The sequence below is a fragment of the Streptomyces sp. CA-294286 genome (genome assembly GCF_050947155.1).
Lineage (GTDB): Bacteria > Actinomycetota > Actinomycetes > Streptomycetales > Streptomycetaceae > Streptomyces.
This window is the reverse complement of sequence record NZ_CP192004.1, coordinates 227,015-339,310: the sequence shown is the minus strand read 5'-3', so window position 1 is coordinate 339,310 and position 112,296 is coordinate 227,015. Positions and strand designations below refer to the sequence as shown.

Annotated in this window: 104 protein-coding genes and 1 pseudogene (1 of these 105 running past the window's edge); 58 read left to right on the top strand and 47 right to left on the bottom strand. The window is 72.5% G+C overall.

Going from position 1 to position 112,296, the window contains the following annotated elements; translation table 11 throughout:
• Positions 1–188: the 3' portion of a thioredoxin gene (gene trxA / locus ACQPZG_RS01540; protein ID WP_433543926.1), read on the top strand. The gene continues 145 nt to the left of window position 1, outside the view; only the last 188 of its 333 coding nucleotides appear in the window; its start codon lies off the left edge, out of view; it ends in the stop codon at positions 186–188.
• A 261-nt stretch (positions 189–449) separates the two neighbouring features.
• Here trxA and ACQPZG_RS01535 read toward each other — a convergent pair.
• Positions 450–1,116, bottom strand: a pseudogene (locus ACQPZG_RS01535) (class I SAM-dependent methyltransferase).
• 83 nt (positions 1,117–1,199) lie between these two features.
• Positions 1,200–1,781, bottom strand: a complete 582-nt coding sequence (locus ACQPZG_RS01530) for a hypothetical protein (protein ID WP_433543925.1) — start codon at positions 1,779–1,781, stop codon at positions 1,200–1,202.
• Between the two features lie 537 nt (positions 1,782–2,318).
• On the opposite strand from ACQPZG_RS01530, the gene ACQPZG_RS01525 reads away from it, so the two are divergent.
• Together ACQPZG_RS01525 and ACQPZG_RS01520 are read left to right on the top strand one after the other, a co-directional pair.
• A complete protein-coding gene (locus ACQPZG_RS01525; protein ID WP_433543924.1) occupies positions 2,319–3,191 on the top strand; it encodes an ABC transporter ATP-binding protein in 873 nt (290 codons plus the stop codon).
• Complete coding sequence (locus ACQPZG_RS01520; protein WP_433543923.1) at positions 3,188–5,749, top strand: FtsX-like permease family protein; 2,562 nt, start codon at positions 3,188–3,190, stop codon at positions 5,747–5,749. Before ACQPZG_RS01525 ends, ACQPZG_RS01520 begins: the two co-directional genes overlap by 4 nt.
• Before the next feature lie 160 nt (positions 5,750–5,909).
• Here the strand turns inward: ACQPZG_RS01520 and ACQPZG_RS01515 are convergent, their stop codons facing one another.
• Both ACQPZG_RS01515 and ACQPZG_RS01510 read right to left on the bottom strand, forming a co-directional pair.
• Entirely contained in the window at positions 5,910–6,815 is a 906-nt protein-coding gene (locus tag ACQPZG_RS01515; protein WP_433543922.1) for a TIGR03943 family putative permease subunit, read from the bottom strand.
• Complete coding sequence (locus ACQPZG_RS01510; protein ID WP_433543921.1) at positions 6,812–7,852, bottom strand: permease; 1,041 nt, start codon at positions 7,850–7,852, stop codon at positions 6,812–6,814. Before ACQPZG_RS01510 ends, ACQPZG_RS01515 begins: the two co-directional genes overlap by 4 nt.
• A 218-nt stretch (positions 7,853–8,070) precedes the next feature.
• Between ACQPZG_RS01510 and ACQPZG_RS01505 the strand changes: the two genes are divergently transcribed.
• The 3 genes from ACQPZG_RS01505 to ACQPZG_RS01495 all read left to right on the top strand — a co-directional run bounded on the left by ACQPZG_RS01505 (position 8,071) and on the right by ACQPZG_RS01495 (position 11,015).
• Entirely contained in the window at positions 8,071–8,313 is a 243-nt protein-coding gene (locus tag ACQPZG_RS01505) for a hypothetical protein (protein WP_433543920.1), read from the top strand.
• A gap of 399 nt (positions 8,314–8,712) precedes the next feature.
• Entirely contained in the window at positions 8,713–9,369 is a 657-nt protein-coding gene (locus tag ACQPZG_RS01500; RefSeq protein WP_433543919.1) for a carbonic anhydrase, read from the top strand.
• A 56-nt stretch (positions 9,370–9,425) separates the two neighbouring features.
• The gene (locus tag ACQPZG_RS01495; protein WP_433543918.1) at positions 9,426–11,015 is read left to right on the top strand and encodes a SulP family inorganic anion transporter; all 1,590 of its coding nucleotides are present in this window, start codon (positions 9,426–9,428) and stop codon (positions 11,013–11,015) included.
• Between the two features lie 132 nt (positions 11,016–11,147).
• Here ACQPZG_RS01495 and ACQPZG_RS01490 read toward each other — a convergent pair whose 3' ends face one another.
• Both ACQPZG_RS01490 and ACQPZG_RS01485 read right to left on the bottom strand, forming a co-directional pair.
• Positions 11,148–11,498 (bottom strand): DUF6479 family protein, encoded by a 351-nt coding sequence (locus tag ACQPZG_RS01490; protein WP_433543917.1) that lies wholly within the window; start codon positions 11,496–11,498, stop codon positions 11,148–11,150.
• A 181-nt stretch (positions 11,499–11,679) separates the two neighbouring features.
• Positions 11,680–14,694: an FG-GAP repeat domain-containing protein gene (locus ACQPZG_RS01485; protein WP_433543916.1), complete on the bottom strand. Its 3,015-nt coding sequence runs from the start codon at positions 14,692–14,694 to the stop codon at positions 11,680–11,682.
• Between the two features lie 265 nt (positions 14,695–14,959).
• Here ACQPZG_RS01485 and ACQPZG_RS01480 point away from each other — a divergent pair, with 265 nt between their 5' ends.
• The 7 genes from ACQPZG_RS01480 (at position 14,960) to ACQPZG_RS01450 (ending at position 29,587) form a co-directional block, all read left to right on the top strand.
• Positions 14,960–22,054 (top strand): polymorphic toxin-type HINT domain-containing protein, encoded by a 7,095-nt coding sequence (locus ACQPZG_RS01480; protein ID WP_433543915.1) that lies wholly within the window; start codon positions 14,960–14,962, stop codon positions 22,052–22,054.
• A 132-nt stretch (positions 22,055–22,186) separates the two neighbouring features.
• A complete protein-coding gene (locus tag ACQPZG_RS01475; RefSeq protein WP_433543914.1) occupies positions 22,187–22,834 on the top strand; it encodes a hypothetical protein in 648 nt (215 codons plus the stop codon).
• Positions 22,835–22,924: 90 nt separating this feature from the next.
• Entirely contained in the window at positions 22,925–23,110 is a 186-nt protein-coding gene (locus ACQPZG_RS01470; RefSeq protein WP_433543913.1) for a DUF6191 domain-containing protein, read from the top strand.
• 172 nt (positions 23,111–23,282) lie between these two features.
• Complete coding sequence (locus ACQPZG_RS01465; protein ID WP_433543912.1) at positions 23,283–23,843, top strand: TetR/AcrR family transcriptional regulator; 561 nt, start codon at positions 23,283–23,285, stop codon at positions 23,841–23,843.
• 312 nt (positions 23,844–24,155) lie between these two features.
• Positions 24,156–26,360 (top strand): MMPL family transporter, encoded by a 2,205-nt coding sequence (locus ACQPZG_RS01460; protein WP_433543911.1) that lies wholly within the window; start codon positions 24,156–24,158, stop codon positions 26,358–26,360.
• Between the two features lie 264 nt (positions 26,361–26,624).
• The gene (locus ACQPZG_RS01455; RefSeq protein WP_433543910.1) at positions 26,625–29,099 is read left to right on the top strand and encodes an ATP-binding cassette domain-containing protein; all 2,475 of its coding nucleotides are present in this window, start codon (positions 26,625–26,627) and stop codon (positions 29,097–29,099) included.
• A 173-nt stretch (positions 29,100–29,272) separates the two neighbouring features.
• On the top strand, positions 29,273–29,587 hold the full coding sequence (locus ACQPZG_RS01450) for a thioredoxin family protein (RefSeq protein ID WP_433544590.1): 315 nt from the start codon (positions 29,273–29,275) through the stop codon (positions 29,585–29,587).
• Positions 29,588–29,638: 51 nt separating this feature from the next.
• On the opposite strand, the gene ACQPZG_RS01445 is transcribed toward ACQPZG_RS01450, so the two are convergent.
• Complete coding sequence (locus tag ACQPZG_RS01445; RefSeq protein ID WP_433543909.1) at positions 29,639–30,643, bottom strand: GlxA family transcriptional regulator; 1,005 nt, start codon at positions 30,641–30,643, stop codon at positions 29,639–29,641.
• 98 nt (positions 30,644–30,741) lie between these two features.
• Here ACQPZG_RS01445 and ACQPZG_RS01440 point away from each other — a divergent pair, with 98 nt between their 5' ends.
• Positions 30,742–31,773 (top strand): saccharopine dehydrogenase family protein, encoded by a 1,032-nt coding sequence (locus ACQPZG_RS01440; RefSeq protein WP_433543908.1) that lies wholly within the window; start codon positions 30,742–30,744, stop codon positions 31,771–31,773.
• A 106-nt stretch (positions 31,774–31,879) separates the two neighbouring features.
• Here ACQPZG_RS01440 and ACQPZG_RS01435 read toward each other — a convergent pair whose 3' ends face one another.
• Together ACQPZG_RS01435 and ACQPZG_RS01430 are read right to left on the bottom strand one after the other, a co-directional pair.
• Positions 31,880–32,359, bottom strand: coding sequence for a hypothetical protein (locus ACQPZG_RS01435; RefSeq protein WP_433543907.1), 480 nt, complete (start codon positions 32,357–32,359; stop codon positions 31,880–31,882).
• Complete coding sequence (locus ACQPZG_RS01430; protein WP_433544589.1) at positions 32,356–32,838, bottom strand: hypothetical protein; 483 nt, start codon at positions 32,836–32,838, stop codon at positions 32,356–32,358. The genes ACQPZG_RS01435 and ACQPZG_RS01430 overlap by 4 nt, the downstream gene beginning before the upstream one ends.
• A gap of 291 nt (positions 32,839–33,129) precedes the next feature.
• On the opposite strand from ACQPZG_RS01430, the gene ACQPZG_RS01425 reads away from it, so the two are divergent.
• On the top strand, positions 33,130–34,290 hold the full coding sequence (locus ACQPZG_RS01425) for a helix-turn-helix transcriptional regulator (protein WP_433543906.1): 1,161 nt from the start codon (positions 33,130–33,132) through the stop codon (positions 34,288–34,290).
• A gap of 122 nt (positions 34,291–34,412) precedes the next feature.
• Here ACQPZG_RS01425 and ACQPZG_RS01420 read toward each other — a convergent pair whose 3' ends face one another.
• Together ACQPZG_RS01420 and ACQPZG_RS01415 are read right to left on the bottom strand one after the other, a co-directional pair.
• Positions 34,413–35,039 (bottom strand): maleylpyruvate isomerase family mycothiol-dependent enzyme, encoded by a 627-nt coding sequence (locus ACQPZG_RS01420; protein WP_433544588.1) that lies wholly within the window; start codon positions 35,037–35,039, stop codon positions 34,413–34,415.
• Between the two features lie 44 nt (positions 35,040–35,083).
• Entirely contained in the window at positions 35,084–35,884 is an 801-nt protein-coding gene (locus tag ACQPZG_RS01415) for an NAD(P)-dependent oxidoreductase (RefSeq protein ID WP_433543905.1), read from the bottom strand.
• Between the two features lie 93 nt (positions 35,885–35,977).
• Between ACQPZG_RS01415 and ACQPZG_RS01410 the strand changes: the two genes are divergently transcribed.
• The 4 genes from ACQPZG_RS01410 (at position 35,978) to ACQPZG_RS01395 (ending at position 39,699) form a co-directional block, all read left to right on the top strand.
• Positions 35,978–36,664 (top strand): TetR/AcrR family transcriptional regulator, encoded by a 687-nt coding sequence (locus ACQPZG_RS01410; RefSeq protein ID WP_433543904.1) that lies wholly within the window; start codon positions 35,978–35,980, stop codon positions 36,662–36,664.
• Positions 36,665–36,829: 165 nt separating this feature from the next.
• Positions 36,830–37,978 carry a hypothetical protein gene (locus tag ACQPZG_RS01405; RefSeq protein ID WP_433543903.1) on the top strand — a complete coding sequence of 383 codons (1,149 nt, stop codon included), beginning with the start codon at positions 36,830–36,832 and terminating at the stop codon, positions 37,976–37,978.
• 256 nt (positions 37,979–38,234) lie between these two features.
• A complete protein-coding gene (locus ACQPZG_RS01400; protein WP_433543902.1) occupies positions 38,235–38,711 on the top strand; it encodes a carboxymuconolactone decarboxylase family protein in 477 nt (158 codons plus the stop codon).
• A gap of 61 nt (positions 38,712–38,772) precedes the next feature.
• Positions 38,773–39,699 (top strand): RNA polymerase sigma-70 factor, encoded by a 927-nt coding sequence (locus ACQPZG_RS01395; RefSeq protein ID WP_433544587.1) that lies wholly within the window; start codon positions 38,773–38,775, stop codon positions 39,697–39,699.
• Here ACQPZG_RS01395 and ACQPZG_RS01390 read toward each other — a convergent pair.
• The gene (locus ACQPZG_RS01390) at positions 39,671–40,054 is read right to left on the bottom strand and encodes a hypothetical protein (protein WP_433543901.1); all 384 of its coding nucleotides are present in this window, start codon (positions 40,052–40,054) and stop codon (positions 39,671–39,673) included. The two genes, ACQPZG_RS01395 and ACQPZG_RS01390, sit on opposite strands and share 29 nt — an antisense overlap.
• 164 nt (positions 40,055–40,218) lie before the next feature.
• Here ACQPZG_RS01390 and ACQPZG_RS01385 point away from each other — a divergent pair, with 164 nt between their 5' ends.
• Together ACQPZG_RS01385 and ACQPZG_RS01380 are read left to right on the top strand one after the other, a co-directional pair.
• Complete coding sequence (locus ACQPZG_RS01385; protein WP_433543900.1) at positions 40,219–40,656, top strand: glutaredoxin domain-containing protein; 438 nt, start codon at positions 40,219–40,221, stop codon at positions 40,654–40,656.
• Positions 40,657–40,748: 92 nt separating this feature from the next.
• Positions 40,749–40,937: a hypothetical protein gene (locus tag ACQPZG_RS01380; RefSeq protein ID WP_433543899.1), complete on the top strand. Its 189-nt coding sequence runs from the start codon at positions 40,749–40,751 to the stop codon at positions 40,935–40,937.
• Between the two features lie 233 nt (positions 40,938–41,170).
• Here ACQPZG_RS01380 and ACQPZG_RS01375 read toward each other — a convergent pair whose 3' ends face one another.
• Both ACQPZG_RS01375 and ACQPZG_RS01370 read right to left on the bottom strand, forming a co-directional pair.
• Positions 41,171–41,503: a hypothetical protein gene (locus tag ACQPZG_RS01375; protein ID WP_433543898.1), complete on the bottom strand. Its 333-nt coding sequence runs from the start codon at positions 41,501–41,503 to the stop codon at positions 41,171–41,173.
• 218 nt (positions 41,504–41,721) lie between these two features.
• On the bottom strand, positions 41,722–42,162 hold the full coding sequence (locus ACQPZG_RS01370) for a VOC family protein (RefSeq protein ID WP_433543897.1): 441 nt from the start codon (positions 42,160–42,162) through the stop codon (positions 41,722–41,724).
• A 233-nt stretch (positions 42,163–42,395) separates the two neighbouring features.
• Here ACQPZG_RS01370 and ACQPZG_RS01365 point away from each other — a divergent pair, with 233 nt between their 5' ends.
• The 3 genes from ACQPZG_RS01365 to ACQPZG_RS01355 all read left to right on the top strand — a co-directional run bounded on the left by ACQPZG_RS01365 (position 42,396) and on the right by ACQPZG_RS01355 (position 44,782).
• Complete coding sequence (locus ACQPZG_RS01365; RefSeq protein ID WP_433543896.1) at positions 42,396–43,118, top strand: S1 family peptidase; 723 nt, start codon at positions 42,396–42,398, stop codon at positions 43,116–43,118.
• A 308-nt stretch (positions 43,119–43,426) separates the two neighbouring features.
• Entirely contained in the window at positions 43,427–44,131 is a 705-nt protein-coding gene (locus tag ACQPZG_RS01360; RefSeq protein ID WP_433543895.1) for an NAD(P)/FAD-dependent oxidoreductase, read from the top strand.
• A 21-nt stretch (positions 44,132–44,152) separates the two neighbouring features.
• On the top strand, positions 44,153–44,782 hold the full coding sequence (locus ACQPZG_RS01355; RefSeq protein WP_433543894.1) for an NAD(P)/FAD-dependent oxidoreductase: 630 nt from the start codon (positions 44,153–44,155) through the stop codon (positions 44,780–44,782).
• 7 nt (positions 44,783–44,789) lie between these two features.
• Here the strand turns inward: ACQPZG_RS01355 and rho are convergent, their stop codons facing one another.
• Positions 44,790–45,932, bottom strand: coding sequence for a transcription termination factor Rho (gene rho / locus ACQPZG_RS01350; RefSeq protein WP_433543893.1), 1,143 nt, complete (start codon positions 45,930–45,932; stop codon positions 44,790–44,792).
• 744 nt (positions 45,933–46,676) lie between these two features.
• On the opposite strand from rho, the gene ACQPZG_RS01345 reads away from it, so the two are divergent.
• Entirely contained in the window at positions 46,677–47,396 is a 720-nt protein-coding gene (locus ACQPZG_RS01345) for a class I SAM-dependent methyltransferase (protein ID WP_433543892.1), read from the top strand.
• A gap of 111 nt (positions 47,397–47,507) precedes the next feature.
• On the opposite strand, the gene ACQPZG_RS01340 is transcribed toward ACQPZG_RS01345, so the two are convergent.
• Positions 47,508–48,467 (bottom strand): anti-sigma factor RsbA family regulatory protein, encoded by a 960-nt coding sequence (locus tag ACQPZG_RS01340; protein ID WP_433543891.1) that lies wholly within the window; start codon positions 48,465–48,467, stop codon positions 47,508–47,510.
• Positions 48,464–49,327, bottom strand: coding sequence for an MEDS domain-containing protein (locus ACQPZG_RS01335; protein ID WP_433544586.1), 864 nt, complete (start codon positions 49,325–49,327; stop codon positions 48,464–48,466). The genes ACQPZG_RS01340 and ACQPZG_RS01335 overlap by 4 nt, the downstream gene beginning before the upstream one ends.
• Before the next feature lie 289 nt (positions 49,328–49,616).
• On the opposite strand from ACQPZG_RS01335, the gene ACQPZG_RS01330 reads away from it, so the two are divergent.
• The 3 genes from ACQPZG_RS01330 (at position 49,617) to ACQPZG_RS01320 (ending at position 52,575) form a co-directional block, all read left to right on the top strand.
• Positions 49,617–50,477 carry a SigB/SigF/SigG family RNA polymerase sigma factor gene (locus ACQPZG_RS01330; RefSeq protein WP_433543890.1) on the top strand — a complete coding sequence of 287 codons (861 nt, stop codon included), beginning with the start codon at positions 49,617–49,619 and terminating at the stop codon, positions 50,475–50,477.
• A gap of 180 nt (positions 50,478–50,657) precedes the next feature.
• Positions 50,658–51,056, top strand: a complete 399-nt coding sequence (locus ACQPZG_RS01325; protein ID WP_433543889.1) for a VOC family protein — start codon at positions 50,658–50,660, stop codon at positions 51,054–51,056.
• A 163-nt stretch (positions 51,057–51,219) separates the two neighbouring features.
• Positions 51,220–52,575 (top strand): serine hydrolase domain-containing protein, encoded by a 1,356-nt coding sequence (locus ACQPZG_RS01320; RefSeq protein WP_433543888.1) that lies wholly within the window; start codon positions 51,220–51,222, stop codon positions 52,573–52,575.
• 63 nt (positions 52,576–52,638) lie between these two features.
• Here the strand turns inward: ACQPZG_RS01320 and ACQPZG_RS01315 are convergent, their stop codons facing one another.
• The 3 genes from ACQPZG_RS01315 to ACQPZG_RS01305 all read right to left on the bottom strand — a co-directional run bounded on the left by ACQPZG_RS01315 (position 52,639) and on the right by ACQPZG_RS01305 (position 56,370).
• A complete protein-coding gene (locus tag ACQPZG_RS01315; protein ID WP_433543887.1) occupies positions 52,639–54,330 on the bottom strand; it encodes an alpha-amylase family protein in 1,692 nt (563 codons plus the stop codon).
• Positions 54,327–55,325 carry a TIGR03885 family FMN-dependent LLM class oxidoreductase gene (locus tag ACQPZG_RS01310; protein ID WP_433543886.1) on the bottom strand — a complete coding sequence of 333 codons (999 nt, stop codon included), beginning with the start codon at positions 55,323–55,325 and terminating at the stop codon, positions 54,327–54,329. The genes ACQPZG_RS01315 and ACQPZG_RS01310 overlap by 4 nt, the downstream gene beginning before the upstream one ends.
• Before the next feature lie 373 nt (positions 55,326–55,698).
• Positions 55,699–56,370, bottom strand: coding sequence for a TetR family transcriptional regulator (locus ACQPZG_RS01305; RefSeq protein WP_433543885.1), 672 nt, complete (start codon positions 56,368–56,370; stop codon positions 55,699–55,701).
• A gap of 121 nt (positions 56,371–56,491) precedes the next feature.
• Between ACQPZG_RS01305 and ACQPZG_RS01300 the strand changes: the two genes are divergently transcribed.
• Both ACQPZG_RS01300 and ACQPZG_RS01295 read left to right on the top strand, forming a co-directional pair.
• A complete protein-coding gene (locus ACQPZG_RS01300) occupies positions 56,492–56,638 on the top strand; it encodes a hypothetical protein (protein WP_433543884.1) in 147 nt (48 codons plus the stop codon).
• A gap of 256 nt (positions 56,639–56,894) precedes the next feature.
• On the top strand, positions 56,895–57,113 hold the full coding sequence (locus ACQPZG_RS01295; protein WP_433544585.1) for a DUF4190 domain-containing protein: 219 nt from the start codon (positions 56,895–56,897) through the stop codon (positions 57,111–57,113).
• Between the two features lie 42 nt (positions 57,114–57,155).
• On the opposite strand, the gene ACQPZG_RS01290 is transcribed toward ACQPZG_RS01295, so the two are convergent.
• The 3 genes from ACQPZG_RS01290 to ACQPZG_RS01280 all read right to left on the bottom strand — a co-directional run bounded on the left by ACQPZG_RS01290 (position 57,156) and on the right by ACQPZG_RS01280 (position 60,847).
• A complete protein-coding gene (locus tag ACQPZG_RS01290) occupies positions 57,156–58,310 on the bottom strand; it encodes a GH12 family glycosyl hydrolase domain-containing protein (RefSeq protein ID WP_433543883.1) in 1,155 nt (384 codons plus the stop codon).
• 366 nt (positions 58,311–58,676) lie between these two features.
• The gene (locus tag ACQPZG_RS01285; RefSeq protein ID WP_433543882.1) at positions 58,677–59,777 is read right to left on the bottom strand and encodes a hypothetical protein; all 1,101 of its coding nucleotides are present in this window, start codon (positions 59,775–59,777) and stop codon (positions 58,677–58,679) included.
• Positions 59,778–59,779: 2 nt separating this feature from the next.
• Entirely contained in the window at positions 59,780–60,847 is a 1,068-nt protein-coding gene (locus ACQPZG_RS01280; protein WP_433543881.1) for a hypothetical protein, read from the bottom strand.
• A gap of 246 nt (positions 60,848–61,093) precedes the next feature.
• Between ACQPZG_RS01280 and ACQPZG_RS01275 the strand changes: the two genes are divergently transcribed.
• Positions 61,094–61,840: a polysaccharide deacetylase family protein gene (locus tag ACQPZG_RS01275; protein WP_433543880.1), complete on the top strand. Its 747-nt coding sequence runs from the start codon at positions 61,094–61,096 to the stop codon at positions 61,838–61,840.
• A gap of 160 nt (positions 61,841–62,000) precedes the next feature.
• Here ACQPZG_RS01275 and ACQPZG_RS01270 read toward each other — a convergent pair whose 3' ends face one another.
• Entirely contained in the window at positions 62,001–62,552 is a 552-nt protein-coding gene (locus tag ACQPZG_RS01270) for a MarR family winged helix-turn-helix transcriptional regulator (protein WP_433543879.1), read from the bottom strand.
• Between the two features lie 103 nt (positions 62,553–62,655).
• Here ACQPZG_RS01270 and ACQPZG_RS01265 point away from each other — a divergent pair, with 103 nt between their 5' ends.
• Positions 62,656–63,069 carry an organic hydroperoxide resistance protein gene (locus ACQPZG_RS01265; RefSeq protein WP_433544584.1) on the top strand — a complete coding sequence of 138 codons (414 nt, stop codon included), beginning with the start codon at positions 62,656–62,658 and terminating at the stop codon, positions 63,067–63,069.
• Positions 63,070–63,345: 276 nt separating this feature from the next.
• Entirely contained in the window at positions 63,346–63,687 is a 342-nt protein-coding gene (locus ACQPZG_RS01260; protein ID WP_433543878.1) for an SCO0607 family lipoprotein, read from the top strand.
• 152 nt (positions 63,688–63,839) lie between these two features.
• Here the strand turns inward: ACQPZG_RS01260 and ACQPZG_RS01255 are convergent, their stop codons facing one another.
• The 4 genes from ACQPZG_RS01255 to ACQPZG_RS01240 form a co-directional block, all read right to left on the bottom strand.
• Positions 63,840–64,523: a class F sortase gene (locus ACQPZG_RS01255; protein ID WP_433543877.1), complete on the bottom strand. Its 684-nt coding sequence runs from the start codon at positions 64,521–64,523 to the stop codon at positions 63,840–63,842.
• Complete coding sequence (locus tag ACQPZG_RS01250) at positions 64,516–65,604, bottom strand: hypothetical protein (protein WP_433543876.1); 1,089 nt, start codon at positions 65,602–65,604, stop codon at positions 64,516–64,518. The genes ACQPZG_RS01255 and ACQPZG_RS01250 overlap by 8 nt, the downstream gene beginning before the upstream one ends.
• Positions 65,605–65,907: 303 nt before the next feature.
• Complete coding sequence (locus tag ACQPZG_RS01245) at positions 65,908–66,987, bottom strand: sensor histidine kinase (RefSeq protein ID WP_433544583.1); 1,080 nt, start codon at positions 66,985–66,987, stop codon at positions 65,908–65,910.
• 10 nt (positions 66,988–66,997) lie between these two features.
• Positions 66,998–67,693 (bottom strand): response regulator transcription factor, encoded by a 696-nt coding sequence (locus tag ACQPZG_RS01240; protein ID WP_433543875.1) that lies wholly within the window; start codon positions 67,691–67,693, stop codon positions 66,998–67,000.
• Between the two features lie 87 nt (positions 67,694–67,780).
• On the opposite strand from ACQPZG_RS01240, the gene ACQPZG_RS01235 reads away from it, so the two are divergent.
• Positions 67,781–68,449, top strand: coding sequence for a M15 family metallopeptidase (locus tag ACQPZG_RS01235; protein ID WP_433543874.1), 669 nt, complete (start codon positions 67,781–67,783; stop codon positions 68,447–68,449).
• Between the two features lie 331 nt (positions 68,450–68,780).
• Positions 68,781–69,704 carry an endonuclease/exonuclease/phosphatase family protein gene (locus ACQPZG_RS01230; RefSeq protein WP_433544582.1) on the top strand — a complete coding sequence of 308 codons (924 nt, stop codon included), beginning with the start codon at positions 68,781–68,783 and terminating at the stop codon, positions 69,702–69,704.
• Positions 69,705–70,006: 302 nt separating this feature from the next.
• On the opposite strand, the gene ACQPZG_RS01225 is transcribed toward ACQPZG_RS01230, so the two are convergent.
• Complete coding sequence (locus ACQPZG_RS01225) at positions 70,007–70,408, bottom strand: RidA family protein (RefSeq protein WP_433543873.1); 402 nt, start codon at positions 70,406–70,408, stop codon at positions 70,007–70,009.
• A 328-nt stretch (positions 70,409–70,736) separates the two neighbouring features.
• On the opposite strand from ACQPZG_RS01225, the gene ureA reads away from it, so the two are divergent.
• The 3 genes from ureA to ACQPZG_RS01210 all read left to right on the top strand — a co-directional run bounded on the left by ureA (position 70,737) and on the right by ACQPZG_RS01210 (position 74,554).
• A complete protein-coding gene (ureA, locus tag ACQPZG_RS01220; protein ID WP_433543872.1) occupies positions 70,737–71,420 on the top strand; it encodes an urease subunit gamma in 684 nt (227 codons plus the stop codon).
• Between the two features lie 391 nt (positions 71,421–71,811).
• A complete protein-coding gene (locus ACQPZG_RS01215; protein ID WP_433543871.1) occupies positions 71,812–73,494 on the top strand; it encodes an urease subunit alpha in 1,683 nt (560 codons plus the stop codon).
• Between the two features lie 34 nt (positions 73,495–73,528).
• The gene (locus ACQPZG_RS01210) at positions 73,529–74,554 is read left to right on the top strand and encodes an agmatine deiminase family protein (protein ID WP_433543870.1); all 1,026 of its coding nucleotides are present in this window, start codon (positions 73,529–73,531) and stop codon (positions 74,552–74,554) included.
• 141 nt (positions 74,555–74,695) lie between these two features.
• Here ACQPZG_RS01210 and ACQPZG_RS01205 read toward each other — a convergent pair whose 3' ends face one another.
• Positions 74,696–75,241 (bottom strand): hypothetical protein, encoded by a 546-nt coding sequence (locus ACQPZG_RS01205; RefSeq protein ID WP_433543869.1) that lies wholly within the window; start codon positions 75,239–75,241, stop codon positions 74,696–74,698.
• A gap of 393 nt (positions 75,242–75,634) precedes the next feature.
• Between ACQPZG_RS01205 and ACQPZG_RS01200 the strand changes: the two genes are divergently transcribed.
• Positions 75,635–76,252 (top strand): TetR/AcrR family transcriptional regulator, encoded by a 618-nt coding sequence (locus ACQPZG_RS01200; protein ID WP_433543868.1) that lies wholly within the window; start codon positions 75,635–75,637, stop codon positions 76,250–76,252.
• A 142-nt stretch (positions 76,253–76,394) separates the two neighbouring features.
• The gene (locus ACQPZG_RS01195) at positions 76,395–77,210 is read left to right on the top strand and encodes a S1 family peptidase (protein WP_433543867.1); all 816 of its coding nucleotides are present in this window, start codon (positions 76,395–76,397) and stop codon (positions 77,208–77,210) included.
• 306 nt (positions 77,211–77,516) lie between these two features.
• Here the strand turns inward: ACQPZG_RS01195 and katG are convergent, their stop codons facing one another.
• Complete coding sequence (gene katG, locus ACQPZG_RS01190) at positions 77,517–79,763, bottom strand: catalase/peroxidase HPI (RefSeq protein ID WP_433543866.1); 2,247 nt, start codon at positions 79,761–79,763, stop codon at positions 77,517–77,519.
• A 233-nt stretch (positions 79,764–79,996) separates the two neighbouring features.
• On the opposite strand from katG, the gene ACQPZG_RS01185 reads away from it, so the two are divergent.
• Complete coding sequence (locus ACQPZG_RS01185) at positions 79,997–80,422, top strand: Fur family transcriptional regulator (protein WP_433543865.1); 426 nt, start codon at positions 79,997–79,999, stop codon at positions 80,420–80,422.
• On the opposite strand, the gene ACQPZG_RS01180 is transcribed toward ACQPZG_RS01185, so the two are convergent.
• Positions 80,377–80,931 carry a hypothetical protein gene (locus ACQPZG_RS01180; RefSeq protein WP_433543864.1) on the bottom strand — a complete coding sequence of 185 codons (555 nt, stop codon included), beginning with the start codon at positions 80,929–80,931 and terminating at the stop codon, positions 80,377–80,379. The genes ACQPZG_RS01185 and ACQPZG_RS01180 overlap by 46 nt on opposite strands.
• A gap of 193 nt (positions 80,932–81,124) precedes the next feature.
• Between ACQPZG_RS01180 and aac(3) the strand changes: the two genes are divergently transcribed.
• Positions 81,125–81,973 carry an aminoglycoside 3-N-acetyltransferase gene (gene aac(3) / locus ACQPZG_RS01175; protein ID WP_433543863.1) on the top strand — a complete coding sequence of 283 codons (849 nt, stop codon included), beginning with the start codon at positions 81,125–81,127 and terminating at the stop codon, positions 81,971–81,973.
• A 69-nt stretch (positions 81,974–82,042) separates the two neighbouring features.
• Here the strand turns inward: aac(3) and ACQPZG_RS01170 are convergent, their stop codons facing one another.
• The 5 genes from ACQPZG_RS01170 to ACQPZG_RS01150 all read right to left on the bottom strand — a co-directional run bounded on the left by ACQPZG_RS01170 (position 82,043) and on the right by ACQPZG_RS01150 (position 85,136).
• A complete protein-coding gene (locus tag ACQPZG_RS01170; protein ID WP_433543862.1) occupies positions 82,043–82,399 on the bottom strand; it encodes an ArsR/SmtB family transcription factor in 357 nt (118 codons plus the stop codon).
• A gap of 192 nt (positions 82,400–82,591) precedes the next feature.
• Positions 82,592–82,966: a hypothetical protein gene (locus ACQPZG_RS01165; protein ID WP_433543861.1), complete on the bottom strand. Its 375-nt coding sequence runs from the start codon at positions 82,964–82,966 to the stop codon at positions 82,592–82,594.
• A gap of 199 nt (positions 82,967–83,165) precedes the next feature.
• Positions 83,166–83,435 carry a hypothetical protein gene (locus tag ACQPZG_RS01160; protein WP_433543860.1) on the bottom strand — a complete coding sequence of 90 codons (270 nt, stop codon included), beginning with the start codon at positions 83,433–83,435 and terminating at the stop codon, positions 83,166–83,168.
• Between the two features lie 419 nt (positions 83,436–83,854).
• Positions 83,855–84,079 carry a hypothetical protein gene (locus ACQPZG_RS01155; RefSeq protein WP_433543859.1) on the bottom strand — a complete coding sequence of 75 codons (225 nt, stop codon included), beginning with the start codon at positions 84,077–84,079 and terminating at the stop codon, positions 83,855–83,857.
• Between the two features lie 184 nt (positions 84,080–84,263).
• Positions 84,264–85,136, bottom strand: coding sequence for an SGNH/GDSL hydrolase family protein (locus ACQPZG_RS01150; RefSeq protein ID WP_433543858.1), 873 nt, complete (start codon positions 85,134–85,136; stop codon positions 84,264–84,266).
• 337 nt (positions 85,137–85,473) lie between these two features.
• Here ACQPZG_RS01150 and ACQPZG_RS01145 point away from each other — a divergent pair, with 337 nt between their 5' ends.
• Positions 85,474–87,207, top strand: coding sequence for an alpha-glucosidase (locus ACQPZG_RS01145; RefSeq protein WP_433543857.1), 1,734 nt, complete (start codon positions 85,474–85,476; stop codon positions 87,205–87,207).
• A 37-nt stretch (positions 87,208–87,244) separates the two neighbouring features.
• Here the strand turns inward: ACQPZG_RS01145 and hemC are convergent, their stop codons facing one another.
• Positions 87,245–88,180, bottom strand: coding sequence for a hydroxymethylbilane synthase (hemC, locus tag ACQPZG_RS01140; RefSeq protein ID WP_433543856.1), 936 nt, complete (start codon positions 88,178–88,180; stop codon positions 87,245–87,247).
• 429 nt (positions 88,181–88,609) lie between these two features.
• Here hemC and ACQPZG_RS01135 point away from each other — a divergent pair, with 429 nt between their 5' ends.
• Positions 88,610–89,272, top strand: a complete 663-nt coding sequence (locus tag ACQPZG_RS01135) for a deoxynucleoside kinase (protein WP_433543855.1) — start codon at positions 88,610–88,612, stop codon at positions 89,270–89,272.
• 306 nt (positions 89,273–89,578) lie between these two features.
• Here ACQPZG_RS01135 and ACQPZG_RS01130 read toward each other — a convergent pair whose 3' ends face one another.
• Positions 89,579–89,776 (bottom strand): hypothetical protein, encoded by a 198-nt coding sequence (locus tag ACQPZG_RS01130; RefSeq protein WP_433543854.1) that lies wholly within the window; start codon positions 89,774–89,776, stop codon positions 89,579–89,581.
• 10 nt (positions 89,777–89,786) lie between these two features.
• Entirely contained in the window at positions 89,787–92,903 is a 3,117-nt protein-coding gene (locus ACQPZG_RS01125; RefSeq protein WP_433544581.1) for an RHS repeat-associated core domain-containing protein, read from the bottom strand.
• Positions 92,904–93,637: 734 nt separating this feature from the next.
• Here ACQPZG_RS01125 and ACQPZG_RS01120 point away from each other — a divergent pair.
• Positions 93,638–94,036: a hypothetical protein gene (locus tag ACQPZG_RS01120; RefSeq protein ID WP_433543853.1), complete on the top strand. Its 399-nt coding sequence runs from the start codon at positions 93,638–93,640 to the stop codon at positions 94,034–94,036.
• A 131-nt stretch (positions 94,037–94,167) separates the two neighbouring features.
• Here the strand turns inward: ACQPZG_RS01120 and ACQPZG_RS01115 are convergent, their stop codons facing one another.
• Positions 94,168–94,869, bottom strand: coding sequence for a FadR/GntR family transcriptional regulator (locus ACQPZG_RS01115; protein ID WP_433543852.1), 702 nt, complete (start codon positions 94,867–94,869; stop codon positions 94,168–94,170).
• Positions 94,870–95,013: 144 nt separating this feature from the next.
• Between ACQPZG_RS01115 and ACQPZG_RS01110 the strand changes: the two genes are divergently transcribed.
• From ACQPZG_RS01110 to ACQPZG_RS01090, 5 genes are all read left to right on the top strand, one after another.
• Positions 95,014–95,568, top strand: coding sequence for a gluconokinase (locus ACQPZG_RS01110; RefSeq protein ID WP_433543851.1), 555 nt, complete (start codon positions 95,014–95,016; stop codon positions 95,566–95,568).
• Between the two features lie 104 nt (positions 95,569–95,672).
• Entirely contained in the window at positions 95,673–97,103 is a 1,431-nt protein-coding gene (locus tag ACQPZG_RS01105; RefSeq protein WP_433543850.1) for a gluconate:H+ symporter, read from the top strand.
• Positions 97,104–97,195: 92 nt separating this feature from the next.
• On the top strand, positions 97,196–97,387 hold the full coding sequence (locus tag ACQPZG_RS01100; RefSeq protein ID WP_433543849.1) for an antitoxin: 192 nt from the start codon (positions 97,196–97,198) through the stop codon (positions 97,385–97,387).
• 182 nt (positions 97,388–97,569) lie between these two features.
• Positions 97,570–97,740, top strand: a complete 171-nt coding sequence (locus tag ACQPZG_RS01095) for a hypothetical protein (protein WP_433543848.1) — start codon at positions 97,570–97,572, stop codon at positions 97,738–97,740.
• A 212-nt stretch (positions 97,741–97,952) separates the two neighbouring features.
• Positions 97,953–98,591, top strand: a complete 639-nt coding sequence (locus tag ACQPZG_RS01090) for a hypothetical protein (protein ID WP_433543847.1) — start codon at positions 97,953–97,955, stop codon at positions 98,589–98,591.
• A gap of 146 nt (positions 98,592–98,737) precedes the next feature.
• Here the strand turns inward: ACQPZG_RS01090 and ACQPZG_RS01085 are convergent, their stop codons facing one another.
• Positions 98,738–99,997, bottom strand: a complete 1,260-nt coding sequence (locus tag ACQPZG_RS01085) for a L,D-transpeptidase (RefSeq protein ID WP_433543846.1) — start codon at positions 99,995–99,997, stop codon at positions 98,738–98,740.
• A gap of 172 nt (positions 99,998–100,169) precedes the next feature.
• Between ACQPZG_RS01085 and ACQPZG_RS01080 the strand changes: the two genes are divergently transcribed.
• The 5 genes from ACQPZG_RS01080 to ACQPZG_RS01060 all read left to right on the top strand — a co-directional run bounded on the left by ACQPZG_RS01080 (position 100,170) and on the right by ACQPZG_RS01060 (position 106,234).
• Positions 100,170–101,381 (top strand): lipid II:glycine glycyltransferase FemX, encoded by a 1,212-nt coding sequence (locus ACQPZG_RS01080; protein ID WP_433543845.1) that lies wholly within the window; start codon positions 100,170–100,172, stop codon positions 101,379–101,381.
• 194 nt (positions 101,382–101,575) lie between these two features.
• Positions 101,576–103,207, top strand: a complete 1,632-nt coding sequence (murJ, locus tag ACQPZG_RS01075; protein ID WP_433544580.1) for a murein biosynthesis integral membrane protein MurJ — start codon at positions 101,576–101,578, stop codon at positions 103,205–103,207.
• A gap of 20 nt (positions 103,208–103,227) precedes the next feature.
• A complete protein-coding gene (locus ACQPZG_RS01070) occupies positions 103,228–103,911 on the top strand; it encodes a response regulator (RefSeq protein ID WP_433543844.1) in 684 nt (227 codons plus the stop codon).
• A 215-nt stretch (positions 103,912–104,126) separates the two neighbouring features.
• Positions 104,127–105,569 (top strand): ATP-binding protein, encoded by a 1,443-nt coding sequence (locus ACQPZG_RS01065; protein WP_433544579.1) that lies wholly within the window; start codon positions 104,127–104,129, stop codon positions 105,567–105,569.
• Positions 105,566–106,234 (top strand): hypothetical protein, encoded by a 669-nt coding sequence (locus ACQPZG_RS01060; RefSeq protein ID WP_433543843.1) that lies wholly within the window; start codon positions 105,566–105,568, stop codon positions 106,232–106,234. Before ACQPZG_RS01065 ends, ACQPZG_RS01060 begins: the two co-directional genes overlap by 4 nt.
• A 126-nt stretch (positions 106,235–106,360) precedes the next feature.
• Here ACQPZG_RS01060 and ACQPZG_RS01055 read toward each other — a convergent pair whose 3' ends face one another.
• The gene (locus tag ACQPZG_RS01055; protein ID WP_433543842.1) at positions 106,361–106,633 is read right to left on the bottom strand and encodes a hypothetical protein; all 273 of its coding nucleotides are present in this window, start codon (positions 106,631–106,633) and stop codon (positions 106,361–106,363) included.
• A 363-nt stretch (positions 106,634–106,996) separates the two neighbouring features.
• Between ACQPZG_RS01055 and ACQPZG_RS01050 the strand changes: the two genes are divergently transcribed.
• The 3 genes from ACQPZG_RS01050 (at position 106,997) to ACQPZG_RS01040 (ending at position 109,138) form a co-directional block, all read left to right on the top strand.
• Positions 106,997–107,434 (top strand): hypothetical protein, encoded by a 438-nt coding sequence (locus ACQPZG_RS01050; RefSeq protein WP_433543841.1) that lies wholly within the window; start codon positions 106,997–106,999, stop codon positions 107,432–107,434.
• 125 nt (positions 107,435–107,559) lie between these two features.
• Positions 107,560–108,183 (top strand): class F sortase, encoded by a 624-nt coding sequence (locus ACQPZG_RS01045; RefSeq protein ID WP_433543840.1) that lies wholly within the window; start codon positions 107,560–107,562, stop codon positions 108,181–108,183.
• A gap of 214 nt (positions 108,184–108,397) precedes the next feature.
• A complete protein-coding gene (locus ACQPZG_RS01040) occupies positions 108,398–109,138 on the top strand; it encodes an SGNH/GDSL hydrolase family protein (RefSeq protein ID WP_433543839.1) in 741 nt (246 codons plus the stop codon).
• Positions 109,139–109,307: 169 nt separating this feature from the next.
• Here the strand turns inward: ACQPZG_RS01040 and ACQPZG_RS01035 are convergent, their stop codons facing one another.
• Genes ACQPZG_RS01035 through ACQPZG_RS01020 form a run of 4 tightly spaced genes read right to left on the bottom strand, consistent with a single transcriptional unit; the run spans position 109,308 to position 112,229 of the window.
• Positions 109,308–109,727: a response regulator gene (locus tag ACQPZG_RS01035; protein ID WP_433543838.1), complete on the bottom strand. Its 420-nt coding sequence runs from the start codon at positions 109,725–109,727 to the stop codon at positions 109,308–109,310.
• The gene (locus ACQPZG_RS01030; RefSeq protein WP_433543837.1) at positions 109,724–111,118 is read right to left on the bottom strand and encodes a PAS domain S-box protein; all 1,395 of its coding nucleotides are present in this window, start codon (positions 111,116–111,118) and stop codon (positions 109,724–109,726) included. The genes ACQPZG_RS01035 and ACQPZG_RS01030 overlap by 4 nt, the downstream gene beginning before the upstream one ends.
• On the bottom strand, positions 111,115–111,771 hold the full coding sequence (locus ACQPZG_RS01025; RefSeq protein ID WP_433543836.1) for a response regulator transcription factor: 657 nt from the start codon (positions 111,769–111,771) through the stop codon (positions 111,115–111,117). The genes ACQPZG_RS01030 and ACQPZG_RS01025 overlap by 4 nt, the downstream gene beginning before the upstream one ends.
• A 32-nt stretch (positions 111,772–111,803) precedes the next feature.
• Entirely contained in the window at positions 111,804–112,229 is a 426-nt protein-coding gene (locus tag ACQPZG_RS01020; protein ID WP_433543835.1) for an STAS domain-containing protein, read from the bottom strand.
• Between the last annotated feature and the right edge of the window lie 67 nt (positions 112,230–112,296).

Sequence of the window (112,296 nt, the reverse complement as noted above, 5' to 3'; positions counted from 1 at the left end):
CCGAGGAGGAGCGGGGCAGGCTCACGATCGTGCAGCTCGACGTGGACACGAGCCCCGGTACCGCTGCCGCGTACGGCGTGCTGGCGGCCCCCACGCTCATGGTCTTCCGGGGAGGCGAGCCCGTGCGGTCGATAGTGGGCACCCGGCCCAAGCGGCGACTGCTTCAGGAGCTTGAGGAGGTCCTCTGAGCGTTACGGTCGCGCAGGGCGGATGACATGTGAGGTACGGCGTACGTCACATGCCGTCTGATGTACGACATGGCAGGTACGACATATGTGACATGCCATCTGATGTATGACATGTCGTGTACGGCATACGACGCACGGGTGGAGTGCGGCGGGCGGCAAGCGGACGGGCGGCGGGCGGACGGGCGGACGGCCCCGGTGTCGGCTCTTCCGGAGGCCGTCCCGCCCGTGACGGGTGCGGAGCTGTGGTGCGACGTCCGGTTGTCAGGCGGGGCGCTGGGCCATGACGACCACGCTCGGCCCGGTGTGTTCGTCCGGGGGGAGCCGGAGTTCGGCGACCGGGCGCAGCCCGGCCTGCTCGATCAGCTGCACGAGCTGTTCCGGTTGCCACTTGTACGTCGTCCATCGCACGGGCACGTCCCCGTACGCCTCGGTGCGCACCTTGTCCTCGTCGCCGACATGGGTCCCGGTGATGAAGTGACCGCCCGGCTTCAGGGCGCGGGCGAACTGGGCGAGGACCTGGGGCAGGACGTCGCGGGGGAGGTTGAAGAGCGACCACCATCCCAACAGGCCGCCGAAGGAGGCATCAGGGAGGTCGAGTTCGGTGGCAGAGGCGACGCGGAAGCGGCATTCCGGATGGAGTCGGCGGGCGTTCTCGATCATGCGGGGCGAGAGGTCGACCCCGGACACGTCGAGTCCGCGTTCGGCGAGGTAGGCGGTCACCGTGCCGGGACCGCAGCCGACGTCGAGGACGGGTCCGAGATCGCCCACGGTGTCCGCGAAGGCGTCGATGGCCGCCTTCAGCCACGGGTGGCGGCGGATGTCGCCCATCCGTGGTCACCACCATGTGGGCGTAGTTGTCCGCCACCCGGTCGTAGGACTCGCGGACCGTGTCGAGATCGGCCGGGCGGTCAATGTGAGGTGTACGCATCACCCCACACTAGGGTGGCGATCCAGCCGCGCGCGCGCCCCTCGCCCCTCACCTCGGCGACCTCACCCCTCACCTCGACGGCCTCAACGAGCGGGCCCGGTCGAGCCGTCGTCCGCCCCCGGCTCGTCGTCCGCCGCGCCTCCACCGCCCGTTACCGCCGAGTCGTGGACGTCGCCCAAGGGGTCCTCCGCGCACCGCTCCGGCGCTGAGAGCGCGGCATCGTACGCGGCGCGGGGGAAAACGTACGGACCCAGCGGGAGTTCGCCCCACTCCTCGCGGTGGGGCTGGCGGAAGCCGGACCAGGTGACCGTGTCGGGGGCGAGCGAGATGACGGCCAGCAGGGGCCAACAGGCCCACACGCCGCAGAGGCAGCCCAGGACCGGGGTGTCGCCCATTTCGGTGAACTCGGCGACCGGGTCGCCGTGGAAGTGACGCGCGAGGTCGCCGAGTTCCTCCAGTGAGAGGCCGTTGTGCTGGGGGTCGGCGAAGTCCGGGTCCTCGGCATCGTCCCCGTCCCCGTCCGCCCCGCGTTCCCGGAGCCGCAGCTCGAAGGTCGCGTCGGCGGCGTACGTACGCAGGTCCGTGCCGTCGACGCGGACGCCGACGAGCGGGGAGCCGGTCGCGGGTGCGTTGGACGGGTAGGTGAAGAACTCGATGCGGTGCATGACGGCCATTGTGGTCGGAGGCATCGACGCGGGGACCGACTTTGCGCGGGCGTCTGGTGTTGCGGTTGTTTGCGCGGCGTGACGCCATGGCGCGGGCACTGGGGTACGCCGTCTGTGGTGACGGCTGCGGCGCGTGCCGGGCGAACGACAGGTGGCGCCCCGCCGGTTTCGTTTCCGTGGCGGGCGACGTCCTGCCGGTTTCGTTCGCGTGGCGGAGGGCGCCCTGCCTGTTCTGTTCCCGTGGCGGGCGACGCCCCGCCGGTTCCGTTTCCGTGGCGGGCGACGCCTTGCTGGTTTCGTTCGCGTGGCGGGCGACGTCCTGCCGGTTTCGTTCCCGTGGTGGGCGACGTCCTGCCGGTTCCGCTCCGCTCCCCGTCGTCACGGTTCCGCGGGCGAGCGAGAGGGGTGGCTCCCTCGCAGGTGGGGGGCTAGCACCACCTGGTTTCGCGTGGTTGGCCCCATGGTTCGCCGGGCTTCCGCTTCCTACCGTTGGGGAGGTAGCGAGCAAGCAGTTCGAGCAGATGAGAGTGGGACTCCATGGCCTTCCGCCGAGACCGTACGTACACCGGGACGCGGACCACGCGCCCCAGGAGCGAGGCCCCGGCGGCCCCCGTGTGGCCGCAGGCGTCGCCGCGTCCGGCGTCCGTCTCCGCGCCCGCCGTCGAACTCCGCGCCGTGGCCCGCAGTTACGGGCGGGGGGCCGCCGCCGTCCATGCGCTGCGCGGCATCGACCTCGTCCTCGCACGCGGCGGGTTCACCGCGGTGATGGGACCCTCCGGTTCCGGGAAGTCGACCTTCCTGCAATGCGCGGCCGGACTCGACCGCCCCACCTCCGGGGACGTCCTGCTCGGCGGCGAGTCCATCTCCGCGCTCCGGGAGGACCGGCTCACCGAACTGCGCCGCTCGCGGATCGGGTTCGTCTTCCAGTCCTTCAACCTCATCCCCTCCCTCACCGTCGCGCAGAACGTCCTGCTCCCGCAGCGCCTCGCCGGTGCCCGTCAGGACCGCCGCCGCGCCCAGGAACTGCTGGCCGAAGTCGGTCTCCCGGAGCACGGCGACCGCCGTCCCGCCCAGCTCTCCGGCGGCCAGCAGCAGCGCGTCGCCATCGCCCGCGCCCTGATCACCAGCCCCGAAGTGGTGTTCGCCGACGAACCGACCGGCGCGCTGGACACCCGTACCGCCCAGGAGGTCCTCGGCCTGTTGCGCCGCGCGGTGGACACCATGGGTGCGACCGTCGTCATGGTCACCCACGACCCGGTCGCCGCCTCGCACGCCGACCGTGTCCTCTTCCTCGCCGACGGCTGCCTCGCCGGCGAACTCCACCGGCCCGACCCGCGGTCCGTCGCCGCGCACATGGCCGACCTGACCGCCGTCCGCCGCCCGCACGAGTACGCCGGGAGCGCAGCGTGAGGAACGGTCTCGCCCGCGCTTCCCTCCGGTTCCGTCCCGCGTCCTTCGTGGGCAGCTTCGTCGCCCTGCTCCTGGGGGCGGCCGTCATCGCGGCGTGCGGCGCCCTCCTCCAGACCGGGCTCGTCGCGAAGGTCCCGCCGCAGCGGTACGCGCACGCCCCGGTGGTCGTCGCCGCCGACCCCTACACCTCGCTCACCGTGGACCGCGGCGCGGACTCCGAGGAGGTCTCCGCTCCGCTGCCCGAACGCGCCCGCGTGGCAGGCGACTTGGCGGCACGGATAGCCTCCCGGCCCGGGGTCGCCTCGGTGGTCCCCGACCTGTCCTTCCCCGTACGGCAGGACGTACGGCAGGACCACGCCGAGGTGGGCACGCAGCCGCCCCTGACCGCGGGCAGCGTCAGTGCGGCCGGCCCCCTCCTCGCGGGCCGCAACCCGGCCCCGGGTGAGGTCGTGCTCTCCCGGCAGGCCGCCGACGCGGCCGGCGTGCGGATCGGCGACCGCATCGCCCTCACGGCCCCCGGCGGCGGTGCCGCCCACCGGGTCTCCGGGCTGGCCGCCCCCTCGCCCCTCGGGGCGGGCGTCTGGTTCGAGCCCGGTGACGCGGGCCGCCTCTCCGGGCATCCCGGCCGGGTCGACGCCCTCCTCGTCACCCCGAAACCCGGCACCGGCACCGAGGCCCTCGCCGCCGAGGTGCGGCAGGCCGTGGACAGCGCCTCCGGGGCCCAGGCACACGTGCAGGTCCTCACCGGCGACGACCGCGGCATGGCCGAACTGCCCGCACTGGCCGCCGGGAAGACGTACCTCATCGGTCTGGGCGGCTCCTTCGGCGGCGTCGCCGCGCTCACCGCGGTCTTCGTCGTGATGGGCACGATCGCGCTGTCCGTGACGCAGCGGGCCCGCGAGTTCGCCCTGCTCAGGGCGATCGGTGCGACCCCGAAGCAGATCCGCCGCACGATCGCCGCCGAGGCGATGATGCTCGCCCCGGCCGCCGGGCTCCTCGGCGCGATACCCGGGTACGCGCTCGCCCGCTGGTGGTTCGGCGAACTCGTCGCCCGCGGAGCCGTCCCGCCTCAAGTCACCCTCAGTACGGGGGTGTTGCCGGTGCTGGCGGCCGTTGCCCTCAGTACCCTGGCCGCTCTCGGCGCCGGGCGCGCGGCCGCCCGCCGGCCCGCGAAGCTCCGCCCCGGCCAGGCCCTCGGCGAGGCCGCGCTGACCCCGCCCGACCCGGGCAGGGCACGGATCGGCTTCGGCATCCTCTTCTGTGCCGGCGGTGCGTCCCTCGGCGCGATCGCCTCGCAGCTCGACGGGGACGCCGCCGCGCAGACCGCGCTGGGCGTGGTCATGTGCTTCCTGGCGGCCGTAGCCCTCCTCGGCCCGCTGATCGCGCGTCTCGCGACCGCCACCCTCGGCCTCCCGCTGCGCCGCGCCGGCGCGCCCGGCTCCCTCGCCGCCGACAACACCCGCGCGAACGCGCGCCGACTGGCCTCCGCCATCACCCCGCTCGTCATGGTGACCGCCTTCTGCGGCACGCTCGTCTTCCTCCAGAGCACCCTGCGCGAGGCCTCCGCGCGCAACGTCGCCGCCGCCGTCACCGCCGACCACGTCCTCACCCCCGCCGACCCCTCCGGCCCCGGCCTCCCGGCCGACACCGCCGCGCGTGCCGCCGCGCTCCCCGGCGTCCGCAGCGCCCACGGAATCCTGCGTACCGGCGTCGTCCACGAGTCCATGGACAACCTCGCCACCGCCACCGCCCTGGGCGTCTCGGGCAACCCCGCCGACCTCCCGAACGTCCTCGACCTGGGCGTACGCACGGGATCCCTCGCCGCCCTGGGCACCGCCCGCGACACCGTCGCACTGGACAAGAACGTCGCGGGCGCCCTCGGCGTCGCGGTCGGCGACCGGGTCCCGCTGCGCCTCGGCGACGGCACCCACGTCGCGCCGAGGCTGGTCGCCACGTACACCCGCGGGCTGGGCGTCGGCCAAGTGCTCATGCCGCGCGACGCCCTCGCCGCGCACGTCTCCGCGCCGTACGACAGCCAGGTCCTCGTCGCCGCGAAGGCGGGCGTACAACCGGCGGGCCTGGAAGGCGGGTTGGCGAAGCTGGCACCGCTCGCCACCGTCACCGACGCCGCCGGGTACGGGGTGCAGGCCGACCTCGCGCAGGAGCTCGGTTCCTGGGCCAACACCGTCATGGCCGCCGTCCTGGGTGGTTTCGCCGCGATCTCCGCCGCCAACACCCTCGTGATGACCGTTTGGGACCGCCGTCGCGAAGTCGGCCTGCTGCGGCTGTCCGGCACCACGCGCCGCCAGGTCAGGGGCATGATGCGCTGGGAGGCCCTGTTGGTCGCCACCACCGGACTGCTGCTCGGCGCGGCGATCGCCTGGGCGACGCTCCTGCCGATCGCGCGCGGCGTCACCGGCTCGGGCCCGCACATCCCGCCGACGCTGGCGCTTCCGCTGGCTGCCGGGGCCGTACTGCTCACCCTCACCGCGACGGCCCTCCCCACCCGTGGGCTCCTGCGGGTGCGGCCGCTGGAGGCGGGGGCGGGAAAGCAGTAGTAGAAGCAGAAGCAGCAGAAGCAGTGGGGGAGAAGAAGGAGGGGCCGCGCGAAGCGGTGGCGGGCGGGCGGGGCTGTGCCGCTCCCGCCCGCCCGTGCCCTGGGTCTCGGCGCGCCCGCCCGTGCCCTGGGCCTCGGCGCGCCCGCCCGTGCTCCGCGCCTCAGCGTCCGGGAGCCCGGTCGACGTAGGGGTTCGCCGGCTCCGGGATGCGTTCCAGGGTCGCGACGTCGAGACCGATCGCCGCCGAAGTGGTGCCCAGCGTGCCCTCCGGACGCCAGGTGCCGGTGACCCGTACCCAGGTGTCGGCGGGCGGGGCCTTCCAGCCGTGCGCGGCGACGCTCAGGGACTGCGAGTCGGCGGCGCAGCAGGAGACCAGGAGGCGGGTCAGCTTCCAGGTTCCGTTCTTGCCCGGGGTGACGAAGCCCTGGAGTACGACGGTGCGGCCCTTGAGGCTGCCGCTCTCCTCCTGCTGGAGGCGGGCGACGTACTCGGTCATCGAGAGGGGGACGGGACCGGACGCGGGCAGGGGGGTGAAGCTGTCGTAGTCGACGACGAGCTGCGGGCTGTCACGGGCGGCCGTGTACGCGCCCAGGGCGGGCGGCGCGAACAGGAGCAGCGCCAGGGCGGGCGGCAGGAGCAGCCAGGCGACCCGGGGCCCTCGGGAATGGTCGTGCCCGTGGTCCGAGGCGGAGGTGGAGACGTGGTCGGAGGCGGGGCCGGAGGCCGGGGGGCGGGCCAGGTCGATGCCGTGCTCCGGGGCGTGCCCGTGGCCGGGGCCGGCATCGGACGCGTGCTGGTGCGCGGGGTCGCCGGGTCCGGCGTCGTCGCCTCCGGCCGGGTGGGCGTGGGCCTCCGGCGGCGCGCCGGACCGACGCCGCGTCGGCAACGGCAGGCCGTCCCGGGCCACCCCCAGCGCGCCCAGCGCCGTCAGCATGAGGCCCGCCACCACCACGTACGGTTGCAGTCCCTCCTTCACGTACCGCAGGCAGATGTCGCTGAAGAGCGAGATCCGGAGCACTCCCGCCCCGAGGAGCAGCAGGAGCACGTTCTGCAGGCGGGGCCTCACAGCAGCCACCAGCCCGTCAGCGCGGTGCAGGCCACGGCCACGACGGCGGTCGCCGCCGAGAACCGCCAGGCGAAGGCACGGCCGAAGGTGCCGGCCTGGAGGGCGATCAGTTTGAGGTCGACCATGGGGCCCACCACCATGAACGCCAGCCGGGCCGTCGGTGAGAACCCCGTCAGCGAGGCCGCCAGGAAGGCGTCGGCCTCCGAGCAGACGGCGAGGACGATGGCCAGCGCGGCGAGGAAGAGCACCGACAGCCAGGGGGAGTCGGCGAAGGTGTCCAGCACTGAGCGCGGCACCGTGACGTTGAAGGTGGCGGCGGCCATCGCCCCGAGGACGAGGAAGCCGCCCGCGTGCAGGAAGTCGTGCTGGAAACCGGCCCGGAACTCCTCCCAGCGGCTGTTCCCCGGTGCGTGACCGGAGTGGCGTGCGGGCATCCGCAGCCACTTCGCTTGGCCGAACCGCAGCCACAGCCAGCCCATCACGGCGGCGGTCGCCAGGGAGGCGACCAGACGGGCGGCGACCATCTCCGGCGCGTTGGGGAAGGCGACGGCCGTGGAGACCAGGACGACCGGGTTGATCGCCGGGGCCGAGAGGAGGAAGGCGAAAGCGGCGGCGGGCGTCACTCCGCGCCGGATGAGACTGCCCGCGACCGGCACCGACGCGCATTCGCAGCCCGGCAGGACGACCCCGGCGGCACTCGCCACCGGAACCGCGAGCGCCGGGTTGCGCGGCAGCATCCTGCCGAAGACGTGCGCCGGGACGAAGGCGTTGACCGCGCCGGACACCAGGGTGCCCAGGAGCAGGAACGGCAGCGCCTGTACGAGGACGGACACGGTGATCGTCTGCCAGGCGCGGAACCCCGCGCTCGTCAGCAACTCGTCCAGCCCCGCCGCCCAGCCGATCCCGCACACGGTCAGCATCGAGACGACGCCCGCCACCCGCACGGAGGCCGGGGTGGCACGGTCCGTACGGGCATGGAGCGCCGCCGGGTGCGTGGGCGGGAGCGGCGGCGCAGCCGGTATGTCGGGTTCGTTCACATCGGCTCCGGACGTCGTGCGGGAAGAGAGCGGGCCCGTGGATCCCTGGTGGGTTCAGGACCATGAGCATTATGCTGCCCGCGCGACCCGGGCCGACGTGGGCGGTCCGCGGTACGGCCGCGCGGGCCGAGTGGTGCGCTCCCCGGCGACGCGCGCGGCGACACGCCCGGACCTCCGGCCGTCGGACACTTCCCGGCCGGGGAGGAGCGGAGGGGCACGTGCTCGAAAACCTGCTCGTCGGCCTCGGCGCCTTCGCGGGCCTCGGGCTCGTCTGCCTGCTGCCGATGCTCCTCGTTCCGACGCCCAGGGAGTGGTGTCGTACCTGCAAGCACCAGCGGTACGACCACGCGGACGGCACCGGGACGTGCACCGGGGACGAGTTCGGCTCGGAACTCGCCCCCATCGGAACCTGCCGCTGTTCGGAATATGTACCGAACGGGGTCACCCCTGAGAGTGATTGACGACGTGTCGGCTGCCTTCGAATTCCTGAGCACCGGGAAACCGGCTTCCGGAGTGGAGCAAGCAGGCATGTCTTGCGGCGCATTGCGACCGCGTGGCGTCCACTATGTGGGAACCCCCGCCCCGGAAAATCACAGAAAGCGACCGGAATTGGCCACAATGCTTCAGGAATAGCCAATCCTGCCCCTGGTCAACGGTTGATCGCTGGACCAAACCCCAGGTCAGTAGCGGTAATTACGCATTCTTTGGCAGAAATTTGCTCTGTCACCGAAGGTTAATGTGATGGCAAAGTGGGAGTCGCGGTAGCCGTCCAGGCTGGACCGACCGGACTTCCACCGTGACCACCGACCCGACCACACCGCGTCCCGGCCCTGCCGGAAGGACGCAGGAGGCAGGCCACCTTGAAGACCCTGATCGACCACGCCCGCTCCTTCGCCGCGACCCACGTGGCGGATCCCCGCAACACCGAGGCATTCCGTGCCCTGGGGGCAGGGCAGGCACCCGAAGCGCTGTTCATCACCTGCTCCGACTCGCGTGTCGTCCCCGCCCTGATCACCGGAGCGCGCCCCGGCGAACTCTTCGAACTCCGCACGGCGGGCAACGTCGTGCCGCCCTACCCGGCGACCGGACATCCGGACGTGCCCGGCGGCCCCCACGCCCACCCCCGGAGCGAGGCCGCCACCGTCGAGTACGCCGTCTGCGTGCTGGGCGTCCGCGACATCGTCGTCTGCGGGCACTCGCACTGCGGTGCGGTGGGCGCACTCGTACGCGGCGAAGACCTGTCGGCCGTACCGGCCGTCCGCGACTGGCTGGAGCACTCCGTCGCGCCGGACGCGGCACTGCGCTCGACGGCACCCGACACGGCGGACGTCGCGGAAGCCGTCCAGGCGCACGTCCTCGCGCAGGTCGAGAAGCTGCGCGCCTACCCCTGCGTACGGGACCGCCTGGCCGACGGCACGCTCGCCCTGCACGCCTGGTACTACGAGGTCCACACGGGGAGGGTCACCGCGCACCGTCCGACGTCCGAGCCGGCCCGCCCCGCCTTCGTACCCCTGTGAAGGCCGCCGAGCCCCACGACCGTACGGCCGCTCCTCACGACGGGACTCTCGCACCCATGTCCACCAGGACCCCCACACCTGTGCCCCCCGAAAGCCCCGAACCGGCCTCCGCGCCGACCCCGGCCCCGGCCACCCCCACGCCTCCCTCCACCAACCGCTTCCGTCCCCTGCGCGAGCCCGGCGTCCTGCGCCAGGACCTGCTCGCCTCGCTCGTCGTCTTCCTCGTCGCCCTGCCGCTGTGCGTCGGCGTGGCCGTCGCGTCCGGCGTGCCCGCCGAACTCGGGCTGGTCACCGGCATCGTCGGCGGACTGGTCGTCGGCTTCCTGCCGGGCAGCGCGCTCCAGGTCAGCGGGCCGGCCGCCGGACTGACCGTGCTCGTCTTCGAGGCGGTACGCGAGTTCGGCCTCGGCATGCTCGGCGCGATCGTGCTGCTGACGGGCCTGCTGCAGACGGTCCTCGGGCTGCTGCGCTGCGGGCGCTGGTTCCGGGCGATCTCGGTGTCCGTGGTCCAGGGCATGCTGGCGGGCATCGGACTCGTACTGATCCTCGGCCAGCTCTACGGCATGGCCGGCGCCGAGCAGCCGCGCTCCGGCCTCGGCAAGCTCGCCGGCCTCCCCTCCCTGCTCTCCGACATCCTCGCCGACCCGGCCGCCCTGAGCGCCGCGGCCCTCGGCCTCGGCACCATCGCCCTGCTGATCCTGTGGCCCAAGCTGCCCCGGGCCGCGCGCGTGGTGCCGGCCCCGCTCGCCGCCGTCGCCCTCGCCACGGCCACCGCCGCCCTGCTGCGCCTCGACGTGGCGAACGTGTCGGTACAGGGTCTGCTGCACGCAGTCCAGCCGCCCGGCCCGAGCGACCTCGCCGCACTCGGCAGTGTCGCCGTCCTCGGCACGGTCCTCGCGTTCACGCTCATCGCGTCCGCCGAATCCCTGTTCAGCGCGGCGGCCGTCGACCGCATGCACGACGGACCGCGCACCCACTACGACCGGGAACTCGTCGCCCAGGGCGTCGGCAACACCGTCTGCGGCGTCCTCGGCGCACTCCCCATGACGGCCGTCATCGTCCGCAGCTCCGCGAACGTCCGGGCCGGGGCCCGTACGCCGCTGTCGCGGATCGCGCACGGCGGCTGGCTGCTGCTGTTCGTGGTGCTGCTCCCGGGCGCGCTCGGCATCATCCCCCTCGCGGCACTCGCGGGCGTACTGATCCACGCCGGCTGCAAGCTGCTGCCGGTCAAGGAGATCGTCCCGCTCGCCCGCACCCACCGGGGAGAGGCTCTCGTCCTGGTGACCACGGCGGTCGCGATCCTGCTGACCAACATGTTCGAAGGGGTACTCATCGGCCTGGCCCTCGCGGTGGCCAAAACGGCCTGGGACACCTCGCAGGCCCAGGTGGAGGTACGGGAGTTGACCGGCGGCCGGATCGTCGTCACCCTCACCGGCAACGCGACCTTCCTGCGGCTGCCGCGCCTCCTGGAGACCCTGGAGGCCCTCCCGAAGGACCGGCCGATAGAGCTGGACCTGACCACCGCCCAGCACCTCGACCACGCGTGCCGCACCACCCTGGAGAACTGGGCGATACGGCACAACGACAGCGGAACGGAAGCGGTCCGGATGAGGACTACCCCGAAGACCGCGCCCCCCGGGCTCTGACTCCTGCGACACCACCCCCGCCCGCCGGCCGGGCCCCGGGCCCCGGTCATCGGGTCCCGGGGCCCCCGGGCCTGGTCCGACCATCGGATCCCGCCCGCCGGGTCCCGCCTCGGGGCCCGGCCCCTCGTTCGCCTAGCTCCTCCGGTGCCGCCCCCCGCCCCCGGCTTCGCCCTCGCCCTCGTGGCCGTTGGGGTCCGGGTGCGTCGACTCGTCGGCGCTCTGCCAGGAGTCCGAGCCCGGCTGCGGCCGGCGCGGCAGGTTCGCGCGGTGCCGGGACGCCCGGCGGCTCCCGTACCAGAAGGCACCGAGCAGCAGGGCGGCGATGAGGATCCCGACCACCAGCATCCACAGGTCCGGGGAGCCTTCCGCGGCGAGCGGGGCGAGGTCCGAGCCCATGAGGTCCGCGCCGAGGGAGCCTGCGCCGACGAGGTCTGCGCCGACGGAATCTGCGCCGACGGGGTCTGCGCCAGTCATGAGGTTCATGCCCTCCCTCTTCCCGCCGCCCCCGCCCCGCTACCGCCGAGCGGCCCCGCCCCGCCCGTATGGCGCACCGGCTGCCGTCCGTCGGAGAGGGAGCCGCCCCGCCGCCGTTCGCTGAGCATGGGCTCATGGAAAGGGCCCGGTGTTGTCCGCGGACAACACCGGGCCCCGCGGAATCCACGCGCTACGACAGGGCCTTGATGGCCTGCCAGCCGCCCGTGCCGACCACCGTCGGCGCGCCGACCAGGCCGGTCCTGCGGCCCGGGACGAACTCCAGGCCGGCCGTCGTGTTCGGCGTCGTCGTCCAGAGGTCCGGGACGCCGTCGCCGTTGGAGTCGCCCGTGGCGGTGAACAGCGGACGGGCGGTCAGGGTCCAGCCGGTCGCGTACGGGGTACGGGTCTTGGCGTCGCTGAGGGCGACCGGGTCGGTGCCGCCGTCCGGGACGCCGTCGCCGTCCGCGTCGCCCGCGGCCCTGCCGTGGTAGACCCAGACGCCGCCGTCGCCGGTGTGCCGGGCGATCAGATCGGTGAAGCCGTCGCCGTCCACGTCACCGGGCGAGGCGAGCTGCATCGCGCCCCAGCCGGTGCCGCCGATCGGATAGCCGGGCTGGATCGAGCCGCCGCCGTAGCCGGGCAGGAACCACAGGCGGTCGCCGATGACCGCGACGAAGTCCGGGTTGTTGGACTCGCCGGGGGTCAGGTCGCCGACCGAGACGATCTGCTTGATGGTGGCCGGGTCGACCGCCGTGCCGGTGTCGGGGTCCTCGAAGAAGTACACCTCCTGGCGGGTGTCGTCGGTGAACTCGCCCTGCCCGTTGTTCGGGTAGAGCCACAGCTTTCCGTCGGACTTGCGGGCCACCAGGTCCTCGTAGAAGTCCTCCGTCCAGTCGCTGCGGTGGGTGAGCAGCGCGCCCGACCAGTTGGCGGCGGTGCCCTGCGGGATCATCGTGGCGACTGCGCCGTCGCCGGTGCCGCCGTACAGCCGCAGCCTGTTGTCGCCGTCGACGGCGAACATGTCGGGCAGCCCGTCGCCGTTGACGTCACCCGGCTTGTCCATGACGCCGGGGCTCTTCACGTAGAACTTGTACGGGTAGAGCGGGCCCGCGTTCTTGGCCGCGTCGAAGGTCTGCACGTAGAGGGTGTGCGGGCCCGGGGTCAGCGGGGTGAGTTTCACGGTGGCGTTGCCGCCCGGGGCGGCGGGCTTGACCGAGTTGTTCGGCGGAGTGCGGTCCAGCGCCCACTTGTACTCGGCGATGTCGCTCTCGCCGTTCGCGCCGAAGGTGAACTCGCCCTCGGTACGGACCAGTGCGCCCTCCTCGTTCTCCGGGAAGATCTCGTTGACGGACTTCACCGTCGGCAGCTTCGAGGGAGCCGTCGGGTCGAAGCCGAAGCGGCAGCCGGGTGCGCCCTTGGTCGGCGTCCAGTCGGAGGCGAAGCCGGCGTCGGCGACGTCCTCGACCTGCGCCTTCCAGGAGAACTGGCCGTTGCTGGCGGCGCGGTGCTGGGCCAGCAGCGCCTTCGGCACCACGACGCTGGCCCGCACGCCCTTGGAGTCCGTGGCCAGGACGGTCTTCTTCACCTTCTTGTCGAAGATGATGCCCGGCGCGACGTCGTGCTTGCCGGTCGCCCACAGGTGGAACTGCACGTTCACGTCCCCGCCGTCCGGGTCCCAGACCTGGGCGGTCAGCGTCACGTCGGTGTTGCCGAGGGTGGTGTACGAGGTCCCGTTGCCGCACTCGGTGCTGTTGACCTTCGTGCTGGGCACGGTGTCCAGCGCCCAGGGCGCCTTCGGCGGCCGGTTGAACTCGACGATCAGCTTGGCGTCCGGCTTGAACTTCTTCCAGCTGTACGTGTCCTTCGCGTCCTCCGCGCTCTTCGGGGCGCGCAGCATGAACGTGATGCTCGACCACGGCTTGGCGGCGGTGGCCGCCTTGACGGCCGCGTCCTTGGCGGTGAAGTCGACGGCCTTGTCGGGGCAGCCGTACGTCTCGTTGCCGTGCGCGTAGTTGCGGCTGTCCTGCCGGGTCAGCTGGGTGGGCTGCTTCGCCCACGTGGTGGCCGAGCTGATCGCTTCGGTCAGGTAGAGCTCGACCGGCTTGGGGGTGCACGACCAGGTGTGCGTCTCGGTGATCTGGAACTGCGCGTCGACCACCTTCACCCCCGCCAGGAACTTGGAGTCGACCCGGAAGTACGAGCGCGCGGTGCCCCCGCTGGACGACTCGTAGCCGACCCGGGCCTCACTGGTGGTGCCGCCGCCCCAGCCGGTGCCGTTCCAGTAGCTGTTGGTCGGGTGCGGCTTGTAGGCGATGGTCCAGGCCTGGCGCTGACCCGTCATGCGCGGGTCGATGTAGACGGGGTACGTCGTCGACGGCGCCTCCAGCAGCTTCTGGTCCGGCGTCAGTGTCAGCCGGTCCTTGGCCACGGCCACGTCCACGTCGGCGCTGCGCGCACCGGGCGTCAGGTCGCTCGGCGGGGTGCTCGGTCCCTGGGCCGGTCCCGTCGCGGCGGTACGCAGCGCTTCGGGGCCCGGGGGCACGGGCTCCTTGCCCGAGGAGTCCCACATGCGGGCGGTGGAGGTGGCGAAAACCGTCTGTCCGGCCGGGTTCAGGGCGGTGAGCGATCCGGACGCCTCGTCCTGACGCAGCGTCAGCCCGTCGGTCTTCATGCCGAAGTCGAGGGAGTCCAGCTCCGGATTGGCCGCCGCCTCCGCCGACTTGACGATCAGTGCCTGGCTGAAACCGTCCACGCTCGCCGCCACGGCGAGGTCCACCCCGGGCAGCACCTCGCGGTACGTGGCGGTGGACCCGTCCAGGACGGGGGCGGGCAGCGGCTTGGGCCAGCTCAGCGAAATGCTGCGGCCCTGGTCGGTCAGGGTGATCAGCGGAGCGGTGCCGCCCGCCGAGAACGTGACCGCACCGGTCGCCGCCTTCGGCGCGATGCGCCCCGCGGCGGGGGCGAGCGTGGTGTCCACGTCCTTCCAGGCGCCCTCCCGGTGCACCCGTACCGGAGCGGTGTGCTGGGTGCGCCGCAGGTTGCCGTTGGGCAGGGCGTGCGTCTCACTGGTCTCGCTGCGCTCGGCGAGGATCTCGACCGGCTTGCCGGTGCGCCGGGCGGTGTCCCGCGCGTGCTGCTCGGATCCGGCCGGCGCCTGTGCCCGGACGGGCGGCTGCGCGGCGGGCTCGGCCGCCGCGCTGCTCAAGGGGGCGAATCCGAGTGCGCTTCCGGCCATTGCCGCCGCGAGGACGACCACCGTGCCGCGCCGTACGGATCCGGGGAAACGGACTACCGGAGCTGCGGCGGGTCCCGCGGGCTCCGGCTTCCGTCTGAATATTTCTGACACGTTTTTACCCATTCTTGGCCGAATGTGTATCGCTCGTGGAGGAGTTGTTGACTTGCTGCGAACTTTAACCCGCCCTTACTGTCTGCACGATCGTTGGATCTGACACTCACGGTGGGGAAGTTTCGTGAAGCAACTCATAACCGAGTTGCGCTATTTGGGGCACTGGCACAGATCTGTGTCATTCGTGGCCTTCATGGCGCTGCTCGTCACCTTCGTCCCGAGCGATCCCGCAGCCGCGGGCTCGGGCAAGCTGCGGCTGGAGGAGCTCAAGCGCGAACGCTCCGTGGGCGGCCGTCCGTTCGCCGCGAGACCGGCACCGCTCAAGGACGACACGGACCGCACCTGGCTGCCGTCCGCCGGTTCGCTGTCCCGGGGAGGCTTCACCGTCGCGGTGACCGCCGGGCAGGACGGTCCGCCGAAGGCGCCCGCGTCCCGCCGGGCGGCGGGCACCCTGCAGGCGGCCCCCGGCACCTCGAACCCCCTCGGCTCCGGGCCCGTCTCGCTGACCAGCCCGACCCCGGCCGACCTCAAGAAGGCGCGCGGCACGGCGAAGGCCCCCGCGGCCCCCGGCAGCGCGGCCCGCGTCGAGCTGAAGGACACCGCGACCGCCCGCCGGGCCGGTGTCGACGGCGTCCTGTTCACCGCCGCCCCGGCCGCCGCACCGACGGCCGCCGAGCCCGCCGCCGGATCCGTCGAGGTCGCCCTCGACTACTCCGCGATCAAGGACACCTACGGCGGCGACTGGGGTTCCCGGCTGCGCCTCGTACGGCTGCCCGCCTGCGCGGTGAGCACCCCGGAGAAGGCCGAGTGCCGCACCCGTACCGAACTGGGCGGCAGCAACGACCCGGCCTCCCGCACCGTCTCCGCCACCGTCGACCTCACGACCCCCTCCCCGGCGGACGCGAAGTCCCCGTCCGGCGCGGAGACCGCCGACGACGCGAAGGCCCCGGCCGACGCGAAGGCCGGAAGCGACGCGAAGTCCCCGGCCGACGCGAAGGCCGGAAGCGACGCGCAGGCCCCGTCCGGCGCCCGCATGGCAGCCGCCGCCGCACCCACCGTGCTCGCGGCGGTCGCCGCGTCCTCCGGCCCCGGCGGTGACCACAGCGCGACCTCGCTGTCCCCGACCGGCTCCTGGACGGCCGGCAGTTCCTCCGGCGGCTTCTCCTGGTCGTACGGCGTGGAGGCGCCCGAGGTCCCCGGTGGCCCGCAGCCCGAGATCTCCCTCGGCTACTCCTCGCAGTCCGTGGACGGGCGCACCGCCTCCACCAACGGCCAGTCCTCCTGGATCGCCGAGGGCTGGGACTACGAGCCGGGCTTCGTGGAGCGCCGCTTCAAGTCCTGCTCCGACGACAAGGCGGCCGTCGACGGCAAGACCCCGAACAACTCCGGCGAGACCGCCGACCTGTGCTGGGGTTCGGACCACGTCGTGATGTCGCTCGGCGGCAACTCCACCGAACTCGTCAAGGACGACGCCTCCGGCAAGTGGCGGCCCGCCGACGACGACGGCACCCGCGTCGAGCGCAGAACCGGCGCCGACAACGGCACCAAGGACGGCGAGTACTGGGTGGTGACGGGCACCGACGGCGTCCAGTACCACTTCGGTCTGAACAAGCTGCCCGGCGCGACCACCCAGCGCACCCACTCCGCCTTGACCGTCCCGGTCTTCGGCAATCACCCGGGCGAGCCCTGCCACGCCGCGACGTTCGCCGCGTCCGACTGCGCGCAGGCCTACCGCTGGAACCTGGACTACGTCGTCGACCCGCTCGGCGACGCCATGACCCTGTGGTGGAACAAGTACACCAACCACTACGGCCAGCACATGAAGGCCGACCAGACCATCGCCTACACCCGCGCCGCGACCCTCGGCCGCGTCGACTACGGGCAGCGTGCCGACGCCCTGTTCGCCGGCCTGCCCGCGGGCCGCGTCAACTTCACCGTCGCCGAACGCTGCATACCCAGCGCGACGTTCGACTGCGCGGAGTCCAAGCGGGTCGCCGCCAACGCCAAGAACTGGCCGGACGTCCCGCTCGACCAGGAGTGCGCCGCCGGGGCCAAGTGCACCGACAAGTACTCGCCGACGTTCTGGTCCACCAAGCGCCTCACGAAGATCAGCACCCAGGTGCTCGCGGGTACGGCCCTGAAGAACGTCGACTCCTGGACCCTGGAGCAGAAGTACCCCGACACCGGTGACGGCACCTCCCCGGCCCTCTGGCTGGAGTCGATCACCCGCACAGGTCACGGAGCCGGCGGCACCGCCGCCATGCCGAAGGTGTCCTTCGCGGGCACCCAGATGGACAACCGCGTCGACGGCGTCGAGGGCCTGCCCCCGTACTCCCGCATGCGCGTGCACGCCATCGACACCGAGACCGGCGGACGCATCGGCGTCACCTACTCCCCGCGCGAGTGCCGGGCGCTCGAACCGCGGAAGATGCCCGCGTCCCCCGAGACCAACACGATGCGCTGCTACCCCCAGTACTGGACCCCCAAGGGCGCCCTCAAGCCCGTCCAGGACTGGTTCCACAAGTACGTCGCCACCGAGGTCCGCGAGGACGACCTCGTCACCGACGCCCCCGACAAGATCACCAGCTACGAGTTCCTCGGCGCGCCCGCCTGGGCCTACGACGACGGCGAGTTCACCGAGGCCAAGCAGCGCACCTGGTCGCAGTACCGCGGCTACGAGCGCGTCCGCACCCGCGTCGGCGGCGGCTCGGACGTCAAGCAGCTCACCGAACACCGCTACTTCCGCGGCATGCACGGCGACAAGCTGCCCACCGGTACCCGCACCGCGTCCGTCGTGGACAGCCAGGGCGGCAGCATCCCCGACCACGGCCACTTCCAGGGCCAGTTGCGGGAACAGATCACCTACGAGTCGGACGGCGGCCCGGTCAACTCCTCGGTCCTGACCGACACCTGGGCCGTCAAGACCGCCACCCGCACCCGCGAGAAGACCACAGCGCTGGAAGCGTGGATGTCCCGCCCGCAGACCGTCACCACCCGTGAGCGGGTCAAGGGCGAGACCTGGCGGACGTCGAAGGAGACCACCAAGTACGACTCCTACGGCCTGCCCGTCGAGGTCGACGAGACGACCGCGGGCGGAAAGCGGCTGTGCACGACGACGTCGTACGCACGCAACACCGTTCTGCATCTGCTGGAGTCGGAGTCGCGTCAGCTCACCCGGCGTGGAGGCTGCGCGGAACCCGCCGGTGAGGTCATCGAGGACACCCGGACGCTCTACGACAACAAGGCGTTCGGTGAAGCTCCGGTCAAGGGCCTCGCCACCGAGATCCAGGAACTGGACGCCGACGGCGTCGGCTACGCCACCACCGACAGGACCGCCTACGACATCCACGGCCGGGAGTCCGAGACCTGGGACGCGGAGAACCGCAGGACCACCGTCGTCAACACCCCGGCCACCGGTGCCCGGCCGGTCAAGACCGTCACCACCGACCCGCTCGGACACACCGAGACCACCGAGTTCGACGACGTCCGGGGCATGCCGGTCAAGGAGACCGACGCCAACAACAAGAGCGCCACGATGCAGTACGACCCGTTGGGCCGACTGCTCAAGGTGTGGGAGATCGACCGGGACCCCGCCACCCAGACGCCCTCGGCGACGTACGACTACACCGTCCGCCGCGACGGGCCCACCGTCGTCACGAACCGCACCCTCAAGGACAACGGCGAGTACGCCGTCTCCTACGAACTCCTCGACGGTCTGCTGCGCGAGCGCCAGACCCAGGACGAGGCGGTCGCCGGACCCGGACGCATCGTGACCGACACCTTCTACGACTCGGCGGGCCGCCAGTGGAAGGCCAACGACGGGTACTACAACGGCACCGAGCCCGAACCCAAACTGCTCCAGGTCGGTGACAACGAGGTCCCCGCGCAGAGCCGGACCACGTTCAACGGCATGGGGCAGCCCTCCGGGGAGATCACCTACCACCGCGGCGTAGAGAAGCTGCGCACCACCACGGAGCGCGACGGCGACGTCTCGACCACGGTCCCGCCCAAGGGCGACGTCGTCACCTCGACCTTCGAGGACGCCGACGGCCGCCCCGTCAAGCTGCGGGAGTACACGAACGACGCCCGCACCGCCTGGCGTGACACGACCTACGAGTACGACGACAACGACCAGCTCGTGAAGGTCACCGCACCCGGCGGTGCCGTCACCTCCTTCGAGTACGACAAGCGCGGCCGGAAGATCGCCAGTACCGACCCGGACGGCGGCCGGACGTCGTTGGTCTACGACAAGCTCGACAACGTCGTGGGCACTGTGGACCCGCACGGCAACACCCTGATCACCACCTACGACCTCGCCGGACGGCCCACCTCGCTCCGTGAGGGCAGCGCCACCGGCCCCAAGCGGATGGAGTGGACGTACGACACCCTCGCCAAGGGCCTGCCGACCGCCTCGATCCGTTACGACAGCGGTCTGGAGTACCGCGAGGAGGTGACTGCTTACGACGGCGCCTACCGGGTCAAGTCGTCCAAGACGGTCATCCCGGCCGAACAGACCGGTCTGGCGGGAACCTACGCGTACAACTACACCTACACGCCTACGGGAAATCTCGCGTACGTGCAGACCCCGGGACTCGGCGGACTCGTCTCGGAGCGCATCGTCTTCCGGTACGACTCCGACGACCTGCCCATCTCCATCAGTGGTGAGGCGCCCTACCTCAACAACGTCCAGTACTCGGCGTTCGGTGAGATCCTGCGCACCGAGGCCGGCCCTGCGGGCCGCAAGGTCTACGGCTCCTACGCCTACGACGAGTTCACCCGCCGTCTCCACCAGACGATCTTCGACCGGTCGGTCAACCCCGGCAGGATCAGCGACACCCAGTACAGCTACGACGAGGCCGGCAACGTCACGCGGATCAAGGACGCGCCGGGCGCGGCCGTGCCCGGCGACGGTGCGGTCGACACGCAGTGCTTCGTCTACGACAAGTTGCGTCAGATGAGTTCCGCGTGGTCGGCGAAGACCGAGTGCGAGAAGGCGCCCACCAAGGACAACGTGGGCGGCCCCGACGCGTACTGGCAGAGCTTCGAGTTCGACGCGGCCGGAAACCGCACCAAGAAGGTCGAGCACCACACCGGCGGCGACGCCACCAAGGACGTCACCCGCACCTACACCTACGGCAAGGCCGGAGTGGGCGGCCCCAACGCGCTCGCCGAAATGAAGTCGAGCGGACCCGAGGGGCAGCAACTCAACACCTTCGCGTACGACAAGGCCGGCAATACCACCAAGCGCCAGCACAACGGCACGACCCAGACCCTTGAGTACGACGTCGAGGGGCAGCTGCGCAAGGTCTCCGAAGCCGTCTCCGGCGGTGGCACCAAGACCACTGGATACCTGTACGACACCGATGGCGAGCGGCTCATCCGTACGGGATCCGACGGGAGCAGGACGCTCTACCTCGGTGAGGCGGAGCTGACGGTCAACCCCGACCAGACCCGGAGGGCCGAACGGTTCTACGCCCACCCGGACGGCGCGGTGTCCGTGCGCGGCACCGGCGGTGTCCGGCAGCTCATGCTGGCCGACCACCACGGTTCCAGCAACACCGTCATCGACCTGGCTGACGGCGGGATGCGGGTCACCCGGCGCAAGATGATGCCCTTCGGCGAAGAGCGCGGCGCTCAGCCCACCACCTGGCCGGGGCAGCGCGGCTTCGTCGGCGGCGTCGTGGACAAGGACACCGGTCTCACCCGGCTCGGTGCGCGTGACTACGACCCCGTGACCGGACGGTTCATCACCGTCGACCCGAAGGTCGACTACGGGCAGGCCGCCACGCTCAACCCGTACTCCTACAGCAACAACGCGCCCGCGACGTACTCCGACCCCACGGGCGAGTTCTTCCCCATCCTGGTGGGCATAGCGGTCCGTATCGCCGTCCAGGCGGCGATACGTGCGGCAGCGCGCCGTGCGGCGCAGATCGCAGCTCGTAAGGCGGCCCAGGCGCTGGCCCGCCGACTGGCGGCAGAGGCGCGCAAGCGCGCCCTGGAGGCCGCCAAGCGCGCGGCAGCCAAAGCGCGCCGTGAGGCCGCCAAGAAGGCCGCCGCCGCCAAGCGTGCGGCAGCCAAGCGTGCGGCGCAGCGTGCCGCCGCGAAGCGTGCGGCGGCCAGGCGCGCCGCGGCCCAGGCCCGTGCCAAGGCGCAACGCGCGGCGGCGAAGCGAGCGGCGGCCAAGAGGGCCGCGGCGCGCCGTGCGGCGGCCCGGCCGAAGCCGCGGCCCAAGCCGCGGGCCCAGCCGAAGCCCCGGACGAAGCCTTCACAGGCCAAGAAGCCTGCCCGTAGAGCAGCCGAAGAGGCCAAGTCGGAGGCCAAGGAGCAGGCATCGGATGCCGTGCAGCAGCAGGTCGAGTGCCGGGTCAACGGCAACAGCTTCCTGCCCGGCACGCTCGTCGTGATGGCGAACGGCAGCAAGAAGCCGATCGAGAGGGTGAAGCCCGGCGAGAAGATCCTCGCCACCGACCCGGCGACGGGCCGGACCACGGTCCAGACAGCCGCTGCGACCATCGTGGGCAAGGGACTCAAGCAGCTCGTCGAGGTCTCGCTCACCGCGCACGGAGACCTCGCGGGCAAGACCGCCAAGGTCACCGCAACCGAGGGCCACCCGTTCTGGGTGCCGTCGCTGGGCCTGTGGGTGGACGCCGGGAAGCTGCGCTCCGGCCAGTGGCTCCAGACGCTCACGGGCGACTGGGTGCAGATCAGTCAGGTCGACGCCTGGACCGAGCAGGCCGTCGTCCACAACCTGACCGTCACCGACGTCCACACCTACTACGTGGTCGCCGGAACGTCCTCGCTCCTCGTGCACAACTGCGAGCCCAGCACGTGGACTCCGGACGAGCAGTACAACGACGCGCCCGGCAGTCCGATGGACAAGCGCCGGAAGGAGAACCAGGCGTTCTACAACACCCCGCCCGAGGTTCACTCGCTGGTCAACGCGCTGATGAACGACCCGAACTACCCGCAGCGCATGACGGGCAAGGCCCCCAACCTGGTGCCCGATGTCTTCATGAACCGGGAGGGCACACGGGCCGGCCGCAACTTCGTGCGCGGCCGGGTGTACGACGACGGCAGCGGCAACCAGCACCGGGTGATCGTGAACGCGGCAGGACAGTTCGCGTACGCGGGGCTGAAGAAGGTCGCCGGTCGCTGGGCCCACAACTACGGATCGATCAACGTCTATCCGTGGGCGAACAGGGGCCGCCAACGCCCCTGACCGACGCATGAGGCGGGCCCGGTGCCGGACGTTCCTGTCCGGCACCGGGCCCGCAGTAGTGTTCGTTCCCCGCAGGGGTGAGACGGGCACACTATGACCGAACCCAAGTCCGAGCTTCTGGATGTGTACACGATGACTGAGAACGGGACGCCCGAGCCGCACCTGGACGGGCCGGGGAAAGCTGGAGGAGGTAGGGGCCTGCTCGCCTTCGCCGTTCCCCTCGCCACGGCGGGGCTGAACTTCCACGGCATGGCGGACGACGCGGCCCCGCTCGTCCCGGCGACCGTGGCCGGCTTCGCCAACTGCGTCGCGCCCGCGGACGGAGCCCGGTTCGTCAGCGTCGAGTCCAGCGATCCGCAGGTCCGTGAGAAGGCCAACGCGCAGTGGTACGAACTCGGCCGCGACCTGGGGCTGTTCGGTGGGACGGACGGGCGCTTCCTGGTGGCCGTCGACCTCGACGAGCAGACCTGGCCGCGTGCACGGCGGTGGGCGGTGGTGTCTCTCGCCGACACCTGGGACGTCATGGGGACGGGAGCGGCAGGGGTGCTCGGAGCCGGGTACCTTCTGCCCGGCTTCGTCATGCAGTCCCTCGGCGGAGAGGTAGTCGTGCGCGGTGACACCTGGGAGTCGGAGATCGGTGCCGCAGCCGTGCGCCACCCCCACCGCGTGCCGGTGCTGCGCGCCCGCGCAACCGCCGCGGCCACGGGTGACGACCTGTACCAGCGGGCGGCCGCGAAGCGCTGGCTCGACGCCTACCCCCACCCCGGCACGAACCCCTGACAGCCCCCGGGCCCGGCGTGCCCGACCCCTGCACGCGCACTGCGGAACACCGCCCCAGGCACACCACGTCCGCGATCACGAGGAGCGACCATGTTCGGCACCTTCGACCAACTCTTCGCCCCCGGCCGCCGGCACACCGAGGAGGAGCGGCGTCGGCTGGAACTCACCCTGGAGCAGACGGGCGACTCCGACCCCGGCCGGGGCCCGATAGACCTCTCCAGCGGAGTCGTCGTCGTCCGGCCGCCGAGCGCGGAGGAGGGCCGGGAGGAGCGCTGAGCGCTGAGCGGGCACCGGCCGGAAACGGGGCACCGTCCGTAAGCGAGTCCCGGCCGTCACGCCTCGGCGGCACCGCTCACTCGCCCCCGCCCGTCACCGCCGTGGCACAGCTCACACATGCTTCCCTGTCCGATCGGTCAGTTCTGTCCGATCGGACAGTTACGGTGTGGGCATGGCACGACCTGCATCCGCGATGCGCGGGCACATCCTCGAATCCGCCCTCCGGCTCTTCGCCGCCGGCGGCTTCAACGGCACCTCACTGCACGACATCGCGGCCGACGCCGGATGCTCGAAGGCGTCGTTGATCTACCACTTCAGCACCAAGGAAGCCATCCTCACCGAGCTCCTCACGCCCGCGCGCGAGGAGCTCGCCGCGCTCGACGCGCACGTGACCGGCCTGCCGCAGGACCAGCAGGTGGAGGCGGCGGTCGTCGGTTACGTGGAGCTGGCCCTGCGCTACAGACGCGAGGTGAAGATCCTCTTCGAGGACACCCCCGTCATGGTCTGCAACCCGGCACTGGGCGACATCCCGGCCATGGCGGAACGACTCGTGGACACGATGAGCGGCCGTTCGCGGGACGCGGGACGGATCGTCAGCGCCAACATGGTGCTCGGCGCGGTCTTCGTCACCTGTGCCGGCGAGATGGACATCCCGGACGACGTCCTGCGCGACGAGCTGATCGCGGGCGCCCTGCGCACCCTCGGCCACCGACCGGACGAACCACGGGGTTAGCCCCCCGGCCAGGATCTCCGGGCCTAGACCCCCCACCCGGACCTCCGACCAAGACCCCCGACCCCGGCCCCGACTCCGGCCCCGGCCTTCAGGTTGCTCGGCGCGAGCGGCCCTCACCAGGTCGCCCGTACGCCCCGGGCCGGGTCAAGCCCCGGCAGCGGCGCCCGGGCAGTCCCGTACCGCCGCCCGGGCAGTCCCGTACCGGCGCACACGGGCAGTCCCCCTACCGCGCCGCTCGGGCAGTTTCGTACGACGCCCTCGAAGCCCCGAAGCCCCGAAGCCCCCGTACCGACCGAGGAGACACACCTCCGCATGGCATCCCTGCTCTACCGGCTCGGCCGGTTCTCCTTCCGCCGTCGCGGGCGCATAGCCGCCGGCTGGCTGCTCCTGCTCGCGATGCTCGGCGCGGCCGCCGCCTTGTTCAGCGGCCCCACCACCGACAAGTTCACCATGCCCGGCACGGAGTCCCAGCGGGCCCTGACCGCGCTCAAGGAGGAATTCCCGCAGGCCAGTGGCACGACCGGCACCATCGTGATCGCCGCGCCCGAGGGCAAGAAGCTGACGCCGGACCGCGTCGCGCCGCTCGTGCGCGAGGCCGCCGACGTTCCCGGTGTCGTCGGCGCGGTCGACCCCTTCCAGGCCAAGGCACTCTCGCCGGACGGCCGTTACGCCCTCGTCCAGGTGCAGTTCGCCAAGGGGGCCGAGGACGTCACCGACGACGAACGGGCCGCCTTCGAGAAGGCCGGGGACTCCGCCGAGGGTCTGACCGTCGAGCACGGCGGCGAAGTGATGACGGCGAAGGTCGAGGTGGGCTCCACCGAGGCCCTCGGCGTCGCGGTCGCCGCGGTCGTCCTCGTCATCACCTTCGGTTCCCTCGTCGCCGCCGGCATGACCCTGCTGAACGCGCTGATCGGCGTGGGCGCCGGAATGGCCGGTCTGTTCGCGCTCAGCGGCACCGTGGAACTGACCAGCACCGCGCCCGTCCTGGCCCTGATGCTGGGCCTGGCCGTCGGCATCGACTACTCCCTCTTCATCACCTCCCGCTACCGGCAGTACCTCGCCGAGGGCCTGGAGGGCGAGGAGGCCGTCGGCCGTGCCACCGGAACCGCGGGCTCCGCGGTCGTCTTCGCCGGGGCGACGGTGGTCATCGCGCTGGTCGGCCTCTCCGTCGTCGGCATCCCGTTCCTGAGCGTGATGGGCCTGGCCGCCGCGGGCACCGTGGTGCTCGCCGTCCTCGTCGCACTCACCCTGCTGCCCGCCGCGCTCGGCTTCGCCGGCCACCGCGTCCTGCCGCGCGCCCAGCGCAAGAGCGTGACCGCGCTCGCCGCCGCGGAGGCGACGGCGGACGCCGGTGCTGGTGCCGATACGAAGAAGGCCAAGGAGGCGTTCGGGTTCCGCTGGGGCCGACTGGTCGCCAAGCTGCGCATCCCGCTGCTGATCGCCGGCATCGTAGGGCTCGGCGCGCTCGCCCTGCCCGCCCAGGACATGCGGCTCGCTCTCCCCGACGCGGGCACCGCCGCCGTCGGCTCCTCCGCCCGCAAGGCGTACGACCTGACCAGCGAGGGGTTCGGCCCCGGCTTCAACGGACGCCTGCTCGCCGTCGTGAGCGCCGGCGACCCGGCGCGGACCAAGGCCGCCACGAACGAGGCGACCGTCCTCATCAAGGACACCGAGGGCGTCTTCGCCGTCGCCCCGCCGCAGTTCAACAAGCAGGGCACCACCGCCCTCCTCGCGGTCATCCCGAAGGAAGGGCCGACGGCCGAGGCCACCGAACAGGCGGTCCACGACATCAGGGCCAAGGTCGACAGCGTCTCCGGTGCCGACATCGCGCTCACCGGCGCCACCGCGCTCGGCATCGACGTGTCGGAGAAGCTGGCCGACGCCATGCCCGTGTACCTGGGGCTCGTCGTCGGTCTGTCCGTGCTCCTGCTCATGCTGGTGTTCCGCTCGGTCCTCGTACCGCTCAAGGCGGCGCTCGGGTTCCTGCTCACCGTCGGTGCGACCTTCGGCATCACCGTCGCCATCTTCCAGCAGGGCCACCTCGCCCACCTCGTCGGCATCGACACACCGGGGCCGCTGGTCAGCTTCCTGCCGATCCTCCTCATCGGCATTCTCTTCGGCCTGGCCATGGACTACGAGGTCTTCCTCGTCTCGCGGATGCGCGAGGACTTCGTGCACGGCATGCCGGCCCGGCGTGCCGTGGTCAACGGCGTCGGCCACAACGCCCGCGTGGTGACCGCAGCCGCGCTCATCATGACGGCGGTCTTCGGAGGGTTCGTCCTCCTCGACGACCCGATCATCAAGTCCATCGGATTCGCGCTGGCGGTGGGAGTCGTCATCGACGCGTTCGTCGTCCGTATGACCCTCGTCCCGGCGGTGATGAGCCTCCTGGGCCGCGCCGCCTGGTGGCTGCCGCGCCCGCTCCAGCGAGCCCTGCCGGACCTGGACATCGAGGGCGCGAGCCTGGACGAGCCGACGGGCCCCGGCCGACAGGAACGCGAGTCCCTCACGGTCTGACGCCGCACGGCCGCACGCCTGCACGGACCTCACGGGCCGTACGCCTGCGGGCGTGCGGCCCGTAGCTGACCGGCCCGCAGAGATCGTCAGGAACGGAGAAGCGGAACCCGCTGCCGCGCCCGTAGCGTGGGGTGACACGGACTTCACGGACTTCACGGGCGCACCGGCGGAGCGGAATCGAACGTTCTGCCTGCTCGTGCGGGTGATCCGGGCGATATTGGGGGAGGCCGTGCGAGGCGGCCCCGGTGAACACTTGGAGACACGATGAGCACGGTCAAGAAAGCGGCCGAGGCAGCTGTCGGTAAGACGGCGGCCAAAGCCCCTGCCCGTAGGACGGCGGCCAAGACACCGGCGGCAGCGGGGGCGTCGCCGGCGGCCGGCCGGGCCGGGGCGCGCGATCTCATTCGCGTCCAGGGCGCACGCGTCAACAACCTCAAGGACATCAGCGTCGACATCCCCAAGCGACAGCTGACCGTGTTCACCGGCGTCTCGGGGTCGGGCAAGAGCTCCCTCGTGTTCGGCACGGTCGCCGCCGAGTCGCAGCGGCTGATCAACGAGACGTACAGCAGCTTCGTCCAGGGCTTCATGCCGACCCTGGCCCGCCCCGACGTCGACGTCCTCGAAGGGCTGACGACCGCGATCATCGTCGACCAGCAGCGGATGGGCTCCGACCCCCGCTCCACCGTCGGCACGGCCACCGACGCCAACGCCATGCTGCGCATCCTCTTCAGCCGGCTCGGCACCCCGCACATCGGCTCGCCCGGCGCGTTCTCCTTCAACGTCGCGTCGGTCAGCGCGAGCGGCGGGTTCCGGGTCGAGCGCGGTGCGGACAAGACGAAGACCGAGAAGGTCTCCTTCACCCGTACCGGCGGGATGTGCGTGCGCTGCGAGGGCCGGGGCTCGGTCTCCGACATCGACCTCACCCAGCTGTACGACGACTCCAAGTCCCTCGCGGAGGGTGCCTTCACCATCCCGGGCTGGAAGTCCGACAGCTTCTGGACGGTACGGGTGTACGCCGAGTCCGGCCTCCTCGACCCGAACAAGCCGATCGCGAAGTTCACCAAGAAGGAGATGCAGGCCTTCCTCCACCAGGAACCGACCAAGGTCAAGGTCGACGGGGTGAACCTCACCTTCGAGGGACTCATCCCCAAGATCCAGAAGTCGTTCCTGTCCAAGGACCGGGAAGCGATGCAGCCGCACATCCGCGAGTTCGTGGACCGGGCGGTCACCTTCACCCGCTGCCCGGAGTGCGACGGCACCCGGCTGAGCGAGGCGGCCAGGTCCTCCAAGATCGACGGGATCAGCATCGCGGACGCCTGCGCCATGGAGATCAGGGACCTGGCGGAGTGGGTACGGAAGCTGACGGAGCCCTCCGTGGCCCCGCTCCTCGCCGCGCTCCAGCAGACCCTCGACTCGTTCGTGGAGATCGGCCTCGGCTACCTCGCGCTCGACCGTCCCGCGGGCACCCTCTCCGGCGGCGAGGCGCAGCGCGTCAAGATGATCCGTCACCTCGGCTCCCCGCTCACCGACGTCACGTACGTCTTCGACGAGCCGACGATCGGCCTGCACCCGCACGACATCAGCCGGATGAACGACCTCCTCCTGCGGCTGCGCGACAAGGGCAACACGGTCCTCGTCGTCGAGCACAAGCCCGAGACGATCCGCGTCGCCGACCACGTCGTCGACCTCGGCCCCGCCGCGGGCTCGGGCGGCGGCACGATCTGCTTCGAGGGCACCGTCGAGGGGCTGCGCACCAGCGGCACCGTCACCGGCCGCCACTTCGACGACCGGGCCGCGGTCAAGGAGTCGGTGCGCCGGCCCAACGGAGTCCTGGAGATCCGCGGCGCGGACAAGCACAACCTGCGGGCCGTCGACGTGGACATCCCGCTCGGCGTGCTGACCGTCGTCACCGGGGTCGCCGGATCCGGCAAGAGCTCGCTCGTGCACGGGTCGATCCCCGCCTCCGCGGGCGTCGTGTCGGTCGACCAGACGCCCATCCGGGGCTCACGGCGCAGCAACCCGGCGACGTACACCGGCCTCCTCGAACCGATCCGCAAGGCCTTCGCCAAGGCCAACGGAGTGAAGCCGGCCCTGTTCAGCGCCAACTCCGAGGGTGCCTGCCCCGTCTGCAACGGCGCGGGCGTCATCTACACCGACCTGGCGATGATGGCCGGGGTCGCCACCCCCTGCGAGGAGTGCGAGGGCAAGCGGTTCGAAGCGTCCGTACTGGAGTACCGCTTCGGCGGCCGGGACATCAGCGAGGTACTGGCGATGTCGGTGGCGGAGGCCGAGGAGTTCTTCGGCCAGGGCTCCGGCGACGCGCACCTGCCGGCCGCGCACCGCATCCTCGCCCGCCTCGCCGACGTCGGCCTCGGCTACCTCAGCCTCGGCCAGCCCCTGACCACCCTGTCCGGCGGTGAACGCCAGCGGCTCAAGCTCGCCACCCACATGGGCAACAAGGGCGGCGTGTACGTCCTGGACGAGCCGACCACCGGCCTCCACCTCGCCGACGTCGAGCAACTGCTCGGCCTGCTCGACCGGCTCGTCGACTCCGGCAAGTCGGTCATCGTCGTCGAACACCACCAGGCCGTGATGGCGCACGCCGACTGGATCATCGACCTCGGTCCGGGGGCCGGCCACGACGGCGGCGAGATCGTCTTCGAGGGCACCCCCGCCGACCTCGTCGCCGCCCGCTCCACCCTCACCGGGGAGCACCTGGCGGAGTACGTCGGGGCGTGAGCGTGCCGCTCCTCTCTCCCGGCCGGGTCTCCCGCCCGGGGGAGGGGAGCGCGGGAGCGCCCGTGCCGTCGCACGGGGCATGATGGGGACCGGACCGGCGAGCATCACCGCAGGTCATCACCTATCGCGTTCCGGAAGGAGCACCCGTGGCGGGCAGCAGGGTCCATCAGCCGATGGAGAGCGCCGAGTTCGACTTCATCCTCGCGAGGGCGAACGGCCCGGTCCTCGCGTACTTCTCCGGCACCTGGCCCAAGGCGGTCCAGGCGTGCAAGGAGATGGACACCGTCGTCGGGGAGATGGCCCGCGCGTACGAGGGGCGGCTGACCTGCGTCAAGGCGGACATCAGCCGCTGCCCGGAGCCGACGAAGCGGTACGGCGTGACGGGCGCCCCCGCCTTCGTACTGATCGGGAGCGACGGCACGGCGACGGCGGAGACCGGGCCCATGGACCGTACGCAGTTCAGGGACTTCCTCGACGGGCACCTCTGACCGAGGCGGGTCCGACCCGGCTCCTCCGAAGGAGGGCGGCCCTCCGCGCCGTCACCGGGGAGAGACCACGCCCGCTCCCCGGGCCGGTCCCGTTCGGCCCGGACTCCCGCTGCGGAACGCCCGCCGGTAGCTGTCCGGCGGCACGCCCACGACGCGCTTGAACTGACGGCGCAGCGTCGTCGCGGTGCCCATGCCCGTCGCGACGGCGACCGCCTCGACGCTCATGTCGGTGGCTTCCAGCAGCTCCTGGGCCCGGTGCACACGCTGGGCCAGGAGCCATTGCAGCGGCGGCTGCCCGGTCACCGACCGGAACCGGCGGCCGAGTTGGCGTGGGCCGACGTTCGCCTGCCGGGCCAGGTCGTCCACCGTCAGCGGCTGGTCCAGCCGCTGCCTGGCCCAGGCGAGCAGATGGACGAGCGCGTCGTCGCCCGCCGTGATCTGCACGGGCGTGGCGGCGAACTGGGCCTGCCCGCCCGGCCGGTGCGGCGGCATGACGAGACGGCGGGCCACCGAGTTGGCGACGGCGGCACCGTGGTCGTGGTGGACGAGGTGCAGGCAGAGGTCCACGGCGGCGGCCTTGCCCGCGGCGGTGAGGACGCTGCCGTTGTCCGTGTACAGCACGTCCGCGTCGACGACGGCCAGCGGATGCCGGGCGGCCAGCTCCGCCGCGTGCGCCCAGTGGGTGGTGGCCCGCCGCCCGTCCAGCAGACCCGCCGCCCCCAGAACGAACGCCCCCGTGCACAGGGACGCCACCCGGGCCCCCGCCGCGTGCGCCGCCCGTACGGTCTCCACCAGCTCGGCCGGGGGCGGCTCGTCCACGTCCGCGCAGGCCGGCACGATCACCAGGTCCGCGCCGAGGGCGTGCTCCAGCCCGTGCCGGGGCTCGACGGTGAACGGGCCGACCCCCACGGGCCCGGGACCGCACAGCGTCACGTCGTACCAGTCGCCCTCCGCGACACCGCCCGCCCCGCGGGGCGGGTTGCCGAAGATCTCGTACGCCACCCCCAGCTCGAAGTGCAGCACCCGACCGGCGGTCAGCAACGCGACGGAACGCATGTCCGAAAGTGTACGCACGGCGTCGTTCCGGACCCTCGCCCGGCGGCCCGCACGCGCCCAGACTGAAGCCCTCACCACACCGGGAACGGGGATCGACCATGAGTACGTCAGCCACCGTCGTCGTCTACGGCGCCACCGGGCACACCGGCCGCTTCGTCGTCGCCGAGCTGCGCAGACGCGGCATCGCCACCGTCGTCTCGGGTCGCAGCGCGGCCCCGCTGGAGGAACTGGCGGCCGAGCACGGCGGGGAAGAGGCCGTACGCCCTGCCGCGGTCGACGACCCCGGCTCGCTGGACCGTGCCCTCGCCGGTGCCGCGGCCGTCGTCAACTGCGCCGGACCGTTCGCGGTGACGGCGGGTCCCGTCGTCGAGGCGGCGTTGCGTGCGGGGATCCCGTACCTCGACGTCGCCGCGGAGATCGAGGCGAACGCCGCGATGTTCGACGACCACGCGGAAGCGGCCCGTGCCGCGGGGGTGCCGGTGGTGCCCGCCATGGCGTTCTACGGCGGCCTCGGCGACCTGCTGGTGACCGCGGCGATGGGCGAGTGGCCCGCGGCGGACGAGGCGCAGGTCGCCTACGGGCTCAGCGGCTGGCGTCCGACGCCCGGCACCCGCACGGCGGGACAGGTCTCCCACCGGCGCCGCGCGGGCCGCCGACTGCGGTACACCGGAGGCGTCCTGCGCCACCACGACGAGCAACTCGCCGAGCAGGACTGGGACTTCCCACCGCCCACGGGACGGCGCAGGGTCGTCGCCGACTTCACCATGGCCGACGTCGTCACCGTCCCCAGCCACCTGGACATACCCGAGGTCCGCACCCACATGTCCGTCGAGGCCGCCCGCGACCTGGCCGACGAGGCCACCCCCGGCCCGGAGCCCGTCGACGCGCTCGGCCGTTCCGACCAGACCTTCCTCGTCGACGTCCTGGTCCGCGCGGGCGGCGCCGAACGCCGCGCCACCGCCCGGGGCCGGGACATCTACGCGGTCACCGCACCGCTGGTGGCGGAGGCCGTCGAACGCGTCCTGTCCGGCCGCACCCGTACGACGGGCGTCGCCTCCGCCGGGGAGATGTTCGACGCGGTGGACTTCCTGCGCGCGCTGGCCCCGCACGTGACGGTCGACCTCGGTTGAGCGGACGGCAACGGGTCACCGCCACGGCATCCCGTACGGTCGCCCGCCTGCCCCGGCCCGGCTCACCCCCGCCGTTGCGGCCGGCCTCGTGCCCCGGGCCGCCGCCTCACCCCCTCCGCCGCTCGAACTCCATCACCCAGTTCGTCAGCCAGCTCGTGCCGCCGTCCACGGAGAACGCCTGCTCCCACCGTGCGGCGTCCCCCGTGATCCCCGACCACACGAAACGCACCAGGACCGGCGTCCCTTCGTAGGTGTCGTCGCCGTGGAACTCGCCCCGGCCGTCCCGGAACGCACCGGTCACGGGCGGGAACAGCGTCCCCGTGCGCTTGCTCGCCCAGTACAGCGACCACCGGGCGAGCCCCGGGTCGTACAGTCGCAGCGTGAGACCGGTGGAGCCCTTCGTCGGGAAGTCGATCTCGTCGAAGTGCGCGCTGCCGTCGAAGTGCCGGGACCCGTGGGTGACGCCCGGGAACTCCTCCCACTCGCTCGACGCGTCGAGGAAGTCCGTACGACGGCGGTTGGCGACGTCCCAGGTACCGACGAAGAAGTCGAAGTCGCCCGTGCCCGTGGCCGCGGAGCCGTTCACAGTCGGTCCCCGGTGGTGCGGCCGGGCATCACGTCGACGAGGTACGCGTCGAGGCGGGCGGGCAGGTCGGCGGGGGCCGGGGGGTGCGGGGCGAGCATGTGCCGTACCCAGGCGTCCCGTTCGTGCAGCAGCGGCGGCAGTTCCCACACGCAGCCGATCAGTGAACGGTCCAGGACGACGAAGTGCGTCGGGTCCTGGTCCGGGCAGCCGAGCGCGGGCTGGCCCGCCGCCGCGCCGCCGAAGTACAGGGCGTTGTCCCACGTCCAGCTGTACGCGTTGAGGTACGCGCCGCTGTCGCCGCCCTTGTGCAGGACCACGAAGGTGGCGGGCGGCGTCCCGTCGGGCTCGGGCAGCAGCTCCGGGAGGATCGCGTACGCGGCCTCCTCGACGGCGGGCGTGAGCGCGGCCCGGTCGGCGGCGACGAGATAGCGCTTGACGTGCCGCCCGGCGACCTCGATCACCGGGCGGGTCCAGATCAGCTTCTCGGCGAAGGCGGCTCCGGTGGGGGAGGCGTCGGTGTTCCCGGCGTCTGCGGCGTTCGAGGCGTCTGCGGTGTTCGCGGCGTCTGCGGAGTTCGCGGCCTGTTCGGCGGGCTCGGTGCTTCCGGTGCGTTCAGTGCTTCTCAAGCGCTCGGTGCTTCTGGTGTGATCGGTGTGTGTGGTGTCAGCGGTGTCAGCGGTGTGCTCAGGGAGATCGGTGTGCTCCAGGAGGAGCTTCTCGGGCGAGGTCATGGCTGGACCGTAGACCCGCTTCACTGACACCCTCTGTCAGTGAAATCCAGCCGTCTCCTGTCGATCCTGCTGCTCCTCCAGAACCGGGGCCGTGCGACCGCCGCCGATCTCGCCGTCGAACTCGACGTCTCCGTGCGCACCGTCTACCGCGACGTCGACGCCCTGCTCGCGGCGGGCGTCCCCCTGTACGCGGACGCCGGGCACGGCGGCGGCTATCGCCTCCACGACGGCTACCGCACCCGCCTCACCGGTCTCAACGCCGACGAGGCCGAAGCGCTGTTCCTCTCCGGGCTGCCCGGACCCGCCGCCGAACTCGGCCTCGGCCCGGCCCTCGCCGCCGCGCAGCTCAAGCTCCGTACCGCTCTCCCGGCCGAACTCCGGGACCAGGCCGACCGGTTGAGCGCCCGTTTCCATCTGGACGCTCCGGGTTGGTACGCCCCCGACGACGAGGTCCCGTACCTCCCGCAGGTCGCCGAGGCGGTCTGGCACAGGCGCGTCCTGCACGTCCGCTACCGGCGCTGGAAGGAACCCACCGAGGTCGGGCGACGCCTCGAACCGTACGGACTGGTCCTCAAAGCGGGGCGCTGGTACGTCGTCGCGTCCTCGGACCCGAGCCCCGACCCGCGCACATCCCCCGACCGCACGCAAAGCTCCGACCCCTCTCCGAGCCCCACCCCCTCGCCGAGTTCTGGCCCCTCCCCGCGCACATCGCCCGACCCCTCCCCGGGCCCCGGCCCCTCCGCGAGTTCCGGCCCCACCCCGGGCCCCGGCCCCTCCGCGAGTTCCGGCCCCGCCCCGAGTTCCCACCTCCGCACCTACCGCGTCGATCAGATCCTCGAACTCGCCCTCGGTGCCGAGGAGTTCACTGTCCCGGACGGGTTCGACCTGCCCGCGTACTGGCGCCGCCACCAGACGGACTTCCACGCGCGTCTGCACCAGGAGGAGGCCGAGGTGCGCCTCCACCCGCGCGCCGTCCCCCGCCTCACTCCGGCCGCGGCCCGTGCCCTCGCCGTCAACGGAGTGCCCGGCCCCGACGGCTGGATCCGCGGCACCGTTCCCATCGAGTCACTCGACCACGCGCACGGCGTCTTCCTGGGTCTGGGGGCCGACGTCGAGGTGCTCGCCCCGCCCGCCCTGCGCGCCCGCCTCACCGCGACGGTGCGGACCCTGGCCGCCCGCTACCCGCCGGACGCGGGGTGAGGGGTCCGTACTCGCTCGCTGCCCGCCGGGCGCGGGGTGCAAGCACCCGCACCTGCTCGCCGCCCGCCGGATGCGGAGTGAGCAGGTGAGGGGCCCGTACCGGTCGGGCCGTATCCGGCTTCTCACGTCAGCGCGCCGGCGCCCGGTCCCGAGAGCGCGTCCGGCGGTACCGGGCGTCCGCAGACGGCGAGCAGGAGGGCGAGCGCGCTCCCGCGCACTTCGGAGCCGTCCGCGGATTCCCCCTTCGGCGGACCGGCCTCCCCGAGTGTCAGATCGGTGTCCGTGGCCACCAGACGGAGCCCGGCCACCCGTTCCTTCGCCCCGCCGAAGGTCGCCGGGGTACGTGCCTGGAGGCGCAGTGCCCGTACGACGGCTTCCACCGGGTAGGCGCGGGTGAGGCCCAGTGGTCTCCGGATGTCCTCGCCGTGGACGACCTCCTCGACGAGCCGGGTGTCCAGGGGAGCGGGCGGCGTCGACGTCCGCGTCGCCACCTCGCGCAGCCGCTCCCACGTCTCCTGCGGCGAGCCGGCCCGTTCGCGCGCCACCCCGCGCGCGTTCTGCCGGTCGAAGTCGAACCGGGCCCGGACCATCGCCGCCACGAAACCCAGACGCGTCGTACGGGCGGTGTCGACCAGGTGGGCCGCCACGTCGTGCACGGTCCACCCGGCACAGAGCGACGGCGTGCGCCACTGCTCGTCGTCGAGCTTCGCGAGGTCCTCGATCAGCGCCGCCCGCTCCGCGTGCACCATCGCCCAGACGTCGTCGTCGTTCACGGCTGCTCCTTCGCTCGGTCTCAGGGCCGTTCGTAGTGTCGACCTTCCTCGGGCCGGAAACTCATCGCTTCGGGCTGCGGGGCGTGGCCCCGCACCACGCCCGCGTGGGCCAGGGCGCTCGGGCTGAGGCGGCCGACGATCGCCGGGGCCTCCTGGACGAGGCTGTCGTCGGTCAGCGCCTCCACCATGAACAGGGCGAAGTCGACCCGCCGGGTCAGATTGCTCTTCAGCACCGGGTCGCCGACCCGACGGCTCCACACGGGCAGCCCCTGGCTCTCGCCCTCCTCCAGTGAACTGCCGCGCACCACCGTCCACCGGGTGCCGCTCGCGAAGACGCGTCGGCACGCCTCCACCTGGTCGTCGATCTCGACCGCGCGGACGAGTCTGCCCAGGAAGGCCGCGATCCGCACGCCCAGGACGAACAGCCGCGAGTACGTGTCCTTGCCGTCGCGCGTGATGTGCCAGCCGCAGGAGAAGACCAGGCGTGCGCCCGGCCGCGCGTGGTCGAGGACCGCCTGCGCGGTGCCCGACGCATAGCTCTGCACGCCCCACGGCGCCAGCACCGTCAGCACCCCGTCGCACCCGGCGACCGCCCGACGGATCGCCTCCGGGTCGTTCGTGGGGCCGGGCACGACGGTCATCCGGCCCTCGAACGCGGCCAGTTTGGGCACGCTGGCCTCGCGGCACACGCCGACCACCTCGTACCCGCGCTCCAGCGCCTGCCGGACCATGTACTGCCCGAGCTTCCCCGAAGCCCCGACGACGCACACCTTCCTGATGCGGTCGGGGCCCCGGGCTTGGTCCGTGTGCTCCGTGTTCATGGCGCAGTCCCTTCGCCGAAAAGCTCACCTTATGGTGTAAGGCAAGCTAGCCTTATGTTGTAAGGCAGTCAACGGGACGGTAAGGACGGACAGTTGAGCGACACCGGAGACAGGACGCGGCGCACGGGCGGGGGCCGAACTCCGCTCACCCGGGAGCGGGTGATCCGCGCGGCGACGGCGGTGGCCGACGAGAAGGGCGTCGGCGCGCTCACCATGCGGGCCGTCTCACGCCTGCTGGGCGTCGAGGCGATGTCGCTCTACCACCACGTCGCGGGCCGGGAGGACATCCTCGACGGCATGGTGGACGCGGTGTTCGCCGAGATCGACCTGCCGCCGCGCGACACCGACTGGAAGCACGCCATGCGCCACCGCGCGGAGTCCGCCCGCGCCGCACTGCGCCGCCACCCGTGGGCCGTCGGCCTGATGGACTCCCGTACCCGGCCGGGGCCGGCGACCCTGCGCCACCACGACGCCGTCCTCGGCGCGCTGCGCGCCGGCGGGTTCTCCGTCACCATGACCGCACACGCCGTCTCACTGATCGACAGCTATCTGTACGGCTTCGTGCTCCAGGAGTCGAGCCTGCCGTTCAGCGACACGGAGGAACTGGCGGAGGTCGCGGACGCCATCCTGCGCGACCTGCCCGCCGACACCCACCCCCATCTCGCCGAACTCGCCACCGAGCACGCCCTGAAGCCCGGTTACGCGTACGCGGACGAATTCGACTACGGTCTGACGCTCATCCTCGACGCACTGCACCCGGACGAGGCCCCGCCGCCCTGACCGCAGCAGTCCCCACGTCCGATCCCTCTCCCTCCCCCTCCGGAATCCGCTGCGCCGCACCGGCCGACCTCCACGCGGACCCGCGTCCGTGGCGGGGGTGCCGCTTTCCCTCACCGGCCCACGGACCATACTGGTCGGGCCTTCGCCTCCTCACAGAACGACTCCATGGCCAAGAAAAGCACCCCCTCGACCACCGTCCCCGACACCGCGTGGCTGGGGCGCGGACGCCACCTCGGGCCCGAGCCCGAACAGGACGTGCGCCGCAACCTGATCGCCCTCAAGGCGGCCGGGGTGCTCGACGACTTCCTGGATCTCGACCCCGTCGAGGCGGCTCGTTCCACCGTCCTGCACCCGCGCGAGGAATCCGCCGACCCCGGCCCGTCGGCCCGTCGCCTCTTCGAGGCCCGCTGGCGCGCCGCCGACGGAGTCACGGTGCGCGCCCAGCTCACCACGTACGACCCCGAGCACCACCGCTGCAAGGACGGCGAGGGCGTCACCTGGATCCTCGCCGCCGAGGCGGAAGCGGCATGGGCCCCGGAGTGGCCCTCGCCCGCCACCGTGTTCTGGCCCGACACCGAGCGCGTCGCCTGGGACCACGACACGGTGCCCGGCGTACGCCTGCGCGCGGTCAACCACCTGCCCAAGGACGACGACGAACTCCGCCAGCGGCTGCGCGAATGCGCCGGGCAGAGCTGGTACGTCCACGTCGTCGTGCACGAGGCGATGACCCCGGACGCGCTGGGGCAGCGGCCGGTCTCCACGTTCCTGCCGCCGAGCCTGCGTCACCGGGTCGTCGAGCACCGGGCCACGCCCGAGCAGGCGCAGATCGTCGACTTCGCGGCGAAGCGGGAACTGAACGTACGGGTGCCGCGCGGCGGCGCCGTCGTCCTGCCCGCCGAACCGCGGGCACCGGAGTACGAGGCGGCTGACTTCACCGTACGCACCGTCTTCCTGGACGGCTCGGTACCGACCGAACTCCTCGACAGGATCAAGGAGTTCGCCGCCCTGCCGCAACTGATGACCACCGAGGCCGAGCAGGCCCTGACCCGGCTCCGGCTGGGCTGGCACCTGCTCACCCCGGACGAGGAACTGGCCCACGCGCAGACCATGGTCGTCCGGTACGCGGAAGCCCTCGACGCCATGACGACGTCCCGCGACCTCTACCGCGAGGCCGCGGAGGCGGCTCACGCCGCGTTGGCCGAGGTGTCCGACGGCGCGCCCCCGGGCCTGCCCGCGCTCTCCCAGGCAAAGCCGGACTCCCCCCTGAGCGCCCTCACCAAGGCATTCACCCGCCTCCGCCCGCCCCACAAATAACCCCCACCCCCGGCCGATCCCCGTCCACCCGTGGCCGGCCGTCGCCCATCCCCTGGCCGGTCCTCGCCGACCCCCCGGCCGGCCCCACCCTGAGGTCGACGCCGCCCCGCCCCCCCACGTACGAACCCGCCCCGCCCCTCACGTACGACCCCGCCCCACCGCCGTTTCGCCCGCCCACCCGGCCGTGTCACAAGGAGCCGCCCCACCTCGTCCCAAGGGATGAGGAACCGATTCGCCACCACAAAAGGAGCCCACCATGGAAGCCCGACTCAACTTCCTCGCCGACCCGACCGCGGGCAAGGCCGTCAAGCACCTCATGGCGGCCGGCCAGGCGATCCGGCACTCGGCGCTCCCGGTCGCCACCCAGGAACTGGTCTCGCTGCGCGTGAGCCAGATCAACGGCTGCGCCATGTGCATCGACATGCACACCAAGGAGGCCGCCGTCGCGGGCGAGACCCCGGTGCGGCTGAACCTGGTGGCGGCGTGGCGCGAGGCCACCGTCTTCACCGAGGCCGAGCGCGCCGCGCTGGAACTGGCGGAGCAGGGCACCCGGGTCGCCGACGCGCACGGCGGCGTCGACGACGGGGCGTGGGAGCTCGCCGCCAAGCACTACGACCAGGAGCAGCTCACCGCCCTGGTGCTGCTGATCTCCTTCATGAACACCGCGAACCGGCTGAACATCATCACGCGGCAGCCCGCCGGGGCGTACGTCGCGGGCCAGGCCCACCACTGAAGTACGTCGACAACCTCCCGAAGGAGAAGCTGATTTGCCAGCAGAGCAGCGGGGAGCCGGGATGACGGGCAAGGTCGAGGAGTTCGAGGAACTGCGTCCCCTGCTGTTCTCGATCGCCTACCGGATCCTGGGCAGCGTGAGTGAGGCCGAGGACGCGGTGCAGGAGACGTGGCTGCGCTACGACGGCTCGGCGACCCGCCCGACGTCGCCCAAGGCATTCCTGTCGACGACGGTCACCCGGCTCTCCATCGACGTGCTGCGTTCGGCACGGGTGCGGCGGGAGGAGTACGTCGGCCCGTGGTTCCCCGAGCCGCTGCTCGACGACCCGTACCAGGATCCGGCGAGGTCGGCGGAGCTGGCCGACTCGGTGTCCATGGCGGCCCTGCTGCTGCTGGAGCGGCTCAGTCCGCTGGAGCGGGCCGTCTTCCTGCTGCGGGAGGTGTTCGGCTTCGGATTCGCCGAGGTCGCCGAGGCGGTGGGCCGCTCGGAGGCGGCCTGCCGCCAGCTCCTCGTACGGGCCCGGCGCCACATGGAGGCCGGGCGGCCGAGGTACGCGGCGGACCGCCTGGAGCGGCAGGAACTGGCGAACCGGTTCTTCGACGCGCTGCGGGGCGGCGACGTGGCGGGGCTGCAACAGCTGCTCGCCGCCGACGTGCAACTCGTCGGGGACGGCGGCGGCAAGGCCCCGCAGCTGGCCCGGACGGTCGTGGGCGCGGAGAACGTCTCCCGCCTGCTCGGCACGTCCTTCCCGCTGCTGCTCGGCGTCGGCGTGACCTGTGCGACGCAGGAGCTCAACGGGCAGCCGGGGGCGGTCTTCCGCGACCGGGACGGCAAGGTCCTGTACGTCATGGTCCTCGACGTGCTCGACGGCCGGATCCAGACCGTCCGGGGCGTGATCAACCCCGACAAACTCGGGCACCTCGGACCGGTCGCCGACGCCTGGGCGGTCGACCGCGAGGTCAAGCAGGCCCGCCGCCGGTCGAGGTGACCCTCGGAACGCGGGCGCGCAGCCGGGCGGCGCCGTGACGGACCGTACGCAGCCGGACGGAACCGTGGCGGGCCGCACGCAGCCGGACGGCGCCGTGGCGGACCGAGCGCAGCCTGCGGGCGGTGGCGTGGCCGCGGCGCTTCCACTCGGCCCGGGGAAGTCCGGCGCGCTGACCGCCGCCGGTCATCAGGGCGTTGACGGGGGCATGCGGGTCCGCGGCCATCCCCTTGGCGACCAGCACCCCGGCCGCCAGCGGGAGCAGCACCACGGCGAGTGCCGTGCCGGCGGCGGTCACCTGGCGCAGGCGCGGACGGTCCGCGGCGGGTGCGGCGGTCGGAGCGGGTGCGGGAGTCATGCCCGTAGTCCAGCAGCGGGCGCCCGGCGGGGCATCGGCTCAGGTACTCAGGGCAGGGGGCGCGGGGTACTCAGCGTGGGGGAGGTGAGTGGGCGAGCTGAGTGGGGGTTGCGGAGCGGCGGGGAACTGGCCGAACCGTGCCGGGACCCGTAGCGTGCGGTTCCATGACACGCACGTGGACCCTGCCGGTACTGCTGGCGCTCGGCGGCACCGTCGTGGCGACCGGGCTGATGTCCAGGGGGAACCCGGTCGCCGGTGTGGTGCTCCTGCTGTTCTTCGTGCTGCTCGCCGTCGTGAACTCGCCCCTGCTCTTCCCGAGGTCGCTCAGTGCGGCGGAGGCGCAGCGTCGCAGCGAGGCCGACGGCCGGCCGGTCGTCTACTGGCGCCCTGGCTGTACGTACTGCCAACGCCTGCGTATCCAACTCGGCCGCCAGGCGCGGCAGTTGCACTGGGTCGACATCTGGCGCGACCCGGCGGGAGCAGCCGCGGTACGGGCGGTCAACGACGGCGACGAGACCGTGCCGACGGTGTTCGTGGCGGGCCGCCCGTACACCAACCCCACCCCCGCGTGGGTGCGGGAGCACCTGCCCGCCGGGCGCTGACGGCTCAGCGCACTCCTCGGTGAACGCGTGCGACCCGGGCGTCAGCCGTTTTCGGGAACCAAGCGTGGGCCAAGCCATTACAGTGTGTGCCCATGAGGTCATGCAAGAAGTGCGGTGGGCCGCGCAGATGGCGCCGTGTCTGTTCGTCGTGCCGGTCCGGGTCGGAGAAGGCGGACGTCGTCGCCGACGCTGCCGAACTGGCAGTGGAGACAGGGCTGTTGTCTCTGATCGGTCGGACGGTCGGCGGAGTGCTGCGGCTGGCCCTGCGCGCCCTCGACTGACCGGCGGACCCTGCGCACCTGGTTCTGCGACCCCGGCCTCTGACCCGGACCCTCCGATTCAGGCCCTCTGACTCGGGCCCCGGACCCACTGACCCCGGGCCCCGGCCCTGTGACCCCGGCCCTGTCGGCGAAGCGCTCGTTGCCCCTGCGGGGGCCGCGGAGCGCGTGGCCGCGGCGGCCCGACCGCCGTGGCCACGCGGCTCAGGAGCGCGGGACGCGACCCCGGCGGCGCGTCAGGCGACGGTGAGGTGGAGGACCTCGGACACTCCCAGCAGGTGGCTGCTGCGGTGCAGGTGGTAGGAGACGTTGAGCTCGGCCGGGGCCGCGGGAAGGGTGTCGGCGGGCACCGCGAAGACGACGCTGCCGCCGTCGCCGACGGTGAGCCCGTCCACGTACTCCTCGCCGCTGCCGGTCAGCCAGAGGTTCACCGTGTCGCCCGCCTCGGCGGTCGGCACGGCGTTGACCGTGACGTGCACGGCGTCGGTGGACATTTGCCCGCGGTTCAGCCGCCCGCCGTGCGCCTCGGCGACGGCGGGGGCGGGCAGCAGGTCCTGGTCGTGGGTCATGCGGGGCTCCGTGACTGGTCCGACGGCCCGTGGGGGCCGGAAGCGTATGCGGTGGATCTCGCAGTGCCTGCCCACGACTGCCGGGTTCACCCGCGGAGGTGACGGGACCTGTGTCACAGCTTCCGGGTTCACCCGCGGACGTGACGGGACCTGTGTCACAGCTCCGGTCCGCAGCGCTGCGGACGGCAGCGCCACGACCCGGCCCGGGGCCCTCGGTGTCAGCCGAGCTGCTGGGCCAGTCCGACGAGGATGCCCTCGGGGCCGCGGAGGTAACAGAGCCGGTGGCTGTCGCCGACCTGCGCCACCTCACCGACGAGTTCCGCGCCGTGCGCCCCCAGGCGGTCGACCACCTCGTCGATGTCGTCGACGGCGAACATGACGCGGCGGATGCCCAAGGTGTTGGCCGGCGCGTCAACGGGCTCGCTGCGGATGGCCCGCGGGGTGTGGAACATCGCCAGCTCCACCCCGCCGTGACCGTCCGGGGTCCGCAGCATGGCGATCTCCTGCCGGACGCCGTCGAGCCCGATGACCCGTTCCGCCCCACGGTCCACGAGTTCGGCCCGGCCCTGCAACTCCATGCCGAGTGCGACGAAGAACGCGATGGCCGCGTCGAGGTCTTCGACCACGATGAGGACGTTGTCCATCCGCTGGATCGTCATGCCGGTCTCCTTCGTTCGGTGGGGCCGCGCCGGCCCCGCTACCGGCCCCGGGACACCACCGCCGGAGCGTTCCCGGCATCTTGTCCCAGCGGGGTGCATGCGGTGCGCCCGGCAGCGGGGGCACAAGCGCGAGTTATGGCCAGTCGTTAGTACCCGGGCGTTCCGTTCTCCGTCACTCTGGGGCCGTCGACCCCCACAACACGCACCTCAGCGTGTACCCGAAACGAGGAACCATGCGAATAGCCAGGTTAGTTCCCGCTGCCTTCGCCGCCGCTGCCTCCGTCGTCGCCCTCCTCGCCCCCACGGCCACGGCCTCCGTCGCCGCCCCGCCCCCCACCTCGCCGGTCACCCAGCCGATCATCGGCGGCGGCTACGCGCAGAACGCGCCCTGGGCCGCGCGCCTCTTCTCCAACGGACGAGAGACCTGCTCGGCCACGATCATCGCGCCGACCTGGATCCTCACCGCGAGACACTGCGTCACCGGCGGCGGGCTCTCCTTCCGTATCGGCAGCCTCGACCAGCACAGCGGCGGCACGGTCGCCAACGGCGTCCAGACCTACACCCACAGCTCCGACCTGGCGCTGGTCCGCCTGGACCGGTCCGTGCAGGGCACCTACTCCCGGCTGGGCCAGCCCGGTTCGGTGAGCGTCGGCCAGAGCGTGCAGGTCTACGGCTGGGGCGCCACCTCCCGGTGCGGCTCCGAGGCGAACTGCCAGTCCCGCTACCTCAAGGTCGCCAACGTCACCGTGACCGGCGGCTGCGGCGACGCGTACGGCGGCTCCGCGATCTGTGCGCGCCGCGGCAACGGCATCACCGCGGGCGGCGACTCCGGCGGTCCGATGAACGCGAACGGCGTGCAGGTCGGCGTCGCCTCCACCAGCGACCGCCAGACCACCACCGCGTACACGAACGTCACCGCGTACCGCTCCTGGATCCGCTCGGTCGCGGGCGTCTGACGGTCCCGGCCCCCCACCCCGGGACTTCCTTTCCCGGGCTTCCCGGGCCCCCGGCCCCGCAAGGCGCACGGCGCCCTGCGGGGCCTTCGGCTGCCCCGGCCGAACTCCGGGGACGGGCGGCCCGCCGGAATCCCGACCGCCCGGCCCGCCGCCGGAATCCCGACCGCCCGGCCGCCGCCCGAAGCCCGACCGCCCGGCCACCCCCCCCGACAACTTTTCATGCTCCTGACAGCCGTGGCATTGCGCCGCCCCGAAGAAGGGCATCACTGCAAGGAACGGCACCACTCCCCGGAGGGAGCAGTCAGCGCATGACCAAGCCCGACCGCGCAGGACGCGTCGACGACGCCGACCCCGACCTCTACCCCGACGCCGACGGCCCGGGCCTCGACTACGACGTCGTCGTCGCCGGGGCAAGCCTCGCCGGCAGCGCCGCGGCGATCCTGCTCGCCCGCCGCGGCGCCCGTGTCGCCCTGCTGGAACGCCGCTCCGACCCCGACGCGTACAAGACGCTGTGCACCCACTCCCTCACGGCCAGCGCCTACCCGGTGCTGGAGGAACTCGGCCTCGTGGCCGCCCTGGAGGAAGCCGGCGCCGTACGCAACCACGCCCGCTGGCACACCCGTTGGGGATGGATCGAGCCGCGGGCCGCGCCGACGGGCCCGGCACTGCCGTACGGGTACAACATCCGGCGCAGCATCCTCGACCCACTGATCAGATCCCGCGCCGGGCAGACCCCCGGCGTCGACCTGCTGCTCGGCCACCAGGTGACCGGGCTGCTCAGGAACGCCGGACGTACGGCCGGGGTGCGCGCGGCCACCCCGCACGGCGAACGGGAGATCCGCGCCCGCCTGGTGGTCGGCGCGGACGGCAAGGACTCCGCCGTGGCGACGTTCGCCGAGGTGCCCTCCCGGAGTTACGAGAACACCCGCTTCGGCTACCTCGCGCACTTCCGCAACCTCCCCCTGCCCGGCGGCGCCGGCCACGCCTGGTTCCTCGAACCCGACATGGCCTAAGCGTTCCCCAACGACGACGGGGTGACGGTCCTCGCGGTGCTCCCGGACAAGAAACGGCTGCCGGACTTCCGCGCGGACCTGGAGGGCAGCTTCCTCGCCCTCGTCCGCGCCCTGCCCGACGCGCCGCCCATCGACGCCGCCGAACGCATCACGAAGATAACCGGCACCGTCAACTACCCGTTGCACAGCCGTAGTCCGGCCGCTCCGGGCCTCGCACTCGTCGGCGACGCCGCCCTGACCTGCGACCCGCTGTGGGGGGTGGGATGCGCGTGGGCCCTCCAGTCCGCCCAGTGGCTGGCGAAGGCGGTGGCGCCCGCGGTGACGGGGCGGGGCGACCTGGACAGGTCGCTCGCGGCGTACGCACGCACGCACGGACGCCGACTGCGCGGCCACCAGTTCCTGGCCGCCGACTACGCCAAGTCCCGTCCGTTCAACCCCGTCGAGCGGCTGATGTTCTCGGCGGCGGCGCGCGACGCGTCGGCCGCCCGGCACGTGCATCTCTTCGCCGCCCGCCTCATCGGACCGCTGCGCTTCCTCAGCCCGGTCGCCGTGGCCAGGGCCACGGCGGTCAACGTCCGCCACCTCAGGACGCCCGCCCCGCCCGCCCATCTGCCGCCGCACCGGCCCCGCAACCGGCCCCGGTACCGCTGAACGGACCTCAGGAGGCGGGGACGGTGGAGTGGACCCGGCGCAGGAAGGCCGCGTTGTCCGGAGTGTGCCGCAGCGTGCTGAGCACGGCTTCCAAAGCGGCCTGGGCGCCGCGCGGCTGAAGGGCCCGGCGCAGCTGCCGTACGACCGCCGACTCGGCCGGCGGCACGAGGAGTTCCTCGCGGCGGGTGCCGGACGGAGTGATGTCGACGGCGGGGAAGACCCGCCGGTCGGCAAGCGTGCGGTCCAGCCGCAGCTCCATGTTGCCGGTGCCCTTCAGCTCCTCGAAGTAGAAGTCGTCGGCGCGCGAGCCCGTGTCGACGAGGGCGGTGGCCAGGATCGTCAGGGACCCCGCCTCCTCGGTGAGCCGGGCCGCGCCGAACAACCGCTTCGGCTCCTGCAGCGCCGACGCGTCGACGCCGCCGCTGAGCGTGCGCCCGCCGGACGAGGCGGCGTTGTTGTACGCCCGGCACAGCCGGGTCAGGGAGTCGAGCAGGATCACGACGTCGCGCCCCTCCTCGGCCAGCCGCTTGGCGCGCTCCACGGCCAGTTCGGCGAGCGCGATGTGGGCCTTGGCGGGCCGGTCGAACGTCGAGGCGTACACCTCGCCGCGCACGCTGCGCCGCATGTCGGTGACCTCCTCGGGCCGTTCGTCCAGCAGCACCACCATGAGATGCGCCTCGGGGTGGTTGGCGGAGACGGAGGCGGCGAGCTGCTGGAGCAGTACGGTCTTGCCGGTCTTCGGCGGTGCCACGATCAGCCCGCGCTGCCCCTTGCCGACGGGGGCCACCAGGTCGACGAGGCGTGCGCCGAGGCCGCCGGCCGGGCTCTCCAGGCGCAGTCGCTCGCGCGGGTGCAGCGGGGTCAGGTCACGGAAGTGCGGGCGGCGGCGGGCGGCGTCCCGGGGGGCGCCGTTCACGAGGTCGACCTGGGCGAGCGTGTGCGGCCTGCCGCAGACGCCGCTCACCAAGTCGCCCTTGCGCAGGCCGAGTCGGCGGATCAGCGAGACGGGCACCTGCACGTCGTGCGGGGCGGGCTCCAGGGCCGTGCCGCGCAGGAAGCCGTGGCCCCCCGCGGCGAGATCGAGGACGCCCGAGGCCGGGACCGGCGGGGCGGACGAGGAGGCGGGGGGAGTGGTGAGTGTGGTGGTCATGTGGAGTCGGTCCTTTCGAGGACGCGGGTGGCGAGAACGAGTGCAGGGGGAGTCCGGCGGGACGGCGGGGCACGAGGCCCTCGCGGGGGCGGACGGAGAAGTCCGCGGCCGGTGGGAGAACGCGGGTCGGCCGACGCGAGAGGCGAACGACGTGAGAGACCTGCGGAAGAGCGGGAAACGATGCTTCGGTGACCGGGAGCAAGGTGACCGCGGAGAAGAAATGCACCGGCGCCACAGAACGGGCGTACACAAGTGCTGACCGCACCGTACCACGGGATACGCGTGTCGGGTGCTGCTCCCGGAAGAAGCCTCCCGGAGCCGGAGCCTGAGCCCCAGCCGCCGTCGCCGTCGCGGTGATGGAGAGCGCGATCGGTTTCCGGGCCGGCCAGGTGACGGTGGGCAGCAACTGCCACGGGGTTTCCGCGGCCGACGTCAGCCGCTCCGTCCTGCGGGACCGCCGCCTTCGCAGCCGAGCGGGCGGCCGACCCCGGCCTCAGCGGGTCAGCGGGTCAGTGGCCCAGCAGGCCCGTGGCCGAGTAGGGCAGCAGGCCCGGTGGCCCAGCAGGCCCGTGACCCGGCGGGTCCGCGGGCCCGTGGCCCAGCAGGCTCGTGACACGGCGGGTCCGCGGCCCAGGGGGCCCGGGGCGCGGTTCTGCGACCCTGGTACGAAGCGGTTCCAGGAGCCGGGACCGAAGTGGCCCTGTGGCCCGCGGAGAAGCGATCTCGCGACCTATGCTGGGCGCGATGTTCACACCCCAGGGCCCCACTCTCCGCGAACTCGCCGTGCAGGCGCTGTCCTCCGTCGAGCACGGCTACGACCTGCTCGCCCCGAAGTTCGACCACACCCCCTTCCGTACCCCCGACACGGTCCTCGCTCCCGTGACACGGCTCCTGCGCGAACTCGGCCCGTTCGGCACCGGGCTCGACCTGTGCTGCGGTACCGGCGCGGGAGTGGACGTCCTGACGGAGGTGTGCCGAGAGCGGGTGGCCGGGGTCGACATCAGTGCGGGGATGCTGGACGTGGCTCGACGGCGACCGCCGACTTCCGTACCGGCGCAGTGGGTTCGCGGTGACGCGCTCGCGCTGCCGTTCGGCCCGGTCTTCGACCTGGTGGTGAGCTTCGGCGCCTTCGGGCACTTCCTGCCCGCCCTGCGCCCCGCGCTCTTCGAGCAGGTCCACGCGGTGCTGCGGCCCGGCGGCCGTCTCGCCTTCCCGCTGCCGGCCCCGGCCCGCCCCGGCTCGCGGGCCCACCTCGCCATGCTCGGATTCGACACGGTGATGCGGGTGCGCAACGCGCTCCGCCGGCCGCCGTTCGTCATGTACTACCGGGGCTTCCGGCTCGGCGACGTCACGACCGAACTGACCGCCGCGGGCTTCGCCGTCGAGACGTACGCCCTGGACGAACTCGGCCGCCGACCCGACGGCGCCCCGCGCTGCCGCATGCTGGTGGCGACCCGCCGTTGACCCACGGGGTCCCGGACGTCCCACGGGACGCCGTGCAGGGCCCTGTACGCGCCGGAGTGCACCGGTCGGCAGGCCGTCGCGGGCGAACGGACCCGTCCGTGCGGCGCCCTGCTATTCCATGCGCAGATGGAGTCGCAGGACGAGGCCCTTCGCTTCCGCCCGGATCTCCACCAGGTCGCACAGCTGGTGCATGATCCACACGCCCCGGCCGCCGGACGCGGCGAACGGGTCGGGGCGGCGACGGCCGGTCAGCGGGTTGGTCAGGAAGCCACGGTCGCTGATCTCCGCGATCAGGGCGTCGCCGTCGCGCCACATGCGCAGCCGTCCGCTGCCGCCGCCGTGGCGCACGGAGTTGCTGGTCGCCTCGCCGACGGCGAGGAGCCAGTCGGCGCGACGGGCCGAGGACAGGCCCGCGGCGGTCGCCCACCGGTCGGCCTCGTCCCGCGCACGTCCCAGGCCGTCCTCGTCGAACTCGACGCCGACCGCGCTCGCGGGCTCGGGCAGCGGGAGATCGCAGTCGCGGCACACGTCGTGGGGGTCGGCGTACCCCGAACTCGCCCGGTACGGGCCGGGTCCGCCCACGACCGGGTGCGTGCGGTACGCCAGTGCCAGTACGTCCTCGGGCAGCGCGGTGTCGTACGGACAGAGAATGGCGGCCTCGCGCCCCTCGAAGGCCAGGTTGATCAGCGCCTCGTGCCGCGTCGCCTCGGCGGCCTCGGCGGGGGTGCGGCCGACCCAGATCGGCTCGCCGACGATCGACACCCGGCCGTGGGCGCCGCGCGGACGGTCGGCGAACTCCTGGAGCAGGGACAGGATGCGGCCCGGGTTGCGTCCGGCGAGGGTCATGTCGACCCAGCTGACGTCCCGGCCCTCGTCGCCGAGATCGTCGCGCAGCAGGGCGAGGGCGGGGGCGGGCACCGCCACCAGTACGGGCTGTTCGTCGGCCACGGCGTCGCGGACGTACGAACCGACGCCCGCGAGGTATTCGTCCTGCGTGCCGTAGAAGAGGGCGGGGTGGAAGAAGGGGGGCTGGGCGCCGTGCTCGGCAGCCACGCTCGTGTGGGTGGTCATCGTCCGAGGACCTCCACGGTGGAGCGCAGTTCGGGGAACAGGTCCAGCAGTCGCCGCAGGGTCTCCGGCGCCTCTCTGAGCTGCAACGGAACGCCTCCGGGCCGTCGGCCCGCCGCTTCGGCGAGGGTGGCCAGCGAGGCGGCGTCGACGTGGTGCAGGTCGGAGAGGTCGAGTTCGAGGCGGGGCGCGGGAGCGTGCGAGACGGCGGCGGCGGTGGCGTCGATGACCCGGCGCGTGTCGTAACCGGCCGAACCGCTCAGCAGGAAACCCGGGGAATCGTGCAGCGGGGCCACCTGGAGCGCGGCCTCGGCGGCAGAGCCTCCCCGGTGCGTCAGATGGGCGCCGGCCAGCACGTTCACTCCCTCGTCGGACACCAGACGACGGTCGTAGAAGCACCACGCCGTCAGTGGCAGCCGTTCAAAAACCTCATGGTGTATCCGCAGTTCGTATTCCAGCAGACGGTCGGCGCCCGCGATGTCCCTTGTACCCCAGGACATCTCGCCCACGACCCGCAGCCCCCGGTAACCGTTCGCGGCGGCCGTGTCCACGCCCTCGTCCCACAGGGCGAACAGGGAATCCGGGTCGAAGACCGCGCCCGCCAGGTACGTCCGGGCGGCGGTCGACACGGTCAGCTGCCCCCGCCGTACGGCCTCAACCGCGTCGATCCCGTCGTCGGCGAGGGCGCGCAGTACCCGCTCGGGGTCGGTGACGTCGGCGAAGTACTGCATCTGCTCGTCCCGCTGCAGCCCGCCGCGCACGAACGCGCACAGGTGCGCGGCCCAGTGCCGGTCGTCGGAGTAGACGACGCTGGCATGCCGCCCCGCCGTCCCCCGCTCGGGCGGCACGACCGCCCCTGGCATCTCTGCCACGCTGCTCGACTCCTGCCCGCCCCGCCCGGCTTTCCGTATGTATTTCTGCACATCAAAACACAGGTCCGTGCCGTCGTGGAGCGGTGCCGTGCCCCACGGGCCGGGGGAGGTGGTCGCGAGCTCGCGGACGCGGTGGCCGCGGGACCTAGGTCACCTGGGGAAAAGGCCCTTCGACAGGGGTGGGCGGGCCTTCCGCTGGTGTGTGCTGCCCCACATCCCGGGCCATGCTGGCTCCAAGGCGAACCGCCAACGCAACGGGGTTTCGAGAGGGGACGGGACGATGTCGGCAGTACGGGAAACAGGCGTGCGGCGCAACGGTACGGACACGGAGCTGCCGCGGATCACGGATCCGCAGACCGTGGCTCCCAAGGACGCCCGACGGCTCTCCCGGCTCTACTTCGACCGGCTGCAGGAGCTGGAGGAGGGCACGCACGCGTACCAGTACGCGCGCAACACCCTGATCGAGATGAACCTGTCACTGGTCAGGTTCGTCGCGCGCCGCTTCCGCAGCCGGGGCAACGGTGAGCTGGAGGACATCATGCAGGTCGGCACGATCGGCCTGATCAAGGCGATCGACCGCTTCGACCTGACACGCGAGGTCGAGTTCACCTCCTTCGCCGTCCCCTACATCACCGGTGAGATCAAGCGCTTCTTCCGCGATACGACGTGGGCCGTGCACGTGCCGCGGCGGCTCCAGGAACTGCGTACGGAACTGGCCAAGGCGAAGGAGCAGTTGGCCACCGCCTTGGACCGCGACCCCACCGTCGCCGAACTCGCCGACCACCTCGACCTCCCCGAGGCGGAGGTCATCGACGGCCTGGTCGCCGCGAACGGCTACACCGCCGGCTCCCTGGACCTGCCCTCCGACACCGGTGAGGCGCAGGGCAACAGGTCGGCGCTCTCCTACGCCGACCTCCTCGGCTCCGACGACCCGGGCATGGAACTCTTCGAGGACCTGCACACCCTCGCCCCGCTCCTGGCCTCCCTCTCCGAGCGGGACAGGCACATCCTGTCCCTGCGCTTCGGCCAGGACCTCACGCAGACCAGGATCGCCGAGGTCCTCGGCATCTCGCAGATGCAGGTGTCCCGGCTCCTGTCCCGGATCCTCGGCCGGCTCCGCAACGGCATGCTCACGGACTGAGCCGACGTCCGACGCCCGGGGTTCGCGGACCGGGAAACCCGATACGTGATACCTGATACGTGATGTGCGATGTGCGATGTGCGATGTGCGATGCGCACAGGCAACCGGGGGGCGGCGGGTACGGTCGAGAGCACGCCCCGCTCCTGCGGGGGCCGCGAAAGGACCGGAAAGGACACGACCGTGACCGACGCCCCTCTGCGCGTCCGCGCCCTCGTCGTCGACGCCGCGGACCCGGAGCTGCTCGCCGCGTTCTGGTCCCAACTGCTCGGCAGGCCGGTCGAGAAGCGCGTCGGACCCTATGTGTGGCTGCGGCGCGAGGACGGGATCACCCTCGGCTTCCAGAAGACGCCCGAAGCCAAGTCGGTCAAGAACCGCATGCACGTCGACGTCTCCTCCCACGACCCGGAGGCCGAGCAGCAGCGCGTGGAGGCCCTGGGCGGACGCCGGTTGGAGGAGTACGCGGACAGCGGCTTTCTGGTGATGGCCGACCCCGAGGGCAACGAGTTCTGCATCATCCCCGAAGGGCGCCCCGTCGGCCTCGACGACGAGGGGCGTGCGCACTACCTCCGCCGGGGCTGAGGCGGGGCGCGAGGAGCGCGGGAACCGCCGGCTCGGCGGAAACATGACAAACGTCATCGTTTCCTGTGCGCGGGATCGTCCCGAGGGTGGAGGAACGAACCGGTGCGGTGCTCGGAGGATGGGCTCGTCCGTTCAGCACCCCCCGAGCCGACGGGATCCGCCCATGCGCCACGCCACCCACCCGCACGCCCGCCCCGCCCGCCGCAGAGTGCGCCTGGCCGCCGTGGCGTCGGCGGCCCTGCTGTCGCTCGCGGCCGGCACGCTCCCGGCCGCGGCCGTCGCCCCCGCCCCCGTCGCGGCGACTGCTGAACCCGCCGCCTCCCGCCTCGACCGGAAAGCGCTGCGCGCGTCCCTGGAGGCGTTCCACCGGGCGGGGATGTACGGGGCGTACTCCTCGGTCAGGGACGGTTCCCAGCGGTGGCGCGGCGCGGCGGGCGTCGCCGACATCCGCACGGGGCGGCCGATGCGTCCGGACTACGAGCACCGCATAGGCAGCATCACCAAGACCTTCACCGCGGTGGCCGTCCTCCAGCAGGTGGCCAAGGGGCGGATCGGCCTGGACGATCCGATCGGCGACCACCTGCCGGACCTGGTGCCCGGCGAACGCGGACGGCGGGTGACGGTACGGATGCTGCTCAACCACACGAGCGGCCTCGCGGACTACATACTTCCCGCCTTCCCCGACCTGGCCGTCCACCCGCAACGAGCCCTGGACGAGGGCCGGTTCCGCAAGCTGGACCCGGAGGAACTGGTCCGCCTCGGACTGGCCGCGAAGCCGGCCGCACCACGCGGCACCCACGCGTACGCCAACACCAACTACCTCATCGCCGGGCTGCTGTTGGAGAAGGTCACCGGCCAGGACGCGGAGGCGTACATCACCAGGAACGTCATCCGCAGAGCCGGTCTGCGCCACACGTACTTCCCGCGCACCGCCCGCCTCCCCGGACCGCACGCCAAGATGTACGAATCGTTCTACGGGACCATCGAGCCGGCCCGCGACTACAGCGTCTACGACATGTCCTGGGCGGGAACGGCCGGCGCGATGGTCTCCACGACGGACGACCTCAACGACTTCTACCGCCACCTCCTGAGCGGCAAGCTGCTCGGCGCGGCGGAGTTGCGCGAGATGAAGACGACGGTCCCGGCCTACGAACCGGCGCCCGGCGAGCAGCTGGTGCTGCGGTACGGCCTGGGCCTGTACACCCTCAGGATGCCCGGCGGCGGCTGGTACTGGGGACACGACGGCGGGGTCTTCGGGGCGGGTACCTGGGCGCTGTCCACCGAGGACGGTCGCCGGCAGGCCGCGATCGGCTACAACCTGATGAAGTACGAGCGGTTCGACGACACCGGCAAGCCACTCCCGGACCCGATAGGCGCAGCACTGCTGCGGCACATGGACGGCGCACTGGGCGGCGCCCCCGCCGGGCCCGCGGCTCCGCAGGCTCCGCCGCTGCCCCCGCGACTGCTCGACCCCGAGCAGCTGCGGAGCGTCCCCAGTTCCAGCCAGGGCGCGAGCTGACGGCGACGACGACGAGAGCCGGGCGGGCGCGGCAGCAGTACCGGGGCCGCCCGGCTCCTGGCCTCAGGCGGTCGTGCGGTCCGGGTCGTCCCGTTCCGTCGCCACGCGCAGCCAGCGGTAGCCGTAGGGCTCCAGGTCGACCCGTACGCGCTTGTCGGCGGACGTGCCGAGCGTGGCCGCACTGAAGACGTCCGTCAGTTCACCGTCCTCACCGAGGCCCGGCACGGACAGGGCCGTCGAGATCGCCTCGCCGGAGAAGTTGTGCACCGCCAGCACCGCGCCCTCCGGCAGTGAGCTGAGATGGGCCAGGACGGCGGGGCTCCCGCTGTCCAGCAGCTCGAAGTCGCCCCAGGCCAGCTCGGGCGACTCCCGGTAGCGCTCGACGAGCAGCCGCATGTGGGAGAGGAAGGAGTCCGGATCGCGGGACTGGTCGTGGACGTTGACCTTGTCCGGGGCGAACGCGCCGTCCGCGACCGGGTTGGGGAAGGTGGCCGGGTCCGCGGTGGAGAAGCCGCCGAGCTTGTCGGACGTCCACTGCATCGGCGTACGCACGGCCTGGCGGCCCTCCGCGGCGAGGTTCTCGCCCATGCCGATCTCCTCGCCGTAGAACAGCACGGGGGTGCCGGGCAGGGTGAACAGGAGACTGTAGACGAGTTCGAGGCGGCGCCGGTCGCCGTCGACCATCGGCGGCAGCCGCCGACGCAGCCCGCGGTCGTAGAGCTGCATCTCCTTCTCCGGGCCGAACGCCGCGAAGACCTCGGCGCGTTCGGCTTCGGAGAGCTTGTCGAGGGTGAGCTCGTCGTGGTTGCGCACGAAGGTCGCCCAGTGCGCGTCCCGGGGCGCGGCCGGCCGCTCGCGCAGACTGCGGGCCAGCGGGGCCGCCTCGCCCCGCGCCAGCGAGAGGTACATCTGCTGCATGCCGATGAAGTCGAAGCACATGGTGAGCTCGTCGCCCCGGCCCGAGCTGGGCTCGCCGAAGAACATCGCCGTGTCCTCGTACGGCAGGTTCACCTCGCCCAGCAGCACCGCCTCCCCGCTGCGCCGGCCCAGGAAGGCCCGCAGATCGGCCAAGTACTCGTGCGGATCGGGCAGTTGTCCGGCGTCCTGCTGCCCGTCGGTCTCCAGCAGGAACGGCACCGCGTCCACCCGGAAGCCGGACAGGCCCAGCTGGGTCCAGAAGCCCATGATCCGGGCTATCTCGTCGCGGACGCGGGGGTTGGCGATGTTCAGGTCCGGCTGCTGCTTGTAGAAGCGGTGCAGGTAGTACTGGCCGCTCCTCTCGTCGTACTCCCACACGCTGTCCTCGGCGTCCGGGAAGACCACGCCCTCGGGGCCGTCCTGCGGCGGCTCGTCCGCCCACACGTACCAGTCGCGGTGGTCGGAGTCCCGCGAGGAGCGGGAGTCCTGGAACCAGGGGTGGTGCTCCGAGGTGTGGTTGACCACCAGGTCCGCGATCACGCGGATGCCCCGGTCGCGTGCGGTACGGACGAACTCCGTGAAGTCGCCGAGGGTGCCGAGCCGCGGATCGACGCCGTAGAAGTCGGTGATGTCGTAGCCGTCGTCCCGTTCGCGGGTCGGGTAGAAGGGCATCAGCCACACGCAGGTGACGCCCAGCCGCACCAGGTGGTCGATGCGCTGGGTGAGACCGGCGAAGTCACCGGTGCCGTCGCCGTTGCCGTCCTGGTACGTCTCCACGTCCAGGCAGTACACGACGGCGTTCTTCCACCACAGGTCGGACGTACGGGTGAGCCTCATCGGGAACCGCCTGCCGTGTAGGAGGGTGCGGGGGTGACCTTGAGCTGTGGCAGCACCTCGCTGCCGAACGCCTCCAGGAACGCGCTCTGCTCCCGGCCCACGTGGTGCACCATGACCGCGTCGAAGCCGAGGTCGGCGTACTCCTGGAGCCAGGCCGCGTGCCGGCCAAGATCGGCCGAGACGTTCACCGAGCGGGCCACCTGCTCGGGGGTGACGTGCTCGCTGACCACGTCGAACACCTCCGCCGAGTCGATGTCCCAACTCGCGGGCGGGCCGTGCACGTTGGTGCGCCACTGGTCGTGGGCGAGGGCGAGCGCGGTGTCCTGGTCCGGGGCCCAGCTCACATGGACCTGGAGGTGCAGCGGCCCCGCGCCGCCCGCAGACCGGTAGGAGTCGACGATCCGGCGCAGCTGCTCCACGGGGGCGTTCACCGTGATGAGCCCGTCCGCCCACTCGGCGCACCACCGTGCGGTCGCCTCGCTGCACGCCGCCCCCACCAGTGGCGGCACCGTGTCCGGCCGGGTCCACAGCCGGGCCCGGTCCACGGTCACCAGGCCGTCGTGGCTCACCTCCTCGCCCCGCAGCAGGGCACGGATGACGTCGACGCACTCCCGCAGCCTGGCGTTGCGCACGTCCTTGCGGGGCCACGGCGCGCCCGTGATGTGCTCGTTGGACGCCTCCCCGCTGCCGAGCGCGGCCCAGAACCGGCCCGGATACATCGAGGCCAGGCTGCCGATCGCCTGCGCGACGATCGCCGGGTGGTAGCGCTGGCCGGGGGCGTTCACCACCCCGAACGGAAGGGACTCGGTGGCCTGGAGCGCGGCCCCCAGCCACGACCACGCGAACCCCGACTCGCCCTGGCGCGCGCTCCAGGGCGAGAAGTGGTCCGAGCACATCGCGGCCGTGAAACCGACCTGCTCCGCCTGGACGGCCGCCGCCAACAGCTCGGCGGGCGGCACCTGTTCGTGCGAGGCGTGGAACCCGTAGACGGTCATGCCCTCCCGCGTACCCCTTCGCCGGGCGATCATCGGCCGCGACGGGCCGCTCTTCCGTACGACGCCTTCTGTACGACGTCTTCTGTACGACGCCTTCCGTACGGCGTCTGCTGTACGACGTCTTCCATACGCCGTCCGCTGGACGACGGAGCGACGTGTTCCCGGACGAAGTCGTCCTCGGGCTCCTGGCACCGGACCGGAAGGCGGGCCCGGCGGTGCGGCACCGCCGCGGTCCGACCAGCAGTGCGCCGCGCACCGGTCTGCCGGGGACGGGGCCCGGTCCGCAGCGCGCCGCGCACCGGTCTGCCGGGGACGGGGCCCGGTCCGCAGCGCGTCACGACCCGATCCGCGGTGCTCCGGGGCCGGCCGGCCCTCAGCGGATCGTGGTTCCACCGTCCAGCCAGTGGCGGCGGCCCAGGCTGATCAGGCGCAACTGGCGTCGGGCGAGTTCGGCGGTGGACTCCTCGCCCTCGGGGCCCGCGGCGAGGAAGGCCGACGCGGTCATCACCATGTGGTCGACGTAGATCCCGGCCAGCATCACCAGGTCCTCGCGCGACCAGTGCGCCGAGTCGGGCAGGGCGCCGAGGGCGTCGGCCACCTCCTCGGCGAACAGACGCAGTTGGTCCCCGATCGCGCGGCGCACCGGCTGCACCCCGCCGTGCCGCTCGCGGGCGATGAACCGTACGTGCGCCGGCGCGGACCGCGTGAGGTCGGCGATCAGGCCGACGGTGAGAGCGATCCGCGCCTCGCTGTCGCCCGCGTCGGGGGCGGACAGGCCGGCGCGCAGGGTGCCGTGCAGGCCGCCCAGCGACTCCTCCACCAGCGCGACGCCGAGTTCCGCGGTGTCCTTGAAGTGCCGGTAGAAGGCGGTCGGGGCGATGCCGACGGCCCGGGTCACCTCGCGCAGGCCGAGACTGCTCAGGCTCTGGTGCTCCAGCAGGCGGAGCGCCGCGTCCAGCAGCGCCTGACGGGTCCTCAACTTCTGGGTCTGCCTGACTCCGACGGCCCCCGTCGCCCCGGTTGCGGCGTCCGCGATGTGACTCATGTCATCCAGTAAACAGTCGTTCTCCGTGGAAGGGAAGCATGGGCATCTGCTTCAGTGGACAAGTGTAGATACAACTGTTCACTCAAATCGTTCTCCTCCCGCTCTGCGAGGTGTTGAGCCAGTGATCGCACTCGTCGCCGCCCTCCTGCTCCTGGGCGTCCTGCTGGGCCCCGTGGCCCACCTGCCCCCGCCCGTCTCCCTGATCGCAGCCGCGGTGATCGGCTGCTGGCTCCTGGCCTTCGCGGTACGGGAACGCCGACACCGCTGAGGACCGCTCCGGTCAGCACGCCGGCCCGGGAGCGGCTCCCGAACCGCCCCTTCTGGGACCCGCCCTCCGAGAAAGGAGCACGACCATGCAGCACACCGCGCCCCACGAGACCCGCACCCGTACCGCCCCCGCGGCGGTCACCGACACCCCGCAGGCCGGAGCCGCCCGCACCGCCGCGGATCCCGCCCGCACTGCCAAGGACCCCGTCCCCGTCCCCGCCCGCACCCGCCGCGTCGGTCTGCACGACGCGGACGGGATGGCGGTCGCCTCCTTCGTGTTCGGCCTGGTCGGGCTGCTCACCATGAGCGTCGTCCTGGGCCCGGCGGCCCTCGTGCTCGCCACCCTCGCCCTGCGGCGCGGGACCACCCGTCGGTACCGGGCCTGGCTCGGGATGGGCCTCGGCGTCGCCGACCTCGTGGTCCTGGCGGTCGTCGTCGACCTGAACAACGCCGTCTCCTGGAGCTTCGGAGCCTGAGCCGGGACGCACCGGTTCACCGGCGCGCCCCGGACCCGTCCGCTAACTCACGGTGCAGACAGCGCCGTTGAGAGTGAAGCCGGACGGCTTGGCGAAGGTTCCGGTGTACGTTCCCTGGAAGCCGAACGACGTGCCGCCGTTGGCCGGGATGCGCGCGTTGGAGGCGGTGGGAACCGCCGTCACGGCTCCGGCGGCGGGGGACAGGGTGGCGTTCCAGGCGTGGCTGACCGACTGCCCCTCGGGGAGGGTGAAGGCCGCCTGCCAGCCGTCGATCGGCGTTGCGGCGGTGTGGGTGAGGGTCACGTCGGCGACGAAGCCGCCCGGCCAGGACTGGGCCGCGTAACGCACCTGGCAGGCTGCGGGCGTCGGCGTACCGGGGTCCGGGGCCGTGCCGCCGGTGTGCACCGCCGAGGAGAAGGACCGTACGGCGAGACCCGCGCCGTCCGCCCACGGCTCGAACCCGGCCTGCACGCTGGTCAGGTACCAGGAGGGTTCGGCGAGACCGCGTGCCACCGTCTCGTCGACGAAGTCCATCACGTCGAAGCTCCACTCGGGGATCGCCGCCGGGGCGACGAAGGAGAGCACGTCGTTGCCGCCGTTGTTGCCCGACCACACCTCCCAGGTACGCCCGCCGACAGAGGCGGTCCCGACCGGAGAGCCGATCGGCTGCACCGGGCCGACCCGATGGAACCAGATCATGATCTCGGTCCGATTCACTCCGTCCCTCTTGGGCGTGGGGTCGAGCCAGATGTCGTACGAGGCGTTGTACACCGCGTTGTTGACGTAACCGTAGGAAATGGTGCTCGGTGCGCTGCTGATGGAACTCAGCCGGGCGGGCAGGTTCGTGCCGGGGGAGCAGGTGGTGTAGTGGCAGCCGTTGAAGACGGACGGGTACGACTTCGGGGGCCCGTTGGTCGGTACGGAGCCGTCGGCCCGGGTGAGCTCGAAGCCGGTCGGGGTCACGTCGACGCACTGGGTGGCGCCGGTGCCCCAGCGGTTGTTCTGGACCGTGTAGCGGCCCTGGAGGGTGGCGGTTCCGAAGGTGTCGCAGATCCGGGTGTCGGCCGCTGGGGCGGCGGCACGGGCCCGGGGTTCGGCCTGGGCGACGCCTGTCGCCGTGGTGAGGGCGGCCAGTGACGCGAGGGTGGTCAGCGAGGTGAGGAGGGCGGTACGGAGGCGGGGCAGCAGCGGTCTCATGTGACCCTTTCCGCGAGCGGTGGGGGCGGAGGGAACGGAGGGTGCAGTTGGTGGGAGCGCTCCCATGGGGTGTCCCGGGCAGGACTGTAGGGATGCCGGTGCGTTCTGACAAGAGGCCCGGCGGGTCAAGTCGACGTGGCTAGCGGCGAGTTGGTCGACCGCGCGGGCGGCTTGCCGCGACGCCCGCCGACAGCGGCGGGGGCACGTCAGGACGGCCGCGGGGAGCGGCGGGGGTGCGGCGAGACGACTGCCGGACAGTGGCGGGGTGCGGCGAGACGGCCGACGGCAGCGGCGGGGTACGGCGACCCGCGTGCCGCCCGGCTCGTACCGAGCCCCCGCCGCCCGCTCACCCGTCCCGCTGCCGCCTCACCCGAAGCGCAGGACGCGCGGTGCGAAGGTGCCCTCGGGGCCGGCGGCGCGGCCCACCGACCACACCGTCGCGGTGCCCGGCACCGGGGCCAGCGTCAGCGCGGACGACGCGCCCTCCCCGGGCACGGCCGGCTCGTCGTACGGGGTGAAGGCGGAGCCGTCCCAGGCGAGGAACGCGGGCCCGGGGACCAGCGGGGGCTGGCTGCCGGGCGGCCCCCACTTCTGCGAGCGGGCCACCGCGACCCAGCCCAGCCCGCCCGAAGCGCCGGGTGCCAGTGAGGTGATGCCGCCGAAGTCCGTGGGCACGGCCACCCGGCTCCACTCCGTGCCGTTCCAGCGCATCAGCAGCGGCGGGATCGGCCGGCCCACCGGTCCGCCGATGAATCCGGCCGAGCCGCCCGCCCACACCTCCGTCGGCGAGACCGCGAGTACCGTGCCGACCCCGGACCGGGGGAAGCCGTTCACGACCGTCTGCTGCCACGCCTGCCCGTCCCAGTGCGACACGGTCGCTCCCGCTCCGGAGGAGCCCGCGGCCCAGACGTCGTCGGCCGCCAGGAGGTGAAGTCCGTACACGGAGCCGGGCGGCACCGGCAGGTCCCGCCAGTTCTGCCCGTCCCGGCGCAGCAGTGCCTGGGCGCCGTCCCGGGAGCCGATCAGCCAGGTCTCGCCGCCGCCCGCGACGACCTTGGTCACGGCGACGCCGCGCGGCGCCCGGCTCTCCCGCCAGCCGGAGTCGTCGAGGCGGAGCAGCCGGGTGCCGCCCGCCGTGTCGCGGCCGACCGCCCAGCCCTCGGTCGCCGAGGTGGCGGCCACCGACAGCAGTTCGCCCTGCCAGGCGGGGCCGGGGAGGCTCTGGCGCTGCCAGGCGGTGCCGTTCCACCGCAGCAGCAGCGGGAAGCCCGGCGCCGAGCGGCCGACGGCGTCCGTGCCCACCGCCCACGCCCGCTCCGGCCCGGTCGCCGCGGCCTCGTGCAGCCCGGCCTGCGGGCGCACCTGTGCGGGCACCGGGACGTGCTGCCAGCTCAGGGGGTCCGCCGCGGCGGCGGGAACGAGGGTCATGGCGACCGCGAGGGCCGCGACGAGAAGTCTCCGTGCCATGGTCAGCCTCCCAGCCGTTCGCTCATCAGGTTCGGTTTCGAGCCGTAGACCTCGACGGTCCCGAAGGACAGCAGGGTGGACCCGGCCCTCGCCAGCGCGCGCGGCTGGACCTCGATCGCGTGCGTGCGCTGCGGGCCGTAGGAGAAGCCGGTGCGGGAACCGTCCACCCGGGCGTACTTGGACTGGAACGCGCGGTCGCTGCGCACCGGCAGCCACAGCGCTCCGTCCGGGCCGCGCACCATGTCCTCGGCGGACGCGTTGTCCAGGGGCGGGTAACTCGTGCGCCAGCTACGCCCTTTGCCCGTCATCAGGTACGTGCGGTTCACGCCGTCGGCGTACTGGCTGCCGCCGATGGCGACCCGGCCCGACGGCTCGGGAAGGACCGTGTGCACGTTGCCGTTCGGCGGCAGCGGCACCTTCGCGTCCCGCCACGTCGTGCCGTCCCAGCGCAGTACGGCCGCCCCGGCGGCGGTGTCCGCCCAGGCCCAGGCGTCGGTGGCGCCGAGGGCGGTGATCCCCCGCAGGGACAGCACGCCTTCGGGGGCGGGCTGCGTGGTCCAGCGGGAACCGTCGTAGTGCAGCACCTTCAGCCCGCTGTCGTCCTCGCCGACCACCCACGCGGCGCCCGGTACCGCGGTGAAGTCCTGGTAGTACCAGAGGGTCTGCGGCAGCGGAACGGCGCTCCACCCGCCCGCCGACCGCCGCAGGATCTCGCCCGCCCCGTCGCGGTGGTGGAAGACCCACATCTCCCCGCCGACGAACTGCACCTTGCCGAGCCGACCCGGCTCGTCGGCTCCGGGGAACGTGGCGTCCCGGCTCCAGGCGGCGCCGTCCCACCGGTACAGCACCGGTCGCGGGCCGTCCGGGGCGGACTCGGAGCCGGTCGCCCACGCCTCGCGGGGCCCGCGGGCGGCGAGGTCGGCCACGTACACGGACGGGGTCGCCGCCGGCACCGGCAGCGCCGACCAGCGCGGCGGCGCGGACGCGGCCGCCGTCCCGGCGCCGACGGGCGAGACCACCGCGGCACAGGAGAGCACGAGACAGACGACGAACGTACGGAGACCGTTCACGAGACCCCCAGGAGTACGAAGGGCGCACACGCTACTGAGGCCGCACACCGCTGAACAGACGGCATCAGGCCGAACACGGGCTCCGCCCGGTCCCGTTGTCTCGTTCAACTCCTTTGCAGTGAGGCGCAGTTGGTGGGCCAGCCGGACGGGGGATGTGCGGGCGGGGCGTCCTTCCGGAGCGCGGCGCGCGTCCTTGTGCCGCCCCCCCCGCGCCGCGCCCCGGAGGCGGGGTCGATGATGAGAGTCATGAACCGCACCCGCACCACGGGCCTGCTCCTCGCCGCCGCCCTCCTCCCTGTTCTCACCGCGTGCAGCACGCTCACCGGCGTCATCTCGCCCGCCGAGGCGCGCGGCGACGCCGACGGCGGGGCCGCAGGTCCGGTCGACTGCGCCGAAGCCAAGTGCGTGGTGCTGACCTTCGACGGCGGTCCCAGCGCCCCGACGCCGAAACTTCTGGACGTCCTGAAGCGGGAGAAGGTGCCGGCGACCTTCTTCCTCCAGGGGCAGGGCCACACCGACACCTATCCGCAGACCGTGACCCGGATGGCGAAGGAGGGCCACGAGGTCGCGAACCACACCCTGACGCACAAGAACCTGACCGAACTGACCCCGGACGAGATCCGCGCGGAGGTCGAGCCGGTGCAGAAGGACATCGAGGCCGCCACCGGCAAGGTCCCCAACCTCCTGCGCCCGCCGGGCGGCGCCACCAATGACGACGTCTCCGACGTCCTTGAGGAACTCGGCCTCGCCCAGGTCCTGTGGAGCGTCACGGCCAAGGACTTCCAGACCACCGACAGTGCCCTGATCAAGCAGCGCGTTCTCGACCAGACCGAACGCGACGGGATCATCCTGCTCCACGAGCGGTACGCCGGCACGATCCCGGCGGTCCCGGGGATCATCTCCGAACTCCGGGCGAAGGGGTACACGTTCGTCACGTTCTCCCAGCTGATGTCCCCTGCCGTGCCCCGGGCCGGCGAGGTCTACCGGCCCTGACCCGGCGGTCGGCCCAAGGGTGCCGTTTGCGGACGATGGGGATCGCAGGGACCGTTCCGGGCGTACGGGAGCGGGCGGGGGCGGCTGTTCGTGTTCGTCCCGCTGCCACCGGTGCGGACCTCACCGGCGGGTCCTCGCGGGGAAGGGCGCAGCACCGGCCTCAGTCGGCCGCGCAGCCCCCGGTCAGGGACGCGGGGTCCGTGCCGTCCAGGGTGGCGGTCAGCGTGGTGAGCCGGGCGCGCAGGTCGGCGACCTCCGCCAGGGTGAGGCCCGTGGCCGAGGCGATGGCGCGCGGCACGGCCAGGGCCTGTGCGCGGAGCGCGACGCCCTGCGCGGTGGGCCGGACGGTGACCGAGCGCTCGTCGTCGGGGCTGCGGCGGCGCTCCACGTGGCCCGCCGACTCCAGGCGCTTGAGCAGGGGGGAGAGGGTGCCCGAGTCCAGCCTCAGCCGTTCGCCGATCCTCTTGACGGGGAGTTCGCCGTCCTCCCAGAGCACCAGCATCACCAGGTACTGCGGGTAGGTGAGGCCGAGGTCCTTCAGCGCTGTGCGGTAGACGCCGTTCAGGGCGCGCGTCGCGGCGTGCAGCGAGAAGCAGATCTGGTGGTCGAGGCGCAGGAAGTCCTCGTCCCGTACGTCCTGCGGATCCCGTGCGTCCCGTGCGTCCTCTCCGGCCGTTCCGTTCGCCGTCGTCCGCTTCTGTTCCTTCGCCATGGAGGCAGCGTACCGCGCATCATTAAGTTGTGCACAATTGAATTGTGTGCTCTAGTGATGGTCATACGTTCCACCGACCGACGACCGAAGAGAGATGGACCCCATGGACGCGCTGTACACCGCTGTCGCCACCGCCAACGGCCGCGAGGGCCGTGCCGTCAGCTCCGACGGTCAGATCGACCTGCCGCTCGGCTTTCCTGTCGCCCTCGGCGGAAACGGCCGCGGCACCAACCCCGAGCAGCTCTTCGCCGCCGGTTACGCCGCCTGCTTCGCCAGTGCGATGGGCTCCGTGGCCCGCCAGGAGAAGCTCGACGTCTCGGACGTCTCGGTGACCGCAGAGGTCAGCATCGGCAAGGACACCGACGGCGGCTTCGGGCTCTCCGTGATCATGCGGGCCGAACTGCCCGCGCACCTGGAGGGCGAAGTGGGCCGGACGCTCCTGGAGAAGACCCACGCGTACTGCCCCTACTCCAAGGCCACCCGGGGCAACATCCCCGTCGAGCTCGTCATCGAATAGGCACCACGGCCGACCGGCCCCCTGCCGTGACGCGCGCGGTCGGCCGCACCTCCCGGGTGCGGCCGACCGCGCGTTCCTGCGGGGAGACGGTCCGCGTTCCGGACGGACCTTCGGGCGGCCCGGATCGTCCGGGACCTGAGGCATGGCCGGGGCCGGTACCGGGTGTCGGCCCGCCGTGGGCATGCCGCATGCTGGTCCGGGAAGATCATTTCCCCCGGCAGCGGGGGAGGAGCAACGCACAGCGGCACATGGCCGCCGGATCCGAAGGAGTGCAGCATGCGAGAGTCCACCCGTGCCCGTGCCCGTGCCCGTGCGGCGAGCGGCGGAAGCCGGCGTCGGGGCGTATCCGCGGTCCTGGCGGTGGCCGCCGCCGGGCTGGTTCTCGCCTCAGCCGGCTGCTCGTTGCAGGACGCGATCTGCGGCGGCGAGGAGTACCCGGTCCTGCACGTCGGCTCCACCGGCCGCGCGTGCGTCCCCAAGAGCGAGGAGCCGCCCAAGGGGTACGCGCGCTTCCCGGAGGGGAAGGTTCCGCAGCACGTCGACGACGAGTGGGACACGTACTGGCAGAGCCGCACCCTTGACAAGGACGGCAAGATCATCGAGGTCTCGGCGGGATGAACCCGCCGCTCGGCGTGGCGCCCGAGCCCCGAGCGGATCGTCCCCCCGCGCCCGGCGGACCCTGCGGAGGCCCTGTCGCGCAGCGGCCCGCGGGGCCCGCCGTCCGCACGGCGGGCCCCGCGGGCCGCTGAGGGGAGACACGGCACCCCGCTCTACGTTCCGGCCCTGCCCAGGAGATGGGCGAAGACGACGACGTTCGAGTCCCAGTGGCGGTTCGCGGTGAGCGAGCCGCCACAAGTGATCAGCCGCAGCTGCGACGTGCCGCTCCCGCCGTAGACCTTGTCCGTCGGGAAGTCGGCCTTGCGGAACGTCTCCACCGAGTCGACCGCGAACACCGCGGTGGCCCCGTCCCGGCGGTGGATTTCGATCTTCTCGTTCTTCGTGAGGTCCTTGAGGTCGTGGAAGACGGCCTTCTCCGTTTCCGGCGTGTCCAGGTGGCCCACGATCACGGCTGCGCCCTTCTGGCCGGGTGCGGGGCCCAGGCGGTACCAGTCGGCCTGCGTGGGCTCGTCCATCGGCGGTGTCTCCATCACCCCCTGGGCGTCGAGGCCCACCGAGCCGACCTCGGCGTCGACACCGATGCCGGGGACGGTGATCCGGTCCGGGGCCGACGGGCCGAGGGAGGCGACGGGAACGATCCCGGTACGGCCCTGCCCCGCGTGCACGGTCCTCGCACCGTCGTGCACGCTCCTCGTCCCCTCGTCGGTAACCGGCGCACCCCCGGCGGGGGCCGAGCAGCCCACCGACACGGCTGCGGCGAGTGCGGCGGCCGTCGCCAGGACGGCCGTGCGCCGTGCGCGGCGGCCGTTCCGTCGGACGGCCGTCGCCTCAGCCATTGCCGTGCCGGCGACGCAGGGCGAACGCGCCGATCAGGGCCGTCGCGCCGAGTGCCGTACCGGCGACCAGGCCGGTGTTGATGCCGTCGGCGGAGGCGGCCGGGGCCATGCCGGTCCGGACGGAGCCCTCGGGGACCTTGTACTGGTGGGGCTGGACGGGCTTCACCTGGTCGGAGCGGGTGTGCGCGGCGGTGTGTCGGCGGCTGTCGGCGGCGGTGTGCCGGCGGTTGTCCGTGGTGGTGTGCCGACGGTTGTCGGCGGCGGCGCTGCCCGCGGCGACCCCGAACTTCGCCGTGTCGATCTTGGTGGTGCCGACGTAGCCGTCGACCGCGTAGTAGCCGCTCCTGGTGTGGTCGGAGACGGTGGCCCGGCCGTGCCAGGTGCCCTCGTGCAGGGGGTCGCGCTCCAGGTTGACCTGGCCGGTGAAGGCGCGTGACTTCACCGTCGCGTTGCCCTTGAGGTTGCCGCTCTCGATCGTGACGGCGACCTTGTCGCCGGGCTTGCCGCCGTCGGTCGACAGGGTCATCGAGGCGTGGGCCGGAACGGGAACCGGCGGCGTGGGGGAGGGGCGGGCGTCCGTGTTCACCAGGAAGGCGGCGGAACTCTGCGCACCGGTGTCGCCGTAGTCGGCGGTGACCGTCAGGTGCGCGGTGCCGATGCCGAAGCCGGCCTTCACCGTGCCGGTGCCCGCGTAGACGGGGTGCTCGCCGGTTCCGGCCGACGGCGTCAGGCTGATGCGGTCGAGTGCGTCCGACTTCGCGGACACCTTCGCGCCGGCGGGTGCCGTGACCTTGAACCGGACGACCTCTCCGGCCGCGTAGCCCGTCCTGTCCTTGGGCGTCGAGGTGACCGACACCGCCGGGGCCTCCGCCTTGTCGGGGGCGCTCGGAGCGGCCGTCGGCGTGTCCGATGCGGGCGACGAGGCGGGGGCCGAGGGCGTGTCCGTCGCGGACGGCGTGCCGGAGGCGGCGGCGACCGGCGTCGAGGACGCGCCGGTCTCCGAGGCGAAAGCGGTGGCCGGCGCAGCCATCGCCACCGTGGCGGCGACGGCTATGGCGGAGAGGGTGAATGCCTTGCGCATGAGTGAAACCTCCTCGTGGGGCAGGGCGGTATGCCCGTTACGCCCTCTATGAGGAGGCTGTGCGACGGCTGGTTTCGTTCTCGCCCGCAGAAGTTTTCGGGTGATTCGGGCGTCCTGTCGAAGGTCCCGAGGTGCTCCGGCGGCTCCCACCAGGCGCCTTTGAGGAAGTCGAGAGCAGTCCTTTGCTCCCTGTTTAGTGGCTTTGGTCCCGGCCATCCCGCCCGGCCCCGTCCGCCAGGACCCTCTCGCCGCACCCCGTCCGCCAGGGCCCCCTCTCCGCACCCTTTCCGCACCCGTCCGGTGTCACGGCCGGCGGGGGAGTTCCACCGTGACGTGCAGTCCGCCGCCGGGACGTGGGGCGAGCGTGAGGGTTCCGTCGTGGGCCTCGGTGATCGTCCTGACGATGGCCAGGCCCAGGCCGACGCCCGCCCGGTCGCCCTGGAGCCGTTCGGTGCCGCGCTGGAAGGGCTCGGTGAGGGTCGGGACGAGCTGCGGGGGGAGCCGCTCGCCGGTGTTCTCCACGGTGAGCGTCACCGTGTCGGCGCGGACGCCGGTGCGGACCCCTACGGTGCCGTCGGCGGGCAGGTTGTGGACGATCGCGTTCTGCACGAGGTTCGTGGTCAGTTGCAGCAGCAGGGCGGGCGAACCGGTCGTGGGGGCGATGTCGCCGCAGGTCTCGACGGTGACGCCGTGGGCCTCCGCGAGGGGGAGGAGCGTTTCGGTGGCCTCTTCCGCGAGGAGGGACAGGTCGACGTGTTCCCGGTCGAAGGAACGGCGGCTGGCACGGCTGAGCAGGAGCAGCGCCTCGGTCAGTTCGATGGCCCGGGAGTTGACCGTGTGGAGGCGCTCGACGAGTGCGCCGCTGTCGTGGTGCGGGTCGGCGCGGGCCACGTCGAGCAGCGTCTTCGAGACGGCCAGGGGGGTGCGCAGCTCGTGCGAGGCGTTGGCCGCGAATCTCTGCTGTTCGGCGACGTGCGCTTCGAGCCGCGCGAGCATCGCGTCGAAGGCGTCGGCGAGTTCGCGGAATTCGTCCCGGCGGCCCGGCAGCCGGATCCGGTGGGAGAGCGAACCGCTGGTGGCCCTGCTGGTGGCGTTCGTGATGCGGGTCAGGGGAGCGAGCATGCGGCCGGCCAGGAGCCACCCGCCCACGAGACCGAACACCAGCAGGAACGCCAGGACGGCGGCCGCTCGCGGCACGAAGACGTCCAGAAGGGCGGACCGGATGGGAAAGACACCGCCGTCGAGCCTGTCGTCGGGGTTGTAGAGCATCGCGCGGTCGGGGACGTACCGCAGGAGGAACACCCACACCGCTGCCATCAGCAGGGCGCCCGCCACCATCAGGAACCCCGCGTAGCTGAGGGTGAGCTTGACGCGCACGCTCAGTCCGGGCCGCCTAGCCACGGCCGGGCCCCTGGGGTCCGGCGCCCGGCCCGGTGTCGATGCGGTAGCCGACGCCCGCCACCGTGGCGATGACCCAGGGTTCGCCGAGCCGTTTGCGCAGGGCCGAGACGGTGATGCGCACGGCGTTGGTGAACGGGTCGGCGTTCTCGTCCCACGCCCGCTCCAGCAACTCCTCGGCGCTGACGACGCCCCCCTCGGCGGCGACGAGCACGTCGAGCACGGCGAACTGCTTCCTGGTGAGCGCGACGTAGCGGCCGTCCCGGTACACCTCGCGCCGGAACGGATCCAGCCGCAGCCCCGCGATCTCCCGTACCGGCGGCCGGCTGTGGGCGCGCCTGCGGTCCAGCGCCCTGAGCCTGAGCACGAGTTCCCGCAGTTCGAACGGTTTCGTCAGGTAGTCGTCGGCGCCCAGGCCGAACCCGGAGGCCTTGTCGTCGAGCCGGTCGGCGGCGGTGAGCATGAGGATGGGCATGCCGCTGCCGGAGGCGACGATACGGGTGGCGATCTCGTCACCGGAGGGACCCGGCACGTCCCGGTCGAGGACGGCGATGTCGTAGGCGTTGACGCCCAGCAGTTCCAGTGCGGTGTCGCCGTCCCCCGCGATGTCGGCCGCGATCGCCGCGAGGCGCAGGCCGTCGCGGATGGCCTCCGCCAGGTAGGGCTCGTCCTCGACGATCAGTACACGCATGGTCCTCAGGCTACGAGCCGGTCCCTATCGCCGGTGTATCAAAAACCGCATACGGGCCGACAACGCCCCGTCGCCTCCAGTGGAGGTATGACTCGAACCGATGCCCTCGCAGCCCCCGCCACCCGACGCGTCCGCCGGCTCGTCGTCCTCGGCCTGGCGGCCGTCCTGGCGGTGATCACCACGGTCCTCGGCCACCAGGGATCGAAGTCCCCGCCCGCTTCGGCCTCGTCGTCACCGCCCGACCGCCCTCTTCCGACCGGGGCGCCGGCGGAGCGGCCCGGAAGCGGGCCCCGGGCCTCGGCGGGCCGGGCCGACGGCGTCGTGCCCGAGGGCGTGTCGGTCTTCGACGACGCGTTCCCGGCCGTGAACAGGCTCGACCCGGACCTGCTCAAGGCCCTGCGCCGGGCCGCGCGGGACGCCGCGGACGCGGGAGTCGAGTTCCACGTCAACAGCGGGTGGCGCTCCCCCGCTTACCAGAACCGGCTCCTGCGCGAGGCGGTCTCCCAGTACGGGTCCGAGGAGGAGGCCTCCCGCTGGGTGGCCACCGCGGCGACCTCCCCGCACGTGTCGGGCGACGCGGTCGACGTCGGACGCTCCGAGGCGACGACATGGCTGTCCCGGCACGGGGCCGCGTACGGGCTGTGCCGGATCTACGGCAACGAACCGTGGCACTACGAACTGCGCGCCGAGGCGATCGGCAGCACCTGCCCGCCGATGTTCGCCGACCCCACCCAGGACCCGCGGATGCGGCGGTGACGAGCCGAGAGACAGCAGTCGCAGCAGCAGTGACCGGACGACGGACAGCGGCAGCCGGCCGCCCGAATCCGGCGGCCTCAAAGCCGTCGACTGGACGCAGGGAAGAGAGCGGACGATGACGATGGCGGACACCACGGAACCCCGGGGCAGGAACCGGGGGGACGTCCGGGCATCGGGTGCCGACGGGGGTGCGACACAGGCCCGTTCCCCGGTCACAGGTACCGCGGTTGCCGGATCCGGGGGTGTGGTGGGCGGTCGTACGCCGTCGCCGTCCGGGCCGTGGAAGCGCGGCGCGCTGCTCGCCGGGTCGGCGCTGCTCCTCGGCCTGCTCATGCTGCTCCACGCGCACATCCCGAACCGGGTCGGCGGGCTCGGCAGCCTGGTGGAGACGTTCCTGCCCTGGTTCGGCCTGCCCGTCCCGGTGCTGTTGCTCGCGGCGCTGCGGCGCCGCTCCGCCACCGCGGCCGTCGCACTCCTGGTGCCGGTCGCGGTGTGGCCGGCCCAATTCGGCGGGCTGCTGGGCGACAAGGCCCGCCCGGCCGCCGACCTCACCGTGGTCAGCCACAACGTCGGCGCCGGGAACCCCGATCCCCTCGGCACCGCCCGCGACCTGGCCGCCTCCGGTGCGGACCTGCTGGCCCTGCTGGAGGTGACCGAGGACGCCCGGAGCACGTACGAGAGGGAGTTGGCGAAGGCGTATCCGCACCACACGGTGCAGGGCACGGTCGGCCTGTGGAGCAGGCGTCCGCTGTCGCACACCCGGCCCGTCGACACCCTGATGGACGTCGGCCCGCTCGGGGACGCCAAACCGCCGCATGTCAGGACGGCCTACAACAGGTCGCTGCGCACCACGGTGCACACGGCCCGCGGGCCACTCGCCGTGTACGTCGCCCACCTCGGTTCCGTACGTGTCAACCCCCGGGAGGGCTACGCGACGGCCGACCGGGACAGGGGCGCGCGGGCGCTCGCGGAGGCCGTCGCCGCCGAGCCGAACGAGCGGGTGGTCCTGCTCGGTGACCTGAACGGCACCACGGGCGACCGTGCGTTGAACGTCCTCACCGCTCAACTGCGCCCCGTCCACGAGGAGGCCGGGCACGGCTTCGGCTTCAGCTGGCCGGCGAAGTTCCCGCTGGTACGGATCGACCAGATCATGGTGCGGGGGATGGAACCGATGAGTTCGCGGGTGCTTCCGGCCACCGGCAGCGACCACCTGCCGGTGGCGGCCGGGATCAGCTGGCCGGCCTCCCGGACCTGAAGGGACGGAGCGGGGGCGGGCTCTGGCCGGTCCGGCCCGGCCCCGTCCCGATCCGGCCCCTACACGAGCCCGCCCCCACGAGCCGGGCCCCCGGTCCAGGCCCCCGGTCCGGCCCTCACCGGCCCGCCCCCCACGAGCCGCCCCACACCAGCCCGGCCCCCTACCAGCCCGGCCCCACACCAGCCCGGCCCCCTACCAGCCCGGCCCCACACCAGCCCGGCCCCCACCGGCCCGGCCCCCACCGGCCCGGCCCCCACCGGCACGGCCCCCACCGGCCTGGCCCCCTGACCGGCCCGGTCGCGTCACGCGACGGCGGTTCCCTCCAGTTCCACCAGCTGGCCGGGGATCGCCAGCCGCGTCACCCCGAGCATCGTGGTGGTCGGCGCCACTCCGGCCGCGCCCAACCGCGCCGCCAGCACGCCGTAGTGCGGGAAGAGCTGATCCACGTCGGTCGTGTAGACGTTGAGGCGCACGAGGTTCGCCAGAGTCATGCCCGCCTCGCGGAGCACGGCCTCAAGGTTGTCGACGCTCAGCGCCAACTGCGCCTCCATGTCGCCGTCGTGCTGCGGCTCGCCCTCGTCGCTCATCGCGGTCTGTCCCGAGACGTACAGGGTCCGGGTGTGCCCGGAGACGACCTCGCCCTGGTTGAACCCCATCCCCACCGACCACGCCACGGGGTTGACCGCTGTGCGTTCCACTGCCATGTCAGAGTCCTTCGCTTCGCGGAAGTACGTACGACCGGCGGCCCGGGGCCGACGGCTTCGACGTCGTGGTCATGAGCCTCGCAAAGAATCACGACACCCTCGGTCATGTATTCCGACGAAGATTCGCCGCGCTCGGACGTGGCGTGTTTGAGTGCTGCTCAAATGCGGAACAGGCTGGGTGCCTGCCGCGAAGTGCTCCATGCCCGTTCCAAAGCCGGAAGATGCTCGGTGTCCGACCCAAGGTCGCGGCCGTGTTTCCTATCGGGACGCCTCATGTTTAGAGTGGTGTTCTAACTAGTGCGGAAGGGTGAACCGGAGGAGTGAAAGCGTGCGACTGACCCCGACCGAACGTGACCGGCTGCTGCTCTTCGGGGCGGCGGAGCTCGCTCGGGCCCGCAGGGCGCGCGGGCTGCGGCTCAACGTCCCCGAGGCGACCGCCCTGATCGCGGACACCGTCTGCGAGGCGGCGCGGGACGGGCGGCGGCTCGCGGAGGCGATCGAGGCGGCCCGCCGGGTGCTCGGCCCCGACGACGTCCTGCCGGGCGTCGCCGACGTCGTCACCGAGGTGCACGTCGAGGCGGTCTTCGACGACGGTTCCCGGCTCGCCGTGGTGAGCGACCCCCTCGGCGGCGGCACGCTCGGCGAGGACGCCCCCGGGGCGCTGCTGCCCGGCCCCGGGTACGAGGACCCCGCGCCGACCGTACGGATCACCGTGCGCAACACCGCCGACGTGCCGGTGTCCGTCACCTCGCACTTCCACTTCTTCGAGGCGAACCCCCGGCTGGACTTCCCGCGGGCCGCCGCGTACGGGATGCGGCTCGCCGTGCCCGCCGGCTCCTCCTTCCGCTTCGGCCCCGGCGAGAGTGCGGAGGTGGGGTTGCTCCCGATCGGCGGCGACCGGGTCGCGATCGGCTTCGCCGGCCTGGTCGACGGCGCGCTCGACGCCCCGGGGGCGAAGGAGGAGTCCCTGCGCAGGGCGGCGGCATGCGGCTACCTCGGAGCGCGGCCATGACCGGCAACCCGGCCGCACCGCACCGCCCGGCCCGCGCCGTGCCGTCCGCCGGTCCCGTAGCCCCGTCGGGCAGGCCCGTAGCCCCGTCGGGCAGGCCCGTGTCCCCGTCGGGCAGGACTGAGCCCCCGCCGGGCAGGCCCGTAGCGCCGCCGGGCCGTCCCGTAGCGCCGGGCCCTCCCGTACTGGCGACCGGTCCCGTCCGGGCGGCCCGCCCCGTGCTGTCCGCCGACCCCGTGCCGTCCGCCGGTCCCGTACCGCCGCCGGATCCCGTACCGCCGCCGCCCGCCCGTCCGGTGCCGTCGGCCCGGCGCGCGTGTGCCGGGCCGGAGGTCCGCCCCGTGGCCCCTGTGTCTTCCTGCCCCACCACCCCCCGCCCGACGGAGGCGACCCCATGAGCGCTGCCATCACCCCGTACGAGTACGCCGCCGTGCACGGCCCCCGGACCGGCGACCGGGTGCGGCTCGGGGACTCCGGGCTCGTGGTGCGGGTGGAGTCCGACTCCCAGCGTCCAGGCGACGAGTTCCTCGCCGGCTTCGGCAAGACCGCCCGCGACGGTCTGCACCTCAAGGCCGCCGCAGTGCGCGACACCTGCGACGTGGTCATCAGCAACGTGCTGCTCATCGACGCCGTCCAGGGCATCCGGAAGGTGTCCATCGGGATCCGGGAAGGGCGCATCTCTGGAGTCGGCAGGGCCGGCAACCCCGACACCCTCGACGGCGTCGACGTCGTCGTCGGCACCGGGACCAGCATCGTCTCCGGCGAGGGCCTGATCGCCACCGCCGGAGCGGTGGACACCCACGTCCACCTCCTCTCGCCCCGGATCATGGAGGCATCCCTCGCCTCCGGGGTGACCACGATCATCGGCCAGGAGTTCGGCCCGGTCTGGGGCGTCGGCGTCAACTCGCCCTGGGCGCTGCGCCACGCCTTCAGCGCCTTCGACGCCTGGCCCGTCAACATCGGTTTCCTGGCCCGGGGTTCGTCCTCGCACGGCGCGCCGCTGGTCGAGGCGCTCGCCGAGGGCGGGGCGTCCGGGTTCAAGGTCCACGAGGACATGGGCGCGCACACCCGTGCGCTGGACACCGCGCTGCGGGTCGCGGAGGAACACGACGTCCAGGTCGCCCTGCACAGCGACGGGCTGAACGAGTGCCTGTCCGTCGAGGACACCCTCAGGGTGCTGGAGGGCCGGACGATCCACGCCTTCCACATCGAGGGCTGCGGCGGCGGACACGTACCCAACGTCCTGAAGATGGCGGGCGTGCCGAACGTCATCGGCTCCTCCACCAACCCCACCCTGCCCTTCGGCCGGGACGCCGTCGCCGAGCACTACGGAATGATCGTCTCCGTACACGACCTGAAGACCGACCTGCCGGGCGACGCCGCCATGGCCCGCGACCGCATCCGCGCCGGAACGATGGGTGCGGAGGACGTCCTGCACGACCTCGGGGCCATCGGCATCACCTCCTCCGACGCCCAGGGCATGGGCCGCGCGGGGGAGACCGTGCGCCGCACCTTCCAACTCGCCGGGAAGATGAAGGCGGAGCGCGGCGCCGAGGGCGACGACGACAACGCCCGGGTCCTGCGCTACCTGGCCAAGCTGACCGTCAACCCCGCCCTCGCCCACGGCCTCGCCCACGAGGTCGGCTCCGTGGAAGTCGGCAAGATGGCGGACATCGTCCTGTGGCGGCCCGACTCCTTCGGGGCCAAACCGCAACTCGTCCTGAAATCGGGCTTCCCCGCGTACGGAGTCACCGGCGACCCGAACGCCGCCACCGACACCTGCGAACCCCTCGTCCTGGGCCCGCTGTTCGGGGCGCACGGCGCGGCACCCGCCGACCTCTCCGTCGCCTTCGTCGCCCGAGCGGCCCTCGACCAGGGCAACGACCACATGCCCACCCGCCGCCGCAGGGTCGCCGTCCGCGGCACCCGCGGCATCGGCCCCGCCGACCTCCTCCTCAACTCCCGTACCGGAAGGGTCGACGTCGACGGCCGTACGGGCCTGGTCACCCTCGACGGCGACCCGCTGCGCTCCGCACCCTCCGACTCCGTCCCGCTCAACCGCCTGTACTTCCTCTGACCTGCGAAAACCCGACACCCTCCCAAGGACGACCATGTTCCGCATGCCCGCCGAATGGGCCCCGCACGAGCGCACCTGGATGGCCTGGCCCGGCCCCAACACCACCTTCTCCGACCCGGCGGAACTCGCCGAGTCCCGCGAGGCATGGGCGGCGGTGGCCCGTGCGGTGCGACGCTTCGAACCCGTCACCATGGTCGTGGCCCCCGGGCAGGCCGACAGCGCCGCCGCCCTCCTGGGCCCCGACGTCGACCTCGTCGAGCACGCACTCGACGACGCGTGGATGCGCGACATCGGCCCCACCTTCGTCACCGACGTGACGAGCGGGCAACTGGCCGCGGTGGACTGGGTGTTCAACGGATGGGGCGCCCAGGAGTGGGCGTCCTGGGAGCACGACGCGAAAGTCGCCGCACACGTCGCCGACCTCGCCGCCGTACCCGTCCACGCCTCGCGCCTGGTCAACGAGGGCGGCGGGCTGCACGTCGACGGCGAGGGCACCGTCCTGCTCACCGAGACCGTCCAGCTCGGCCCCGACCGCAACCCCGGCTGGACCAGGGAACAGGTCGAGGCGGAGATCCACGCGAAGCTCGGCACCACGAAGGCGATCTGGCTGCCCCGCGGCCTGACCGCCGACTACCCTCCGCACGGTTACGGCACCCTCGGCCACGTCGACATCGTCGCCGCGTTCGCCGCCCCCGGCGTGGTCCTCGTCCACTCCCAGCCCGACCCCGCCCACCCGGACCACGACCTCTGCAAGGACATCGCCGCTCTGCTGCGCGCCGAGACGGACGCCACGGGCCGCCCGCTGCGGGTGATCGAGGTCCCGGCCCCGGCAGGCGTCAAGGACGAGGAAGGCCACTGGGTCGACCACTCCTACATCAACCACTACCTCTGCAACGGCGGCGTCGTCCTGTGCGCCTTCGACGACCCCCGCGACGAGGAGGCCGCCGCGCTCTTCCGCCGCCTCTTCCCGGACCGCGAAGTGGTCCTCGTCGACGCCCGCACGATCTTCGCGGGCGGTGGCGGCATCCACTGCGTCACCCAGCAGCAGCCGAAGGTGTGAGACCGGCCACGGGCTCCCCTCGTCGGACCCCGGCCGGGCGGCCGGGGTCCGACGAGGCGGGAAAGCGCGAGCCCCCGGCGGCGCGGGCGCGGTTGGCCTCACCGGCGATCCTCGTGCCGGGCCGGCCGCCGGGTGAGTCGGTCAGCCGAGCGTCGCGCGGCGCTCGTCGATGAGCCGCGTGTACGCCGGGTACCAGTCCTGCGCCTCGGCCCGCTGGATCACCTGCTGCGCCTGCGCCCGGCTGCGACGCATGCGAACGAGGTCGTAGACGAACCACAGGCACATCACAGGAAGCGCGATACGCAGCCAGGTCAGCGGTATCAGCAGGGCGACAACGCCGAGGACCACCGAGACCACGGCAATGGTGATCGCGATCATCCGGCCGGCCATCCGCCGGGTGTCCGCGGCGTCCTCGCCGTCCTCGCCCTCGTCCTGGTACAGGACGACGGCCCGGGTCAGCGCGCCGGTGCGCAGCAGCATGGCGGCGCCGGGGATCAGTGCCGAGGCGACCGCCACGGTCCGGGCCGCCGGTTCGGACGGCAGCCAGACGCCGGCCGCGGCGGTGACGCTGAGGAGGAAATAGACCCAGGGGGGCATGATCCTCTGCAGCGCACGGGTTCTCTCGGCGTCCAGGAGCTCCGACAAGGAGCCCCGGTCCGGGAGCGGGACGACTGATTCGCTCATCATGGTCCTTCACAGCTGACGGCGGGAACAGGTGCGGACAGAACGGCCGGCGCGGGTACCGACAGGAGGGTCCCTTCGGCCGCCGACCTGCTGCCGATGCTGGGAAGTTACCGGAATCCCGGGAGGTCCGAAGCCGACGGAATCGGCCGTCGAACCGGCGAGGGCGACGAAGCTGCCCGGCCTGCGCAGACATTTGTACATCCCTGGACAAAAGCCCCGGACCGGAATCGCCCCCGCCACCGGAAGAGATGAAGATCACTGGCGGCCCGGGGGCGGATCCCGGCAGGCGCGCCGCCCCCGGTTCCGTTCACCCCTCGATCACTCGGCCGCCGGTCGGCCCGGCCGTCGTGGCCGCCGCCCGCCGACCGGTCACCCCGCGTCAGGTACAACGGACGGGTGAAGGATGCCGCCGAAGCCCCCGCCCCCCGTCGCCGCAAGTCCGCCCCGTCGCGCGAGACCGTGTTCGCCGCCGCCATGGCGGCCATCGCGGACGACGGCCTGGAGAAGCTGACCATGGCCGGGCTGGGGCGGGAGGTCGGGATGAGCAGCGGCCACCTCCTCTACTACTTCCGGTCCAAGGACGAATTGCTGTTGCGCACCCTGGAGTGGAGCGAGGAGCAACTGGGCGTGGAACGCCGCTCCGCTCTCGCCCGGCAGGTCCCGGTGCGTGAACGTCTCGGCGCGTACGTGCGGTTGTACGTCCCCGAGGCGCCCCGCGACCCGCACTGGACGCTCTGGCTGGAGCTGTGGAACCGGGCCCGCGCCCTCGACGACGCGGCCCGCGGCCGGCTCCTGGACATCGAACTGTCCTGGCACCGCGACCTGGTGGCCCTGCTCGTCGAGGGCGCCTCGCGCGGTGAACTCCGCCCGGTGGACGCGGAACGCATCGCGACCCGCGTCCGGGCCCTGCTCGACGGGTTCAGCACCCACGTGGCGATGGGCCTGCCCGGCTCGGACCGTGACCGCGTCCTCGCCCACATCGACGACTTCTTCGACGAGACGCTCGGCGCATGACCAGGTGATACGCGGCGGGGACGAGGTGGGGACAACCCCCGGGGGATACCCCCAGCACACCGGGGCCCGCTAGCCGGATGGCACCGGTGATCTTGAGCGAGCAGGGTGGACACCTACGGATCTCCGAGGGGAAGGAACCCATGTGTTCAGCTTGAGGTCGGTTCGCCGCCGTGCCGCGCGCACCACCGCCGTCGGCGCTCTCGCGGTCGCGACGTGCGCCACCCTGATGACGGGCAGCGCCGGAGCGATCGTGAACGGCACCGATTCCACGGAGCGCTACCCGTTCATGGCGACCATTCCCGAGTCCGCCCCCAAGCACGGGGTGCACGACGGCAACTGCGGGGCGTCGCTGATCGACCCGCGGTGGGTGCTCACGGCGGCCCACTGCGTCCGGGGCGACGGCCTCGAACTGGAGGGCACCGTCCGGATCGGCAGTGCGCACCGCAAGAGCGGGGGGACCGTCCGCGCCATCGAGCGCACGGTCGTCCACCCCGGTTTCGTCAGCGGCGACGGGACGAGCGCCAACAAGCACGACATCGCGCTGGTCCGCCTCGACCGCCCCGTCACCGAGAAGCCCGTCCGCATCGCGGAGCGGGCGGGGCGGCCCGGCACGCCGACCAGGATCCTCGGTTTCGGTACGACGTCGGACACCGAGCTGACGTGGCCGGCGCGCATGCAGCAGCTCGACACGCGCAGGGGCGCCGTCGGCGAGTGTGCCCCCGGCTACGCTGACCGGACCCGGCTCTGCACGATCAGCCGCGTGCCGCGGGCCATGGCGTGCTTCGGCGACTCGGGCGGCCCCCAGCTCCAGAAGGGCAGGGGCGGGCGCTGGGAGCTCGTCGGAGTCACCTCGGGCCCCGGCGCTCCGGACGTCGCGTGCTCCGCGGGGCCGGGCCTCTACGCCAACGTGCCGGCCTACGCGGACTGGATCCGCACGACCATCAAGCGCAGCCGCTGATCCCGCGCGGCGGCAGCAGCCGTCGGCCGTGCCGCGAGCACCTCTGGAGCAGGCACCCCTCTGGCGAGCACCTCTGGAGCAAGCACCCCTCTGGCAAGCACTACTGGAGGCAGGCACCCCGGCCCGACGGCGGCCCACAAGCGCCGAAGGACACGGCATGCCGGGCGCACCGGTATGTACGCCGCCGAAGGGCACGGCATGCCGGGCGCACCGGTACGTACGCCGCGCCGAAGGGCACAGCACGCCGCGCACACCGGTACGCCAACGGGCCGGCCGGCTCACCGCCCGGCCGGCCCGTCCGGTGCGTCAGACCAGGTCGAACCGGTCCAGCTCCATCACCTTGTGCCACGCCGCGACGAAGTCCGTGACGAACTTCGACTTCGCGTCGTCGCTCGCGTAGACCTCGGCGACCGCGCGCAGTTCGGAGTTCGAGCCGAACACGAGGTCGGCGCGGGTGCCCGACCACCTGATGTCGCCGGTGGCGGCGTCGCGGCCCTCGAACGCGTTGGCGTCACCGGCGACCGACTGCCACCGCGTGCCCATGTCCAGCAGGTTGACGAAGAAGTCGTTCGTCAGCGTTCCCGGGGACTTCGTGAGCACACCGGCCTGCGACCCCTGGTGGTTGGCGCCCAGCACGCGCAGCCCGCCGACGAGGACGGTGAGCTCCGGGGCGCTCAGGTTCAGCAGGTTGGCGCGGTCGATCAGGAGGTACTCGGCGGGCAGCCGGTGGCCCTTGCCGAGGTAGTTGCGGAAGCCGTCGGCGGTCGGCTCCAGCGCGGCGAACGACTCCACGTCGGTCTGCTCCTGCGAGGCGTCCACCCGGCCCGGCGTGAACGGCACCCGAACGTCCGTGCCCGCGTCCTTCGCCGCCTTCTCCACGCCGACGCCGCCCGCGAGGACGATCAGGTCCGCGAGGGAGATCCGCTTCCCGTCGGTGCGGCCCGCGTGGAAGGACTCCTGGATGCCCTCCAGGGTACGGAGGACCCGCGCGAGGCGGTCGGGCTCGTTGACCTCCCACCCGCTCTGCGGCTCCAGCCGGATCCGGGCGCCGTTGGCCCCGCCCCGCTTGTCGCTGCCGCGGAAGGACGCGGCCGACGCCCAGGCGGTCGACACCAGGTCGGACACGGACAGGCCGCAGGAGAGCACCCGCTCCTTGAGGTCGGCGATCTCCGCGTCCCCGACCGTCTCGTGGTCCAGCTCGGGCAGCGGGTCCTGCCACAGCAGCGTCTCGCTCGGTACCTCGGGGCCCAAGTACCGTACGACCGGGCCCATGTCACGGTGCGTCAGCTTGAACCAGGCGCGGGCGAAGGCGTCCGCGAACGCGGCCTGGTCGTCCTTGAAGCGCCGCGAGATCGCCTCGTACGCCGGGTCCAGGCGCAGCGCGAGGTCGGTCGTCAGCATGGTTGGGGCGTGCGTCTTCGAGGGGTCGTGGGCGTCGGGCACGGTGCCCGCCCCCGCCCCGTCCTTCGGACGCCACTGGTGGGCGCCCGCCGGGCTCTTGAACAGCTCCCACTCGTAGCCGAAGAGGATCTGGAAGAAGGAGTTGTCCCAGGCGGTCGGGGTGTCCGTCCAGATCCCCTCAAGTCCACTGGTGATCGTGTCGGCGCCCTTGCCGGTGCCGTGGCTGTTGCGCCAGCCGAATCCCTGCTGCTCCAGCGAGGCGGCCTCGGGGTCGTCGCCCACGGATTCCGAGGGGCCCGCGCCGTGCGTCTTGCCGAAGGTGTGCCCGCCGGCGATCAGGGCGACGGTCTCCTCGTCGTTCATCGCCATCCGGCGGAACGTCTCCCGGATGTCGCGGGCCGCGGCGATCGGGTCCGGAGTGCCGTTGGGGCCCTCAGGGTTGACGTAGATCAGCCCCATCTGGACGGCGCCCAGCGGGTTCTCCAGCTCACGGTCCCCGGTGTAGCGCTCGTCGTCGAGCCAGATGGTCTCCGGGCCCCAGTAGACGTCCTCGTCGGGCTCCCAGACGTCGGCCCGGCCCCCGGCGAAGCCGAAGGTCTCCAGGCCCATCGACTCCAGGGCGACGTTGCCGGTGAGGATCATCAGGTCGGCCCACGACAGGCTCTGCCCGTACTTCTTCTTCACCGGCCACAGCAGCCGACGCGCCTTGTCCAGGCTGACGTTGTCCGGCCAGCTGTTGAGCGGCGCGAACCGCTGCTGACCGGCGCCCGCGCCGCCGCGGCCGTCGCTGATGCGGTACGTGCCCGCGCTGTGCCAGGCCATCCGGACCATCAGCGGGCCGTAGTGCCCGAAGTCGGCCGGCCACCAGTCCTGCGAGGTCGTCAGCACCTCGGCGATGTCCCGCTTCACGGCGGGGAGGTCCAGGGCCAGGAACGCCTTCGCGTAGTCGAAGTCCTCGCCGAGCGGGTTGGACACGGCGGGGTTCTTGGCGAGGATCTTCAGGTTGAGGCGCTCGGGCCACCACTGCCGGTTGCCGCCTCCCTGGGTGGGGTGCGGGGCCCGGCCGTGCACGACCGGGCAGCCTCCCGCGCCGTCCGTCGCACCCGTGTCGTCGGTCTTCGCGTCGGTGACGAGCGCGTCGTGGTTGTCCACCGTGGAGTCCTCTCGCAACTGGGCAGGTCGGCAGGACGAGTGAGCGGGAGGTCCTCACCGGAACGCCCGGTCTTCCCCTGGCCCGTCCGGCCCGTCGTCAGGAATCGATCCTATGGTGGACAGGTTCCAGGTCAAGACGCTCGCCGGTTTGTTATTTCTTCCGTACTCTGTCAACTGCCGTGAGTTTTGCGGCACTTCTCCGACGCCGAGCCGACACCGAAGGGGCGGCCCTCATGAGTGACCTGCTTGGGCGGCTGCGCGGGCGCGGCTGGCGGCTGACCTCCCAGCGGCGCGTCGTCGCGGAAGTGCTCGACGGCGAGCACGTCCACCTCACGGCGGACGAGGTGCACGCGCGCGCGGTCGGCCGGCTCCCGGAGATCTCCCGCGCGACCGTCTACAACACCCTCGGCGACATGGTCTCGCTCGGTGAGGTCGCCGAACTCGCCGCCGACGGCCGCGCCAAACGGTACGACCCCAACGCCCACCGCCCGCACCAGCACCTGGTGTGCTCCGGCTGCGGTGTCATCCGTGACGTGCACCCGGACGGCGACCCGCTGGACGCCCTGCCCGCCGATCAGCGTTTCGGCTTCGCCGTCGCGGAGGCGGCGGTCGTCTACCGGGGGCTGTGTCCGGCCTGCGGGACGGCCCGCGACGACTGAGGGCCCGGCTCCTGCGCCGCGGTGCGGTCGGCGTGGACGCACAGGGGATGGGGCGTGGCGCTGGGGATGCCCATGCGGCGCAACAGGTCACGTGTCGTGCGCCGCGTGAGGGTGCTGTGCCAGGAGACCCCGGGGTGGCGGGCGCGGAGGTGGGAGAGGGCCCGGGTGCCGATGCCGGTGGACCGCAGGTGCGCGCTGATGTCGATTCCGGTGATCACGCCTTCACCGCAGGGCGTGCAGGTGCGGTAGTGGATCTGTCCGACGACCTTGCGGCCGTGCACGAACAGCAGGCAGTCCTCCTCCGGCCAGAGGCCGCCGCCCGGGGCGTCGGCGGCCCCGCCGGGGATGCGGGTGGAGCAGAACTCGATCTCGCGGTACGCCAGGAGCCTGAGCCGCAACCGCCTGCCGAACCCGTCGCGCCGCCCCCGCCTCGCCCCGTGCGGGGCCGCCTCACCGGCGGGAGCGGAACGGAACGGGCCGTACGTGGGACGCGCGTGAATTCCGGACATGTCTACTCGTGTGCCCAGGCGTCGGCCGCTGACGCACCTCGTGTGTCCCGGAGCCCACGTGCGCCCCGACATCCACGTCCGCACGTCCTGCGGGAAGGCCCGCGGCCGTCACCCCCGTCACTTCCTCAGCCGCGCACCGTCGTCGAGGAATGCGCTTGCCCGCACCGCGCCCCACGGCGATAGATTCGTCGGCATGGCCGACATGGACTTGCTCAAGCGTTCCCGAGGCCCCGTGACCCGAAGCCGGATCAGCCGGGACCTGGCGACGCTCGGTCTCGGCGACGGCGACGTCGTCATGTTCCACACCCGGATGTCCGCCATCGGTTACGTGGCCGGCGGAGCGCAGACCGTCATCGGCGCCCTCCAGGACGTGGTCGGAACCCGGGGAACCCTCATGGTGACCTGCGGCTGGAACGACGCGCCCCCCTACGACTTCGGCACCTGGCCGCCGGCCTGGCAGGACGCACTGCGGGCCGAGCACCCCGCCTACGACCCCGGCCTCAGCGAGGCGGACCGCCACAACGGCCGTCTCCCGGAAGCACTGCGCCGTCACCCCGGAGCCGTGCGCAGCCGCCATCCCGACGTCGGCTTCGCGGCCCTGGGAGCGGCAGCGGACGCGCTGATGGCCGACCATCCGTGGAACGACCCCCACGGTCCCGGCAGCCCGCTCGCACGGCTGGTCAGCCACCGCGGGCGGGTCCTTCTGCTGGGCGCCCCCCTGGACACCATGACGCTGCTGCACCACGCCGAGGCGCTCGCCACGGCCCCCGGCAAACGGTTCGTGGACTACGAACAGCCCGTCCTGGTGGACGGCCGACGGGTCTGGCGTCGCTTCCGCGACATCGACTCCGAGAACGGAGCCTTCGACTACTCGGCCGTGGTGCCGGAGGGACGGGACGCGTTCGAAGTGATGGTCCGGGACATGCTGGCGGCGGGGATCGGGCGTCGGGGCAGCGTGGGCGCCGCCGTCAGCCACCTGTTCGAGGCCGCGGCGGTGGTCGACTTCGCCACCGCCTGGATCGAGGACAGGCTGAGCGGATAGGACGGCGGGCCGCTCGACGCACGGCAGCCCCTGTCCACCGGGTCGCCGGCGACGTCCGGCCCCGCCACGTCATACGGGCGGGCCGGTGGGGACCGAGCTTTCCGCGTCGCGGAGTTCGGCGAGCAACTCGCTCTGACCGGCCAGCAGTTCAGTGAGAATGCGGCGTGCGGCGCGCAGGAGTTCGGCCACGTCGCCCCCGGCGAGCGCGTAACTGACGGTGGCGCCGTCGCGTATGGACACCACGATCCCGGACCGGCGCAGCACCGCGAGCTGCTGGGAGAGGTTGGACGGTTCGACCTCGATCTCGTTCAGCAGCTCGCGCACGGGGACGGGGCCGTTCTGGAGCAGTTCCAGTACGCGGATCCGGACGGGGTGCCCGAGCATGCGGAAGAACTCGGCCTTCGCCTGGTACAGCGGCACCTGCATGCGACAACACTCCCACCCGGATTCGACCGTTCCACGAGCCGGCGGCTGGACCTGCCGGCCCCTTGGCGCGCAGCTTCCGTCATCCTCCCGCCTTCCGGCCCCGGTGGGCGCTCGGCCCGTCACATTCGGATGTTCCGAGTTGCAGACTTCTTCAACTCGTGGGCGTGCGGGGCCGGAAGGAGAGGAGGGACGTTACAGCTCCAGCCCGGCTTCGATGCGCTTGAGCTGGTGCCGGGCCATCGCCAGGTTGGCCCTGGCCTTGTCCAGTACGAGGTAAAGGAACAGCCCGTTGCCTCCCCGGCCCTTGAGCAGGCGGATGAGGTGGTACTGGCCACTGAGAGTGATCAGCACGTCCTCGATGTCCTCCTCGATGCCGAGCATCTCCATGGTGCGGAGCTTCGCCCGGATCACATCGGTGTTCCCCGCGGCGGCCACCGTCAGATCGAGGTCCTTGCCGCCGCCCAGCGTTCCGAGCGCCATGCCGCTCGTGTAGTCGACCAGCGCGGCCCCCACGCTCCCTTCGATCGAGGTCATGGCCTCTTTCAAAGAGGTCTCCACATCCGTCATCGGTACCCGCCCCTTCGGCTTTCGACGTCCCGGCCGGGCCGCGCAGTTGCGGCCCGGTGGTGCTCGAAGACGCTACCGGCTGATGGCCAGGAGGGTGGCGGAGTCGGGGGATTGGGCGGAAGACGGCCCCCGGCGGACGCCAGGGGACGCCCGCCGGGTCCGGCGGACCGTGGAGGCCGGGGCGGCAAACCTCAACGGCTCAGCGGTCCGGGCCGTCCGCCACCCGGGCGGACAGTCCGTAGTCCAGTTCCCGTCCGTCGACGAGCAGCGCCTCGACCGTGCGGGTGCTCGGATCGATGTCGGCGACCATGCCGTTCCCGGCGTAACGGGGATAGCCGGAGGCTCCTGTCTCACCGGTCGCTTCGACGACGGCCGCGCGTACGGCCGACTCCTCGGTGACGGGTGCGCTGTCGTCGGCGAGGTGTTCGGGAACCAACAGGATCGTGAGGTGCGACGGTTGTGTGGTCATGGTCCGTCATTCAAGTCGCTGAGTCCCCGGCGCGCGCGTCCGGCACGCGGAAGGAGGCGACGGGCTTGGGCGTGTGCGCCGCACCGTCACGGGTTCCCGGGGCGGGGTCGAGGGCCACGGCGCCGGCCGGCCGAGCGGGAAGACCGCGCACCCGCCCCCTCAAGGGGACGGGTGCGCGGGCCAGGCGATCCCCGGGACCTGCGGTTCCTCGACACGTCGTCGCCCGCTCTCGCGTGGACCACGACTGCGAGGGCGTGAGGGGTCTACGGTTCCAGCTTCACCGAGTTGTACGGGGTGTAGTCGTAGTCGTACCACGTGCCGGCCGGCTGGTTGCCCTGGCAGTTGGTGCCGTTGTAGCCGAGGCAGTTGCGCGCCTTGGCGTCGCCGGTCTGGTTGTTGAAGAAGCGCTTGTAGCCGTACTAGTTGCTGAGGTTGTACGAGCCGTAGCGGTACCACTTGAACGCCGGCCGGTCGTTGTTCCAGCTCGCGTTCGGGTACAGGCAGACGTAGCCGCTGGGGCATCCGTGGACCGTGGCTGCCTCGCTGCCGGCCTGCGCGCTCCCCGCCAGTGGCGCGAGCGTCAGCGCGACGGCGGTCGAGACGGTCGCCGCGGCCCGAGCGGTTCGGGTTCCGAGCAGATGCACAGGGTTCCTCCCTCGTCGTGGAACCGGCCCGAGTGCCCCTTCCGGGTGGACGGGCATTCACGAGCCCGGAGCACATACTGGGGGGCCACGGAGGTGGAGTGCGAGCGCGGAACCGGCCATTCCCGGGACCGCGGCGGCGACCGCGGCCACGGCCCCGGGAGAGTGCTCGGCCGTACGAGGGTCCTCAGCGGCCGCGACCCGGCCGCGCCAGGTGTTTCAGGAGGACGTCCGCCATCGCCTTCTCACCGGCGGCGTTGGGGTGGAACGGCGCGGCGGGGGACGCCGGGACCAGCGGTTCCACCCAGCGGTCGGCGGGCGACTGGCAGGCGTCGTGGCCGACGGAGGGCTTGTACGTGTCCACGTAGGTAGCCCGCGACAGCGTGGCGACGATCCGGAGCATGCCGTTGAGCCGCTTGGCCGTGGCCCTGCTGTACGCGACGTCCCCGGCCGCGGTCGGGAGGGAGGGCCAGCAGCCGGTGCCCTTGTCGGGGGCGATCGCCGGGTAGCCCAGGAGGTACACCTTCGCGCGCGGAGCCCGCTGGTGGATGGCCCGGATGACCTTGTGCACCCGGGGGGCGGCCGCCGCGATCCGCCGCGCCAGGACGTCGGTGCCGCCGGCGGTGTAGTGCGCCGTACAGGGCGCGCCGGTGGGGTCGGTGTAACTGAGCCGCGCGCAGGTGCCGATGATCTCGCCGAAGCCGATGTCGTTGCCGCCGATCTGCAGGGTGACCAGGGTGGTGTGCTTGGTCAGTGCGTCGAGCTGGGGCGGGTTGGTGCCCTGGGCCCGCCACATCTCCACCGTGGTCGCTCCGCCGCAACTGACGTCGCGGAAGGCGGCGACGGGGAGTCGGCGGGCCGTGATCGACGGGTAATTGTTGTTCGACCGACCGCAGTCGGCGTCGACCTGCACCGGCACGCCCGGTGCCGAGGTGTACGAGTCGCCGAGCGCGACGTACCGCTCGGCGGGGGTCGCTCCGGCCGGTGCCGTCGCCCCTCCCACCAGTACCGCCGCCGCACCCAGAGCTGCGAGTCCGGACCGTGCCCTTCGACGTGACATCGTCACGACTCCCCCTACCGACCAGTAGTTTCGTGGACCGGTACAGCACAATCCGCGCACGCCCCGCGCGTGTCAATAGGGGGAACGGTGATGTGGGCGCGTGCACAACGGCGGACCGGGAGGCGGTCCCCGTCCCTCCCGGGGCCACCCCTCGGGCACCGGAGCCGTGCGTGAAGCCCGCCGCGGCGGGGTACCGGTGGAGACCCGGGCGCACCGCCGAGGGGACTGAACGCCGGGGGAGCGAACGCCGAGGAACCGAAGGTGACACCGCAGGACCGTCGAAGCCCGTCGGGCTCGCACGAAGGCCAGACCACAGAACCATACGAAGAGGTGTGACGTGCCCGGGACCGAAGCAAGTCCTGCCCGCCCCTGGTGGAACGACGCCGTCGTCTACCAGATCTACCCGCGCAGCTTCGCCGACTCCGACGGCGACGGCATCGGCGACCTGCAGGGTGTCATCCGGCGGCTCGACCACCTCGCCGAACTCGGCGTGGACGTCCTGTGGCTCTCCCCGGTCTACCCGTCCCCGCACGACGACAACGGCTACGACATCAGCGACTACCAGGACATCGACCCGCTCTTCGGCACCCTCGCCGACTTCGACCAGCTCCTGGACGCCGTCCATGGACGCGGCATGAAACTGGTCATGGACCTGGTCGTCAACCACACCTCCGACGAGCACTCCTGGTTCGCCGAATCCCGCGACGGCGGCCCCGGAGGCAGCAAGCGGGACTGGTACGTCTGGCGGCCGGCCCGCGAGGGCAGGGAACCGGGAACGCCCGGCGCGGAGCCCAACAACTGGGGGTCCTTCTTCTCCGGCCCCGCCTGGACCTACGACAGGGCGAGCGGCGAGTACTACCTGCACCTCTTCTCCCGCAAACAGCCCGACCTCAACTGGGAGAACCCCGCGGTCCGCCGGGCGGTGCACGCCATGATGCGCTGGTGGCTCGACCGGGGCGTCGACGGCTTCCGCATGGACGTCATCAACCTCATCTCCAAGGCCCCCGGCCTGCCGGACGGCCTCGTCCCCGCGGGCGGCGCGCACGGGGACGGCAGTCCGCACTTCATCTGCGGTCCCCGCGTCCACGAGTACCTGGCGGAGATGCACCGCGAGGTCTTCGCGGGCCATCCGCGCCGCCTGCTCACCGTCGGCGAAATGCCCGGCGTCACCGTCGAGGAGGCCGCGCTGTTCACCGATCCGGCCCGCCGTGAACTCGACATGGTCTTCCAGTTCGAACACGTCGGCCTCGACCAGGGCCCCGAAGGCAAGTTCGACGTACGCCCGCTGAAACTGACCGACCTCAAGGCCAGCCTCGCCCGCTGGCAGACCGGCCTGGGCGCTACGGGCTGGAACAGTCTGTACTGGAACAACCACGACCAGCCCCGTGCCGTCTCCCGCTTCGGCGACGACAGCCCCGCCCACCGCGACCGCTCGGCGAAACTCCTCGCCACCGTGCTTCACCTGCACCGCGGCACGCCGTACGTCTACCAGGGCGAGGAACTCGCCATGGCCAACGCCCCGTTCGCCGCCCTCGACGACTTCCGGGACATCGAGTCCCTCAACCACCACCGCGAGCAGAGCGCCCTCGGCGTCGACGAGGAGGAGATCCTCGCCGGACTGCGCGCCCGCGGTCGCGACAACGCCCGTACCCCCATGCAGTGGGACGCCACCCGCCACGCCGGTTTCACCACCGGCACACCCTGGATCGCGGTCAACCCCGACCACACCCGCGTCAACGCCGAGGCGCAGCGCGCCGACCCGGACTCCGTGTTCCACCACTACCGCCGCCTCATCGCCCTGCGGCACAGCGAACCCGCCCTCGTGCACGGCGACTTCCAGTTGCTCCACCCCGACCACGAGCAGCTCTACGCCTTCACCCGCCACGACGCGGCGTCCGGCACCGAACTTCTGGTACTCGCCAACTTCGGCGGGACCGACCTCCCCGTCGACCTGCCCGACGGCTGGGAACGCAGCGAGACGCTCATCGCCCACGTTCCCGATGCCGCGCCGTTCACGGCTCCGTACACCCTGCGCCCCTGGGAGGCCCGCGTCCAACGCCGCGCCACCTGATCCCCGCCCCGACCGGGGGCGGGAAGCGGTTCCCGGCTCAGGCCGATCTGAGGGACGCCAGGACGCGGGCCGCACCCTGCTCCAGCAGGTCGGCGGCCACGCAGGAGCCCAGCTTGGCCGGGCCGTCCGCGGGGCCGCTGCCGGACGCGGTGACCTGCGTGGCGCCGTCCACCGAGGTCACGGTGGCCGTCAGGTGCAGCAGGCCGTCCTCGCCGATCCGTCCCCACGCCCCGACCGGGACCGAGCAGCCCCCGTGCAGCTCGGCCAGTACGGCGCGCTCGGCCCGTACGCACGCGTCCACCTGCGGGTCGCCCGTCCCGGCCAGGAGGCGGGCGGCGGGGGAGCCGGTGCGGACCTGGATGCCGAGCGCCCCCTGCCCGGGCGACGGCGGAAAGACGGCGGGATCGAGGACCTGGTGGACCTCGGGCAGCAGGCCCAGCCGGTTCAGGCCCGCGGCGGCCAGGACGACCGCGTCCAGGCGGTCGCGTCCCGCGATCCGGGCCAGCCGTCCCGGCACGTTGCCCCGGATCGGAATCACGTCCAAGTCCGGTCGCAGTGCCAGGAGTTGGGCGACCCGGCGTGGCGCGCCGGTGCCCACCCGGGCCCCGCGCGGCAGCGCGTCCAGGGTGGATCCGCACAGCACGTCCCGCACGTCCTCGCGCGGCCCCGGGGTGACCAGCAGGACCGTGCCGTCGCTCACGGTGGTGGGGAGGTCCTTGAGGGAGTGCACGACCACGTCGACCCGGCCGGCGGTCAGGGCCGCCTCCTGGTTGCTGGAGAACGCGGAGCCCCCGGACGCCTTCGCGACCTCGGCGAGGGTCGGTGTGACGCGGTCCTGGTCGCCCCCTTCGAGGACGACCTCCCGTTTGAACCGCACCCCGGGCAGGCTCGCGGCGACCGGACCGAGCCACTCCGCGACCTGCGTCCGCGCGAGTTTGCTCGCCCTGGACCCGATCCGCACCACATCGCTCATCTGCGCCAACTCCTCGTCACCACCGGCTCGTCGCCCCACGACCCTACGGCCGCCGCGACCGTGCCCTTCCCGACAGAATGTCACCAAGGGTGACGCTCGGTGCCCGGACGTCCGCCGGGTCCCCGGCGGCGGGCCGCCCCGGGAACGCCCGCGGGCCCAGCCGTGCGGGAAGCGGCCCGGGGCGATCGGGCGGGGCAGGGCGCGGTGTCCTCTATGCTTCAGGGCGGTCGCGGGGCGATGGCCGGGCACCTGCACGGCAGCGGCGGAACCGCTGGTCCGGCCGGTCTGCCGGGCGCATCCCCGGACGGGGCCGGGCGGCGTCGCGCGGAAACCCCGGGGTACCGAGCGGCCACCGGCACACGTCCCTGCGCTGTGGGGCGCCCGGCCCGCCCGGCCGCGAACAGAAAGCCCCCCAGGGAGAAGCGAGGAATGTCAGTGATCTGCGTCGGAGGCATGATCGGGATCGGCAAGACGAGCGTCGCCGAACTGATCGCCAAGGAGCTGGGCAGCGAGGTCTTCTACGAGAGCGTGGACGACAACCCGATCCTCCCGCTCTTCTACACGGCGAGCCCCGAGGAGATCCAGGCCAAGCGCTACCCCTTCCTGCTCCAGCTCTACTTCCTCCAGACCCGGTTCGCCTCGATCAAGGAGGCGTACAAGAAGGGCGACAGCGTCCTCGACCGGTCCATCTACGAGGACTGGTACTTCGCCAAGGTCAATCACGACCTGGGCCGGATCAGCTCCCTCGAAATGCAGGTGTACGAGGGGCTGCTCGACGAGATGATGCGCGAGATCGACGGCCTGCCGTACCGCAAGGCGCCCGACCTCATGGTCTACCTGAAGGCGGACTTCGAGACGGTGCTGCACAGGATCGGACTGAGGGGCCGCGCCTTCGAACAGGACGAGAGCCTCGTCGAGTACTACCGGACGCTCTGGTCCGGCTACGACGACTGGGTGCGGCACCACTACGCGGCCAGTCAGGTCCTCGTCGTCGACATGAACCGCACGGACGTGGTGCACGACCCCCAGGACGCGGCCAGGCTGGTCCGGGAGGTCAAGAACGCCCTGTCCTCACGCGGCCCACGGGCCTGACCCGCCCGCCCGCGTCCCGGCGGCGGGTGCGGGGTCCGCGCACCTCGCCGCACCCAGCACCCTGTACACGCGCACTCCGCGCGGCGCACCTCGCGCACCCCGCACCCCGCGTGCGCGCACCCCACGCACGCGCCCGCCGCGCCGCACCCCGCATACCGCGCCGCTCGTCGGCAGCCCGTATGTCCGGTCGTGGGCGGGCGGCAGGCCCCCGGCGCTGTGAGCGCCGGGGGCCTGCCGCCTCAAGGACTCCGCGCGGGCCGCCGCCCGCCCCGGTCCTCCGCGGACTCCGGCGGGCGACGGGCGCGCTCACCTCCTCCGGCGCCTGGCCAGGACGATCATCATGACGACGACCGCCGCGACGATGAGGACGAGCACCCACACGGGCAGGAAGTCCAAGCCCTTGTAGGCCAGGTCCTGGGCCGTCGCCGTCGCATCCGTTCCGGTCGCTGTGTCCGGTACGCCGGTCGTGCCGGGCATCTGGGAACCACTCGCGAAGTCCGTCATGTCACTCCGATCATCCGGTCGCCTTGTCGTAGCCGTACTGGGCGAGCTGTCCTACCGCGTACCCCCCGATCGCGCAGGCCACCGTTCCGGTTCCGCCGGTGGCGGCCATGCAGCCCGCGCTGAACGCCTTGTCCGCCACGAAACCGACCGCCGTACTGCCCGCTTCCTTGTACTGCCCGTTGGAGACCTGGCTGGCGAACGTGGCGACGTCGTAGACGTCCATGGCCTTGCCGACCGCGTCGGCGGCACCGTTGACCCACTTGGGAAGCAGGCCGTCGGGGTCGATGCGGTTGAGCGGGTCGCCCTCGGCGTACAGGTACGGGTTCTTCTCCTGGCCCGAGGGGTCGGGCTGGGTGAACCGGCCGATCTGCGGGTCGTAGTAGCGCGCCCCGAAGTGGTACATGCCGGTCGGGTCCTGGTAGCCGCCGGTGAAGCGGAACGGCTGCGGCACGGTCTCCTGCGTACCCGCGCGCGCGGCGCCCGACGGGGTGTACAGGTAGGTGTTGACGCGCTTGCCCGTCTCGTCGACGAGCCCGATGACGGAGCCGAGCGCGTCGGTCAGGTAGTAGTGGCTGCGCCCGCCGCCGTGGACGGAGTTCAGGGTGCCGCCCGGTTCCCGGATGAACTCGGTGTCCTTGCCCGCGGCGGTCTGGCCCGACAGGCCCAGCGGCCCGTTGTGGAAGACCGTGGAGCCGAACCGGGTGCGCTCGCTGCTGTCGGTGCTCGCGTACTCCGCGGCGTAGGCGGTGGACCCGACGGTCACCGACTTCAGCTGCCCGAAGTCGGTGTAGCGCTCCGCGCTGCGGGCCGTCTCGGGGGCCGGGGCCCCCGCGGTCTCGTTGCCGGCCTTGTCGTACGACCAGCCCGAGGTGACGCCGTTCCTGGCGGTGAGCTGCGAGGCGGCGTTGTAGGTGTAGGCCGTCGCGGCCGGGCAGCCGGGTGCGCCGCCCTGCGCGGTGAGGTTTCCGGCCGGGTCGTAGCAGTACTGCCAGGACGTCTTGCGGCCCGAGGTCTCGGTCTCCTCCGCGAGGGAGGTGCGGCCGGCGCCGTCGTAGGTGTAGGCGGTGCGGGCCTTGGTCACGTTGTCCGTGCGGGAACGGACCTTCGCCCCGTCCAGGGACTCCGTCCCGGACACGTACCCGTAGGTGTACGACAGGTCGCTCAGGACGACGCCCGAGGGGGCCAGTGCCCGGATGTTCTCCGGCCGGCCCGAGTTGTCGAGGCGCTGGGTCTGGACCGTCCCGCCCGGATAGGTGGTCTTGGTGCGGCGGTCGTTCTTGTCGTACTCGTAGACGGTCTTCTTGCCGCGCGGATCGGTCAGCTCGGTCAGCCGCCCGGCCGCGTCCCAGGTGTAGTCGGTGACGCCGCCCGGGTCCTTGTACGTGTCCACGTCGCCGTCGGCGGTGTAGGCGAGCACGGTCTGCGAGCCGTCCTGGAGGGTGCGGATCGTCTCCCGGCTCAGCGCGTCGAACTGGTACGTCTGCACCCCGGTGGCGTCCGTGCGCGAGGACAGGTTGCCGTCGCCGTCGTACGCGTAGGTGACGACGGCGTAGCCGGAGGTCTCCACCTTGGTGACCCGGTCCCGCTTGTCGTACGTGTAGAGCGTCTTCACGCCGCGCGGGTCGGTCGCCGTCGCCGTGCGGCCGAGGGCGTCGTAGGTGTAGCGGGTGACGCCGAGGGGAGCGGGCGGGGTGACGGTCTGGAGGTTGCCGGAGGCGTCGTACCGGAACGAGGTCTTCTGCTCGTTGCCGTCGGTCGCGGTGCAGCGCTGGCCCTGGAAGCCGCCACAGGTGGGAGTGGCCTCGTTGTAGGTGAACTTCATGGTGCCGCCGCCGGTGCCCACGGTGGCGACCGAGGTGGTGTTGCCCGCCGCGTCGTAGGCGAAGTCGGTCTTCTCGCCGTCCGCGTTGCTGCTGTTCTTGGGCCGCTCCACGCCGGCCACGGTCTGCCAGCTGCTGCTGGCGGTGGCGCCGGTGGGCAGCTTGGTGGAGGTGGGGTTGTTGCGGGCGTCCCAGCCGTAGGTGGTGACGTTGCCGCCGTTGCCGCCGCTGCCGGTGCCCATGGCGTCGGTGGCCGTCTGGACGAGGCGGTTCTGGTAGGTCGTCGAGCGCTCGTGGCCGAGACCGTCGACGACCTTGGTCACCTCGCCGTCCGCGTTGTGCTCGTAGGTCGTGGTGTGGCCGAGCGGGTCGGTCACCTTGGTGGTGCCCGCGTCGCCCGCGTTGGCCGCGCTGTAGGTGTACGTGTACGTCGGCCCGCCGGTGCTGCCCTCGGCGTACCGGCGCACGGACGTGACCCGGTCCGCCGCGTCGTAGGTGAAGGAGGTGGAACGGTTCTGCGGGGTCGTCACCTTGATGACCCGGCCGTCGGAGTCGTAGCCGAAGCGCGTCGACTTGCCCTCGGCGTCGGTGGTGCGCACGACGTTTCCGGCGGAGTCCAGGTCGTAGCCGACGGTGCGGCCGGTGTGGTCGGTGGCCTGCCACCGCGTGGCGGACGTGCGCACGAGGTCCACCGAGCGTGTGGAGCGGGTCTCGGTGAGCTTGAACCCGGTGTCCTGGCCCTCGGGGGAGCGGTGGGCGGTCACGGTGATCTCGCCCTTGTTGCGGTCGGTGACCTTGGTGAGGGCGCCGTCGCTGCCGTAGGTGTCGGCCGTACCCGACTTGCGGTCGGTCAGCGTGTAGGTGCCGTCGGCGTTCTTCTTGAGGTCGTTGGAGTAGCCCTGGGGCGTGGTGAGGGAGCCGTCGGCGTTCTGCGTGTACTCGACGGTGGCGCCCGTCCGGTCGTAGTGCAGGACCATGCCGGAGAAGCTGAGATCGAGCCGGCGCTCGTACCCGAGCCACCACGGGTCGGAGACGAAACCGCCGTCCGAGTCGAAGGAGTTGTAGGTACGGGTGAGCTGCAGCGACTGGCCGACCCCGGCGACGTCGAAGTCCGTGGCCGCGAGCATCAGGTTGCCCGTGGAGTAGCTGACCCGGCCGACCAGGGCGTCGGTGATGCGGAAGTCGGATATCCGGTGCCAGGGAACCTCGCCCTGGTCACGCGGGACGTACCGCAGCACGCCGCTCTTCGGCGGAGCCGAGCGTACGGAGGCGGGCGGAACGGTGGACCCGGTGCGCACGGCCGGCATGGCGGCGCGTCCGCGGTCGCCCCAGTGCGAGCCGCCGGTGTCGGGCGGAGGCGGCGGCGCGGCGAGGGCGGGGGCCGCGCCCGCCCCCAGGGCGAGGGCGATCAGGACGGCGGCGAGCCGCCCTCCCGGCCGCAGGGCAGCGGTGCGGGCCGGGGCGGTGGAGGAGGGTCCCGCGGCCCGTCGGCGCGAGGGTCTGCCGGAGTTTCGTGAGGAGCCGGAAGCACGTGAAGCTGACACATCGTCCCCAGAGTTGAGAGAAGTGTGGCCCTTGTGGTCACAGACGCCCCTCAAAGTGCCACCCACCCCGCGGGCAACTCGGTGCCGTTCCCCCGGAATCGGTTCTCATGTGGTCAGGAACACGCCAAATCTGAACTGGCCGTGCCGTTCCCCGAGTTCACGCGGTGCGGCTCTGAACTGCGAGACCGGTGCTGCGGGTCGGCGGACGAGATCGTCCAATTCCGTGCCCTCGAACGACGTGATCCGCAAGGCATCGTAGGAGTGGCCGGGGTGCCGCTTCGCGGGATGTCACGACCACAAGCGGACTGCTCGGTTCCGTAACGCACCTCCCGCAGCCGGGCTCGCACCCGCCTCACCTGCCCGGCTCGCCCCACCGGCTTGACTCGCCTCACCTGCCCGGCTCGCCCCACCCGCTCGACTGACCCACCAGGGCCACGTGCCCCCACCCCACCCGTCCCACGGGGCCCGCGCGCCCCCTTCCACACTGGAGTAGCTGAATGTCCCTGCGTCACCGCGTCGGCGTCCGCACCCCGGCCACCCTGACCGCCTGCGTCACGGCGGTCTTCGCGGCCTCCCTGGTCCTGGCGCCGGCCGCCTCCGCCGAGCCGAACCCGCCCGGCTGCGAGAAGGAGAACTTCTGCATCTACACGGGCGAGGGCCAGACCGGTCAGCTCGCGCTCAAGGTGGCCGACAACTGGACCGGCAGCGTCACGGGCCGCTCGGTCTTCAACAACGGCATCCCCTACCCGCAGGCGGACCACGTCCAGCTGACCTGGACGTACAACGGAGGCACCTACGAGGAGTGCGTCCACTACAACCCGGGCCCCGGCACGTACAAGCTGAACTTCGCCGAGGGCGTCACTTTCACCAAGGTCGTCTGGCGCGGCGAGTGCTGACGGCGCCACCCCGCCGGCCCGGCCGCCCGTAACAGCTGCTCCCACCCGGGCCGGACCCCCGCGGCCCGGTCGGCACCCGTGTCCGGCATGCGCACCCGCGTGCCGGACACGGGTGCCGGCCGGGTACGGAGCTAGGGCGCCAGCACGTCCAGTTCCTCCAGGGCGCCGAGGGTGATCTCGCGGGTCAGCTCCTCGGCCCTCACGGCGTCCCGTTCCCGTACCGCTTCGGCGACCTTGACGTGCAGGGTGACCGCCGCCGGGTCGGGGTCCTCGAACATCACGCGGTGGTGGGTGCGGCCGGTGAGCACCTCGGCGACCACGTCGCCGAGCCGGGCGAACATCTCGTTGCCGGACGCCCTGAGGATCGTCCGGTGGAACTCGACGTCGTGCAGCAGGTACCCCTCCAGCCGGCCCCCGCGGGAGTGGGCGACCATGCCGATGGCGCACTCGGTGAGGGCCGCGCACTGCTCGGCCGTGGCGTGGCGGGCGGCGAGACCCGCCGCCGCGGGTTCCACGGCGGAGCGCAGCACGGTGAGGGAGCGCAGCTGGCGCGGCCGGTCGGCACCGGCCAGACGCCATCGGATGACCTGCGGGTCGTAGACGTTCCATTCCTCGGTGGGCAGGACGGTCACGCCGACACGGCGCCGTGACTCCACGAGGTGCATGGACTCCAGGACCCGTACCACTTCGCGCATGACGGACCGGGACACCTCGAACTCCTGGGACAGCTCGTCGGTGCGCAGCACGCTTCCCGGCGGGTACTCACCTCCGGTGATGGCGGGCCCGAGGCTGTCGAGTACGCGGGCGTGCAGCCCTCGGGCCTGTGCAGTCATGGCGTAAGCCTACGAGGCCACCCGAGCATATTAAGTATGACTTTTAAGTCACAGCCTCTTGAATTCTTCGGACCTTATGGGTTTCAGTGGCGTGACGCACGACGGGCCGCCGTGCGAGATGTCGATGAAGACAGCGAGGCAGCAATGCGCACCCCCCACGTCGTCGTAGTCATGGGCGTGGCAGGAACCGGCAAGACGACGATCGGCCCCCTGCTCGCAGCACAGCTCGGCGTCCCCTACGCCGAGGGCGACGACTTCCACCCCGAGGCGAACATCGCCAAGATGTCGGCGGGCACCCCGCTGACCGACGACGACCGATGGCCGTGGCTGGACGCCCTCGGCTCCTGGGCCGACGGCCGAGCCGGGCTCGGCGGCGTGGTCAGCAGCTCGGCACTGAAGCGGAGCTACCGCGACCGGCTGCGGTACGTCGCTCCCGGCATCGTCTTCGTCCACCTGACCGGCTCACGCGAGCTGATCGAGGAACGGATGTCGCAACGCCAGGGGCACTTCATGCCGACCGCGCTGCTGGACTCGCAGTTCGCCACGCTCCAGCCGCTCGGCCCCGACGAGGACGGTGTCGCCGTCGACGTCGCGGGCAGCCCCGAGGAGATCACCGAGCGGGCCGTCACGGCCCTGCGCGCCCTCGTCCCGGCCGCGGCCGGCGGCGCGCCCCGGCCTCCGCAGCCGTCCCCGCGGTGACGCCCACGCCGTCCCGCACACGGCGCACCGCACGGGGTACGAGAACCCCGCGCACGCGCCGTACTCCGTAAACCCCCCGCCCCACTCCTGCAAGGGAAACCACCGTGACTAGTCTCAACGTCGAGACACTGGCAGCGGACGCCGTGGAGCCGATCACCTCGGCGGGCCATGCCCAGCTCGGGATCGCCGTCCTCGCGGGCATCGCCGTCATCGTCCTGCTCATCACGAAGTTCAAGGTGCACGCGTTCCTGGCCCTGACCATCGGATCGCTGGCGCTCGGAGCCTTCGCGGGCGCACCGCTGGACAAGGTCATCACCAGCTTCACCGCCGGACTCGGATCGACGGTCGCGGGCGTCGGCGTGCTGATCGCGCTCGGCGCGATCCTCGGCAAGCTCCTCGCCGACTCCGGGGGCGCCGACCAGATCGTCGACACCATCCTCGCCAGGGCGGGCGGCAGGTCCATGCCCTGGGCGATGGTGCTGATCGCCAGCGTCATCGGGCTGCCGCTGTTCTTCGAGGTCGGCATCGTGCTGCTGATCCCGGTCGTGCTGATGGTCGCCAAGCGCGGCAACTACTCCCTGATGCGCATCGGCATCCCCGCCCTCGCCGGCCTCTCCGTGATGCACGGCCTGATTCCGCCGCACCCCGGCCCGCTCGTCGCCATCGACGCGGTCGACGCCAACCTGGGCGTCACACTCGCCCTCGGCGTGCTCGTCGCGATCCCGACCGTGATCATCGCCGGCCCGCTGTTCTCCAAGGTCGCGGCCCGCTGGGTGGACGTCCCGGTGCCCGAGAAGATGATCCCGCGCCGACCGTCCGAGGAACTCGACGCGGCCACCGGCGAGCCGGGCGAGGGCACTGCCCGCCTCCCCGGCTTCGGCGCGACCCTCGCCACCGTGCTGCTCCCCGTCGTCCTGATGCTGGCGAAGGCCCTCGTCGACATCGTCGTCGACGACCCCGAGCACACCGTGCAGCGCGTCTTCGACGTGGTCGGCTCACCGCTGATCGCCCTGCTCGCCGCCGTCGTCGTCGGCATGTTCACGCTGGGCCGCGCCGCCGGGTTCACCAAGGGCAGGATCACCGCCACCGTCGACAAGTCGCTCGCCCCGATCGCCGGGATCCTCCTGATCGTCGGCGCGGGCGGCGGCTTCAAGCAGACCCTCATCGACTCCGGTGTCGGTCGGATGGTGCTGCAGATATCCGAGGACTGGGCGATCCCCGCCCTCCTGCTCGCCTGGCTGATCGCCGTCGTCATCCGCCTGGCCACCGGCTCGGCCACCGTCGCGACGGTCTCCGCCGCCGGCCTGGTCGCACCGCTGGCGGCCGACATGTCGACCACGCACGCGGCCCTGCTCGTCCTCGCGATCGGCGCCGGCTCGCTCTTCTTCAGCCATGTCAACGACGCGGGCTTCTGGCTCGTCAAGGAGTACTTCGGCATGAACGTCGGCCAGACGATCAAGACCTGGTCGGTCATGGAGACCATCATCTCGGTGGTCGCCGGCGCGTTCGTCCTGCTGCTGTCCCTGGTGCTCTGACGGATGCCCGGACGAAACCCGGCTGCGTAGGAGCGGGCTCGTCGGGTACCTGCGGTGGAGTACGACGCATGTGCTCTTCGCAGGAGGTAGTCATGGGCAAGCTGGGAGACATGGCCGACAAGGCCAAGGAGATGGCCAAGGGCCACCCCGACCAGGCCGACAAGGGGGTCGCGGGCGCCGAGCGGCTGGTCGACGAGCGTACGCACGACAAGTACGACGGCCAGACCGACAAGGCCGCCGACGCGGCCCGGCGTTCCTACGGCGGCACCACACCGGAACGCTGATCCCCACTCCGGACGTCCGGGGCCCCGGCACTGCGCCGGGGCCCCGGACGTCTGCGCGCGAGCGGCCCGGACGTCTGCGCGCGAGCGGCCCGGACGGCCGCACTGTAGTTTCGAGGGCTGACACCCTGTTACCGGTCATCCACTCCGCCCACGCGGCGGCGAGCGCGAAGGACTCCAGCACCATGGCATCCCCGATATCCAGCACCGAGCCGATCTACCACGCCCTGGTGGCCGAACACGGCGACGTGGCCGCGGCGGCGCGCCACGCGGCTGACGAAGCCGCCCGCGAGGCCGAGTCGGCCCTCGACTGGAGCGCCCTGCACGGCCGCGGCCCGAGACCCGTGGCGCACTGACCGCCGCACCGCCCGTGGAGGGGTCTGCTCCGCCGGCGCCGCGGCCGACGCAGCCGGAACCGGACGGACGCACCCGCGAGGCCGCGCCGCCGCCCGGGTGCGCCGGGGGAACGGCAGCCGCAGGCACGGCCGCCCCCGTGCAGGATCCGCTCTTCGCCGCAGGAGCACGCCGACGTGGGAAACTGCCCGGACGGTGCGCGAGGAGGCGACGAGTGAGTACCCGGCAGGTGCGGAAGATGCTGCGGCAGATGGCGGACGGCGGGCCCGTCGAGGTCACCAGCGCCATGGCGTCGATGAAGGCACTCGCCCGACTCGCCTTCCTCGCCGAGCAGTTCGGGTACACGTACGCGGACGTACGGCAGGGCGGCGGACCCCAGGGCAACGGCTTCGTGATGCTGCTCGTGCCCGACCCCGCCCCCGGGGCACGGGCACGCGCCGAGCGGAACCGGGCGCACTACCCGCGGGCGAGCGACGGGGGCGCCCTGCCGCCGCTGGTGCCCGACGAGGTCGAACTCCACAGGACGCGCATCGCGTTCGACCTCGCCGCCAGGCACACCGAGAAGCAACTGGCCGTCCTGGGGGGCGTGGGCTTCACCGTGCTGGCCGCGGGCCTCGGCGTCGCGCTGGGCGCGGACGCCACCGCCCTGGCCCTGGCCCTCGCCGTCTGGGCCGTGCTGATGGCCTGCGTGCCCGTCGGACTCGTCGTCAACCGGCGCTACCGGGCCCGGCAGGCCGCCCGGCTGGAAGCGGCCGGGTTCACGGCGGTGACCGGACCGGGCGGGCGTCTGCGGTACGTACCGCCGGGCGGGCCACGTCCCGGACACGGCAACCCGTGCGCCGGAGAGGCGTAACGGGCGGCACACCACCGCGCCCGCTTCCTCGGTACGGCCACCGCGCCCGCTTCCTCGGTACGGCCACCGCGCCCCCTTGCTCGGTACGGCCTCCGCGCCCGCGTCCCGGGCGCGTCACTGCCCCCACTCCCCCCCACGCGAAGCCTTCAGCGCAACGCGCTCAGTCGCTGCCAGTCGGCCCACGAGAGGTTCCACTGGCCGAAGCCGTTGCCCGGGGCGACGACGCCCTTGGTGTCCTTGCCGGTGATCTCGAAGGGGTCGCCCGGCCGCACCTGGCCGTAGAACCAGGCCGCGTCGGCGTCGCTCATTCCTATGCAGCCCGAACTGCGGTTGGCCTTGCCGAGGTTGGCGGCGTTCCACGGGGCGGCGTGCGCGTACATGCCCGACCAGGTGAGCCGCATCGAGTAGTCGACCATCTTGTCGTACGCGTCGCGGAGGCCGACCGTCTCGGAGTTCATGTTGATCGTGCCCTCCTTCGACATGAGGACGGCGGTCCCGCGCCAGGAACGCTTCTCGCCGCCGGGGGTGCCGCCGGAGACCGGGATGCGCCGCACGCTCCGCCCGTCGCGCAGCAGCGTGAGGTGGTGGTCGTCGAGGTCCACCTCGACGACCTGCCGGGCGCCGACGGTGAAACGGGTGGTGTAGTCCCGGACGAACCAGCCGCCGGCGCCCGAATCCGTGCCGTTCAGCTCGGCCTTCACGGTGACCTCGGTGCCGGGCTTCCAGTACTCCTTGGGCCGCCAGTCCACCCGGTCCTTGCCCGACCAGTCGCGCATCCAGCCCCAGGAACCCTCGGTCGGGTGCGAGGTGGTGACCTTCAACTGCCGTTCCACCTCGGCCCGGTTGCGCACGGGACGGTCGAAGACCAGCGAGACCGGCTGGGCCACGCCGACGGTGGTGCCCGCGCCCGGCCGCCAGTCGACCTTGTTGACCGCGCCCGCGGGAACGGTGGCGAAGGAGGACCGGCTCGTTCCGGCGGTGCCGCCCGGAGTCCGGGTCGCCGCCGTGACCGTGTACGCCGTGCCGGGTGCGGCCTTGCGTCCGGAGACCCACGTACGGCCGTCGGCCGAGAGATCGCCGGTCAGTTCGCGGCCCTTGGCGTCGGTGACGGTCACCGCGGTGAGCCGCCCGCCCGCCGCGGTGACCGTCACCGGCTTCCCGGCGGCGGCCTGCCGGCCGGTGGGCGTGACCGTCACGTGGAGCGGGCGGTCCTCGTTCTTCCCGGCCGTGTCGCTGCCCGCCGCGACGGGCGGAGCGGCGTTCGAGGAGCAGGCGGCCACCAGCGGTACGAGCAGGGCAGCGGCGGCGAGGCGCACCGAGCGGCGGACGCGGGCACGTGAACGGTTCAACAGGACCTCCGGAACGGGAAGGAAGCGCTGGCCGGCAAGAGGGGACCGACCGCGCATACGGCGACTGTAGAACCGCGGAAGCCCAGGTCAGCGGCGTCGGAGCAATGTGACGGCGGCTGGTGAGGAACGGTCATCGTCCGGTCACATTCGTCGCGCGGGGCGGTCACGCACGGCTGTGAGCATCACGTGCCACCCCGGGACAGGCCGGGGAGAAGGAGAGGCCGCCACCGTGTCAGCACTGCTCGTTCCGTCCCCGTCCCCGTCCCCGTCCCCGCACGACGAGGGCGACCGTCCGGCCCTTCGCCTCGGCTGCGTCACCGCCGACGTCTACCGCGCCTTCCTCGCCTCCCGCCGGGGCGCGGCGCTCGGCGCCGCGTTCCTCCAGTGCCCGTCCTGGGCCGACGTCAAGGAGGGCTGGCGCGCCCAACTGCTCGGCTGGGGCCCCGATCCCCAGGCGGGCCGGCTGACCGGCGTGGCACTGGTGCTGCTGCGTCAACTCCCCGGCACCCGCAAGTACTTCGCCTACCTTCCCGAAGGCCCCGTCGCCGACTGGGCGGAGCCGGACATCGACGGCTGGCTCGACCCGCTGCTGGAACACCTGCGCCGCGCCGGCGCGTTCGCCGTGCGCATCGGCCCCTCGCCGGCGCACCGGCGCTGGGACGCGGCCCTGCTGAAGCCGCTCAGCGGTCCGGGCAGACGCCTCGGCGACGTCCTGGCCAGCGAGGTCGACCCGCTCGGCACCGCGGTGGCCGAACGGCTGCGCGCCCGGGGCTGGCGCCGCTGCGGCGATGACGGCTCCGGGCACGACGCCGACGCCCAGCCGCGCCACGTCTTCCAGGTGCCGCTCGCCGGGCGCACCGGCGAGGACCTGTGGTCCGGCCTCAACCAGGAGTGGCGGCGCAACGTCCGGCGCGCCCGCAAGGAGGGGGTGGAGGTGATCGTCGGCAGCGCGGCCGACCTGCCCGAGTTCTACCGGCTGCTGCGCATCACCGAGGAGCGCGACGGGTTCCGCCTCGGCCGCTCGCTCGCCTACTACGCACGCCAGTACGCGGCCCTCAACGCCGAGGAGCCGGGCCGGATGAAGCTCTACCTGGCGCGCCACCGCGGGGAGGTGCTCGCCGCCCACACCATGATCACGGTGGGTCGCAGGGCCTGGTACCAGACCGGCGCCTCCGCCGACCACCGCCGGGAGGTGCGGCCGTCCAACGCCCTGCAGTGGCACATGCTCCTCGACGCCCACGCAGGGGGAGCTGACGTCTACGACATGCGCGGGGTACCCTCCACCCTTGACCCCGGCGAACGTGCGTACGGGCTGCTGAGATGGAAGCTCGGCACGGGCGGGCAGGTCGTCGAAACGCTCGGGGAATGGGAGAAGGCCGTGGGCGGCAGCGCCAACCAGACGCTCTACCGCGCCTTCCAGGCGTACCTGAACCGCCGGTGAGGCCGCCGGCGACGACCGACGCGACGCCGCCGGTCGCGGTCCCGGGCACGCGGACCTCACCCGGAGCCGATCCGGACGCCGCTCCGGCAGCGGCTTCCACGGGCGGAGCGATTCCCGGGGACCAAGCCGTCCGCACCGCCGGAGCGACGCCCCCGGCGCATGGGGTCGACTCGGCCGGCGCGACGCCGCGAACCCTGGCGGCCGACCCGGCCGGAGCGGCGCCCGGGTCCGGAGCCGCTCCCCGGGCCTCCACGGCGCGCAGCAGCGTCGTCATGGCCACCGGTTCCCTGGTGTCCCGGGGCACCGGCTTCGTCCGGTCCGCGATGGTCGCCGCGGCCATCGGCACCATCGGGACGACCGCCGACGGCTACGCGGTCGGCAACGCACTGCCGACCATCGTCTACATGCTCCTCCTCGGTGGCGCACTGAACGCCGTCTTCGTGCCCGAACTGGTCAGGGCGGCCAAGGAGCACGCCGACGGCGGCGCCGCCTACACCGACCGGCTCCTCACCGTCTGCGTGCTCGCCCTGCTCCTGATCACCGGGGTCGCCGTGTGGGCGGCCCCGGCGATCGTCGACGCCTACACCGACTACAGCGGTGCCCGTGCGGAGATGACGACCGCCCTCGCCCGCTACTGCCTGCCGCAGATCTTCTTCCTCGGACTGTTCACCCTGCTGGGGCAGGTGCTCAACGCACGCGGCCGGTTCGGCGCCATGATGTGGGCCCCGGTCCTCAACAACGTCGTCGTCATCGGCGTCTTCGGCCTGTACCTGGCCCTGGCCCTGGGCGGCGGGGACACGCTCACCGCGGGCGAGACCGCGCTGCTCGGCTGGGGCACCACCGCCGGCATCGCCGTCCAGGCCCTCGCCCTCCTCCCGGCCCTGCGCGCGGCCCGCTTCCGCTGGCGTCCGCGCTTCGACTGGCGGGGCAGCGGACTGACCCGCCCCCTGCGCGCGGCGGGCTGGCTGGTACTGCTGGTCCTCGCCAACCAGGCCGCCCACTGGGTCACCACCCGGCTGGCCACCACCGCCGGCCTCGACGGCGACCCCGGCTACGGCGCGTACAACAACGCCTATGTCCTGTGGGTCGTCCCGCACGGCATCATCACGGTCTCCCTGGTGACCGCCCTGCTGCCCCGGATGAGCGCGGCGGCCGCGGACGCGGACACCGCGGCCCTGCGGCGGGACGTCTCGCAGGCCCTGCGCGCCTCGGCCGCCGCGATCGTCCCGGCCGCCTGCGTACTGTTCGCCCTCGCCCATCCGGTGATGGCCCTCGTCTTCGGCCACGGCCGTACCAGCGCGGCCGACACCGCCGCCATGGCCGGCATCCTGATGGCGTTCGCCCCCGGACTGCTCGCCATGTCCGGCCAGTACGTGCTCTCCCGCACCTTCTACGCCCTCGGCGACACCCGTACGCCCTTCCTGCTGAACCTGGTGATCGTCGGCCTCCACGCGGGCCTGGCCGTGGCCGCGTTCCAGCTGCTGCCGGTCCGCTGGGCGGTCACCGGCATGGCGGCGGCGTACTCGCTGGCCCTGTTCGCGGGGTGGGCGGTCACCGGCCTGGTGCTGAGCCGACGGCTGGCCGTGCACCGGCCGTGGCGGTCCTCGGCCGTCTCGGCACACGTACGGCTGCTGCTCGCCGCCGTCCCCGCCGCCGTGCTGGGCCAGCTCGCGGCGACCGGGGCCGCACGGGCGGGTGCTCCGGCCGCGGCAGCCGCCGGAGCCGCCGCTCTCGTGCTCACCTTCCTGCTGCTCGCCCGCCCGCTGCGGCTGACCGAACTGAACGCCCTGCTCTCCGGCGCACGCCGGCGACTGGCCGGGCGCTGACCCACCCCGGGAGTTTTCTGATGCCTCGCGTACTGCTCATCGAGGACGACCCCGCCGTGCGGGAGGGCGTCGAACTCGGCCTGCGCCGCCGCGGCCACGAGGTACGGTCGGCCGCCACCGGCGAGGACGGACTGGCCGCCCTGGAGGAGTTCCGCCCCGACCTGCTGCTGCTGGACCTGATGCTGCCCGGCATGAACGGCGTACAGGTGTGCCGCCGGGTCCGCGAGGACAGCCAGCTGCCCATCATCATGCTGACCGCCCGCGGCGACGACTTCGACATGATCGTGGGGCTGGAGGCCGGCGCCGACGACTACATCGTCAAGCCCGCCCGCCCCGAGGTGATCGAGGCCCGCATCCGTGCCGTGCTGCGCCGCATCGAGCACACCGGCCCGGGACGGCAGGCCACCGAGGTCCACGGCGACCTCACCATCGACCGGGCCGGCCTGACCGTCACCAAGGCCGGCCGGCGCCTCGCCCTGGCGCCCTCCGAGCTGAAGCTGCTGCTCCACCTCGCCGCGGCGCCCGACCAGGTCTTCAGCCGCCAGCAACTGCTGGAGCACGTGTGGGAGCACAGCTACCACGCCGACGCCCGCCTGGTCGACGCGTGCGTGCGCCGCCTGCGCAACAAGATCGAGGAGGACTCCGGCTCCCCCCGCTACGTCCAGACCCTGCGCGGTTTCGGCTACCGCTTCGGACCGCTGTGAACCTCCTCGGACGCAAGCGCACCGGCGGACACGCCGACGGTACGGAGAGCGCCCCCGGCGCACCGCCGACGCCGGGCGCACACCACGGTTTCGCCGACGGGCACGGCCGGCCCGCCCACGCCCCGGCCGGTGACGGCCGCGCACCGGCCGACGGCGCGCGGCACATCGGGGAAGAACGCCCCGCCGCCCGGGAACGACGCCCGCTGCGCCGCACCATGGCGTTCGGTCTGCGTACCCGCCTCATCCTGGCGTTCCTGCTGGTCGCCGCCGTCAGCGCCGGCACCACGGCCGCACTGACCTACCGCGAGGCCCGCAACGCCCTGCTGCAAACCGCGCAGGACACGGCCGTCGCCACCTTCCGCGAACACGTCCGGCAGACCAGCTTCGCGCTGCCCGTACAGGCCGAGGGAACGGAGGAGATCCTGCGCGACATCGCCCGCAGGGGCAAACCGCGACCGTGGATCGTCTTCGCCGAATACGGCACGATCCGTGTCTCCTCGGGCACCAGCCCCGTCTCCACCGTCATCTCCCCGCAGCTGCGCCGGGCCGCTCAGGCCAACCCCCGCGGCAGCTTCGAGCGGGTCGTCAAGGACGGCGTCCCGTACCTGACCATCGCCATGCCCACGATCTTCAGGACCGGCCCGCAGAGCACGCTGCCCACCGGGCTGATCCTGTACGCCGTCATGCGGATGAACGACGAGCAGACCAACGTCGACGCACTGCTGACCGCCGCCCGCAACGGCGCCGTGCCCGGACTCGCCATCGCGCTGCTCCCCGGCCTGCTCGCCGCCCGCAGCGTGCTGCGCCCCGTACGGGAACTGCGCCGGGCCGCCCACAGCATGGGCAGCGGAAGGCTCGACACCCGCATCCCGGTGCGCGGCACCGACGAACTGGCCGACCTCGCCCACACCTTCAACGAGACCGCCGGCAGCCTGGAACACTCCGTCGAGGAACTGCGCCGGGCCGAGGCACGCGCCCGGCGTTTCGCGTCCGACGTCTCGCACGAGCTGCGCACCCCGCTCGCGGGCATGCTCGCCGTCACCGAAGTCCTCGACGAGGACGCCGGCCAGCTGGACCCCGACACCGCCCGCGCGGTCAGGCTGATCAGCGCGGAGACCGGAAAGCTCGCCGTCCTGGTGGAGGACCTGATCGAGATCTCCCGCTTCGACGCCCACGCGGCCGAGCTGAACACCGACGAACTCGACGCCGCCGAAGCCATCCGCAAGACCCTCGGCAACCGGCACTGGACGGACGACCGGGTCCACGCGGAACTCCCCGACGGCATCCGGGTACGGCTCGACCCGCGCCGCTTCGACATCGTCGTCGCCAACCTCGTCGGCAACGCGCTGCGGCACGGCGCCGCGCCCGTCACTGTACGGCTGAGCACCGGGACGTCCGCCGACGGCGAAGCCGTGCTGATCACCGAGGTGGCCGACAACGGCCCCGGCATCCGGCCCGACGTGCTCCCGCACATCTTCGACCGCTTCTACAAGGCCGACGCCGCCCGTACCCGCTCGGCGGGCAGCGGGCTCGGACTGGCGATCACCCAGGAGAACGTCCGACTGCACGCGGGGACGGTCCGCGCCGGGAACCGGCCAGGGGGAGGGGCCGTCTTCACTGTCGAGATACCGCTGCACAGGAAAGAGGACGGCGCGTGAGGCAGGCGCGGGTACACCGGCGGGCGCTCGCCGCCGGGCCGGTGGCCGCGCTGCTGCTCACCGGCTGCGGCATCCCGGAGAGCGACGTCATCGAGGCGGGCGGTCCGGCCCACGTGCAGAACTTCGTCTCGGATGCCTACGGGGCGCTGCTGTTCTTCCGGCTGCCGCACGGCGACCTGGCCCCCGTGACCCGGCAGCTCACGCCCGTCACTTCCACGGGCGAATTCGGCGGCGGATACCAGCAGGGCGGCGGCACGGCCCGGCCCCCCACCACGGAGAAGGTGATCTCCGCACTGCTCAACGGCCCCGGACAGGCGGACAGGGCCGCGGGACTCGACACCGCCCTGCCCAGGGTGACGGCCGGAACGGTCCGGGTCCGCTTCTCCGTCGCCACCTCCGCGAGCGGTCCCGGAAGCGGTTCCGGCTCCGGCGACCTCGTGGTGGACCTGCCCCTCGCCGTCCGCGGACTGGACGCCACGGCCGTACGCCAGCTGATCTGCACGGCCGCTTACAGCCAGGACCGCGACGGCCGTGTCCGGGTGCGTCTGACGGGCCGGGACGGGGCGAGCACCTCCGGCACCTGCGACCTGGACCCCCAGGCGGGCGCCGCACCCACCCCCGCCGGAACCGACGGCCGCACCGCACCGGCGGACCGGCCCCGGTAGGGCGCCCCCATGGGCTCCCGCCGCGGCGGACCGAGGTGCCCGCCGCGGCTAACCTGCCCTGTGATTCGGCGAGTTGACTGCCCATCAGTTGGGCGGAGAACGTGCGCGACGACGTCGCGCCTTCGGCTACTTGAGGTTCGACACGTCCAGCCCCGCGCCGTTCTCCTTGCGCGGGAGGAGGGCGCCGGCCAGGCCGTCGTCCTCGTCGTTGGGTTCGCCGACCAGGGTGTGCAGGGCGAGGACGGCCGTCTTGTCCACCAGTTCGTCGGTCCCGTTCCGCTCGGCGGGGGAGGCGGTGCGGGGCGTGTCCGCCGGGGCGGCGTGGGCGGGAGCGACGGTGAGGAGCGCGGAGGCGGCGACGCCGAGGGCTGCCGACGTGCGCATCAGATTCTTGATCATGCCCTACCAACGCGCGGCCCGTCGGCCGGTCACGGTGCGTCCTTCGCCCGGCCCTCCCGCGCGGCCCGCCGCTGCCGGAGAACGCGCCGCCCCGCCCCGGGGACCGCGGTGCGCGAGCGGACCGGGCCGCCGCCTCACTCGTTTGGCATGGCCCGTGGGCAGGGCGAACAGGGCGTCCGCGGCTGCGGGAACCGTGGCGACCAGCGCGTTCTCGACGGTGCCACGGGGCACCGCGCCCCGGAGCGGCACCGGCCGACGGGTCCTCGGGATGCAGGTTCGACCCGTGGACCGTTTGCTCATGGTGAGCCCGTTCCCCCGCCGCGGTGCACAGGTGCCGCCCCGGGTTCCTTGGAGGTCACTTCCGTGCGTTCGCTGAAGATAGCCACCGGCACCGCCCTGGCCGGCACCGCCCTTCTCCTCACGGCCCCCCTCACCGCGCACGCCGCGCAGACGGCCCCCTCCGGCTGCGAAACCGCCCAGTCCCAGGCGCTGGCGGCCGAGGACGACTACGAAGCGGCCAAGAAGCAGTACGAAGCCGGTGACAAGTCGCTGAAGCAGCAGGTCGACGAGGCCGAGCAGAACGCCAACATGCTGGCCTCCGAAGCCCAGCGCATCTGCGGCGACACGGTCATGAACCCGACCCGGCCCGCGGAGAAGCACCCCAGGGGTGCCATGCACACCGGTGTCGGCACTACCAGCGACAACAGCGGCACGGAGGTCGCCATCGGCGTCGGCGTGGCCGGAGCCCTCGCCGCGGGCGTGCTGCTGATGGCCCGCCGCCGCAACCACGGCCAGGGCTGACCCCGGCGCTGTTCCCGGCCCCGGCCGGTGCCCGCTCCCGAGGCGTGCACCGGCCGGACCGTTTCCCGCCGCCTCCGTACGAGAGCAGGACTCGCGTGGACTCTCCGCCCGGTTTCCGACAGCGAGTGGACCGAGCCGCCCGTACCGCGCTGGCGCTCGTCCTCGCCTACTGGGGTCTGACCGCGCTCAGCGACGGGGGCCCGGCCGCTCCACCACCCCAACCGGGCGCCGCCCAGGCATTCGACGCCGGAACGCGACGCGCGGCCCCCGCCCCCGCCGTCCGCCCGCTTCCCGCCGTCGCCCCGTCGCGCGTCGTGATCCCGAAGCTGAACGTCGACGCCCCGCTCATCGGCCTCGCCCTGGACGGGGACGGGCGGCTCGCCTCGCCCCCGGACACCGACCAGAACCTCGCCGGCTGGTACCAGGACGGCACGTCTCCCGGCGCCGTCGGCACCTCGGTGCTGGCCGGACACGTCGACACCGCCCAGGGACCCGCCGTGTTCTACGGACTGGGTTCGCTGGCGAAGGGCGACACGGTCCGCGTCCCGCGTACGGACGGAACCACCGCCGTGTTCACCGTGGACGCCGTCGAGGTGTACCCGGTCGACGCCTTCCCCGACAGCAAGGTCTACGGCCCTTCGGACACACCGCAGCTACGACTGATCACCTGCGGCGGCGGCTACGACGAGAAGGCGCGGCGATACCTGGGCAACGTCGTCGTCTTCGCCCACCTCACCGGCCGCACCTGACGCACGGAACACGGCGATTCGGCGCAATCGCCCCACTCGTACGGCTGAGGAGCCGATTGGCCGGAACGTGGACGTGGGGAACGTGGAGGAAGACGATTCCGCTTCCTGTTCCGTCTCCCGTCCCGAAGGGCAACGCCTTGTCAGGTCTTCCTCACGCTCGGCCGTCCGGCCGTACCGGGACCGCCGGAGCCGTCCTCCCCGCGAGGACCGCCCGATGATCCTGGACCGCCGAGGACTGCTCACCGCCGCTGCCCTCACCGCCTCCGCCACGGTTCTCCCGGCCGCCGCGGGCGCACCCGCCCCGCGCACGCCCGCCCTGGTGCCCCCGGGCCGGCCGCTCACGTTCGGAGTCGTCGGCGACAGCATCACCGGCCGCGGCAGCTTCGCCTCCAGCCGGGCGCGGCCGTGGACCGCCCTGTTGCAGGCCAGGCTGGCGAAGTCCTGGACGGTCACCCGCGTCAACGGCGCGACCTCCCGGGACGCGCAGGGCGTGACGTGCCTGGCGACCGTGGACACGGTCCCCTTCGGGTGCGACCTGGTCGTCATCGGTCTCGGCAGCAACGACTGCCTGGCGCGGCGCGAGGGCACCTACGTCTACTCCCCGGCCGACACCCGTGCCGCCGCCCGGACCCTCTTCACCGCGGTGGCCGCGGGCAACCCCGACGCGGTCGTGGTCGCCCTCGGCGTGTGGGGGGACCGCGCCCTCACCTGGACCGGGAACGGCTCCGCGCAGCCCGTCTCCCGGGTGGACTCCTGGGACGAGATCATCGGCGAGTGCTGCGCGGAGAACGGCGGGATCCACGTCCGCTGCGCCGACCTCTACGACCACGTCGCCCACCGCCTTCCGGCCGGTCGGCCGGCCTTCGGCGGTTACACCACGGACGGCTACCACCCCAACGACGCCGGGCACGAGGCCCTCTACCGACGGGTGGCCCAGCGGCTCGACCTGCCCTGACCTCGCCGCGGCGGACCGGCAGCACGCCCGGACACCCGCCGTCCGGCCCGTACGGTCGGCGCGCACGCGTCGCGGCGTGCGCACGAACGCGCCCACCACCGTGCGGAACCGGCCCGCAGGCCGCACCGCCGTCACGCCGCCGCCGGGGGCTCGATCCGCTGGGCGGGACTCACCGGGATCGTGCCGCCCGGCGCAGGGCCGCGAGGAGTTCCCGATTGCTCGCGCCCTTGAGTACGTACGCGAAGACGCCCGCGTTCTTCATCTGCTCGATGGATGCCTTGTCGTCGTACGCGGAGAACGCCACGATGCGCGTGGTCGGCGACCAGTGTGCGAGGTCCGCGGCGAGGGCGGGGCCGCCGCCGGGGAAACGGACGTCCAGGATCACGAGGTCCGGTCGATGGCGGCGTGCCAGCCGCAACGCCTGCTCGCCGTCGCGTGCGGTGCCCGCGACCTCCAGGTCGGGCTGGGCCTCGACGACCTCGCGCAGGGTCTCCAGGAGCAGCACGTTGTCGTCGCAGAGGAGCACGCTGAACGCGGGAGGGGCGGCGTCGGGGGAGCGGGGGGAGCCGTCCGGCGGTCCGGCGGTCACGCGGTGTCGTCCTTCGGCTCCGGGACGCAGAGCCCGCCCGCGGGAGGCCCCGTGACGGAGGACCTCGCCACGGGGGAGCCCGTCACGGGGGAGCCCGTCATGGGGGAACCCGTCACGGCGGGCCCCGTCACGGAGGGCTTCGTCACAGCGGGCTCCGGCCCACAAGTCCCCTTCGCTGAGGCATCCGTCGGACAGGGCCCCGTCGGTGCGGGACCCGTCGGTGCAGGTCCGGTCGTGCAGTGTCCTGGCGTCGAGGACCCCGTCCCGTAGCGCTCCCTGGCCGAAATCTCCGGTCCGGCGGTCTCCTCGTCCGAAAGGGGCAGCGGGTTCGGCACCCAGAACTCGACGGTCGTGCCCTTGCCGGGCCGGCTGTGCATGGACCACCAGCCGCCCGCCGTCTCGGCCCTCTCCCGCATCTCGATGACCCCGAAGTGATCGCGGCCGATGTCCTGGGAGATCGGCGCGCCGGTTCCGTCGTCCACGACGCGCGTCACGATGCCGCCGTCGGCGGACTGGATCCGGACGTCGACTCTGCTCGCACGGGCGTGCTTGTGCACGTTCAACAGTGCTTCCTGCACGATGCGGAAGATGGTGACGGCCGTCTCGGGCGCGGGTTCGCGGTCCAGCCGGTGCTCGAACGAGTAGGGCATCCCCCAGGAGGAGCTCACGACGTCCTCCAGGTGACTCGACAGCCCGTCGGCCAGACCGTGCCTGTCGATCCCCGGCGGATGCAGCCGGAAGGTCAGGCTGCGCAGCCGGCCGATCGCCTCGCGGACCGACGCGTCGAGCCGCCGGAGTTCCGCGGAGTACGTCTCCGGCGCCCGGTCCGCCAGCAACTCCAGCCGCATCCCGACGGCGACCATGGCCTGGATGGAGTCGTCGTGTACGTCCCAGGCGATGCGGCGCCGTTCCGTCTCCTGCGCCTGGACCAGGTGGTCGAACAACCGCCGTCGCTCGTGCAGGGCGTGCTGTGCCGCCCGGCGTTCGGACATGTCACGGGTGACCTTCCCGAACCCCTGGAGTACGCCCTTGTCGTCCCACAGCGCGGTGATGACCACGTTGGCCCAGAACCGGGAGCCGTCCTGGCGTACGCGCCAGCCCTCGTCCTCCAGTCGGCCTTCGGCCACGGCGGTCTCCAGCTCCCACTGCGGCTTGCCCGACGCCTGGTCCTCGGGCGGGTAGAACACCGAGAAGTGCTGCCCGAGGATGTCCTCCGCGCTGTACCCCTTGATCCGCTCCGCCCCCGCGTTCCAGCTGATGATGTGACCCTGCGGGTCGAGCATGAAGATGCCGTAGTCCAGCACGCCCTGGACGAGCAGGGTGAACGCCGCCTCCGACATCGGAGCGGCCTGTTTGCGCGCCCGCTTCTGCTGCCGCGGTTCCTGCGTCACGCGAGGAGTCCCTCACGTCGTGCGATGGTCACGGCTTCCAGCTGCGAGCGCGCTCCCAGCTTCTCCAGCACCCGCTGGACGTGGTTGCGCCCGGTGTTGAGGGCGACTCCCAGCTGTTCGCTGATCTCCGCGGTGCTGCGGCCCTGCCCCAGGAGGGCGAGGGTCTCGCGCTCCCGTGGCGTCAGGTTCGCACCGGGGCGCGGTGCCCTGCCGGTCAGCCGGCCCAGCACGTCGCCGAGCAGGTCCTGACTGAACACCAACTCGCCCTCGGCCACGCGGCGGACGGCGTCCTCCAGTTCCTTCAGTCCGCGGGCCTTGAGCATCAGGCCGGCTCCGCCCGCCTCCGCGACGCGCGCCGCCACCGACCCGCTCCCCTCGCCCGCCAGGACCAGTACGCGGGCGTTCGGCACGAGAGCCAGCAGGTCGGCGATGGCGGCGATTCCGTCGCCGTCGGGCAGCCGCCGGTCCATCAGGACGACATCGGGTGCGGTCCGCCGCGCGTCGGCCAGGGCCGACGCCACCGACCCCGCACGGCCCACGACCCGGAGATCGGGTGATCGCTCCAGGGCGAGGCAGATGGCCTCGGCCACCATGTCGTGGTCCTCCACCAACAGGACTCGGACCGGACGACTGTGCGGAGAGGGTGCGGGCATCTGTGCATCCTTGCAGGTGGCGGACTGCACGATCATGCCGGAAGGCTCCGCGTCGGCGCGTCGACGACAGCCATCGCCACCTCGGGGCGACGGGTGTCCGCCTCCGCGGCGCACGGAGCGGGCACCGCCGTCGCGGAGGACGCCCGCCCGGTGAGGACGCCGTCGGCCCCGATCAGGGAGAGCAGCCGGGCGAGCTGCGTCCCGATCCCCTCGACGCGCAGGCCGACGCCCGCCCGCAGGGCGCAACTGCGTGCCGCGAGCAACGCGTTCATCCCGGAGCAGTCGCAGAACGAGACGCCGGTCAGGTCGAGCCGGATCTCCGTCGGCTGCTCCGCCAGGCAGGCCGCCACGTTGTCCCGGACGTGGAAGGCGGTGTCCAGGTCGAGTTCGCCGGCGAGAGTCACGCGGGCGACGCCCGCGTGCACGGCGGCATGCGACGTGAACGGGCGAACGGTCACGGCGTCCCGCCCTTCTCCGTGCTCGCGTGCGACGCGTGCCGACGCGGCACGGACCCATGTGCCCTTC

What these genes read in the sequence shown, in the direction of transcription:
- ACQPZG_RS01530 (WP_433543925.1), bottom strand. Translation starts at nt 1,781, where the DNA reads ATGCACCGCATCGAGTTCTTCACCTACCCGTCCAACGCACCCGCGACC.
- ACQPZG_RS01525 (WP_433543924.1), top strand. Translation starts at nt 2,319, where the DNA reads ATGGCCTTCCGCCGAGACCGTACGTACACCGGGACGCGGACCACGCGC.
- ACQPZG_RS01495 (WP_433543918.1), top strand. Translation starts at nt 9,426, where the DNA reads ATGTCCACCAGGACCCCCACACCTGTGCCCCCCGAAAGCCCCGAACCG.
- ACQPZG_RS01490 (WP_433543917.1), bottom strand. Translation starts at nt 11,498, where the DNA reads ATGAACCTCATGACTGGCGCAGACCCCGTCGGCGCAGATTCCGTCGGC.
- ACQPZG_RS01475 (WP_433543914.1), top strand. Translation starts at nt 22,187, where the DNA reads ATGACTGAGAACGGGACGCCCGAGCCGCACCTGGACGGGCCGGGGAAA.
- ACQPZG_RS01470 (WP_433543913.1), top strand. Translation starts at nt 22,925, where the DNA reads ATGTTCGGCACCTTCGACCAACTCTTCGCCCCCGGCCGCCGGCACACC.
- ACQPZG_RS01465 (WP_433543912.1), top strand. Translation starts at nt 23,283, where the DNA reads ATGGCACGACCTGCATCCGCGATGCGCGGGCACATCCTCGAATCCGCC.
- ACQPZG_RS01460 (WP_433543911.1), top strand. Translation starts at nt 24,156, where the DNA reads ATGGCATCCCTGCTCTACCGGCTCGGCCGGTTCTCCTTCCGCCGTCGC.
- ACQPZG_RS01455 (WP_433543910.1), top strand. Translation starts at nt 26,625, where the DNA reads ATGAGCACGGTCAAGAAAGCGGCCGAGGCAGCTGTCGGTAAGACGGCG.
- ACQPZG_RS01450 (WP_433544590.1), top strand. Translation starts at nt 29,273, where the DNA reads ATGGAGAGCGCCGAGTTCGACTTCATCCTCGCGAGGGCGAACGGCCCG.
- ACQPZG_RS01445 (WP_433543909.1), bottom strand. Translation starts at nt 30,643, where the DNA reads ATGCGTTCCGTCGCGTTGCTGACCGCCGGTCGGGTGCTGCACTTCGAG.
- ACQPZG_RS01440 (WP_433543908.1), top strand. Translation starts at nt 30,742, where the DNA reads ATGAGTACGTCAGCCACCGTCGTCGTCTACGGCGCCACCGGGCACACC.
- ACQPZG_RS01420 (WP_433544588.1), bottom strand. Translation starts at nt 35,039, where the DNA reads ATGGTGCACGCGGAGCGGGCGGCGCTGATCGAGGACCTCGCGAAGCTC.
- ACQPZG_RS01415 (WP_433543905.1), bottom strand. Translation starts at nt 35,884, where the DNA reads ATGAACACGGAGCACACGGACCAAGCCCGGGGCCCCGACCGCATCAGG.
- ACQPZG_RS01405 (WP_433543903.1), top strand. Translation starts at nt 36,830, where the DNA reads ATGGCCAAGAAAAGCACCCCCTCGACCACCGTCCCCGACACCGCGTGG.
- ACQPZG_RS01400 (WP_433543902.1), top strand. Translation starts at nt 38,235, where the DNA reads ATGGAAGCCCGACTCAACTTCCTCGCCGACCCGACCGCGGGCAAGGCC.
- ACQPZG_RS01395 (WP_433544587.1), top strand. Translation starts at nt 38,773, where the DNA reads ATGACGGGCAAGGTCGAGGAGTTCGAGGAACTGCGTCCCCTGCTGTTC.
- ACQPZG_RS01390 (WP_433543901.1), bottom strand. Translation starts at nt 40,054, where the DNA reads ATGACTCCCGCACCCGCTCCGACCGCCGCACCCGCCGCGGACCGTCCG.
- ACQPZG_RS01385 (WP_433543900.1), top strand. Translation starts at nt 40,219, where the DNA reads ATGACACGCACGTGGACCCTGCCGGTACTGCTGGCGCTCGGCGGCACC.
- ACQPZG_RS01380 (WP_433543899.1), top strand. Translation starts at nt 40,749, where the DNA reads ATGAGGTCATGCAAGAAGTGCGGTGGGCCGCGCAGATGGCGCCGTGTC.
- ACQPZG_RS01375 (WP_433543898.1), bottom strand. Translation starts at nt 41,503, where the DNA reads ATGACCCACGACCAGGACCTGCTGCCCGCCCCCGCCGTCGCCGAGGCG.
- ACQPZG_RS01370 (WP_433543897.1), bottom strand. Translation starts at nt 42,162, where the DNA reads ATGACGATCCAGCGGATGGACAACGTCCTCATCGTGGTCGAAGACCTC.
- ACQPZG_RS01365 (WP_433543896.1), top strand. Translation starts at nt 42,396, where the DNA reads ATGCGAATAGCCAGGTTAGTTCCCGCTGCCTTCGCCGCCGCTGCCTCC.
- ACQPZG_RS01360 (WP_433543895.1), top strand. Translation starts at nt 43,427, where the DNA reads ATGACCAAGCCCGACCGCGCAGGACGCGTCGACGACGCCGACCCCGAC.
- rho (WP_433543893.1), bottom strand. Translation starts at nt 45,932, where the DNA reads ATGACCACCACACTCACCACTCCCCCCGCCTCCTCGTCCGCCCCGCCG.
- ACQPZG_RS01345 (WP_433543892.1), top strand. Translation starts at nt 46,677, where the DNA reads ATGTTCACACCCCAGGGCCCCACTCTCCGCGAACTCGCCGTGCAGGCG.
- ACQPZG_RS01340 (WP_433543891.1), bottom strand. Translation starts at nt 48,467, where the DNA reads ATGACCACCCACACGAGCGTGGCTGCCGAGCACGGCGCCCAGCCCCCC.
- ACQPZG_RS01335 (WP_433544586.1), bottom strand. Translation starts at nt 49,327, where the DNA reads ATGCCAGGGGCGGTCGTGCCGCCCGAGCGGGGGACGGCGGGGCGGCAT.
- ACQPZG_RS01330 (WP_433543890.1), top strand. Translation starts at nt 49,617, where the DNA reads ATGTCGGCAGTACGGGAAACAGGCGTGCGGCGCAACGGTACGGACACG.
- ACQPZG_RS01320 (WP_433543888.1), top strand. Translation starts at nt 51,220, where the DNA reads ATGCGCCACGCCACCCACCCGCACGCCCGCCCCGCCCGCCGCAGAGTG.
- ACQPZG_RS01315 (WP_433543887.1), bottom strand. Translation starts at nt 54,330, where the DNA reads ATGAGGCTCACCCGTACGTCCGACCTGTGGTGGAAGAACGCCGTCGTG.
- ACQPZG_RS01310 (WP_433543886.1), bottom strand. Translation starts at nt 55,325, where the DNA reads ATGACCGTCTACGGGTTCCACGCCTCGCACGAACAGGTGCCGCCCGCC.
- ACQPZG_RS01305 (WP_433543885.1), bottom strand. Translation starts at nt 56,370, where the DNA reads ATGAGTCACATCGCGGACGCCGCAACCGGGGCGACGGGGGCCGTCGGA.
- ACQPZG_RS01295 (WP_433544585.1), top strand. Translation starts at nt 56,895, where the DNA reads ATGGCGGTCGCCTCCTTCGTGTTCGGCCTGGTCGGGCTGCTCACCATG.
- ACQPZG_RS01290 (WP_433543883.1), bottom strand. Translation starts at nt 58,310, where the DNA reads ATGAGACCGCTGCTGCCCCGCCTCCGTACCGCCCTCCTCACCTCGCTG.
- ACQPZG_RS01285 (WP_433543882.1), bottom strand. Translation starts at nt 59,777, where the DNA reads ATGGCACGGAGACTTCTCGTCGCGGCCCTCGCGGTCGCCATGACCCTC.
- ACQPZG_RS01275 (WP_433543880.1), top strand. Translation starts at nt 61,094, where the DNA reads ATGAACCGCACCCGCACCACGGGCCTGCTCCTCGCCGCCGCCCTCCTC.
- ACQPZG_RS01270 (WP_433543879.1), bottom strand. Translation starts at nt 62,552, where the DNA reads ATGGCGAAGGAACAGAAGCGGACGACGGCGAACGGAACGGCCGGAGAG.
- ACQPZG_RS01265 (WP_433544584.1), top strand. Translation starts at nt 62,656, where the DNA reads ATGGACGCGCTGTACACCGCTGTCGCCACCGCCAACGGCCGCGAGGGC.
- ACQPZG_RS01260 (WP_433543878.1), top strand. Translation starts at nt 63,346, where the DNA reads ATGCGAGAGTCCACCCGTGCCCGTGCCCGTGCCCGTGCGGCGAGCGGC.
- ACQPZG_RS01255 (WP_433543877.1), bottom strand. Translation starts at nt 64,523, where the DNA reads ATGGCTGAGGCGACGGCCGTCCGACGGAACGGCCGCCGCGCACGGCGC.
- ACQPZG_RS01250 (WP_433543876.1), bottom strand. Translation starts at nt 65,604, where the DNA reads ATGCGCAAGGCATTCACCCTCTCCGCCATAGCCGTCGCCGCCACGGTG.
- ACQPZG_RS01240 (WP_433543875.1), bottom strand. Translation starts at nt 67,693, where the DNA reads ATGCGTGTACTGATCGTCGAGGACGAGCCCTACCTGGCGGAGGCCATC.
- ACQPZG_RS01235 (WP_433543874.1), top strand. Translation starts at nt 67,781, where the DNA reads ATGACTCGAACCGATGCCCTCGCAGCCCCCGCCACCCGACGCGTCCGC.
- ACQPZG_RS01230 (WP_433544582.1), top strand. Translation starts at nt 68,781, where the DNA reads ATGCTGCTCCACGCGCACATCCCGAACCGGGTCGGCGGGCTCGGCAGC.
- ACQPZG_RS01225 (WP_433543873.1), bottom strand. Translation starts at nt 70,408, where the DNA reads ATGGCAGTGGAACGCACAGCGGTCAACCCCGTGGCGTGGTCGGTGGGG.
- ACQPZG_RS01215 (WP_433543871.1), top strand. Translation starts at nt 71,812, where the DNA reads ATGAGCGCTGCCATCACCCCGTACGAGTACGCCGCCGTGCACGGCCCC.
- ACQPZG_RS01210 (WP_433543870.1), top strand. Translation starts at nt 73,529, where the DNA reads ATGTTCCGCATGCCCGCCGAATGGGCCCCGCACGAGCGCACCTGGATG.
- ACQPZG_RS01205 (WP_433543869.1), bottom strand. Translation starts at nt 75,241, where the DNA reads ATGATGAGCGAATCAGTCGTCCCGCTCCCGGACCGGGGCTCCTTGTCG.
- ACQPZG_RS01185 (WP_433543865.1), top strand. Translation starts at nt 79,997, where the DNA reads ATGAGTGACCTGCTTGGGCGGCTGCGCGGGCGCGGCTGGCGGCTGACC.
- ACQPZG_RS01180 (WP_433543864.1), bottom strand. Translation starts at nt 80,931, where the DNA reads ATGTCCGGAATTCACGCGCGTCCCACGTACGGCCCGTTCCGTTCCGCT.
- ACQPZG_RS01170 (WP_433543862.1), bottom strand. Translation starts at nt 82,399, where the DNA reads ATGCAGGTGCCGCTGTACCAGGCGAAGGCCGAGTTCTTCCGCATGCTC.
- ACQPZG_RS01165 (WP_433543861.1), bottom strand. Translation starts at nt 82,966, where the DNA reads ATGACGGATGTGGAGACCTCTTTGAAAGAGGCCATGACCTCGATCGAA.
- ACQPZG_RS01160 (WP_433543860.1), bottom strand. Translation starts at nt 83,435, where the DNA reads ATGACCACACAACCGTCGCACCTCACGATCCTGTTGGTTCCCGAACAC.
- ACQPZG_RS01150 (WP_433543858.1), bottom strand. Translation starts at nt 85,136, where the DNA reads ATGTCACGTCGAAGGGCACGGTCCGGACTCGCAGCTCTGGGTGCGGCG.
- hemC (WP_433543856.1), bottom strand. Translation starts at nt 88,180, where the DNA reads ATGAGCGATGTGGTGCGGATCGGGTCCAGGGCGAGCAAACTCGCGCGG.
- ACQPZG_RS01135 (WP_433543855.1), top strand. Translation starts at nt 88,610, where the DNA reads ATGTCAGTGATCTGCGTCGGAGGCATGATCGGGATCGGCAAGACGAGC.
- ACQPZG_RS01130 (WP_433543854.1), bottom strand. Translation starts at nt 89,776, where the DNA reads ATGACGGACTTCGCGAGTGGTTCCCAGATGCCCGGCACGACCGGCGTA.
- ACQPZG_RS01125 (WP_433544581.1), bottom strand. Translation starts at nt 92,903, where the DNA reads ATGCCGGCCGTGCGCACCGGGTCCACCGTTCCGCCCGCCTCCGTACGC.
- ACQPZG_RS01120 (WP_433543853.1), top strand. Translation starts at nt 93,638, where the DNA reads ATGTCCCTGCGTCACCGCGTCGGCGTCCGCACCCCGGCCACCCTGACC.
- ACQPZG_RS01115 (WP_433543852.1), bottom strand. Translation starts at nt 94,869, where the DNA reads ATGACTGCACAGGCCCGAGGGCTGCACGCCCGCGTACTCGACAGCCTC.
- ACQPZG_RS01110 (WP_433543851.1), top strand. Translation starts at nt 95,014, where the DNA reads ATGCGCACCCCCCACGTCGTCGTAGTCATGGGCGTGGCAGGAACCGGC.
- ACQPZG_RS01100 (WP_433543849.1), top strand. Translation starts at nt 97,196, where the DNA reads ATGGGCAAGCTGGGAGACATGGCCGACAAGGCCAAGGAGATGGCCAAG.
- ACQPZG_RS01095 (WP_433543848.1), top strand. Translation starts at nt 97,570, where the DNA reads ATGGCATCCCCGATATCCAGCACCGAGCCGATCTACCACGCCCTGGTG.
- ACQPZG_RS01085 (WP_433543846.1), bottom strand. Translation starts at nt 99,997, where the DNA reads ATGCGCGGTCGGTCCCCTCTTGCCGGCCAGCGCTTCCTTCCCGTTCCG.
- ACQPZG_RS01070 (WP_433543844.1), top strand. Translation starts at nt 103,228, where the DNA reads ATGCCTCGCGTACTGCTCATCGAGGACGACCCCGCCGTGCGGGAGGGC.
- ACQPZG_RS01065 (WP_433544579.1), top strand. Translation starts at nt 104,127, where the DNA reads ATGGCGTTCGGTCTGCGTACCCGCCTCATCCTGGCGTTCCTGCTGGTC.
- ACQPZG_RS01055 (WP_433543842.1), bottom strand. Translation starts at nt 106,633, where the DNA reads ATGATCAAGAATCTGATGCGCACGTCGGCAGCCCTCGGCGTCGCCGCC.
- ACQPZG_RS01040 (WP_433543839.1), top strand. Translation starts at nt 108,398, where the DNA reads ATGATCCTGGACCGCCGAGGACTGCTCACCGCCGCTGCCCTCACCGCC.
- ACQPZG_RS01025 (WP_433543836.1), bottom strand. Translation starts at nt 111,771, where the DNA reads ATGCCCGCACCCTCTCCGCACAGTCGTCCGGTCCGAGTCCTGTTGGTG.